The following is a 112,779-nucleotide window of genomic DNA, read 5'->3' as shown; positions in this document are numbered from 1 at the left end:
AAGCTGAATGGTGCGTGCAAGCACGCACCCTACACAGATATCAGGGCGTTCCTTTTTGGGGGCGCCCTTTTTCGTGCCTAAACAACGCTTGCTTTGCCTCGCTGCACAGGTATTTCCCAACTTGCAATTTTCACTCACTTGGCTCAGGGATAACGCATGACTCTATTTACAGATTTACAGGCGACATTGGCCCTGACTCAGCAGGAACGCTACAAAGCCGCCCTCAAATCCGCACGTGCCGGGATGCGCCGACATAAAAAGCATCCGGATTTTCCAAACTTCGCGGCGGTGGCGCTGTGCTCCCTCGGTAAAAAGCGAGAGGCTATTCCCCTATACCAAAAGGCCCTAGCTCTTGACCCCCAGTTCCATAAGGCGAGACGCAACCTCGGCATGGCGCTGGTTGATATTGATCAAGATGAAAAAGCCATAAAAGTTCTAACCAAGGCCGTTAAAAACGATCCCAAAGATGAAAGGTCCTGGATGCACCTGGCTCTGGCCAAACGCAATCTGGGAGACTTTGAAGGAGCCATGGAAGCTGTTGCAAAGGTCCTCGCAATATCCCCGCAAAAAGAAGATGCGTTGATGCTCAATGCAGATATTCTGGATAAGGCTGATCACATATCAGCCGCATTGGATGCAGGTCGCAAGGCTCTCAAGATAGTCCCTTCAAACATGGTTCTCCTAAAACTAACGGCCAAACTTCTTTCGGCCCAAGGCATGACTGACGAGGCGCTCTCGCTACGGCATCAGGCTGTGGCCTTGAATCCACAACGTACTGATACCTTGAAAGCCCTGGCAACCCAGCTATTGAATTTGGGGCGGCAGGAAGAATGTCGGCAAGTTTCACTAAATGTCCTAAAGCTGGATCCCACCAGCTTCGGTTCGATGGAACAGTTGTCTCTCTTCCAAACTAAGGAACAAAATGCCGAGCTTCGGGAAACTCTTCTTAGTGCATTGGCTGCCACAAAACCCCAAGGCCCGGGTCGAACCAGTATTCTATTCGCACTGGCCCACATCGACCGGAGAGCCGGCGAAACGTCCTCTGCTGACGGCTATTATGCACAAGCCAACCGAGAAACAGCGTTGCTGACACCCTACGACGGCGACCAGCAGGCTTTGCTAACCAACAATATCATTTCCCGCTATCCTGGACCGATGATTTCTGAAAGCCAGACTTTCCCTGACCCAAGACCGATTTATGTTGTTGGACTTCCCCGTTCCGGCACGACGCTGACCGAGGTCACACTTGGAGCGCACCCTGACGTGACTCCGTTAGGTGAACGCAAGATTTCGAAGGCACTGGCCACTGCCTTTTTAAATGATCTTCCACTCGGTCCAAACGAACTGAAAGAGCTTGTAGATCGACAACAGGAAAACCTCCCCCCCTTGCCTGCGGACACGCGGGCCTACGTTGACAAGATGCCCGAAAACTATCGCTATATCGGCGTTCTGAAATCCGCTTTTGGAAATGCCCGTTTCATCAACCTTCGCCGCGATCCACGGGATGTGGCCCTGTCTCAGTGGCACGGGCATTTCGAGAAAGGCGCTATTACCTATTCATATGACCTAAAAGCGATGGCCCATCAGTTTAATCTGTATGCCGAGATTATGGCGCATTGGCATAAGGTCATGCCGGGTGAAATTCTCGACCTTTCGTATGAGGACCTTGTCAGCGACATCGAAACCTCCACCAAAAACATTGCCGAACACTGCGGGCTCGACTGGACGCCCTCGATGGCCCAGCCTCATAAACACGCAGGTCAGGTTCGAACCATGAGCCTGCACCAGGTCCGCCAGCCGGTTCACAGCCGCTCGGTCCGCAAATGGGTCAAGTATGAGGAAATGCTTGCGCCCTTTGTTGCTGAACTCGATCCAAATCTCTGGCCTGAGATCCGTTAATTCGGAATATTCCTGACAAGTTGCCCATCTGGGTATTTTGGTTTGCCAATTGACGTGATAGCGACGCCGGCTCTGTCCTTTTTCAGGAGTCGGCAATGCCCGCCCCAAATACCCTAGGCATAGACTTTGGCACCTCCAATTCCGCCGCAGGGATTGCCGTTGCGGGCCGCCCCTGGCTGGTGGAGCTGGAGCCCGGCCAGACCACCCTGCCGACGGCTGTTTTCTTTGAGGAACAGCCGCGCCGGATGCGGATTGGCGCCAGCGCTACCCAGGCCCTGATCGCGGGCGAGGAAGGCCGCTTCATGCGGGCTCTCAAAAGCCTGCTGGGAACGCCGCTGTTGCGGGAGGAGCGGCGGCTGAACGGTGAACGCATCAATTTCATCGAAATCATCGCCCGCTTTCTGCGGGAAATAAAAACCCGGGCCGAGGCCGCCACCTATCAGGAATTCACCCATGCGCTGTCGGGCCGTCCGGTGCGGTTTCACAGCCGGGATGACACCCGCAACGCCCAGGCCGAAACGGATCTGCGTGACTGCTATCTGGCGGCAGGGTTTCAGGACGTACGCTTCATGTATGAACCCGAAGCCGCCGCCCGTGCAACCGTTCCGGATAAGGGGCTTGGCCTGATCGTCGATATCGGCGGCGGCACCTCGGATTTTTCACTGTTTCGTCAACAAGACTCCGGTGAGACCGAGATTCTGGCCAGCTACGGTCTGCGCATCGGCGGCACCGATTTTGACCGCCGCCTGAGCATCGATCATGTGATGCCGCTGCTGGGGCGTGGCAGTGCCATCCGCAATGCCTTTGGCCTGGGCACCCTGCCCGCCCCCGCCAGGATCTTCAACGATCTGGCCACCTGGCAAATGATCCCTTTCCTCTATGCTGCCGATAGTCGCCACAAGGCGCAGGATCTGGCCAGCAATGCCACCGAGCCCACAAAACTGGCGCGACTGGTCACGGTGCTGGAAGACGAGTTGGGCCACGACATTGCCTTTGCGGTTGAACGCGGGAAAATCCAAAGCAACCAGCCCGACCACCCGGCGCCGCGCATTGATCTAAAGGACCTGGAGCGCGGCCTGATGGTGCCCTTGACTGAGGCCATGGTACAGAACGCACTGGCAACCCAGGTGGACGAGATCGCCGCTGGCGCGGCTGAAACCCTGGCTCTGGCAGGGGTTCGCGCGGATCAGGTCGACAGGGTTGTTCTGGTCGGCGGCTCGTCGCTGATGACAGTGATCGAACACAGGATGTCTCAGCTTTGCCCGGAGGCCAGAATCCACCGGGAAAATGCGATGACGGCCGTCGCCGACGGTCTGGCACTGTCTGCTGCGACCGCCTTTGACTAAATCCCGGTGACAGTAAACTGCCCATAATTCCCATGGTTTTTCGGGCTCGGGGCACTAGGCTCAACAGGGTCCATTTTAGTGAAAGCCAGTTTTATGCGTTTGCCCCTGTTAACATCCCTGTTCTGCCTCTGCCTCGCCGCTCCGGCCCTCACCGCCCCCTGCGGCAATACAGCGGCAGGATTTACCGCCTGGAAAAAGGATTTCGCCCGCGATGCCAGACGGGCGGGCGTGAAAACGCCAGGGCTGCAGGCGCTGCAGACGGCACAATACGCCAGCCGGACGATAGCAGCCGACCGCAACCAAAAGAGCTTCCGCTATACGCTGGAGAAGTTCATGGAAATTCGCGGCTCGACTACAATCATCGCCCAGGGGCGCAAACGCAAAGCACGCAATGCTGGTTTCTATGCCGCGCTGGAGAGAAAATACGGCGTCCCCGCCGGGGTGCTGATCGCCATTCACGGCATGGAAACCGCCTTTGGCCATTTTATGGGCGACAGTCAGATCGTTCCCGCCATCACCACATTGGCCTATGACTGCCGGCGGTCCGACTTCTTTCTGCCCCATGCCATAGGCGCGTTAAAGCTGGTGGATCAGGGGGCCATCACCCCGGCCACCCGGGGGGCCAAACACGGAGAGTTGGGCCATACTCAGTTTCTGCCGGGCAATGCGCTGCAATATGGTGTCGATTGGGGCGGCGATGGCCGGGTCGATTTCTATGATATGGCAGACGCCTTGGCCTCGACCGCCAATTACCTGCGCAAGAAAGGCTGGAAGGCGGGAAAAGGATATCAACCCGGAGAGCCAAACTATGCGGTGTTGAAACAGTGGAATGCGGCCAGTGTCTATCAACAGTCGCTGGCCATTATGGGCGCAGGTATTGATCGCTAAGACATAAGGTTTTACGGCGAAGTATACAGAGCACCGCAAAGTGTAATTTGGGTTGCGAAAATCGCGAACACGCCCACAGGAAAACAACCCGGCTTGCAGGCCGTGATTGTAACAGCTTTGGCAGCATTGTGGCCGTCAGCTGCCCCGGTTCAGCCGTAATTCTATCGTGAAAATCATCACCTCCAATTCAACCATCTGAAAATTCTCAATATTTACCCGGCTCGGCAGAGTCGCCAATATGGAAACAGTTTCTTAGCATTTGCGCGCATCCCGCCTCATTTTCTGCGTTTTCGGCTTCTATTGTTTCCTAAGAAGCAACCTGAGCGGAGGATCCTGACGGTGGCCCAGAGAACTCAATTTTACGGTGGACTAATCTACTACGGACTACCCGGCAGCGCGCTGGCCAAGTGCAGCTGCATCATTGCCGACACGTTGGAAGAATACGGCCATTCGGTCGATCAGTTCAGCGCCCGCGCCAATGACGTGATTGCGCTTGCCTGTGATCAATACCGTCTGGTGCTCAGGATGGGGGAGCAGCCAGAAGCCGCAGACAGTCTTGCAGACAGCCTGAAGCGACGGCCAGGCCAGCAGCGCGTGGAAATTTCCATGCAGCCTAACTTTCCAACCCATTGTGACAGTGAACTCAGCGAAATGCTGATGGCTGTTATTCTGTATAGATTGGTGCCGGCCCTGGCTGCGGAACAGATTGAATGGATGGACCCAAGTGCAACTTTGACGCGGTCGCAATTTCTCAGTGTGTTTGCCAATATCCGCTCGATGCAGCCGCAACCTCAGCCCAGCGCGGATGACCGCTTTGCGCCAATCGAAGAGACAGCAACCGAGCTGGAGCTTCATTGCTCTCAAATGCAAACCTCGCCTCATCCATCGCCGATTGCAGCCACCAGGCCCGCATCCTATCAGCGGTTTACGGCATGGGCCGGAGGTCTGTTGCGCAACAGCGAGCATCATTTTTTCAGCCTGGTTCCCCCATTGATCGCCTGCACCGCCTTGGTGATGGATTCAGGCGCTCTCTAATAAGGGGCCGGTTATCACCCCACTATGAAGCAGGCCCGTCGAACAGTCGCTGATTCCGCAGCACGGCAGATTCCTTGGCGCAAAAGCGACGGTCAGAAAAGTCGCATTCAGCGCGGCGTTACTGGCCGCTTGTCTCCACACTGGACACATCTGTGCAGTTAAGGGACTCTGTTATGACCGAACACTACCGGGACATTCGCAAAATTGATCCCAGCCGCGGCGCCACGCTGGGCGACGGCAGCCCGAACGACAACAACCGGATCGAGATCGGCCCCAGCCAGCTGGCGATGACCGAATGGTCAGCCGCCGGGTTGCAGTTGCCAAACCTCGACCAGATGCGGAAGTTTCGCTGGCAACGGCTGACCCAGGCAATCACCGATCGTGGCTATGGTGGGCTGCTGATGTTCGACCCGCTGAACATCCGCTACGCCACCGACAGCACCAATATGCAGCTGTGGAACTCGCATAATCCGTTCCGCGCGGTGCTGCTCTGTGCGGATGGCTATATGGTGATCTGGGACTATAAAAACTCGCCCTTCCTGTCGACCTTCAACCCATTGGTGCGCGAGCAGAGATCCGGCGCAGATCTGTTCTACTTTGACCGCGGCGACAAGGTGGACGTGGCCGCAGATGTCTTTGCCAATGAGGTCCGGGTTCTGCTGCAGGACCACGCGGGCGACAACAAACGGCTGGCGGTTGACAAGATCATGCTGCACGGGCTGCGCAGTCTCGAGGCGCAGGGGTTTGAGATCATGGAGGGCGAAGAAGTCACCGAAAAGACCCGCGCCATCAAGGGCAAGGACGAGATCCTCGCCATGCGCTGCGCCAATCACGCCTGCGAGACCGCAGTGGCGGAGATGGAGCAGTTTGCCCGGGCCAATGTCGGGGACGGCAAAACCTCCGAGGATGACATCTGGGCCGTTCTGCACGCCGAAAACATCCGGCGCGGCGGCGAATGGATCGAAACCCGGCTGCTCTCTTCAGGCCAGCGCACCAATCCCTGGTTTCAGGAATGTGGCCCCCGCATCACCCAGCAAAACGAGATCATCTCGTTTGATACCGATCTGATCGGCTCTTACGGCATCTGCATCGACATCTCGCGCAGTTGGTGGATCGGCGACCAAAAGCCGCGCCCGGATATGGTCTATGCCATGCGCCACGCCCACGATCATATCATGACCAATATGGAAATGCTGAAACCGGGCGTGATGATCCCCGAGCTGAGCGCCAGCTGTCACCAACTGGATGACCAATTTCAGGCGCAGAAATACGGCTGCCTGATGCACGGGGTGGGCCTCTGTGATGAATGGCCGCTGGTCGCCTACCCGGACAAGGCGGTGGCCGGGGCCTATGACTACCCGCTGGAACCCGGAATGGTGCTCTGCGTCGAGGCCTGCGTCGGCGCGGTTGGCGGTGATTTCTCCATCAAGCTGGAGGATCAGGTGCTGATCACCGAGGATGGCTACGAGAACCTGTCCACCTACCCGTTTGATGCGGCGCTGATGGGCGAGGCCTGAGTGCGGTGCCAGGGCATATAGTGGCGCAGGAAGGCGCGGTTTGACCGGTCTGTCTGGCGGGCGGTCAGGCGGGCGGTCTGGCGGGCGGTCTGGCAGCCTCGACATCACCTTCGCGTGACGCTTTTGTAGCATATCTTGTCGACCGGCTGCCGCGTGCTCACTCTAGGCGGACCCCACAGCAAAGGCCGCGCCCCATGCCCACTCAACAGATCACCTTCCCCGGTCACGCCGGAACCCAACTGGCCGCCCGGCTGGACCTGCCAGAGGGCCCGGTGCTGGCCACCGCCCTGTTTGCCCATTGTTTCACTTGCTCCAAGGATATCCCAGCAGCGCGGCGCATTGCCGGCCGACTGGCGGCGATGGGGATCGCAGTGTTGCGGTTTGATTTTACCGGCCTGGGCCATTCAGAAGGCGAATTTGCCAATACCTCGTTTTCATCAAACGTCACCGACCTGATCGCCGCAGCGCAGTATCTGGCCACCCGCGGCATGGCCCCAGAATTGCTGATCGGTCATTCTCTGGGCGGAGCGGCGGTGCTACGCGCCCGGGGTGGCATCCCATCGGTCAAAGGTGTGGTCACCCTCGGCGCCCCGTTTGACCCTGGCCATGTGGCGCATAATTTTGCCGGCGCCCTGGATGAGATTGACACCAGGGGGTCCGCCGAAGTCAGTCTGGGAGGTCGGCCCTTTACCATCTCGCGGGCGTTTGTCGAGGACATCCGCTCTGCAACACTGGGCACCGCCATCGCTGATTTGAACGCGGCGCTGCTGGTGTTGCACGCACCGCAAGACGCGATCGTCGGCATCGAGAATGCGGCGCAGATCTTCAAAGCAGCCAAACATCCCAAAAGCTTTGTCACGCTGGACGGGACCGATCACCTGATCAGCCGTGCCCGAGACGCCGAATATGCCGCCGAGATGATTGCCGCCTGGGCGGGGCGCTATATCGACCTGTCGCCTCCGGCCCCGCCGCCGGGCGCACCCGAAGGTATTTTGCGAGTGAGCGAGGTCAGCCCAGATGGGTTTCTGCAGGATATCCAGTCCGGCCCGGATCATCACGCCTATGCCGACGAACCGCTGGCCTATGGCGGCAGCAACCTAGGCATGTCGCCCTACGGGTTTGTGTCGGCTGGTCTGGGCGCCTGTACCTCGATGACAGTCCGCATGTATGCCCGCCGCAAGGGCTGGCCCTTGCAGGGGATCCGTGTCGAGATCAGCCATGACAAGGTGCACGCCCAGGATGCCACAACCGGCAACCCCTCGCGCATCGACCAGTTCACCCGTGTTGTTCACTTGCAGGGAGAGCTCAGCGCCGAGCAGCGCAGCCGTTTGTTGGAGATCGCCGACAAATGCCCGGTACACCGCACTTTGGAACATGGGGCCAAGATTGTCACCCGACTGCAAAGCCATCCGGCTGCAGCCTAGCCAGGCTCACCGGCAGACCAGATCTCTGATGGCCCGGTGTACTCCCGCCCCCGCGCGGTGCATCTGCTTTCGCAGAGATCCCTTGCGGTCTTGGGCCCGGCGCCGCGCTTGCGCGGCGCCGGGCCCAACGGCAGCCGTGCCTCCCGTTGGGAGGTCGGCGGCGGGCGGGAGCCATTGGCTCCGTTTAACGGCGCGGCATCGGTCTTGCCACTGGCGGGCGATGGATCGGTGGCCGCGCCACAGGCGGACGGGCTATAGGAGGACGCGCCACTGGAGGACGGGCAACCGGTGGGCGGTTGCCGGGCGGGCGCTCAATCGGGTGTTCCGGTCTCGGCGGCTTTGGCGGCCTTGGGTGCCCATTGTAATAATCATTCCACAACAAGCCGTCATAATACACCCCACCGCTATATGTTGCATTGGGATCGCAACCGGACAGACCAACAACTGCGGCCCCCAGCAAAGCGGCAAGTAGAGCCTTGTTTGACTTTAATAACATCGCACTAGATCCCTTTACCTAACCGCCCGAAACGACGCAAAAACGGCATTCACGTCGGATACCAGATCCGGATCAACCCCGGCCTCCATCACCACCACCGAGATGGCCACCCGGTCGCGCGGCAAATCGACCACAACGGCGGTGAAATGCACCGCCTTGCCATCGCGACTGCCGCTACCAGTTAGCCGCGCGGCAGGCAGGCCGCCCACGGAAATACGTTTGCGCTCCTGCACCTCAGCATTTTCGACCAGAAACGGACCAACGCCGCGCAGATACTCCAGCGCGCCCTGGTAGTTTGTCACCCCATGCGGCGATATGAACCCCATCCAAATGCCGTCTTCGGTGACCGGAGTGAGACCGATAACCCGGTTGATCAGCCGCGCTTCCTCTGATCCCGGAGCGGTGAGACTACGTCCGCCGCCTGCCCGCACGGTCCAGAAATCAGGAACCGACAGGTGGAACAATGCCCGGCCCTCGTCTTTGTAGGTAACCGGCATGTCCGCCAAACCCGGGCCTGACATCAGGGCCACCGATACGGCGAGCCCTGCGGTTGCAAATATGTTGCGCATTAAGCTCGGCATTGCCGCGCCTCCTTGAAAAGGAAGGCCACAGGCAAGTCCACCCATGGCGACTAAACTATGGCGAGTAGAAAGTAATTTCATCACGATGAAAAGGTTCAATTCATATTTGCCCTAGAAGCAACAGGTTTGAGGCCGAGAATTACAGGACATTCGGGCGGCGCATTTGCCAATCTCGAATCTGGTCGAACGGGGCGGCGCTTAGACAAATATGGAGTACATCATCACCGTCGGCTATCGCGTGGCTGGTTTGTATTGTTTGGCCGCTATGTCCATTCCACAGGCATTTCACCAAAAATTCGCTGGAATACCGCTGAAATACCAACGGCAAAACGCCCCACCCAGCGCCGCCTGCCTTGTTGTTTTGCCCCACCTGATCTAATAGGCGCGCATCCCCGCGCTTTCACAAAGGTTCTGGCCAATGATCCCTCGCTACTCCCGCCCCGACATGGTTGCCATCTGGTCTCCGGAAACCAAATTCCGCATCTGGTACGAGATCGAGGCGCATGCCTGCGAAGCCATGGCCAATATTGGCGTCATCCCGCGCGAGAATGCCGATGCGGTATGGAAGGCTAAGGACGTTGAATTCGACGTCGCCCGCATTGACGAAATCGAAGCCGTCACTAAACACGACGTCATCGCGTTCCTCACCCATCTGGCCGAACATGTCGGCAGCGACGAGGCCCGCTTTGTGCATCAGGGCATGACCTCCTCGGATGTGCTGGACACCTGTTTCAACGTGCAGCTAGTGCGCTCCGCCGATATCCTGATCAAGGACATGGACGGGTTGCTGGCCGCGCTGAAAAAGCGCGCGATTGAGCACAAGGACACCGTTCGCGTTGGCCGCTCCCACGGCATCCACGCGGAACCCACCACCATGGGCCTGACATTCGCCCGCTTCTATGCGGAAATGGACCGGAACCTGGCCCGCCTGAAACTGGCCCGCGCTGAAATCTCTACCGGAGCCATCTCTGGCGCGGTTGGCACATTCGCCAATATCGACCCTGCCATCGAAGAGCACGTCTGCGCCGAGCTGGGTCTCTCCCCTGAGCCGATCTCGACCCAGGTGATCCCGCGCGACCGTCACGCGATGTTCTTTGCCACCCTTGGCGTGATTGCCTCCTCGATCGAAAACGTCGCCACTGAAATCCGCCACATGCAGCGCACCGAAGTGCTGGAAGGTGCGGAATTCTTCTCGTCGGGCCAAAAAGGCTCCTCGGCGATGCCCCACAAGAAAAATCCAATTCTGACAGAAAACCTCACCGGTCTGGCCCGTCTGGTCCGCTCGGCTGTGGTGCCGGCGATGGAAAATGTGACCCTCTGGCACGAGCGCGATATTTCCCACTCCTCTGTTGAACGCGCCATTGGCCCCGACTCCTGCATCACCCTGGATTTCGCCCTGGCCCGCCTGACCGGCGTGGTCGACAAGATGCTGATCTACCCCCAGAACATGCTGGACAACATGAACAAATTCCCCGGTCTGGTGATGAGCCAGCGGGTGCTTCTGGCCCTGACACAGGCCGGAGTATCGCGCGAGGATGCCTATTCCATGGTGCAGCGCAATGCCATGAAGGTCTGGGAAGAGCGTCTCGACTTCCGTGATCTGCTGCTGGCGGATGTCGAAGTGGTTGCGGCCCTTGGCGAAGACGGGGTCAACGAAAAATTCGACATGGGGTATCACACCAAACACGTCGATACGATCTTTGCCCGGGTCTTTGGTGCTTAACCCGCCAATAGATTCCGATTAAGTCAGACAGCCCGCCCCGCCATCAGGTGGGGCGTTTTGCGTTTCAGCAACCGGCACATGTCCGCTCCCCCGCGATCAGGTTTTGAAATTTTTCAGCTTCTGCGCTATGCTGGTGTCGTTACCAGTATGGAGACCCGTCATGAGTACAAAATTTATTGTCGCCGCTTTTGTCGTCCTGATGTCAGCCAGTACGGCAATCGCCTGCTCTCAGCACAGCCAGCAGGTCCAATCCTGCGGGGCGGGGACGGTCTGGAACGCCGAGACCCAGAGCTGCACCAAACAGATTTCGGGCTAGGCTCGGCTCACTCCGATGTAACGGGTGGATCGGGATATTGTGATCCCACAATCATTGCTTCTGTGGTTAGTATAAAGACGTGGTTTTCTAATAGTCAGGAAGTCTATTATGCGTACGCTGCTAATTTTGCTCATGTGTTTGCCCGGCTATTCCTTTGCTGCAAGCGGTGGCGGCAAGGGCGTCCCAACCCCCACTCAAACCACCAAATCCTGTTGGGGTGTGCGGGTCTGGGATGACAAGGAAAAGCGCTGCGTGCGGCCCAAGCAATCGTCGCTGGATAGCGACCAGCTGTACGGTGCGGTGCGCGAGCTGGCCTATGCCGGCCGATTTCAGGACGCCCAGGGTGTGTTGCGGGCCATGGTAGATCAAAGCGATGACCGGGTGCTGACCTATTGGGGCTTCACCCATCGCAAGCTGGGCAACATCGCGCTGGCAAACGCGTTTTACAACCAGGCCATCGCGCTGAATCCCAACAACATTTTGGCCCGCTCTTATATGGGGCAAGGCTTTGTCGAAGACGGCCGCCCGGCGCAGGCGCTGGCCCAGTGGCGGCAGATCCGGGCCCGGGGTGGCATTGGAACCTGGGCCGAGCTCTCTCTGCGCGCGGCCCTGGAAACGGGTCAGGGTTTCAGCTACTGACTTCAGCCTTTCTTTACGGCTCATGTCGTAATCTGCTCCGGAACCGAAGAAGAATCTTTTAGGTAAAAGGGGCGCAAGAATGCAGCACGATTTGGCCTTGGCGTTACCGCCAGCATCTACCATGGACACTATGGGCGGATTTGACGCCCTCGCCCCCACATCGCCGATGAACGGGCTGAATGGCAAAGCCAAAGCCGCAATTGTTGTGCGTCTTTTGCTGAACGAAGGGGCCGATATCGCAATTGAAGACCTGTCTGACGAAATGCAGGCCGTTCTGACCCAGCAAATGGGCCGGATGGGGCTTGTGGATCGCGACACACTGCATTCTGTGGCCAATGAATTTGCTGAAATGCTGGACAATGTCGGCCTGTCCTTCCCCAACGGATTGGCCGGGGCCTTGTCAGCGATGGAAGGCAAAATCAGCCGCCAGACCGAACGCCGCCTGCGCAAAGAGGCAGGTGTCCGCCAGTTCGGCAATCCTTGGGAACGGCTGCGGGCCCTGCCCGCCGAAGACCTGGCTGAGTTGGCCGAGGCAGAAAGCACCGAAGTTGCTGCGGTGATGCTGTCAAAACTGGACACTGCCAAGGCCGCCGAAATGCTAAGCCACATGCCCGGACCGGTGGCCCGCCGGATCACTTATGCGGTGCGCTACACCGGCTCGGTGACGCCGGATACCGTGGATCGTATTGGCCTGTCCCTTGCCGCCCAGATTGAGGCCCGGCCGGAAATTGCCTTTGAAGAGACCCCCGGAGAACGTATAGGTGCCATCCTGACCCAATCCGTTGCCGCCAAACGCGAAGAGGTGCTGACTGCGCTGGACGAAGAAGATCTGGAATTTGCCACCGACGTCCGCAAGTCAATCTTTACCTTTGCAATCATCCATCAGCGGGTCAACATGATCGACGTGCCCCGGATTATCCGCGTTGTGCCGCAACCGGACCTGGTGACCGCCTTTGCCTTTGCCTTTGCCAATGGCGAAGACGAACAGGAAAGCGCCGAGTTCATGCTCGCCAATATGTCCAGCCGAATGGCCAACAATATTCGCGACGAAATCGCCGAAAAGGGCAAGGTCAGAACCTCTGTCGGCGAGACTGCGATGGGTGCGGTTGTCAATGTGATGCGCGAATTGGTTCAGTCCGGCGAGATGCAGCTGCGCTCGCAAGAAGAGGATGAAGACGAGGGTTGATCCCGAACAGGGAAAGCCCCCCGGCCCGGCCTGCGGGCGGGCGGCTTGTGCCTGCGGGATGGGGGGCATATGATCGGCAAGTTGATCTTGCCCCAAGCCCACAGGTTCCCTCTGTTTCATGCCCATTGACCCATCAGGACTGTCGCGCCTGTCGCGCGCAAAATATCTAACCAGCAACCTGTTTCTGCGCGGCGTCATTACCGGGCTGGGCCTGATCCCATACCGCTGGCGGGTTCCGGTCATGGGCCGCCTGGTCAGCGCCCTGGCGCCGATTGTCGGCTTTGACAAACGCGTCCGCACCAATCTGAAGCTGACCCGCCCGGACCTGCCCGAGGCCGAGGTCGCCCGTTTGTGCCGCGAGGTGAGCAACAACGCCGGGCGCACTTTGATCGAGCTCTATGCTGGCCAGCCGTTCCTTGACCGGGCCCATGCGGCGCCCGTCACGGGCCCCGGCCTGGCCGCGTTGGAGGCCGCCCGGGCCGAAGGCCGCCCGGTCATTCTGGTGACCGGCCATTTCGGAAACTACGATGCGGCGCGCTCAAACCTGATCCGGCGGGGCTACAAGATGGGCGCTCTGTACCGGCGCATGGCCAACCCCTATTTCAACGCCCACTATGTGCGCACCATCGAACAGATCGGAAAACCGATGTTCGAACAGGGCCGCCGTGGCATGATGGAAATGGTACGCCACCTGAAAGGCGGCGGCATCATCGCCATCGTCGCCGATCTGCACTCGATTGGTGGCAAGAAAATTGATTTCTTCGGCAAACCGGCAGTGACCTCGGTGGTGCCGGCCGAATTGGCGTTGAAATACAACGCCGCCATGATCCCGGTCTATGCCATCCGTCAGGCCAACGGGTTGGATTTCGAAATCACCCTGCACGCGGAAATTCCGCATAGTGATCCGGTGACCATGACCCGCGCCGTCTGTGATGATCTGGAGACCCTGGTGCGCCGCCATATGGGCCAATGGTTCTGGGTTCACCGGCGCTGGAAACCCTAGGCCGGACGGTCAAAGGGCAACCCTGGCAAAGGGCAACCCTGGGGATGCCCGGGGAGACTGGATAGATCGGGGCGGCCTTTGCTGACCTGACCGAACAGCCATCAAGGCGGGTCAATCAACCCGCCGCGCCGCAATAATCGCTCCGAACGGAGGCTGCTGCACCAACACGGCAACAGGCTGCGCCCCCGAAACGGCCACTTCAATCACCGTCTCCACCTGGCCGTCCCAGGGCCCGACCTGCTGCCAGTCTTCGACCACATGGGCGTAGTTGTAGCGATGGCCTGCCAGTTCTCCACGGGTGATTTCAACCGATTTGACCGGTGCAAACTGCACCACCTGCACCATCAGGTTTTCGGGCGGCAGATCCACCAAGGGCAGCAGGGTCAGGGTCAGAACTCCGCCCTTGCGCAGAGCCTTGATCTGCACTTTCGGCGCCGCTCGTTGATGCTTTGCAATGGTGTCTGACAGCGCCATTGCGTCTGCCCCGACCACATCGTCCTGCCCCATGACAACCATCTGCGGCGTATAGATCATGCTGCGGCCCGCGGCATAGGCATAGCCTTTTTGCCGCACAGTATGCGCCGGCCTGGCAAATTCGTCTTGCCAGCCGATGTAATCCCAATAATCCACGTGCAACGCCAGCGGTAGCACGTCATCCCGGTCTGCCAGGCGATGCAATAAAGCATCCGCAGGCGGGCAGGATGAACATCCCTGCGAGGTAAACAGCTCAACCACCACCGGCCCAGACTGAGCGCTCGCCGCCAGCGGCATTCCGATCCAAAGTGCAGCTAAAATGGCTTTCCAAGTGTTCATTACCGGTCTTTCTATAGGCTCTGCAAATCTGGTTTATCTGCCCGACGGCGGCAAGGCCAATCAATCATTCTTGAGACCTGAGTGAGCAGTTCGTTCGCTTTTTGTGTACTATTGCATACAAATCACCCCCCTGCGGCGTTTCAGCTATTGAACGCAGGGCTCTCATGTTGCAAACAGCCCCCAGCGAATTCCCTATTTCCACATCCCAGAGGGAGGCCAACCATGCCTATTACCGTCGGACAGGACACCGCCAAGACACGCAAAGAGCTAAGCGTCAACGGCAAGACCATTTCCTATTACTCGATCCCCGCCGCCACTGAGACCGGCCTGGGTGATTTCTCGAAGCTGCCTGCAGCCCTGAAAGTGGTGCTGGAGAACATGCTGCGCTTCGAAGACAACGGCTTTTCGGTCTCGGTTGACGATATCAAGGCCTTTGCCGAATGGGGTGCCAACGGCGGCAAGAACCCCCGCGAGATCGCCTATCGCCCGGCCCGCGTGCTGATGCAGGATTTCACCGGCGTTCCGGCTGTTGTTGATCTGGCTGCGATGCGCGACGGCATCAAGGCGCTCGGCGGTGATCCGCAGAAAATCAACCCACTGGCGCCAGTCGATCTGGTCATCGACCACTCGGTGATGATCGACGAATTTGGCAACCCGCGGGCGTTCCAGATGAATGTCGACCGCGAGTATGAGCGCAACATGGAGCGTTATCAGTTCCTGAAATGGGGCCAGGGTGCGTTTAACAACTTCCGCGTTGTGCCTCCGGGAACTGGCATCTGTCACCAGGTGAACCTGGAATATCTGGCCAAGACAATCTGGTCCGACACCGATCAGAACGGCGTTGAAGTCGCCTACCCCGATACGCTTGTTGGCACCGACAGCCACACCACCATGGTCAACGGCATGGCCGTCTTGGGCTGGGGTGTTGGCGGTATCGAAGCCGAAGCCGCCATGCTGGGCCAGCCGATCTCGATGCTGATCCCCGAAGTCATCGGCTTTGAGCTGACCGGCGCTATGATTGAGGGCACCACCGGCACCGATCTGGTGCTGAAAGTGGTCGAGCTGCTGCGCGCCAAGGGCGTTGTCGGCAAGTTCGTCGAGTTCTTCGGCGAGGGTCTGGACCGTCTGCCGCTGGCCGACCGTGCTACCATCGCCAACATGGCACCGGAATACGGCGCCACCTGTGGCTTCTTCCCGATCGACGATGAAACCCTGCGTTACCTGCGCAACACCGGTCGCGACGAAGACCGCGTTGCATTGGTCGAAGCCTATGCCAAGGCCAACGGCTTCTGGCGCGATGCGGATTATTCACCGATCTACACCGACACCATGTCGCTGGATATGGGCACTATCGTTCCGGCGATCTCGGGTCCCAAGCGTCCACAGGACTATGTCGCCCTGACCGATGCCAAATCCGCGTTCAGCAAGGAAATGGAAGAGACCTTCAAGCGGCCCATGGGCAAGGAAATCGCTGTCAAAGGCGAAGATTACACCATGGAGTCGGGCAAGGTCGTGATCGCCTCCATCACGTCGTGTACCAATACCTCGAACCCATACGTGATGATCGGTGCTGGTCTGGTGGCGCGCAAAGCGGCGGCACTGGGTCTGAACCGCAAGCCTTGGGTGAAAACCTCGCTGGCTCCCGGCTCGCAGGTTGTCTCGGCCTATCTGGAAGCGGCTGACCTGCAAAAAGATCTGGATGCGGTTGGCTTTAACCTGGTTGGTTATGGCTGTACCACCTGTATCGGCAACTCTGGCCCGATCCAGGCCGAGCTGTCTGCCGCCATTGCCGAAGGTGACTTGGTTGCCACCGCAGTTCTGTCCGGCAACCGCAATTTTGAGGGTCGTATCAGCCCTGATGTGCGCGCCAACTATCTGGCCTCACCGCCGCTGGTTGTGGCCTATGCGCTGGCTGGCACCATGGATATCAACATCGACACCGATGTGATCGCTCAGGACAAGGACGGCAACGACGTCTACCTGAAAGACATCTGGCCAACCACTCAGGAGGTTGCCGATCTGGTGGAGCAAACCGTCACCCGCGCGGCGTTCCTGGACAAATACGCCGACGTGTTCCAAGGCGACGAAAAATGGCAGGGCGTGGATACCACCGACGCCGAGACCTATGACTGGCCGCCGACTTCGACCTATATCCAGAACCCGCCCTATTTCCAGGGAATGAGCCCCGAGCCCGGCACTATCAGCAATATTGAGAATGCCAAGGTTCTGGCGATTCTGGGCGACATGGTCACCACCGACCACATCTCGCCTGCTGGTAGCTTTGCGACAACCTCGCCTGCCGGTGCCTATCTGCTGGAGCGTCAGGTGCAACCGCGTGAGTTCAACTCGTATGGGTCGCGTCGCGGCAACCACGAGATCATGATGCGCGGCACCTTCGCCAACATCCGCATCAAGAACGAGATGCTCGACGGTGTTGAAGGTGGCTATACCACTGGTCCCGACGGAAAACAGGCGGCGATCTATGATGCGGCCATGGCCTATCAGGAGGCTGGCACTCCGCTGGTGATCTTTGGTGGTGAACAGTACGGCGCCGGGTCTTCGCGCGACTGGGCTGCCAAGGGCACTGCCCTGCTGGGCGTCAAGGCCGTGATCACCGAGAACTTTGAGCGGATCCACCGCTCGAACCTGGTTGGCATGGGTGTTATCCCGCTGGAATTCACCAATGGCGACAGCCGCAAATCGCTGGGCCTGACCGGCGCCGAAACCGTGTCGATCACCGGTCTGGACACCATCCAGCCGCGGCAGGAAGTACCCTGCTCGATCACCATGGCGGATGGTACGGTCAAAGAAATCACTCTCAAGTGTCGCATCGATACCGCGCCCGAGATTGAATACGTCGAACATGGCGGCGTGCTGCACTACGTGCTGCGGAATTTGGCCAAGTCGTAAGGCTGAAGTCGGCCAGTACTGAATAACAAAAAGCCCCGGCGTTTTCGCCGGAGCTTTTCTATTAGGTGAAGGCTATGCTCAAACCGCTTGATCAATCCGGTTGATCATTTGTACAAAATCCTCACTTGAAAAAATCAGATTTTCATCAGCTAACCGTGTTTTGTGGAACTCGAAAACCGGCTTCATTTTGCCCCTTAACTCTTTAAGGTCGAATAACCCCGGGTGCTCGTCAGCGTTCAGAATCCGCGAAATGACACAGTAGCCATTTTCCTCGTCCGAAAAAAACCATGTGAGCATTTGCAAAAAGTGAACTTGCAACCCACCTCTAGGGCCCCAGTAAAACTGAACAAAGAACTCAGGGAAGTCATCTAGCTGTTCTTTGGAGAACCCATAAAGAAAATCTCTGTCGTTCCAGTTCTTAGACACATCTTCCTTTTGTTGCTCGGTTCTTTCTTCATCCTCTGAGCTTTCCCAGTCTTCTATGCTCCAGTGATCACCATGAGAAAACACAAACCCCCATTCCCCTGAACTTTCAGGGTCGGCAAGCAGGCTCTGAAAGAATGGAGACTTATTGTCACCGCCACTCTTCGGAGGAATTCCATTCCAATTTGCCTTGCTTCGCTTCTCCCACTTCAATTCGGCACGGGTCAAAGCCTGTTCGTCCAACTCAGTGGCGAAGTTCCATTGGCTCTTCATCCATATATTTGTGTCTTTCCACATCAGCGTTTCCGGATCCGAAAAAACACCTGCTTCAATATTGCTAGGGTTTCCTCCAAAGCCAACCCCATTGTTCGACGCATTGGCAGACCCAACAACGCAGCCTTTGTCGGAAAGATAAACCTTGGCATGCAGCCCATCCAGAAAACGCAGTTTCGGATTATCTGGCGCTCTCATCTTCTTAAGCTCTGCTGGATTGGTTCCCCCCATCGAAATATCGCATATGATTTTCGCACCTTTCGGCAGTTCGCCATCAAAAAGCGTATCAACCGCCCCGATCCCCCAAAATGCAGCCGCGATCCGCACATTGTCGCCTTTGCAGACCTCTTGGATCTTTTTCGACAATGCGTCTCCGCTCAAAAATTCGCCCATTAGTAACCTTCTGATGTAAATAATAAAATGAAACCGAACACTATCAGACCGACCATTGACGTCATCATGCATTCCCCCTCACGTTTATGATCGGGGCGTTCAAATATTGCACATATTCTGTGTGGGAATGTTGGGTTGCCCCTGTCCGGCGCAGCCCTGATAGTCGGGCCATGAAACAAGTGTCTCAAATCATCAGCTATCACGCGCATGTCTATTTCGACGCCGACACCGTCGCGCAGGCCCGCGCTTTGTGTCAGGCAGCGGCAACAAGTTTTGGCTTGGAAATGGGCCGGGTTCACCAACGCAATGTCGGACCACACCCCATGTGGTCCTGTCAGTTGCTGGCCTCTCCGGCGCAGTTTTCCGAGCTGCTGCCCTGGCTGGCGTGGTGGCGAAGAAGACTTCGACCTTATCGGTCGCGTCAATGAAAGAGGTGGTCCCAGTAATTCGACCCGTTTGCAGCCAACTTAAGGTGGATCAGGGTTTCATTTAGGCTGCCAATCTCATTGGTGTCTTTTTGGTCTCATAAGCCTCCTTCGGCGTCAATATCCCATGGGTCGAGTGCGGGCGTTCCGCATTGTAATAAGCGAGCCATTTTCCGATCCCGAGACGTGCTTCTGAGCCTGTTTCAAATGCGTTCAGGTAGATGCATTCATACTTGAGAGATCGCCAAAGCCGTTCAATCATACGGTTGCTCGTTGCCCAGCAGGGCATTGCGCAGCAATGTTCCGAGAGGGGGACGCGCCCCGTACCATGGCGTTTCCAGGAACTGTTTGTCCCCTCTCGGCAGCATGCTTTGCATGCACCTGCCGGGCAACGGATGATGGTCATGAAGCACAGGTTCTCAGCGCTTTCACCCGTTGGTTGATAATGCAGATTTGAACGTGCCAACGACAGCAACTTACATTGCCGTCGCAAGCTGATTTTGGGATCATCTCTTTCACAAGTCGATCCACCTTAGCTACTGGCCCGAAATCCCGCGACCACCTATTGGTGGCGTCGAGAGAATGTTAGGGCCAAAATGAGAATTGCCGTAAAGAAAACCCTGCAGCGGCATAGATATCCCCCGGATCTCACAACTGATGCTGTCAAAATGGTGTTGAAACAGGCCGAGGCTTTGGCGCTCGACTTTGGGCAAGCCGCCTGAAAAGCGTCGCAAAATTGAATATTTGCGTAAAATTGCGTGTCGAAAAGTCTCAACGCGCCATTTCAACATTTACGGCATGGGATTACCCTTGGGGTGCCCTTTTTGTTTGGGTATTTCACAAAGGAAATTTCATGACCAGAACTGTTCTTATTACTGGCGGCGCCTACGGCATTGGCCGTGCGATCGCCAAGGATTTCTCTGCGGATCACAACTTGGTGGTGACGTGGCACAAAACGCCCCCGGAGGCGATTCTATCCGAAGCGCCGGGGGTCTTGGCCATACAAGCCAACCTTACTGACGAGTCAGCGCCACAACGAGTCATCGATGCGGTTATAGATCATTTCGGGCAGCTGGACGTGATCGTCAACAACGCGGGTGCAAAGACCGCCACCCCGCTTGATAGCTTTGACGCCGCCGCTCACCGGGCCATTCTCGATCTCAACTTGCTGACGCCCGCCGCACTGCTTGCCGCAGCATTGCCGCATCTGTCCCCCGGCGCGGCTGTCATCAGCATCACATCGGTAAACGCCATATTTCCCCCACGTGGGGCGGCCACTTACGGGGCCAGCAAGGCGGCTCTCAACTTGTGGACCCGCGCCATGGCCAAGGAATTGGGCCCGCGCGGTATCCGGGTCAATGGCGTCGCGCCGGGGGCCACCAATGTCCCGGAAAATCCAAGGCCGGACGAGCTGACTGAACTTTTTGTCAAGGATACCGCTTTGGGCCGCCTCGCCCGGGCCGAAGATATTGCTCAGGCTGTGCGTTTCCTGTCGTCCAATGCGGCTCGATCCATCACCGGTGAAATTCTCAACGTCTCAGGAGGGTACAGACTGTGATGCACAGTTTCTGTGTGGGAATGTTGGATTGCCCCGGCCCGGCACCGCACCGATAGTCAGGGCATGAAACAACTATCCCAAATCATCAGCTATCACGCGCATGTCTATTTTGATGCCGACAGCGTCGATCAGGCCCGCGCCTTATGTCAGACAGCGGCCTCTACCTTTGGCCTGATTATGGGCCGGGTTCACCAACGCAATGTCGGGCCGCACCCCATGTGGTCCTGCCAATTGCTGGCCTCGCCAGTGCAGTTTTCCGAGCTGCTGCCCTGGTTGGCGCTAAACCGCGATGGGTTGATTGTCTTTGCCCACCCGGAAACCGGCGACCATCTGGCGGATCACCGGGATCACGGCATCTGGCTGGGCACCGGGCTGGATCTGGATTTAACAATTTTTGACTAAGCAGCCATTTACGCTGTCCGCCTCCCCCACCAATGATCGTCGCAGAAAACCGGAACGCCTGACCCAAATGGGATTGGCTGGCGACCATCAAATCTGGCGGCGCGATCCCCATTAAGCTTAAATCCATTGCCATAAAACAACTTCAAGTCTATATAGTGTATATGTGATAAATTAGAGGTATAGATACCTACTTCTCACCATTAATTTGAGGGGAAGCCAATTTGAATACCTCATCATTTTTTAGTTATAGCTTTAAGAGGTACTGGATCATGGCAAATACTGGTGGTGTAACACTCACGTTCGATATGCATCCAAAATGGGAACAGGCCAGTTGGTGGTTGCAACCCAATTTTCATGGCGGAAAGAATATATTTGATATTCTCGATGATTACGGAGTGCGTGCCACGTTCTTTGTAAGCCAGTTTGATAGGGTCAAAACCGATCCGCAATGGCAGACCGTTATTGACCGGGTTGTTCGAAGCCACGAAATTGGCGGTCATACCCTAAACCATCCAGCGGCGCCGGGATCAGACCCCATCAAATATTTTTACAGCGAAATCTACCCCAACTATTCGGACTATTTGGCAATTCGGGCACAACCGGGGCATCAACATTGGCCAGCATATTGGAGCAGCTTTGCCTACCCAAATACTCAGGCCGATGCTGTGATCAATGAGTTCTTGCTAAGGATTTTCTCGCGTTTGCGCGGTGCCAATCCGTCTGATGGAAGCGGTCCAATGTCGGCTGCTAAAATTGAGCGCGCTGGTGTCATCACTGCGGGCTGGTTGGACCGGTTTGCCTTCACGCCGCCAATGGGATCACCGGCTTGGGAAAATGGATGGAAAGAATGGGTAAATGACACGGCTAAGATCAATGGATATGTTGTTTTTGCCAGCCACCTACCGTCTTGGTATGCAGGGAACCCAGCCGACCCCGTGCCAAAATACGCTGATCCTTCGGTGCTTCTGGAATTCCTGAGCCACATCAGATTTCAAACTGACCTGTCGTTTGTGAGCATGTCTCAGCTACCGCGAGCCACCCAAAGCTCTACGGATGATCTGCCCACCGAGCTAGCGGATGGCTTGAAACAATTGGAAAAATTGCGGTCTTTAGTCTAACAGAGCACAGCGCTGTAGATCAGCTAATGCTCTGAACATAAGTGGAAAAATGGGTATTGGCTTGCAATTATTCTGGCCAATACCCTTATCATATTTCGTATGGAATTATCTTAAGGCACCTATTTTTGGCGGGCCCGCTCCAGCGCCGGGCGCAGGGTCTTTTCAATCACCCGTTCGGTCAATGGCCCCGCATGGCGCAGGATAATGGTGCCCTCGCCGTCGATCACATAGGTCTCGGGGACGCCGTAGACGCCCCAGTCCAGCGCCATCCGGCCCTTCTCGTCGCGGCCAATGGCGGTATAGGGGTCGCCCAGCTCATCCAGGAACGACGCCGCATTGGCCTGCTGGTCTTTGTAGTTGATGCCATAAATGGCCAAACCTTCGTCCTGCAGGGCCTGCAGATTTGGGTGTTCAATGCGGCAAGGCGCGCACCAGCTGGCCCAATAGTTGACCACTTTGACGGTGCCGTCCCTTAGGATCGCATCGTCAAACCCAGGTTTGCCGGGAAACGCGGTCAGCACCACCGGAGGCGCAGGCTGGCCCTCGCGGGCGGACGGCAGGCTGTTGGGATCTTCACGCATCATGCCAACCAGTGCCAAGCCAATAAACCCGGCAAACACCAGCACAGGCAGAGCCATCATCGGAGATACTTTAGCCATTGCCCGTCACCCGTTTTTCCATCTTTTTCATTTCGGCCCGCACCCGGCGCCCGCGCAGCACGCTGAACAGCACCAGCAGCACCAGCAGCACAATCGAGGCCCCATAGGCCGACAACACCGTGTCAGCGTGTTTTCCCAGATCCGGTATCATGCCATAACCCTTTCGCGCGCCAAAAGCGCCTTGATCCGGCGGGCGCGGATTTCAGTGCCCGTGCGGTAAAACACCAATGCGACAAACAACAGCACAAAACCAAGGATGCAAAGCATCAGCGGGTAGAAGTAGACATTGTTGACTTTTTCTTCGGTGTCAGTGCCGATCACCGCCCCGACCCGCATGATTGAGGCGCCCTGATGCAGCCCCTGGTTCCAGAAATTCACCGCATAGCGGCTGAGCAGTGCAAAGACGCTGCCCACCAAACAGAGAAACGAGGTCAGATCAGCGGCGGTATCGGCGTCCTCGATGGCCTCCCACAGGGCCATGTAGCCAAGGTAGAACAGAAACAGGATCAGGAACGAGGTCAGCCGCGGATCCCAGACCCACCAGGTGCCCCAGGTTGGCTGGCCCCATATGGCTCCGGTGGCCAGCGCGATCAGGGTCATCACCATACCAATCGGTGCCGCCGCCCGCGCCGCCAGCGCACTGACGTGGTGACGCCGGACCAGCCAGACCAGCGAGGTCACCAGCATCATCACCCAAATGTTAATCGCCAACATCGCCGTTGGCACATGCAGGTAGATAATTTTCACGGTGGCGCCCTGGCGGACTTCGTCGCCAGTAAAGAAGAACCCCCAGATCAGCCCGCCGACAATGCAGACGACAGCGGCCACCCACAGGGCTGGCATCACCCGCTCCGTGGTGGTGATAAATTTCTTTGGATTGGCGTATTCCCAGATCGACATATTGGGTACCTAGCTATTCCCTAAGGGGTTCTCAAATCACGAATGCCTCAGCGCAGGTTGATGCGCAAGACGGCGGCACTGGCAAACGGCAGCAGCGCGATGGACGCCGCCGATATTCCTGCCAGCATTAACAGCGGGGTCTGAATATCCATACCGATGGCGCCACGGCGGGCGACCTCGGCACCAAAAATCAGGGTCGGCATATAGAGCGGCATCACCAGCAGCGACATCAACAGCCCGCCGCGCTTCAGGCCAACCGTCAGCGCCGCACCAAAGGTGCCGATGACAGACAAGGCCGGGGTGCCCAGCAGCAGTGAGATCATCACCCATTTGAACCCCGGCAGCGGCAGGTTAAGCAGCACCCCCAGCACCGGCGCCGCCAGCACCAGCGGCAGTCCGGTGGTGATCCAATGGGCCAGCGCCTTGACTGACACAGCGGCCTCCAGCGGCAGTGGTGCTGTGGCCAGCAGATCCAGCGAGCCATCCTCCCAGTCTAGCGCCAGCAGACGGTCCAGCGACAGCAGGCAGGCCAACAGGGCGCCCAGCCACAGCACCCCCGGCGCGATCGAGCCCAGCAGAGCCGCTTGTGGCCCCACCGACAGCGGCACCATCACTGTAACAATCAGGAAGAACGCCAGCCCAAGCCCAAAGCCGCCACCGGCGCGCATGGCAAGCCGCAGATCCCGCATCAGCAGCGCAATCACAGGAAGGCTCCGTCGAAATCATCAATGGCCGGTAGCTTGGCCTTGAAGGGGCCAACCTCCAGCACCGCGCTGTCCAACCCCAGATCAATATGGGTGGCAATCAGGGCGGAACCGCCCTGCCCCAGATGGGCGCGCACCGCGTCAGCAAACATCATTACAGATTTCACATCCAGACTTACGGTTGGTTCATCCAGCACCCAGATTGGGCGTCCGGTGACCAGCATCCGCGACAGGCCCAGCCGCCGCTTCTGCCCGGCCGACAGCTCTCCGGCGGGGCGGTCGCGCAACATATCCAGATCAAAGGCCTCAATCGCCGCAGCAATCCCCTCGGTGCCAAACACCTGCGCCCAAAAATCCAGGTTTTCGGAGACCGTCAGTGTGGGTTTGATACCGTCGGAATGGCCGGCATAGGCAATCATATCCTCGGCCCCGTCAATGGTGCCAGACACCGGCGGCTGCAAGCCCGCAATGGTCCGCAGCAGGGTGGTTTTGCCACTGCCATTAGGGCCACGCAAAATCAACGCCTGTCCGGGCTCAAGCGCAAAGCTCAGCCCCTCCAGCACCGGGATACCACCACGGGCGATACACAGATCCGATATCCTGAGACTCATCTAAACCGCTTATCCCTTTGCCTGTCGCGACATAATGCGCAAATTATTACCGGGTCCTTGCGGCAGATCAAACCACCGGCAAGGCGGCCAATGCAATGCGGCGCCCCTCGGACAGCAGCACGTTATAGGTGCGGCAGGCGGCAGGTGAGTTCATCACTTCAAAGCCCAGCCCAGCCTGCTCCAGCTCCTCGCGCAGGGCTGCGGGAATATAGGCGATCTCGGCGCCGGTACCCAGAAACAGCACGTCGATATCATCGATCAGCGCCAGCAGCGGTGCCGTGTCCGTATAGCCGCCCCAGCTACCGGTGCCCTTGGGTCCGGTCAGCACCGCGCCCTGGTTCAGCACGCCGCCAATTCTGAAGAAATCAGGGCCATAGCTGTCGACCGGGGTGGCGTCGGTATAGGTCACTTCATTTAGCCGCATGACGGGCTCCTGTTAGTCAAAAAGTGGCAACCCGGTCAGCAGCGCAAGTCCGATCACCGAATAAGAGGCCAGCCGGTATACTTTCTCAAGCTTGGGATCAAACAGGGCCTTGCCGATCAGAGTAGTGATCAAATAGGGCAGCGACAACAGCAGCGCCACCATCAGGGTTTGCAGCCCCGCAAACCCGCCAAACACCAGGTTGGTGACAATCACCACGTCCAGCGCCGCCAGAAAGACAATTGTATTGGCCCGCACCCGGCTGACATCGCGGACATTGGCCAGGTAAAACACGATGACAACCGGTCCGGTCAGCCCGGTCATGCCGCCCACCGTGCCCGCCGCGCCGCCAATGGCAAACCGTCCCGGCCAGCCGATCTTGCCCGGCCAGCGCCAGCCGGTGATCACCGCTGCAAGGGTGATACCAATCACCGCCGAAGCGATCCAGCGCAGCGTCAACCCGTCCAGCTGGGTCATCATCCAGATGCCCGCCGGAACGGTGATACCTGCGGCCATCGCCAAGGCACCGACCTCGGATTTGTCCGCCTTTTTCCAGGCCGAAGGGAACAGGGCTGCGGTGGAGAAAATTCCGGTGGTGGCCATCAGGAACACCACATCGGCCGTGGGCAGGAACTGGGCCCCAACCGGCACGAATATCATCGCCGTGCCAAAGCCGGTAAACCCACGCACCAAGCCGGCCATTGAAATGGCCAGCAGCATCCAAGCCAGCCCTGGCGTCTGCAGGGCTGCGCTCAGAACCTCAGGCATCAATATTGGCGAACTGGTTGCCAGTGGTATTGGCCTGCTTGCTCCAGTCGCGTTTGACCCCCAGTTTCAGCAGAATGGTCGAGGCCACAAACACCGACGAGTAGGTGCCGACAATCACGCCCCAGATCATAGCAAAGACAAAGCCACGGATCACGTCGCCACCCAGCACATAGAGTGCGATCAAGGCGATCAGTGTGGTCACGGATGTCATCACGGTGCGCGACAGGGTCTGGTTGATCGACAGGTTCAGCACCTCGCCCAGTGACAGCTTCTTGAACTTGCGCAGGTTTTCCCGCACCCGGTCAAACACCACCACGGTATCGTTCAGCGAGTAGCCAACGATGGTCAGCAAGGCCGCGATGATGGCCAGATCAAACTTGATCTGCACCGCCGCAAACACGCCGATGGTCAGCAGCACATCGTGAACCAGCGCCGCCACCGCACCCAGGGCAAACTGCCATTCAAAACGCAGCCAGATATAGACCAGCACCGCGCCAATCGCCAGAACCACTGCCAGCACCGCCGTTTGCACCAGCTCGCCCGAGACCTTGGGGCCAACCGATTCAACCGACACGAATTTGATACCCGGCGCAACGCCGTCCAGTGTCGCCCGCAACGCCTCGATGGTCTCGCCCGAGATCGCCTCGCCATCCGCCTGTGCCTGAATGCGGATCATTGCCACATGCTGATCCGCCTCAAACGTAGGGTCGAACACCTCGGTGATCGAGATATCGCCCAGCTGCATTGGTTCTATGGCTTTCCGGTAGATACCCACATCCACCGCCATAGTGCTTTCGGTGCGCACCGTGGTGCCACCCCGGAAATCAATGCCAAAGTTCAGCCCCTGGGCAAAGAACGACACCAGGCTCAGCACCAGCAGCAGGGATGAGACCCCCATCCACAGCTTCCAATTGCTGAAAAAATCGAACGAGGTCTTTTCGGGAACTAGTTTCAGTCTCATCTTACACCTCGATCGTTTTTGGACGGCGGCGTTCAAACCACATGATGATAATCACCCGGGTCACAAAGATCGCGGTGAACACCGAAGTCATGATCCCCAGCCCCAATGTGATGGCAAATCCACGCACCGGGCCTGAGCCCATGGCGAACAGAATTACCGCAGTGATAAAGGTTGTCACGTTGGCATCCAGAATGGCGCTCAGCGCTTTGGAATAGCCTTCCTCGATCGCCCTTGCCGGGCCGCGGCCCGATTTCAGCTCTTCGCGGATACGTTCAAACACCAGCACATTGGCATCCACCGCCATACCAACGGTCAACACGATACCGGCAATGCCCGGCAGCGTCAGAGTGCCGCCAATCAGGCTGAGCATACCAAAGATCAGAGCAATGTTCAGGATCAGCGCGATATTGGCAAAGATGCCAAACAACCCATAGCTCAGCACCATGAAGACCAGCACGCCGACAAAGGCCACGATGGTGGCGATCTTACCCGCGTCGATGCTGTCTTGCCCCAACTCGGGGCCAATGGTGCGCTCTTCGAGAAACTCCAGCCCGGCCGGCAAGGCGCCCGCCCGCAGCAGCACTGCCAGATTGGTGCTTTCCTCGATGGTGAAATTACCGGTGATAATGCCCGATCCACCCGGAATGTGGCTTTGGATCACTGGCGCCGAGACCACCTCGTCATCCAGCACGATGGCAAAGGGTGAGCCGATGTTTTCGGCGGTATAGTCACCAAACCGACGGGCACCGGATATGTTAAAGCGAAAGCTGACAGCCGGGCGGCCGTTCTGGTCAAACGCCGGCTGCGCGTCGGTCAGCTCTTCACCGGTGACAACCGGAGCAGCTTCGATGGTGTAGTAAACGCCCGGTTCATCCAGCGACGGCACAATCTTGTTGCCAACACCGGGATTTGCATCCGCATCTGATCCGCGACCCACCACCGGGCTGAACGTCAGCTGTGCGGTGGTGCCGATGATCTTTTTCAATTCCGACGCTGAACCAATGCCCGGCACCTGGATCAGGATACGATCAATGCCCTGGCGTTGAATGGTCGGCTCACGGGTGCCAACCTCGTCGATCCGGCGACGCACGATTTCCAACGATTGACGAACTGTGCGATCATCCGAGGCCAGCTTTTCAGCGTCAGATAGCTGGATCGTCAGGATGTCACCCTCAGCCGAGGCTTCGATGTCGGTGGCACCGGCACCGGTCAGGCTGGTCACCGGGTTGGCAAGGCCACGCACCAGTTCCAGCGCCCGGCTCATGCCTTCGGGTTTGGAGATTTTCAGGCGAATCTGGTCATCCGGCCCCGGCTGGCGGCGAAATGTCCCCACCGTGGCCCGCTCGGGGCGCAATACATCACGCACCTCTGGCCACATTGAATCCATCCGCGCCACATAGACGTCGGCGACCTTTACCTCGGCCAGCAGATGCGCACCACCGCGCAGGTCCAGACCCAGATTTACCAGCGACGACGGCATCCAGGAGGGCCATTGCTCAACAATTTCCAGCCGCTCGGGCGTCTCGCCTTTAGCGATAATTTCGATGGAGGCATCATTGGCCTGTTCGACGCGCGTATAAAACGCATTTGGCAGGGCAAGCAGCAGGCCGGTCACACAGACCAGCCAAATCAGCACCCTCTTCCAGAGATCAATTTGCAGCATTGCCCTGCCTTTTTAGTAATTTACGTCAGAGATTTAAGCCGCTGGCTCGGTCTTGTTCAGAACCTGAGCGATGGTCGCTTTAATCACCCGGACCTTGACGCCTTCGGCGATTTCAACTTCGACTTCGCCGTCTTCTTTGACCTTGGCAACCTTGCCGATCAGACCACCCTGGGTGATCACCTGATCGCCACGGCGCAGCGCCTCGATCATTGCTTTGTGGTCTTTCATCTTCTTTTGCTGAGGCCGGATCAGCAGCATATACATGATGCCAAAGATCAGAATGAGCGGCAAAAACTGGCCGAGTGCGCCAACGTCCATGGGATATTCCTTTTGTCAGTGTATCGCTGAGTGTCAGCGCTAAATTCGCAGGCGAACCTATGCGCTGATCCTTAGCTTTGCAAGGCGGCCAGGGTGCCTGAGCCGCAGGAATAAGACTTCTTGTTCCATCCAGCCTGTGACAGGCCACAAATCGGCGCTCAACGAGCGATCGAACGGCGGCTTTACCGGCAGATCCACCCCCTGTTTGACGCCAAATCACAGAGACCCAGCCGAGATACCGCCGCAATCACCAGCGGATTGACGCAATCGCTCAGCAATGACAGGGTGCGCCTATTCAACTCTTGATAGATTGCAGCCATGACCACTATTCCAATTGATCCCAAACTGTTCTGGGGTGCGTCCATCTTTCTGGCCTCGGTCGCGTTTGTGGGCATTTATGTTACTCTGGCCTCCGTCTTCAAACGCGATGGACTGGGTCAGTTAAAATCCAAATTCGGCGCCACCTCGGTCAACGATGGGCTTTTCCTCTGCGCCATCCTGCTCTGGGCTGCTATCGCGCTGTCGCTGACCGGCGGTCTGCTTACGATGATATGGGAGCTGATCTGGTATGCGGCCCCAATCGCAGGCGACGGCATAGCGCCGGATCCCAATGAACAAAAAATGGAGCTGCGCATTGCTCTGGTCCGGCTGACCGCCTTTACCGCCACCCTGGGCGCGGTGATTGCGCTGCCGTTCACTGTAATCCGGCTGAAACTGACCGGTGAACAGAACGAAACCGCAGCCGAACAGGCACAAACCGCTGCCGAACAGGCACGAACCGCAATCGAATCCCTATTCAACGACAAGATCAACGCCGCCACCGACGACCTGCACGCCATGCGGCAGATTTCCAAAACCATGGAAGGTGTCGACGGCAAAAAGACCACCCAGACCCTGTGGCAAGACGACATAACCCGCCGCAACGCTGCCATTGACCGGCTCGAAGGACTGGCCAATGAACGCCCCGACACCGCCCCGCGCATTTCCCGGCTGTTGAGTGTCTATGTGCGGGAACTGTCGCGCGAATACCCACCCGTTGAAACACCTGAAGGTGCAACACCAGACGGGCTAAAAGACTGGGCTAGCACCCTGAAAGTCCAGCGGTCAGACATGGAAAATGCCGTTCAGGTACTGGGCCGGTTGCAGGGCATCAAACACGTTGACCCCAGCGCGATTACCATTGACCTGCGCGGGGCCAATTTGCAGGGTTTTGATCTTAAGAGACTTGAACTAAGTGAAAGTAATTTCAGCCACGCAAAGATGCAGGGGGCTGACCTCAGCTGGGCAGAGATGCCGGGGGCTAACCTCAGCAACGCAGAGATGCAGGGGGCTGACCTCAGCTGGGCAAAGATGCAGGGGGCTAACCTCCGCGGCGCAGAGATGCAGGGAGCTGACCTCAGCAACGCAGAGATGCAGGGGGCTAACCTCCGCCGCGCAGAGATGCAGGGAGCTGACCTCAGCGAAGCAACATTGAAGGGGGCTGACCTCAGCCGCGCAGAGATGCAGAGGGCTAACCTCAGCGGTGCAGAGATGGATGAACGCACCTCCCTCACAACAGCTACTCTCCAAGCTGCCGCTGTGAGGGAGGTGGATTATACTACGCTACCACAAATGCGCGATTTTATCGACGGCATTTTTGGTGATGGCAGCGTTACGCTGCCTCCGGATACGGCTTGGCCCGCGCATTGGCCAAAGCACGAACTCGGCTATAGTGAGTTCGAAATTGAATGGAAAAAATGGCGCGATGATCCGGACAATTATGAACCTCCAGTGCAACAAGACGACCAAACCGCCGAGGCAGCCGAATAACACCCGATCTTAACCCGGCAGTGCCAAATTCCCTCACAGCCCCGCCAAGCCCTCACCTGCCCTTCCCCTTTGCCCCTTGCTGCGGCATATGATTGCGCAGTGATTCAAAAACCGTCCAAGGAGACGACCCCATGCATGACATCCGCGCGATCCGTGAAAACCCTGCCGATTTCGACGCCGCACTGGCGCGACGTGGGGATGCGGGCATGTCATCCGAAATCCTGGCGCTCGACACCGCCCGCCGCGGCAAGATCCAGTCCGCTGAATCCGCCCAGGCCGATCAGAAAAAGGCCTCCAAGGAGGTCGGCGCCGCCAAGGGTCGCGGTGATGACGTCGAGTTTGAGCGCCTGCGCGCGCTGGTGTCCGAGAAAAAGGCCGAAGTCGCTGCCATGCAGACCGAGGCCAAAGAGCTCGACGCGAAGCTGACCGATATGCTGGCCCGCATCCCCAACCTGCCGGCCGCAGATGTGCCGGACGGCGCCGATGAGGGTGACAATGTCGAGGTCAGCCGCTGGGGCACCCCGGTCGCGCTTGATTTCAAGGCCAAGGAACACTTTGAAATCGGTGGAGTTGCCGCCTCGATGGATTTCGACACCGGCGCCAAACTGTCCGGCAGCCGCTTTGTGGTGCTGCGCGGCGCTGTCGCCCGTATCCACCGCGCACTGGGTCAGTTCATGATCGACACCCATGTGGACAAAAACGGGTTGACCGAGGTCAACACTCCGGTGCTGGTGCGCGACGAGGCAATGTATGGCACTGATAAGCTGCCGAAATTCGGCGAGGACAGCTATCAGACCACCAATGGCTGGTGGCTGATCCCCACCTCCGAGGTGCCGCTGACCTATTCCGTCGCCGAGGGCGCGCTGGACGAATCCGCCCTGCCCATCCGCATGACCGCCCATTCGCTGTGCTTCCGTTCCGAGGCTGGATCAGCCGGGCGCGATACCTCCGGCATGTTGCGTCAGCACCAGTTTGAAAAGGTCGAGATGGTCTCGGTCACCCATCCGGACGCCTCAGACGAGGAGCAGAAACGCATGCTGCGCTGCGCTGAGGACCTGCTGGAACAGCTGGGCGTGCCCTATCGCACCGTGCAGCTCTGTACTGGCGACATGGGCTTTGGTGCGCGCCGCACCTTTGACATCGAGGCCTGGCTACCGGGGCAGGATGCTTATCGCGAGATTTCCTCGGTGTCGACTACCGGCGCGTTTCAGGCCCGCCGGATGTCCGCCCGCTTCAAGCCCGCCGATGGTGGCAAGCCCGAGTTTGTGCATACGCTGAATGGCTCCGGTCTGGCGGTGGGCCGCTGTCTGATCGCGGTGCTGGAAAATGGCCAGCAAGAGGACGGCTCTGTCACCCTGCCCGCCGTTCTGGCGCCCTATCTGGGCGGCAAGCTGAGCCTCACCGCCGAGGGCACATTGGCCTAAGCAAAAGCCAATTTCACTGCCCGGCAGCACCGGGCAGTGTCACCGACTGTCACTTTGGAAACGGCACCAGACGTCGTTGCTCTTCGTCCCACAGCTTTAACCTCAGGGCCCGTAGCGCCTCGGGGAATTTGATCCGTCGCGGTGCCAGCTCAGGCGGCAGACTATAGTGGCAGTCGCGCAACCGATATGACGGTATACGTGAATTCAGGTGGTGAATATCATGCAGGTTGATGCCGGCCACCACCAGATCAAACAGCCATCCAAAATCAAGACAGGAGGCCCCCTGAATGGCCGCCATTTGCGGGTCATGATCAGGGCGGCTGTCCCAATAGGTGTCCTCAAAATTATGTTGCAGATAGACCAGAAACACGCCGATCATGCCGCCCAGGAATGAAAACCCCAGCCAGACCCATACCGCCGTGAAACCGCCCAGCAGATATAATGCATACAGATAGCCCACGATCACCAGATTATGCAGCAGCACCCCGGCGGCGCCAAATCGCACGGTATTCTTGGGCCAGCGATAGCGAATAAAATAGGTGAACGCCGCCCCCAGGGGCACCAGCAGCAGGGGATGGCGGTACAGTCGATAGACCAGCCGCTGCCAAAACCCTGCCTGCTGCCATTCGGCCAGGGTCAGGGTGTGGATCTCTCCGGTTTCGCGCTGCTCTAGATTGCCGACACCGGCGTGATGCAGATTGTGGTTCTGCTTCATCACTTCAAACGGCGCAAAGGTGAACGGCGACAGCAGATGACCGGCAATTTTGTTTTGGCGGCGCGTTTCAAACAGGGAATTATGGCCGGCATCATGCTGCAAAACGTAAAGACGCACCGCAGCAAAAGCATGGACCACACCGGCGGGCACCATCAGGTACCAGTGCCCGGAAAACTGGATGGCCAGTCCGAGCGATAGGAAATAGACCGCAAACGTTCCAAAATAGTTGAGCGATGCCAGTCGGTTGTCCCTGTCGCAATAGTTGCGCGTATGTGCTCTGAGATCCATGTTCAAATCCATAAATATGTTCGGCAACGCCTGACTGAAAAAAAGCCGCAGGGGCTTCACCTAAAAATCTAATATTCGCCTGCATGAGAGCAAGAGGCAAGCCAGGTAAAAGAGCGCCGCGTCGCGCCGTCCTGCGAGGCCACCAAACGGCAAACAGGCGGCCCAATCTGGACCGCCTGTTGTTATATATGCCACTTTAACGGGAAACTCTAGCCGCGTGGGCCCTTTAGGTGTTTGCGCAGCTTGCTTGGTGGCGCTTTCTTCCGCCCCTTGAAGGGGTTCTTGTCATTCTGCGACCGCAACGTCAGACGGATTGGCGTGCCCGGCATATCAAAGTCCTGACGCAGCCCGTTGACCAGATAGCGCTTATAGCTCTCTGGCATCTTGTCCGGATGCGAACACATCACCACAAACCCAGGTGGGCGGGTTTTGACCTGTGTCATGTACCGTAGCTTGATGCGCTTGCCCTGCGGTGCGGGCGGCGGGTGCTGCTCCAGCATACCAACCAGCCAACGGTTCAGTGCCGCGGTTGTTATCCGGCGGTTCCAGATGTCATGCGCCCGCATGATCGCCTCTTGCAGGCGGTCCAGCCCACGGCCCGTCTTGGCCGACACTGTGACCAGTGGCGCACCCTTTAGCTGTGGCAGCAACCGGGTGAAGGATTCCTTCAGGTTGCGCAGCTTGTCCTGCTTTTCTTCCTCGATGTCCCATTTGTTGACAGCGATCACCACGGCGCGGCCTTCGCGCTCGGCCAGATCGGCGATGCGCAGATCCTGTTGCTCAAACGGGATTTCGGCGTCCAGCAGAACCACAACCACTTCGGCGAATTTCACCGCTCGCAGGCCGTCTGAAACCGACAGCTTCTCCAGCTTCTCCTGCACCTTGGCCTTTTTGCGCATACCAGCGGTATCAAAGACCCGCATCGGCACTCCGCCCCATTCCATGCGCAGGCTGATGGCGTCACGGGTGATGCCCGGCTCGGGGCCGGTCAGCAGGCGTTCTTCGCCAAGGATCTGGTTGATCAGCGTCGACTTGCCCGCATTGGGGCGGCCAACCACCGCCACTTGCAACGGCTTGGCGGTGGTCGGCACCGGGACAGTATAGTTTTCTTCGTCTTCGTCGTCGTCTTCACTCAGGTCGACATCAACGTCCGGAGCGTCCTGCTCCGCCTGCGCCGAAAACTGGTCTGCCAGTGGCATCAGATGGGTGTAGAGGTCGTTCAGACCTTCGCCGTGCTCGGCTGACAGTCGGATCGGCTCGCCCAAACCCAGATTATAGGCCTCGATCACACCAGCATCCGCAGCCGAGCCTTCGCCCTTGTTGGCGGCCAGGATCACATTTGCGGATTTCTTGCGCAGGATCTCGGCGAACATTTCGTCAATCGGCGTCACCCCGGCACGGGCGTCGATCATGAACAGGCAGATATCGGCCATCTCGACGGCGCGTTCGGTCAGCCGGCGCATCCGCCCCTGCAGCGAATCGTCGGTGGCATCTTCCAGACCGGCAGTGTCGATCACGGTGAACCGTAAATCGGCCAGTCGTGCCTCTCCCTCGCGCAAATCGCGGGTCACACCCGGCTGATCATCGACCAGCGCAAGCTTTTTGCCGACAAGACGGTTAAACAGGGTGGATTTGCCCACGTTCGGGCGGCCCACGATGGCGAGGGTGAAGGACATCAGATAAAACTTTCAGCGAGTCAGATGCGCCCCATAGCGCATTCTGGCGTCAACGGAAAGCGTGCAATTCGCCTTTTGTCGAGACCACATACAGTGTTTTACCCACAACGATCGGTGCGGTGGTGGCTCCGCCGGGCACTTCGATGGTGCGAACCAGGCTGCCATCTTCTGGTTTAAACAGCCGCAACAGCCCGTCATTTGAAGCCACAATCACAGTGCCGCCGGCCAGGACCGGGCCATAATGCGCCACAATGGCACTGCGCTTACCGGGTTTATCTTTCAGATAGCCGGGTAACGTGATGGCCCAGATAACCTCGCCCGTGCTGGCGTCCAGCCGCAAGAGCCGGCCCAGGTCACTGACCTGGAACAGACTGCCGCCAGCAGGCCACACCGGTCCCAGGGCGCCCTCTCGGGCGGTCCAGATGCGGCTGCCGTCTTCCAGATCAAAGGCCACTGTGCGCCCCGAATGATTGCCCACATAGGCGCGGTTGCCCACGACAACGGGGCCGCCGGTGACATCACCAATGCGTGCGGTGCTATGCCCTACCCGCTTGCCCGCGACCGAGGCACTCCAGCGGCGCAGCCCGCCATTGCGGAATGTGGCCGTCAGATCGCCCGCGCCAAAGGCAAAAATAGCCAGATCCGAGGTCAGGGCCGGCGCCGGCCCTCCCAATACGTTCGACGGGCTGGGTGTTGCAGAAATCTGCCAGGCGATGCGACCGTCCTTGGCATTGACCGCCCATCCGGTATCATCACCGGCCACCACATAGACCAGCCCACCGCCAACACTTGGCTGGCCCGAGCCGGTCGCTTCCAGTTTCTGACGCCAGATTTGCTTGCCGCTCTTGGCCTCCAGCGCCGTCAACACGCCGTAGCCGGACGACACGTAGACAACGCCCTCATGAAACGCCAGACCACCGCCGGTGCCGCCACCGTCAGCCGAAGGGATCAGATCCGCAGTCCACAGAATCTGCCCCGCGGCAGAGACCGCCGAAACCTGCACGCCACTGTCCAGCGTATAGATGCGTCCGTCGCCAACTACCGGAGTGGCGGTGATGCGGTTGCGGCGCTCATCCCCGGCCCCGATCGACACCGACCAGACCTGCTGCGGTGCGCTGCTCAGCGCCGGATGCGCCGTCCGATAGGCCTCGATCCCGTGGCTTTGCTGCCAGCCGGAGTTGGCAGTTTGCTGTGGCAGCGAGATGGCCCGCGACTGGTTCTGCACCCGGGTCGAGCTGCCTTCGCGGATGTCTTCGCGTTCTCCGCGCAAGATCACCTCGGGCTCTTTACAGGCGGCCAGGGTCAGCAGCAAAGCGCCGCCAAGCAGGATCAACCCTGCCCTAGAGGTGGTTATTGCTGACATCATTGCCCTGCCCCGTCTTCCAAATCATATACCCGCGTCATTAATTTGCGCGAAGTTTCGTTAGCCCTGCGTGGCGGCTGGCAAATCCAGCGTCCCACCCAGTGCCACAATCACTTGACGGGCGCGATCTTGCAAGTCTGCACTGACCTCGGCGTCTTCGATAATGGCCCGCAAACGTGCGATAGCCGCATCGGTATCGCCGTCCGCGATATCGATCAAGGCCATTTGTTCCTGCGCCAGCAGCCGGAGCGGCGCGCCAGGTTGGGCCAGCGTTTCATATTGCATCCGGCGATCCTGAGCCGACAGGCTGTCCTGCTGCAGGCCCAGCGCCTTGAAGGTGGCAATATGACGATAGATCAGCGGCAGATCCCCATTGGTGGAAATCTCACCCAGCAGCGTCACCGCCGCGTCAGCCTGTTCCGAATTGGCCAGCGCTCCGGCCTGCAACATCTTCAGAATAGCATCGCCGCCCGGAGTCTTGGCCGCAATCGTCGCCAGAGCTGCGGACCGTTGGTCCGGCTCATTTTCAGCCAGCGCCGCAATCACCGCATCGCCCAGGGACTCGGCCGCAGCCGAGGTTCTGGACTGTTCATATTCACGGTACGCAGCGCCGCCAACAATCGCGACGACGACAACAGCGCCAATCCAGCCATATCGCTTCATCATCAGGAACATTCGATCGCGGCGCACCTCTTCGGTCACCTCGTCGATAAAACTGTCAGTATCGCTCATCAAAATTGCCCCTGGTAAGCCCGGCTTGCACCGAGGAATTCTCTCTCTTTTTCCTCTCTTACCGTGCCTGAGGGTTCAAGCCAAGTGGCGCGTTGACCTGTCGCCCCGCAGAGACTTGCACGGAAATGCAATAAATTGTGTTCTGAACCGATTGGTTTAGTATGGACAAAGAAATTTTCGTTCCTATGTCTATGCTGCCAACCCCTCCCCTGTGGGATCTAATTACCCTTTGCGGGATTATCTAAGGGTCCGACCGGACCGCCAATATTTGAAAAGGGCCTATGATGCGCTTGATTCCATTGCTGACCGCCATCGTGGTGACCGCCAGTCTTTATATGCTGGTGATTGAACGCGACGCGCTGATGGCCTTTGCGCGCGGTGACAATCCGCAGGCGCCTCTCGAAATTACGGATGACGCTGCGGCAGCTTCGGCTGGCAGCGGCGCAGAGCTGGCCGAGAACCGGATCGGCGTTGTTGTGCTGCGCAGCGAATCCCGCGCCATCGACAGCGGCGTGATCCTGCGCGGCCAGACCCAGGCCGCCCGTCAGGTTGAGGTGCGCGCCGAGACCTCAGCCACCGTCATTTCCGAACCGCTGCGCAAAGGCGCCCATGTTAAAACCGGCGACCTGCTGTGCAAGTTGGAACCGGGCACCCGCCAGGCCGCGATGTTGGAGGCGCGGGCGCGCCTATCCGAGGCCCGCTCACGCGTTCCCGAGGCCGAAGCCCGTCTGGACGAGGCCCGCGCCCGGTTGAAGGAAGCCCAGATCAACAACAACGCCTCGCGCAAATTGTCCGAAGGGGGCTATGTGTCGGACACCCGCCTGGCGTCTACACAGGCCTCGGAACGCGCCGCTGTTGCAGGTATCGCATCAGCCGAAACCGGTTTGCAGACCACCAGCGCCGGCATCGAATCCGCGGTCGCCGCCGTGGCAGCGGCCCAGAATGAAATCGACCGGTTGAGCATCACAGCGCCGTTTGACGGATTGCTGGAAAGCGATTCCGCCGAGCTGGGCAGCCTGATGCAGACCGGCAGTCTCTGCGCCACTGTCATCCAGCTCGACACCATCAAAGTTGTTGGCTTTGTGCCCGAGACCGAGGTCAACCGGATCCAGGTCGGCGCTCTGGCGGGAGCGGAACTGGCCGCAGGTCAGCAGGTGCAGGGCAATGTAACCTTCCTCAGCCGCTCGGCTGATCCAACCACCCGGACGTTTGAGGTGCAGATCACCGTCGACAATGCCGACCTGTCGATCCGTGACGGCCAAACCGCAAATATCTTCATCTCTGCACCGGGCGAGCGCGCCCATAAACTGCCGCAATCCTCACTGACCCTGAACAACGAAGGTCAATTGGGGGTCCGGGTGGTCAACCAAAGCCAGATCGTTGCCTTTTATCCGGTGCGCCTGTTGCGCGACGAGGTTGACGGTGTCTGGGTGACGGGTCTGCCCGAAAAGGCCGATGTCATCGTTGTTGGTCAGGACTTTGTTATTGCAGGCGTTCCCGTGGTTCCGACCTACCGTGAGGTCTCGCAATGATCGGAATTGTCAGCTGGGCCGCCGACCGGGCCCGAATGGTCATTGCCTTTATTATTATCTCTATTCTGGTTGGCGGTTTCGCCTATTCCAGCCTTCCCAAGGAAGGTGAGCCGGACATTGAAATTCCAGCTCTGTTCATTTCGGTGCCCTTCCCCGGCATTTCCGCCGTCGATTCCGAAAGCCTGCTGGTCAAGGTGATGGAAACCGAATTGGCCGACCTGGACGGGTTGGACAAGATGAGCGCCACCGCCGCCGAAGGCTATGCCGGTATCGCACTGGAGTTTGATTTCGGCTGGGATAAAACCGCCGTTATTGCCGACGTGCGCGATGCGATGAACTCGGCCGCCGCCGATTTCCCCGATGGCGCCGAATCCTATACCATCAACGAAATCAACTTCTCGGAATTCCCGATTGTTATCGTCAACCTGACCGGCGACGTGCCGGAACGCACCATGGCGCGCATTGCCAAGGATCTGCAGGACGATTTTGAAGCCATTGATTCGGTGCTGGAGGCCGGCATTGCCGGCAACCGCGATGAAATGGTCGAGGTGCTGATCGACCCGCTGCGGCTGGAGGCCTATAACGTCACCGCGCTGGAACTGATCAATGTGGTGCGCAACAACAACCAGCTGATCGCAGCCGGCGAGGTGGAGACCAATCAGGGCACCTTCTCGGTCACTATTCCATCGTCCTTTCACGACGTCAGCGACATCTACACCCTGCCGGTCAAGATCAACGGCGACCGCGTGGTGACACTGGGTGAGCTGGCCGAGATCAATTTCACCTTTGAGGACCGCAGGGGCACCGCCCGGTTTGACGGCGACAACACGGTGGCGCTGCAAGTGGTAAAACGCAAAGGCTTCAACCTGATCGACACTGTGGATCAGGTAAAGGCCACACTGGCCGCGGCCCAGGCTAAATGGCCCAAGGAACTGCAAGCAGCGGTGACCGTGGGCACCTCAAACGACCAAAGCCGGGTTGTGGGATCCATGGTGCGCCAGCTCGAGGGCTCGGTGCTGACGGCGGTGGCGCTGGTGATGATCGTGATCCTTGCCTCTCTGGGCAGCCGCGCCGCGTTTCTGGTTGGCTTTGCCATCCCGACCTCGTTCCTGCTGTGCTTTGCCTTCCTCGCCCTGATGGGCATCACCATTTCCAACATGGTGATGTTTGGTCTGATCCTGGCCGTGGGGATGCTGGTGGACGGCGCCATCGTGGTGGTGGAATACGCCGACAAGCGCATCAAACAGGGCATCGGCCCGATGCACGCCTATGTCGAGGCGGCACAGCGGATGTTCTGGCCGGTCGTGTCCTCGACGGCAACCACCCTTTGTGCCTTCCTGCCGATGCTGTTCTGGCCCGGGGTGCCGGGTGAGTTCATGAGCATGCTGCCGATCACATTGATCTTTGTGCTGTCGGCCTCACTGCTGGTGGCTTTGATCTATCTGCCTGTCGTCGGCGGTGTCTCTGGCCGCATGAGCCGGATTTTTGAACATCTGTCCGACGGGCTGCGCGCTGCTCTGCCGTGGTGGGTCCGCATCCCACTGGTGCCACTGCCGATGTACGGCATGTTTGTGGGTGCCATGCAGACGCTGAACCCGGACTATATCATGGCAGAGGGCAGCAGTGGCGCTGTACCGCTTTTGGTGGGCGCGCTGGTGCTGATCTTGTCGGCCTTTGCTGCCTCGGTCATTCTGGGCGCCGCTGGCATTCAACGGCGTGAAAAAACGGTTGAGCCGGGTTATCACCACACGCCGTTTGGCCATTTCATCAAGTTTATCGTTGGCAACCCGGTGATGCCAATTGTCGCCATCGGTGCCGTTGGCTTTGCCATTATGACGGTGTTCGCCACCTTCAGCGAAAACAACAACGGCGTTGATTTCTTTGTTGAGACCGAGCCGGAACAGGCCACCGTCTATGTCCGGGCGCGCGGCAATACTTCGCTGTATGAGAACGACGCGCTGGTGCAACAGGTCGAGGCGGTCATTTCGGCCCACCCTGCGGTGATCAACGTCTTTGCCTTTGCCGGCGAAGGTGGTCTGGATACCGGCGGTCCCGGTGGCGGCCAGTCGCCAGCCGATACTGTCGGTCAGGTCCAGTTCGAGATCATCGCCTGGGAGGATCGCCCAACGCAATCTGAAAGCTGGTTCTTTGGCCTGCTAACCCGCCGCGTTACCGCCACTGAATTCGACGGCAAAACCGTGATCGCAGAGCTGGAGACCGAGCTGGCCAAGCTGCCTGGCTTCATTGCCGAGATGGCGGTGCTGGAACAGGGGCCCGGTCAGGGCAAACCGATCCATTTGCGCCTGAAAGGCGACGGATGGGACGAGTTGACCACGGCTGCTGTGGCGGCGCGGGCCCAATTTGAGCAAACCCCCGGTCTGATCCTGATCGAAGACAGCCTGCCGCTGCCCGGCATTGACTGGCAGATCAACGTCGACGTGGAAAAGGCCGGCCGCTATGGCGCTGACGTCGCCACCGTGGGCGCGATGGTGCAGCTGGTCACCCGCGGTATCCTGCTGGACACCATGCGGGTCGACAGTTCGGACGAGGAAATCGAGATCCGGGTGCGCCTGCCGGAAAAGGACCGGGTGCTGTCAACGCTGGACAACCTGAAACTGCGCACCGCAGACGGGCTGGTGCCATTGTCCAACTTTATCAGCCGCCAGCCAGTGCCCAAACTGGCCGAAATCAACCGCGTCGGCCAGCAACGGTATTTTGACGTCAAAGCGGACGTCGCACCGGGGCTGCAAAAGCTGGTTGGCGCTGATCCAGAGACGGGCGAAGACATGCGTCTGGCCTTGTTCACGGCGGTGGGTGATGGCGCGAGCGCCAATGGCGAGGTGTTTGAGGGTCCGGGTGGCACTCAGCTAGAACTGGTTCAACTCACCGGCGCCGCTTCGAATGAACAGTTACGTCAGGCGCTGAAAGACGGTGCACGGTTCTCTCCAATCAACGCAACCGAGCGGATCGAGGTGCTGACCGAATGGCTGGACACCAATCCCCTGCCTGCGGCAGTGACCCCCGAATGGACCGGCGACCAAGAGGAACAGGCTGAATCCGGTGCCTTCCTGATGAACGCCTTTGCCGGGGCGCTGGGGCTGATGTTCGTGATCCTGCTGGCCCAGTTCAACTCGCTCTACAATTCCCTTCTGGTATTGTTGGCGGTGGTTCTATCCACCACTGGCGTGCTGATTGGCATGATGGTGATGGGGCAGTCCTTTTCGATCATCATGACCGGCACTGGTATCGTGGCGCTGGCGGGGATTGTGGTGAACAACAACATCGTGTTGATCGACACCTATCAGGAGTTCAGCCAGCAGATGCCGCGGATCGAGGCGATCATTCGCACCGCCGAGGCCCGTATCCGTCCGGTGCTGCTGACCACAATCACCACCATGGCCGGTCTGGCCCCGATGATGTTTGGCCTCAGCCTTGATTTCATCGACGGCGGCTATTCCATCAACAGCCCGACCTCGCTGTGGTGGAAACAGCTGGCAACGGCGGTGGTGTTTGGTCTGGGCATTGCCACCGTTCTGACGCTGATTGTGACACCCTCGATGTTGGCAATCCGCATCTGGCTAGGCACCTATTTGTCCTGGATGGGCCGCCTGTTGGCCCGACTGACTGGCGGTCGCTCCAGCCTTATCGCCCAGGACATGCGACTGGCCCGCAGGGCGCGCAAAATGCCCACCACCGAAATCCAGTGGGATTCGGTGGTCGATGGCCCGCCCAAGCCCCAGTCTCAGCCCAAGCCCATACCCAAGGTTGCCAAGACGATAGAGCCTGACGACCCGGCGCTCCAACTCGCCGAATAGGCCAAAACCAAAAAGCGGCCCCTGACAGTCAAACGTCAGGGGCCGCTTTTCATTTGTACGGGTACATATCAGAAATACTGTCGCCCGACCCTTAGGCCGGGATACACACAGCCGTTAGGCCACCTCTTGATCCGCCTGCTGGCGCTGCCATAGATGGGCATAGCGACCCTCAAGGGCCAGTAGCGCGTCATGGCTGCCCACTTCGCAGATCTCACCGCGCTCCAGCACCACAATCTGATCCGCCTCGGCAATGGTCGACAATCGGTGCGCAATGGTGATCACCGTGCGTCCCCTGCCAGCCCGCGCCAAAGCCTCTTTGATCTCTTGTTCGGTGTCGCTGTCCAACGCCGATGTCGCCTCGTCCAGCAGCAGGATCGGCGGGTCCTTGAGCAGGGTACGGGCAATGCCAACCCGCTGCTTTTCACCGCCTGAAAGCTTCAGCCCCCGTTCCCCCACCGTGGTCTGATAGCCGTCCGGCAGACTTTCGATGAAATCATGGATCTGCGCATCCCGAGCCGCCTGTTCGATCTGCTCCTGGGTGGCGCCTTCCAGACCATAGCCAATGTTATAGCCAATGGTGTCATTGAACAGCACGGTGTCCTGCGGCACCACACCAATGGCGTCATGCAGGCTGGACTGGGTCACGTCGCGTATATCCTGTCCATCAATCAACAGCGCCCCATCGGTGACATCGTAGAACCGGAACAGCAGCCGCCCGATGGTCGATTTCCCCGATCCGGTGGATCCAACAATCGCCACCGTCTGACCGGCCTCGGCCTGTAACGACACACCCTTCAGGATCTCACGCTCAGCGTCATAGCCAAAGCGCACATCCCGCAGGGTTATCCGCCCGCCATTGACCGTCAGGGCACTCGCTCCGTCGCGGTCCGAGACCTCGGCGGGTTGCTCCAGCAGATCAAACATCTCGCCCATATCCACCAGACTCTGACGGATCTCGCGGTAAACCGTGCCCAGGAAGTTCAGCGGCACGGTGATCTGGATCATATAGGCGTTGACCATGACAAAATCGCCCACCGTCAAGGTGCCCTCCTGCACCCCAATCGCCGCCAGAACCATCACTCCGATCAGCCCCAGGGTAATCAGCACGCTCTGGCCAAAGTTCAGGAACGCCAGGGAATAGGCGGTCTTTAGCGCCGCCGCGGCATAGGCCCGCATAGAGCTGTCATAACGGTCTGCCTCGCGCGCCTCGGCGTTGAAGTATTTGACGGTTTCATAGTTCAGCAGACTGTCGATCGCCTTTTGGTTGGCGTCGGTGTCTTGCTTGTTCATCTCGCGGCGCAGCTTCACCCGCCATTCGGTGACGGCAAAGGTGAACCAGACATACAACCCGATGGTCACGGCAACAATCAGCAGGTAGCGCACATCAAACAGCACCGCCAGGATCACCGCCACCATGGTCAGCTCCAGTATCAAGGGCCCGACCGAGAACAACATGAACCGCAGCAGGAACTCGACGCCCTTAACACCGCGCTCGATGATCCGGCTTAGCCCGCCGGTCTTGCGGGTGATATGATAGCGCATCGACAGCCGGTGAATATGGGTAAAGGTCTCTAGCGCCAGACGGCGCAGCGCCCGTTGGCCCACCGGCGCAAAGACCGCATCGCGCAATTGCTGAAAGCCAATGGTCATGATCCGCGCCACACCGTAAGCCACCGTCAGCCCAATGGCGCCCAGCGCCAGGTCCGGCACCCCCTCGCCTGCCAGATTGTCGACCGCCCCCTTGTAGAGGATCGGCGTATAGACCGCGATCAGTTTGGCCAGCACCAGCACCGACAACGCCAGCACCACCCGGCGCTTGACCCAGGCCTGACCTGCGGGCCAAAGATAGGGGCCCACACGGCGCAGGGTGCGCAGACTTGAGCGGCGTTCATCGCGGGCTGTCACATCATCGCTCTGGGTCATGGCTTTTCCTTGCTAGACATCTCGGGCTTAGTGTTGTGCCCGAAGCAGGCCAGACGCAAGCCACAAAAAACGCGCCCAGAGCAGGCGCGTTTCATTGTGTTTTCAAAACCTTACTCTGGGATAGAGAATATCTGTCCCGGATAAATCAGGTCAGGATCCCGGATCGCGTCCTGATTGGCTTCAAACACCCGGACATAGAGCAGCCCATCGCCATATCTTTCGCGCGAGATCGCCCAGAGCGTATCGCCCTTTTGCACCGTCACAGCGCGGATTGGCGGCGCCGCCCGGGCCGGACTGTCCCCTGCCACAGCAGCGGGCATCAGGGCCTCGGGAGATTCTCGCTTGAACGGAGTTTCCAGACGGCTCAGGACTTTGCCCGCGCCATCCAGCTCATCCAGACGCAAGGTATAGATCCCCGGCTCCACATCCTGCAGCTGGCCTTTCCAACGGCCGTCTTCGGCGGTCTGGATATCACCCACCGGGCTATTGTCCAGATAGACACGCACCCGGGAGAGCCGACCAGCGCGGCCGGCAAGCTGCACATCGCCCTCGTCGCTATAACTGATGATATCGAGGGACACTTTGCCCAACAATTCGGGCGCGATCGGAGTTGCCGGCTGAACAAGCTCAACCCCATCGGCATCCGCCTTGAGAATGGCCATCAAGACCGGCGAAGACTTTGGCTGCGGCCTTGGCTGCGGCACAGTCTCAACCACGGGCTCGGCCACAGTCTCTGCTACGGTCTCTGTCACGGGCTCGGCTACAGTCTCGGCTACGGCCTCAGTCACAGCTTCTGTCACAGCTTCTGTCACAGGCGGGGACACCGGTTGCGGTATCACCGCTGCTGTTGCGACAGCGCTTACCGGTTTGTCTTCGGCCTGCGCAACCTCGACCGGCTGGTCTGTGACCGCGGCGGGTGGCTCTGCCGTTGGATCTTCGGATAGCGAGCTGGCCTCGGCTACGGCGACAGCGGTGCTTGCCTTGGCGGTCACATCCGGTGCTGCAACGGCTGGCGCGGCGGCCTCGGTGACCGCATCGGGAGCAACACTGCCGCCTTGCACCTCTGGCGTCACATCAGCCTGGGCAACATCCTGCTTCGATGGTGGTTCACTGGCTGTCGCCACCACCGAAACGGCGGCGCTGGGGGCCAGAATAAAGGTGGCATCCGACATCACCAACTGACCATTGAAAGCCGCCTGCAAAGACACAACCCGGGCCTCGGCACTGGGGTCAATCGACGAGAACGACACGAATTCGCCGCCATTCGGCACCTCGAACTGGTCCAGAACCTTGCCGTCCAGCAAAACCGAGACCAACACGCCCACCTGCGCCCGTCCGGCAATCAGGCCAGCACCGTCGGCATCAAAGCGCACCAGATCCAGCTCTGGGGCGGTCAGAACAAAGGTCTCTTCCCTGGCGTCTTCAGGAGGTGTGATTTCAGGTTGGGCAAGCGCTGTGGTCACCATCTCCTCAGGGTTCTCCTGCGGGGGCTCCAGCTTGACAGGATCGCTTGCCTCTGTCGGCGCATCCGGGATTTCCACCACAGTCTCGGTGACGCTGCTTGCAACCGGCGGGGCGGTACCCACCACAGATCCTTCGGCGCTTAGCTCTGTTTCGGCAATATCTGCAACCACATCAGCCTGTTCGATTGTAACCGTCGGCGCATTTGTATTGGCAGGCTCTGATACAGCGGCAACATCCGGCGTTCCGGCGTCAGGCGCCACCTGTTGCGCGGTCACAACCGGATCAACAACGGGCGGTTCGGAGTTGAAAACCCCGAATTGCACCAGCACCACACCGCCAATCACCACCGCCGCAGCCGCGATGCCGCCAATTGCCAGGCCACCCAGCCCTCCGCTTCCGGCTGTTCCCGCCATTGTATTCCCTTCCATCTGCGGGGGTGTCCCTCCCGCTGAGTTGAGCCAATCTATCAGCCTCGGCAGAGGGGGTCAAAACACGTCTTGTTGCCCCCGGCGCCAATCGTGCAAGACCACCTCCGGCCTGTAAAATTCGCTCGTATGTATTGCGGATCTTGCTTTTGGGCAATGGCGGCCTATGGCAAAGCAGCACAAGCCCGTGAACACGGGCTTGCAGAGCACACAAGCAAAGCTATGGCTTGGGGACGAGCAGGGGCTGGCAGGGCTATTCGCTCAATCGCTGCAGCAGAGCCTCATTTACTCTGGGCGTGACAAATTTGGACACATCACCCCCCAGCCGGGCGATTTCCTTGACCAGCTTGCTGGCAATCGCCTGATGCCGGGCCTCGGCCATCAGAAACACCGTCTCAACCGAGCTGTCCAGCGCCCGGTTCATTCCAACCATCTGATATTCATACTCGAAATCAGCGACCGCCCGCAGTCCCCGGACAATGATCTGGGCGCCGACGTCGCGGGCACAGTCAATCAGCAGGTTTTCAAACGGGTGGGCCACAATTTCAGTGCCGGTCTCATCGCTCAGCGCGACACATTCCGCCTCGATCATCGCGACGCGTTCTTCGAGGGAAAACATCGGCCCCTTGTCGCGATTGATCGCCACCCCAATGACCAGTTTGTCCACCAATGCGGTCGCACGACGGATGATATCGACATGGCCAATGGTAATGGGATCAAAGGTACCTGGGTACAAAGCAACGCGCATGGCGGCCTCCTGCTGAGTCAATTATGCTGCACACGCAAACACATTTGCGCCGTGCAGCACAAGAGGGGGAAAATACTGAGACCCCGCCTGAGACCTAATGCCCCATGATCATGCCTTCCAAAGCACTCTTCTCCATCGCGACCTGCGACAGCTGCGCTTTGACCACGTCTCCCAAACTGATCAGCCCGATCAGTTTATCGTCTTCGATCACCGGCATGTGGCGGAATCGTCCGTTTGTCATCTGCTGCAGGATCTGGCCGACATTGTCGTGGCTGGTGCAGGTGATCAGTTTGCGGGTCATATAGCCGCTCACTTTTTTGTCCAGACAGCCGCCACCGGATTTACCCAATTCACGGACGATATCGCGCTCGGACAAGATCCCATCGGCATGTTCCCCATCGGAGGACACAACGACGGTACCGATCCGGCGATCTGATAACAATTTTGCGGCTTCGGAAATGCTGGCGTCCGGGGAGATGGTGACAACCCCTTCGCTCGCCTTGGATTTCAGAATTAAGTGAACTAGCATGGGCGCTCCCTCTGAAATTTTACTTCGTATTTCCAAGGGTTGCCGCAATAGACCGCAGTGTCAAGTCAACCCTTCCAAACGCACCACTTCGTCGCGGATACCTTTGCTCAGCGCCTCGGCAAAACGGTTCAAACGTTCGCTGCGCTGATCCGCCTGATGACGAACAAGATAAAAGCTGCGGGTCAGGCTGATTTTGTCCGCAAGAACTTTGCGCAGCGGCCGATAAAACGGCAGCGTGAAATCATGCGCAACACATAAGGCAGTCCCCTGCGCCGCCATCTTCAACTGAACCGAAACAGAGTTTGAGGCAAGCGCGACACGCTCAATGCCGATATCACGCAGATAATCCAGCTCTCGGTCGAATATCATATCGGGAATATACCCGATCATTTTATGCGCCTTCAAATCGTCGAGTGTCTGAATTTTTGGGTGCTGTTTCAGGTAATGACGCGAGGCCACCATGTGCAGTTTATAGTCACTGATTTTTTGCACCAATAGCTGGCCCGCAGTTGGCGCACTCACGGTCACAGCCATATCCGCTTCCCGGCGTCCCAGATTAATGACCCGCGGCAACGCGACGATCTGAATATCCAGGTCCGGGTTGTCTTCCGCGATCTGCGCACAAACCTGCGGCAACAGGTAATTTGCACTGCCGTCCGGGGCGCCAATGCGAATTTGCCCGGACAGGGTCTCGCTGGGGCCGTTCAGGGTTTCCTTGGCCGCCCGCATCGCCTGCTCTGCCTCTTCCGCATGGACCAGCAAACGATCCCCCGCCGAGCTGAGCGCATAGCCCTGCGGCGACTTCACAAACAACTGGGTGTCCAGTGCGATTTCGAATCTGGCCACCCGGCGCCCGACTGTGGCCGGGTCCATGTTCAAAATCCGCCCAGCGCCGGACAGGCTGGCCTCGCGCGCCACTGCCAGAAAAACTTTCATGTCGTCCCACTGCGGATCTGAACTCATCATTGTCATTGCCCCGTTCAACTTCTGCTGACGTTTTGCGTTCCTGCAAAACCTGTTTGGAATATTTCCTCTTTTCCATTGATTTTTGCAAGCCTATGGTGCCCCCAACCGAAAAAAGGAGCCTCCAATGCAAGAGTTGACCCACTACATCAACGGCGAACACGTCAAAGGTACGTCCGGACGATTTGCTGATGTATTCAACCCAGCCACCGGCGAAGTACAGGCCCGGGTGCCTTTGGCCTCCAAAGAAGAGATGGACGCCGCTATTGCCATCGCCAAGGCGGCGCAACCAGCCTGGGAAGCGGTAAACCCCCAGCGTCGTGCCCGTGTCATGATGAAATACGTGACACTGCTGAACCGCGACATGGACAAACTGGCCGAGGCCCTGAGCCGCGAGCACGGTAAAACCATCCCCGATGCCAAGGGCGACGTACAGCGCGGCCTGGAAGTTGTCGAATATTGCATCGGCGCGCCACAGATGCTGAAGGGTGACTTCACCGACAGCGCCGGCCCCGGCATCGACATGTACTCCATGCGCCAGGCGCTGGGTGTGTCGGCGGGTATCACTCCGTTCAACTTCCCAGCAATGATCCCCATGTGGATGTTTGCGCCAGCCATCGTTTGCGGCAACGCCTTCATCCTGAAATCATCCGAGCGCGCACCAACAGTGCCTTTGATGCTGGCTGAACTGCTGGAAGAAGCAGGCCTGCCAAAAGGCATCATTCAGGTGGTCAACGGTGACAAAGAAGCCGTCGATGCGATCCTCTACAATGACACCGTGCAGTCGGTTGGCTTTGTGGGTTCAACCCCGATTGCCGAATATATCTATGGAACCGGTTGTTCCCAGGGTAAGCGCGTTCAGTGCTTTGGTGGCGCCAAGAACCACATGATCATCATGCCCGACGCCGACCTGGACCAGGCCGCCGACGCGCTGATCGGTGCCGGTTACGGCGCGGCTGGCGAACGCTGCATGGCGATCTCGGTTGCGGTGCCTGTTGGCAAAGAAACCGCCGACAAGCTGATCGAAAAGCTGATCCCGCGGATTGAGAGCCTCAAGGTCGGCCCTTACACCTCGGGCAATGACGTCGATTACGGTCCGGTTGTTACCGGTGCAGCCAAAGAAAACATCCTGCGTCTGGTTGAAACGGGTGTCGAGCAAGGCGCCACACTGGTGGTCGACGGACGCGATTTCTCGCTGCAGGGCTACGAGGACGGCTTCTTTGTTGGCCCGCACCTGTTCGACAACGTCACACCCGAGATGGATATCTACACCAAAGAGATCTTTGGCCCGGTGCTGACAACTGTGCGTGCAGAATCCTATGAGGAGGCCATCCAGCTGGCGATGGACCACGAGTACGGCAACGGCATCGCGATCTATACCCGCGATGGTGACACCGCCCGCAACTTTGCCAACCGGATCAATGTTGGCATGGTCGGCATCAACGTGCCAATCCCGGTTCCATTGGCCTATCACACCTTTGGCGGTTGGAAGAAGTCGGTGTTTGGTGATCTCAACCAGCACGGCCCGGATGCGTTCAAGTTCTACACCCGCACCAAAACCGTGACTGCACGCTGGCCCTCGGGCATCAAAGAAGGCGGCGAGTTCTCTATCCCAGTGATGGAATAAGCTCCGCCTCTAGACTGACTTAAAGAATGGCCGCAGATTGCTCTGCGGCCATTTTCATTGCGCTCAGAGCAATCTGACCTGCGTGCCCACCTGTACCAGCTCATACAGGTCTTCCACATGCTGGTTGTATAGGCCGATGCAGCCGGACGAGCTTTGCCGACCAATCTTGCGGGTATCATGGGTGCCGTGAACCAGATAAGCCGGCCAATCCAGATACATGGCGCGGGTGCCCAGCGGGTTGCCGGCACCGCCCTCCATCCGCAATGGCAGCGACGGATCCCTCTCGCGCATCGATGCCGTCGGGGTCCAGCTGGGGTTCTGCGCCTTGCGGACCACCTTGCTGTAACCGCGCCGGGTCAGCTCTTCGGTTATCGGCACCGAGGATGGGAACAGCCGATAGGTCACCTCGTCACCGCCCCAGTAATGCACCGCCCGGCTGCTGATATCCGCCAGCAGGCAGCCAACCCCCAGCGTCTCAAAGTGATCTTGCCACTGCTGCTTTTGAAACGCCGAAATGTTGCGCTTGACCGGCACCACCTGTTCGATGGGGCTCTCATCAGCCGGAAACGCATCCACCGATTGCGCCCGCAGGATCGACGGCGTCATTAGCGTAGCGGCAGCGCCCATCAGCGCGTAACGGCGGGTCACAGGGGTGTTTGACATTTTGCCTCCGAAGGGGGTTGTTTGGCGGTCTGATACTGCGCCGACCATACTAAAGCCATGCGACATAAACAGTGAACCAGCGCACACAAGCCCGTGTTTCACAGGTTTGTGTAATCCCCGTGAGCAGCCCGCCGGTCGCCGCCTGACGGCAAATCAGCCGCTATTGACCCCGGCTCCCTGCCGCGCTCTTATCGCCTGGGCTGAAACAGATTTAATCACAGCCTGTCCTTGCGGGAGGTATTCATGCAGCAGCCCATTCAGCTCTATTACTGGCCAACCCCAAACGGATGGAAAATCTCCATCGCGCTGGAGGAAATGGGCCTGCCCTACCGGCTGAACCTGATTGATATCTCCAAGGGTGATCAGTTTGGCGTCGATTTCCTGAAGATCGCCCCCAACAACCGGATGCCGGCCATCACCGACCCGGATGGGCCAGACGGCGCCCCCCTGTCGCTGTTCGAGAGCGGCGCGATCCTGATGTATCTGGCGCGCAAGACCGGGCGGTTCTATGGCGCTGATGAGCGGGCCCGCCTACAGGTCGATCAATGGCTGATGTGGCAAATGGGCGGGCTCGGCCCAATGGCCGGTCAGGCGCATCATTTCCTCAAATACGCCCCAAAAATGGACCCCCCGCAGGATCTCCCCTATGCCAAAGACCGCTACCGGGCCGAGGTGGCGCGGCTTTATGGCGTGTTGGACCGGCAGCTGGCGCAGAACACCTATGTCGCCGGTGCGCATTTCACCATCGCCGATATGGCTATCTGGCCCTGGGCCTCGCTCTGGCAGGGGCAACAGCAAACGCTTGAAGACAAACCACATCTGGCGCGCTGGTTGGACCTGACCGGCAACCGCCCCGGGGTGATTGCCGGTCAGGCGTTGGCGCTGGAACTGCGCGGCGCCCCGCAAAGCAAAGCGGTGCAGGATCTGTTGTTCAAACGCTAGCAACCAGCCCGCAGCGCGCCCCCGGCGCGCTGCCACGCCCAAGGCTTGGTGTCACATCTGTGATGTGATGACCAAGACGCGGGAGCCATTGGTCTACCTATTCAGCTGGTCTACCTATTCAGCCGCGTCCGGGCTGTCTTTACTCTCTTCGCCGTATTTCTGGAACAGGCCACTTTGCGAGATGAAGAAAATGAAAACGCCCGCCGTCAGCCCGAAGGTCTTGAAATAGACCCAGTTTTCGGTGCTCTGACTCCGCCAGATGGCCTCGTTCAGCAGCGCCAGCCCCAGAAAGAAGAAGCACAGCCGTTTGGTCAGGATCATCCAGCCCTCCTGGCGCATCGGCAGCACCTCCTCCATCACTACCTTCAGATAGCTTTTGCCACGCAGCAGGCCAAAGCCCAGCACGCCGCCAAACAGCAGGTAGATCATCGTCGGCTTCATCTTGAAAAAGCGGTCGTCATTGAGCCAGACAGACAGGCTGCCCATGACAATGACCAGCACCAGCGTCACAATCTGCATCTTCGACAGGTGGCCGGTCAACTTCCACAGAATGGCCGAGGACAGCACCATCAATGGGATGAAAGCCGCGGTCACAATGATAAACCCCTGGTACTCTGTGCCCGCAATCAGAAAACTAATGTCTTTCAGTTTCAGGTAGCCGATAAAGAACGCCACGATGGGGCCCATTTCCAGCGCCATCTTCAGCATCGGGTTGATCTTGGTCTTGGCCATTGCCTGTCCTTTTGTTGCATCTTTCCGGACGCGCCGTGCAAGCGCCGCCTTATCCGCCCATCTCCACTATCACGGCGCCCAGCGCGATCAAAGCCATCAAGGCAATGCGCCGCGGGCCGACGGTCTCTTTCAGCACCAGCCAACCGATCAGCGCCGCAAACACCGTTGAGGTCTCGCGCAGCACTGCCGCCTCGCCGACCTTATCCAGCCGGGTCGCCAGCATGATCGATCCGAAAGACAAAACCGCCACCACGCCGCCAAAGAAGCCGCGCAGCATCAGTGGGCCCATTGTCGGAGAGTTACTCATCGCGCGGTAGCGCAGAGCGGCATAGAGAGGCATCGCCACCCCGTCGATCATGAAAAACCAGGCCAGAAAGGTGAATGGATCCGCCGTGGCGCGGATGCCATAGGCGTCATAGGTGGTGTAGAGCGCCACAAACAGCCCGGTGATCCCGGCCAGCACAAGGGCAATCACCAGGGTATCGCGGTTGGTTTCCAGATAGCGCAGGTTATAAGCCGCAAGACCAAATATGCCCGCCAGCAGCACCAGTACCCCGGACCACTGGATCAGGCTAAAGCTTTCGCCGAACAGGAAATAGGCACCAATCACCGTAAACAGCGGCCCGGTGCCGCGCACCACCGGATAGACCACGGTGTAGGACCCCTTGGTATAGGCCAGCGCCTGCAGGATTTTGTATAGAGTGTGAATGACCCAGACCGCGGCAAAGATCACCCACATATGCGGCTCTGGCCAGGGCACCACCAGTAGCGCAAACGGAGCCGCCATCAGGCCATAGGAGAAATCGATGGCGCCGCGCGACAGCCAGGGATCATGGCGGCCTTTTTGCAAGGCGCCAAATATCGCATGCAGCACCGCCGCCATCAGCGCCAAAATCAGCGCCGCTTGGTGACCTGCTTCGGTGCCTTCCAGAGAAATAAGCCAGTCGCTCATGCTATTCGCCTTACGTCAGGCCGGTCGCGCCGGGGGTTTTCCACCCCCGGACCCCCGGAAGGTATTTTCAACAAGAAGAAAGGGTTTAGGAAAGATCCACCCCGGTAAGGGCTGCGGCAAACTCCTGCGGATCAAAAGGGGCCAGATCGTCGATCTGTTCGCCAACACCAATCGCGTGGATGGGCAGGCCGAATTTGTCGGCCAGCGCCACCAGCACACCGCCCCGGGCGGTGCCGTCCAGTTTGGTCATCACCAGACCCGACACATCCGAGATCTTCTGGAACACTTCGACCTGGTTCAGCGCATTCTGGCCGGTGGTGGCATCCAGCACCAGCAGAGTGTTATGCGGCGCGGTGGAATCGACCTTGCGGATCACCCGGACGATCTTGGCCAGTTCCTCCATCAGATCGGCGCGGTTCTGCAACCGGCCGGCCGTGTCGATCATCAGCAGGTCGGCGCCGTCTGCCTGGGCTTTGGTCAGCGCATCAAACACCAGCGAGGCCGGGTCTGATCCCTCGGGGGCGGTGAGCACCGGCACCCCGGCCCGGTCGCCCCAGACCTGCAGCTGTTCCACCGCGGCGGCGCGAAAGGTGTCACCGGCGGCGATCACCACCGATTTTCCGGCCGCCTTGAACTGGCTGGCCAATTTTCCGATGGTGGTGGTTTTGCCGGATCCATTGACGCCAACCACCAGCACCACCTGCGGCCGATTGGAATAGATCGGCATCGGTTTGGCGACGTTTTCCATAATGCGGGCGATTTCTGCCGCCAGCAGCTGTTTGATCTCAACCGTAGACAACCGTTTGCCAAAGCGTCCCTCGGCCATATTGGCAGTGACCCGCAGCGCGGTGTCCACCCCCATATCGGACGCGATCAGCAGCTCTTCGAGCTGTTCCAGCATGTCGTCGTCCAACACCCGGCGGGGTTCGTCCGCCTGGCGCCCCAGCAGACGGCCTAACACGCCCGGAGAAGCAGACTGGGAGGTGGTCTGGGAGGCGGGCTGGGACGGGGTTTCTGGTGCAGTCTGAACGGCCGGGCCAGTCGCCGGGCTTGCAGCGGCAACGGCACCCGTCTCGTCGACAATTGCGTCCAGCCCCTGGTCCAGTTTCGATGAGGATTTGAACAGCCGGTCTTTTAATTTGGAGAAAAACGCCATCATGGTCTCCGCAAAGGGTTTCGTTCCCACTTAATGCGGATTGCAGGCACATGCAAAGCGCCTCAGGCAAATGCGACAAAAAACCCAAGCTGGGCGCCCCAATAGGTCACCCAGACAATATAGGGCGTGACCCGCAGCGCCGGGTGATTCTTGGGCAGCAGGAAAATCTCGCTGGCCAGCAGCAGATCCGACAGAATGAAGCTCAGGGCTGCCGGCAGTAGCCAGATCAAGGCGCCCTGTGCTGGCAAGCTGAGCGCTGCCACGCCCATGCCCAGAATAATCGGAATGTAACACAGCACTGGCCCCTTTAGTGCGCCTGCGCGGGGCGCCAGCAGCCAGGCCATCACAAAACCGATACAAATCATTGCCAGCATCAGTGCCAGTTGCGGCGCCTCTGTCAGGCGGGCCCAGGCGCTGTCAGCCTGGCCCAGAAACAGAGCGATATAGCCCAGATGCCCCAGCGCGAAGGCGCCGATGCCAGCCATGAAATAGCCCTCTCCGTCGCGCGACAGGCAGAAATCTCCGACCGCGCAGGCCAGTAGCGCCAGGATCAGCAGCGGCGGCGCTGCGCTTTGGCTTGCGGCCAGTGCCAGCAGCGCCACCGCCGCGGTTTTGGTTGCGCTGCGCAGAGCCGACTGGGCTAGGCGAACCTGCCAAAGAAAGGCCACCGCACAGAGCAATGCGGCTGCCAATAAGATGTTTTCCAATGCCACCGGGCGTCTCCTTGCGGTTTTGCGTCGTAGCCTGCCCTGTCAACCGGCGCGGGTCAAAGGTGACGCTACACCCCCCTGCAACCTTGCCATGCCCATAGCCCGATGCCGGTTAATCTGGCACAGTTGCCCCATGCGTGCCTGTTTGATGATTCCCCTGGTCCTGTTGCCTCTGTTGCCCGCCGCGCTGAGCGCCGGTGAAGCGATGACAGGCGAAGCGTTTGACCGCTACACTCTGGGGCGCACCCTGTATTATGGCATTGATGGCAGCACCTATGGGGTTGAGCGGTATTTGCCAGGCCGCCGGGTGTTGTGGTCTTTTCTGGACGGGCGCTGCGAGGAAGGGCACTGGTACGAAGACGCCGGCCAGATCTGCTTTATCTACCAGCATCGCAGTGATCCCCAATGCTGGCGCTTTTCACTGGAACAACAGGGATTGGTGGCCAGGTTCGAGAGCAACCCGGAGGCCACCGAACTGTATGAGGTCGAGGATCTGGATGAAGAGATGCTGTGCTATGGCCCAGACGTCGGTGTCTGAGGCAACCTCCGGGATTTGAGTATTTTCGGCAAAAAGAAACCGGACGGCGGTGCTTAATCCGCGCCCCCCCCAAACTGGACTTTGCCGTCGGAAAATTCGATTTCCAGCGCCACTGCCGCCTGCGCATCGAGTGTATTGGTAATCAATTGCCCTTCGCTGCGCACCACCGCATAGCCGCGCTGGAGCGTCGCCCGGTAGCTGAGGATTTCCAACTGGCGGCTGCTGCTGTCAAGGTTTTGTCGCAAGCGATCCCACCGAATACCCTGCGCCTGTCTGAGCCGTTGGCTGAGAGACTTGAGCTTGTCCATTTGCGATGACACTTCGCGTTTCAAAGGCAAAAGAGACAGTTTGGCAGCGGTTTTTTCCATTTCGCTGCGACGGCGAGCAACGTGATTTTCCAGTGTTTTTGGCCGCAGGCCGGCCGATGTTTGGCTCAGCAGAACCCGGCGGTTCTGCACCCCCCGGATCAGCGCGTTGGGCAATTTATCGGACAGGATATCCAGCTTTTGGCGCGGCTCGTCCAGCAGCCGTTCGGGTTTGGGCAGGGCCCGCGACAGATCCTTGAGCCGTTGTTTGCGTTGCTGCACCGATTGACCGGTGGCATGAGTCATCCGCGCCCCCTGTTCGCCGGTCCAGGCCAGCAGCTCCAGCCGCACCGGCACTGCCAGTTCCGCCGCTGCGGTGGGGGTTGGGGCGCGTTGATCGGAGACAAAGTCGATCAGGGTGGTGTCGGTTTCGTGGCCGACGGCTGAAATCAGCGGAATTTGTGAGGCCGCCACCGCACGGGCGACAATTTCCTCGTTGAAGCCCCAGAGATCCTCGACCGAGCCGCCGCCACGGGCGACGATGATCAGATCCGGGCGCGGCAGCGCACCGCCGGGGGTGAATGCGTTGAAGCCATTGATGGCGTTGGCGACCTCAGCCGCACAGTTTTTGCCCTGCACCGCCACCGGCCAGACCAGCACCTTGCGCGGGAACCGATCGCGCAACCGGTGCAGGATGTCGCGGATCACCGCCCCCGAGGGCGAGGTCACCACGCCGATGAAGCGTGGCAGATAGGGCAGTGGCTGTTTGCGCTCGGCGGCAAACAGGCCCTCAGATTCGAGCTGCTTCTTGCGTTTCTCCAGCAGCGCCATCAGCGCGCCCTGCCCCGCCACCGAGACTTCTTCGACGTTCATGTTGTATTTCGACTGGGCGCCAAAGGCGGTGAGCCGTCCGGTGACAATGACCTCCAGGCCTTCCTCGGGCACCACGGCCAGTTTTGACACCTGACCTTTCCAGGTGGTGCAGGCCAGCACCGAGCGGTCATCTTTGACGTCATAATACAGATGGCCCGAGCGTGCCGTGAACACCCGGCCCACCTCGCCGCGCACCCGGATGCGGCCAAAGGTGCCCTCGAGCGTGCGCTTTACCTCGCCGGACAGTTCCGAGACGGTGAATTCGGGGGTGTTCTGACCCGGGGTTGGGTCATCAAACAGATCTGACACTGGGCTGTTTTCCTGGGGTTAGGCTTGGTCTGTCGCGCAGCATAGAGGCAGGCCGGGGCAAGGCCAATCCCGGAAAATTCAGTCGCCGCCGCAACTGGAACAGCTATGGCAAGTCCCCCCGCTACACTCCGCTCCTTTGGACAGCCCTTGTGAAGGCAGTATGGCCAATACAAACATGGCCCCAAGTACCAAGGCTAGAAAAAAGAAAATCGGGTCACGGGTCGCCCAAGATATCATCAGGGAAACAACCGCACCCGCGAACCAGACCAGTCCCGAAACATCCTGCCGCTTTCTCGGCCATATGTTACGTGGGGTTGGTTCGCCAAATTCCAGCTCATACAAATCCAGGGTCTTGGAATATCCATTGTTGCTCTGAACCGCTCCGCTCTCGGGCGTGTGATGCAGCTTTTGCCCCAACACCCCGTCACAGAACCGCTGCCAATAATCCCGCGTCAACGTCAAATGCACGTGCCATATGGCATCCACTTCTGAGGACGGCACAACGGACACGTCACTGACCTGCGACAAATAGGCAAATCGCCGGTACTCCAGAATGGCCTGCTCGATCTTACTGGCAGAAAATTTCGTTTCTTTCCGGACCAAATCCCTGAACGACAGCCCGCCCGCAAAATTCGGGAACTCATATGCCTCAATCTTTGCCCATAATTCGGGCCTGCTCAAATGCGTCATAAAATAATGCCACTCTTGCCTGTTTCGCCGTCAGCCTCTAGACCGCGCGCAAAGCTTAGCATTGGGAGAGCACGATGAATATCCTTATCCTCGGCGGCGGTGGGCGCGAACATGCGCTGGCCTGGGCAGTGATGCAGAACCCCAAATGTGACAAGCTGATCGTCGCGCCGGGCAATGCCGGTATCGCGCAGATCGCCAGCTGCGCCGATCTGGACATCAACAATGGTGGCGCGGTGGTCAGTTTTGCCGAAGAAAACGCCATCGACTTTGTCATTGTCGGCCCCGAGGCGCCGCTGGCCGCTGGCGTGTCCGACCGGCTGCGCGATGCCGGCCTGCTGGTGTTCGGCCCCTCCGAGGCTGCGGCCAAGCTAGAGGCCTCCAAAGCCTTTACCAAGGAAGTCTGCGCCGCCGTGGATGCGCCCACCGCAGGCTATGGCCATTTCACTGATGCTGAGGCCGCCAAGGATTACATCCGCCAGCAGGGCGCGCCGATTGTGGTCAAGGCCGATGGTCTGGCGGCCGGCAAGGGCGTGATCATGGCGTTTGACGAGGCCACCGCGCTGGAGGCCATCGACGACATGTTTGGCGGTGCCTTTGGCGCGGCCGGCGCCGAGGTGGTGATCGAGGAGTTCATGGAGGGCGAAGAGGCCTCGTTGTTTGTGCTGGTTGATGGCACCGAGGTGCTGTCGATGGGATCCGCGCAGGATCACAAGCGGGTTGGCGAGGGCGACAGCGGCCCAAACACCGGCGGCATGGGGGCTTACTCCCCGGCTCCGGTGCTAACGGCCGAGGTTGAGGCCCGCGCCATGGAAGAAATCGTCAAGCCAACGATGTTGGAAATGGCCCGTCGTGGCGCGCCCTATCAGGGCATTCTCTATGCCGGTCTGATGATCAAGGACGGCCAGCCGCGTCTGGTGGAATACAACGTGCGCTTTGGTGACCCGGAATGTCAGGTGCTGATGATGCGTCTCGGCGCGCAGGCGCTGGACCTGATGCACGCCGCCGCCGAGGGCCGGTTGGACCGCGCGCAGGTCAACTGGGCCGATGATCACGCCATCACCGTGGTCATGGCCGCCAATGGCTATCCCGGCGCTTATGAAAAAGGCACCGAGATCAAAGGCCTGGACGCGCTGCCCGAGGATGCCAGCAATATGGTGTTCCACGCTGGCACCAAGGCTCTGGACGGCAAGATACTGGCCACCGGTGGGCGGGTGCTGAACGTCACCGCCCGTGGTGAAACCCTGCAAGAGGCCCGCGACCGCGCCTATGCGGCAGCGGATGCCATCATCTGGCCCGGCGGCTTTATGCGTCGCGACATCGGTTGGCGCGCGCTGAAGTAAGTGTAAAGCGTTGCCGCCTGCCCCATCTGGCGGGCGGTGACTTTACCAGCTGGCAAGCTGGGTGTGATTATCTGCTCGGAACCGTGTTTCTCAGGCAGGTCTCATGAACATGCATACCCCGGTAACCCATGGGTTACCCGCTCCCCGAACACTCCCGCCCGTCAGCTGGCATCTTGCGATGCCGCCTCCCGTTGGGCCCAGCGCCGCTGCGCGGCGGGACGCAAAACACCGCTTCAGACTATAGGTTTGGGGAATTCAGTTATGAGCCTGTCAATCTCAGGCACATCGTTGAATGGGAAAGAAAATATCGCACCGTCTAACGAATAATAGATCACGTTGCAATTAGCGTCATAAAAGCAATCAACCGGTAGCTTCGATTGTTTTTCACTACTGTAGAATTTGCAAATAATTGGCCATATTCCATGCGATAGTGCAATCCACATTGACCGCCTTACGTCCGCCCACGAAATCATCGTGTAGACCGATGGATCTTGCCGCAGGTAGATGGCCTTCAGCTCTGCCCTCTTATTCTTCATCAGCCCAACGACTATACCTGACGGCAAGGGAACTTCACTCCACGTCCAGCCCCACAGCCAAAACCAGAGTTTTTGAATTTTGAGGGTCACTTCTTGGAACCAATCATATTAGAATTCGCCCTAGGCTCAGGACTCATAACCAGAAGATCACGGTTGCTGCGAGAGCGATGGCGGACAGGAAGACCTTCGGGCATCGGTCATAACGGGTAGCCACGCGCCGCCAGTCTTTCAGGCGACCAAACATGATCTCAATCCGGTTACGTCTTTTGTAACGACGCTTGTCGTACTTGATGGTTTTGTCTCGCGACTTTCGTCCAGGGATGCAGGGCGTTATTCCCATATCTACAAGGGCCTCTCGGAACCAATCCGCGTCATATCCGCGATCTCCCAATAGCCAGTCGGCCGCTGGCAGACTATTCACCAGAGCTCTTGCCCCAGTGTAATCGCTAACCTGACCGGCGGTCAGGAAGAACTGGATCGGCCGCCCAATCGCGTCCACTGCCCGGCAGTGGTTTGCCTGCAAACCATGAGAGGGGGCACGGCATGCAACTTCGTGTTCATACCGCCCTTGGTACGTCCCCTCTCGGGACATTGATGCGCAATGCCCTGCCGGGCAGGGGATCAGACGTCCACGCCCCCTTTTTTTACCCGCAGGCTGGAGGCCGTGCGATGTGCCTTGAGGTAAGTTGCGTCAATTGAGATCGTCTTGTTGTCAGGAACCTCGGCTGCCAGCCCCATCATAATCCGCGCGAACACCCCCATGTCGCTCCACCGTTTCCAGCGGTTGTAGAGCGTCTTGTGTGGACCATACTCCTTGGGCGCATCACACCAACGCAACCCATTGCGATTGATGAAAATAATACCACTTAACACTCGACAATCATCGACCCGTGGCACGCCATGACTCTTCGGAAAATAGGGCCGAAGCCGAGCCATCTGATCTTCGCTCAGCCAGAAAAGATTACTCATAAAACCCCCGTAATTTGGGGCCTTGAATCATGCAGAACAGATAGCCTCAAGCAGATTAATGGCTCCTGAGCCTAGGTATCGGCCGATTGGAATAAACGCAAGCTGAGGCTTCCCGCCTTCAGTGTATTTCATTTAGGATTATGATAGGCTCCTGCAGTCCACTTGGGAATGTCAGTCATGACAACAACCACCTTAATACTGCGACCTTTTCAAAAATATCTTTATCCCTGTCGTCTATAATATTCCGCAAAGCCCATCCGCCGCAAATAGGAAATAAGATCCTAAACACCAATATTAGAAAAGCAAATAGGACCATGGCCAACACAAATATTTTGACTAGGTTGCTTCCTGTCGAAAAATTGGCGTAGAGTTATGCAGCGGATAGCCCCAACAAAGAAACCGAAACAAGTAGCCTTCTTAAGTACTTATTCACCTTGGACATATGAGGTTCTTTCTAATATTTTCAAAAATACTGAGGCCACTCGTATAGAAATTGGGACAACGTATTAGCTAAGGGCCAATAGCCTTCCCCTAAAGATCTACCGACAGTCCAACGCCCGATCCATACTTCCCCGCCCCTCAAACGCCCCAATATCCCGGCTACTGATCTCCCCGGCGCCCAGTGTCGACGCCACAATCCGTGACCAGCCACTATCCACCGTCACCACCTCCGGCCCATCGCCACAATCGCGAATACCCGAGGTAATGAAATCCTCGCCAATCCGGTGATTGGTCAGCCCGGTCTTGCTGGCCACTTCCACCAACTCCCCATCCCGCAGGCTCCAGATCCGCAACGTCTTGGCCAGATGTGGACGGTCGATATAAGCCACCTCGGGCCAGCCGTCGCCATCCAGATCAGCGGATCCGATCGGCGCCAGCCAGCGATGTGGGCGGCCAATGAACGGTGTCGCCGCATATAGCCCACGCTCGTCATACAGCGACAGCCGGGCGCCTTGGGTCAGGCTGCTCTCAACCACCATCACCAGCGTCGGGCCGTCATCGCCCTCAATGATACGCGGTTCCAGATCTTCAAAGACATGGGTTTCCGGCAGCCGGATGATCAATCGGTACGCCACGCTACCATCACAGCCAGAACAGGCGTCAACCAGCAGCTCTAACGCGCCCCACTCCACATCATCGCCCAGAATAGCGTGATCATAGCGTGTGGTGGGCTCAATAAATCGGGCCGAGACGATCACATCCGGCGGTGTCGCCTGGGCCATGCTGGCAGCCATCAGCACCAGCCCGCCAAGCCACAGGCGCAAAAGCCGCAGCGCGTGGCGGGTAGGACCGGGCCAGGGGCGGGGCAAAAGACGCCGCGCCACCTCACCCGGGATAAACATCAGATCTGTTTTTCCGGCATCTGTACAACCAGGCCATCCAAGGCATCGGACACCTTGATCTGACAGGTCAGACGTGAACGGGCTGGGTCCGGCTCATAGGCAAAGTCCAGCATGTCCTCTTCCATGTCGTCCTTGGCCGGGATTTTCTCGACCCAGTCAGGCGCAACATAGACGTGACAGGTTGAACAGGCGCAGGCACCACCACAGTCGCCCTCGATGCCCGGAATATTGTTGTCACGCGCGCCTTCCATGACGGTCAGCCCGCTGGCGACGTCCACGACATGCTCAGTGCCGTTGTGCTCGACATAGGTAATCTTGGCCATGTTTCGGTATTCCCTTTCTCGGTACTTGCCTGACTGTGTATCCAAGCCCCCCTGACAGCGCCAGAGCCATTTGCGACGCAGCAGGGGATCGGCTGGACATTTACTATTCCGTTCTGTATTTGTTCTTGCCAAGTCCACCACCACAGGGTGTCCAGCAACGTCAGATCCATCCCTATGCCGCAGCCTCCGTCATATCGCCCCCCCAACTGGCCCCGCCCGCCCGGCTGCCTGATTGCCGCCCGCCTGGCCGAGCCGCCGGAAAACGCCCGTATCACGGTTGCCGGGCTGGTGATCCTGCGTCAGCGTCCCGGCACCGCCAAGGGGGTGATTTTCCTGACGCTTGAGGACGAAACCGGCATCATCAACATCATCGTCTGGCGCAAAATATACGAAGCATTTCGGCGCGCGGTGATCGCCGGACGATTGCTGCGGGTGACCGGCCGGCTGCAACGAGCGCATTCCGTGACCCATGTGATCGCCGAACAGATCGAGGACATCTCGCCGATGCTGGACCTGCTGCTAACCGAACAGGGACGCCAGGGTAACGACGCCTTTGCGCCGCTGCCGGATCTGGGCTAGTCTGCGCCAAACCGCCCGGCTGAGCAGCCACCAGAGGCCTTCGAGCATGACCCCGATCCGACCCTTTTTTGTGGCGGCCATCCTGCTGGCCAGCCTAAGCGCCTGCGCCCCGCCAGACGCCAATACCGCAACCGTCACCCGGGGCGGCCTGAACGCCCCTCCGGGGGCGGCGCCGGACAGTTGCTGGGGCAAGCAGACCAGGCCGGCGATCATTGAAACAGTCACCCATCAGGTGATGCTGCAACCGGCCGAGCTGCTGGCAGATGGCAGCGTGATCCGGCCGGCGGTGTTCAAAACCGAAACCCGGCAGGATATTGTCCGCCCGCGTCGCGAAAGCTGGTACCAAATCCTCTGCGCCGCCGATCTGACACCTGCGCTCATCGCCTCGGTGCAACGCGCACTGACCGCCCGTAAGCTGTATCACGGCGCCATCCATGGCCAGATGGACCGGGCCACCCGGGCCGCAGTGCGCCGCTATCAAAAGCCCCAGGGGCTGAACAGCAACCTGTTGTCGCTTGCAGCGGCCCGCCAATTGGGACTTGTTGCCATTGCAGGCTGATCACCCCTCAACCACTGTAAAACATCACTGCCGGCGCAGACATGGCGCCGCATATGGAATGGAGACCTCCAATGCCAGCCGATCACCTGCCTCAAACCGGTTTCCTGTCGGGCATTTCTGCCGAGCTGAGGCAGATGTTGGAAAGCCAGGCCAGTGAGGTCCGGCTAAAGTCCGGCGAAGTACTGTTTGAGCAGGGCGATCCGGGAGATGCGCTGTTTGCCATCACTGACGGGGCACTGGAGTTTTCGATCCTGTCGGCAGCCGGGCGCAAACTGTCCCTCGACATCATGCGACCCGGTGCGGTGTTTGGTGAAATTGCCCTGTTTGACCCCGGTGATCGCACCGCCACCGCCACCGCATTGGAGCCCAGCCGGGTTCTGCGACTGCGCAACCGGGATGTGCTGTCGCAGATTCTGCGCCACCCTGAACTGGCAGGCGATCTGTTGCGGCTGGCCGGTCAGCGCATGCGCTGGATGGGCAATCAGTACAACGAACAGGTCTTTCTGGCGATGCCGGTGCGGCTGGCCCGCAAGCTGTTGCACCTGACCTCTGAAACCGGAAGCAGCAGATTGGCGCTGTCGCAATCGGACCTCGCCGAGTTCATCGGAGCCACCCGCGAGGCAGTGTCCAAAACCCTGGCGGCGTGGAAACGCGCCGGCGTCATCGAGATCTCTCGCGGTGGCGTGGTTATCCTGGATCGCGCCGCCCTGGGCGGCTTGGCTGAACCCGAACTGATCTGACCGCGCCCAGCACCATCAAACGGCGGATCGTTGTAACACCCAGCCCCAGAACCAGGCTTTTGGCAGACCTTCCGGCAGAGCTTCGCTAACGGTCTTTTGCTCTCGATCCAGGCGGAAACTCTCAAGAATATTAACGCCCCCTACAGAACTAAACACGGCCTCGGCCTCCTGCCTGATCCAGTATTTGACGACGGTTCCAGTATCATTGCGAACGTATCCCAGTGGATTGTTATACCATTCGGACCAGCTGTCCATTTTCTCCACCATTGCCCCTCCCCGCTTCCGTCCGGGGCGCTTTTTGAGTTGCCGCAAGCATCGCGGCGTGTTTGAAAACGGTCAAAAAATAATTTCTGCGGTCAAATTCTCTTTGGTCAAATTCACGGCTTCATAATAAAAAATTCAAAATTGATATATGGACGACCCCGTCCAATCAAGGCCATTGATGAAATTGCCCCAGCGCTATGGCGACCTCGATTATTTTTCCTTTTTTCAAACTCCTGTGAACTGGGTCACAGACCGCAACGCAATATCAATGCACAGTCACACCAAGGCGGGGCACGCCTGTTCCATCCCGTTGCCTCGTCCCTCCCAATTAGAGCCATGTGCCCCTCGCACATGGCTCTTTTTCTGTATTTCCCCTAAAATTTCCCCTGCCCCGTAAGACGAAAAAAGGCCAGGCGTTATGCCCGGCCTTTAAAATCTAACCCTGTGACGCGGTTACTTGCCCAGGTTCAGCGCAACAAACCGGGGTTGTCCATTGCGGCGTACCAGCAGCAACAGCGACTTGCGCCCGGCTTCTCTGGCCTCGGCGATGCGGTCTTCAAAATCAGCAATCACCATGACTTTCTGCTGACCGGCTTCGGTGATGATGTCACCTCCACGCAGACCTTTTTCCCAGGCCTCCGAGCTTTCGTCTACCGACAAGATAACCACACCATCGGTGCCTTCAGGCGCATTCAGCTCGCCGCGCATCTCCTCGGTCAGCATGCCGATTGTCAGCCCCAGCAACTCCTTCTCGGCGACTTCAGGCATTGCGTCATCGTCAACAGGGGCGGTGCCGGCATTGCGTTCGGCGTCTTCGCGCCGCCCCAGGGTGACCAACAGGGTTTCAGTGCCGCCATCCCGGTGCACCACAACCCGTACAGCCTTGCCGACTTCGGTGGCGCCAACCTGCCTCACCAGCGCGCGGGTATCCTTCACTTCGACACCGTCAAAAGTCAGGATCACGTCACCCGCCAACAGGCCGGCCTCTTTGGACGGGCCCTCGGGCACATCTGTGACCAGCGCCCCGGCGGCATTGGCCAGACCAATGGCCTCGGCCAGATCGTCATCCACATCCTGAATGCGAACGCCCAGCCAGCCCCGGCGGGTTTCACCAAATTCTTTTAGCTGGTCGACAACCTTGCTGACCACATTCGACGCCATTGAAAAGCCAATCCCAATCGAGCCCCCATTGGGCGACAGGATCGCGGTGTTCACGCCGACAACGTCACCGTCCATATTGAACAGCGGCCCGCCCGAGTTGCCCCGGTTGATCGCCGCATCGGTCTGGATGTAATCATCGTATGAGCCGCTGAGTTCACGATTGCGGGCCGACACGATCCCGGCGGACACCGAGAACCCCTGCCCCAGTGGATTGCCCATCGCCACAACCCAGTCGCCAACCAGCGCGGTGTCACTGTCGCCAAAAGTCACAAAGGACAGCGGGATTTCCGCGTCGACCTTGAGCAGCGCAATATCGGTCTTCTCATCGGTGCCGATCAATCTGGCCGGCAGCAATTCCTTGGGCTGCCCAGCGCCGGGGAAGAACTCAATCTCGATTTCATCGGCACCGGCGATCACATGGTTGTTGGTGACGATATAGCCGTCCTCAGAGATCACAAATCCCGATCCCAGCGCCGACGAGCGGCGCGGTCTGCGGCTTTCGCCATTGCCATTGCCGTTGTCGTTGCCGTCGCCATTGCGGTCCTGAAACTCGCGAAAGAAATCCTCAAACGGAGATCCTTCGGGCACGATGCCCTGTGGTCCGGTCCGGCCCTCGATAACCGTTGTGGTGGTAATATTGACCACGGACGGGCTGATTTTCTGAGCCAGCGGCGCAAGGCTTTCAGGGCGTGCCTGGGCCACCATTGCCTGGGCCAAAATCAACATGGTGGTCACCAACGTCAGCCACATCAGCCGACGGCCATTGGCCGGTCGGTCTTGGCTGATTGAAACTGCTTTTGCCTGAGCCTGCACGGATCTACTCCTTATCATTGTTGCGCTCCTCCTTTTGAACCAAACGGCGGGTCCAAAACCTGGTCTCTGGTCTGGTCCCCGGCCTGGTCCCTGGGAGGCCTGAAAGACAATGTAGTCACTTCCGCGCTTGCCGCAATAAATGTTGCACATATTCAATTTGAAGTGAGCGAGGTTACAGTCAAAGCCGCGCAATCCGGCCACTGGATGCGCTAAAATCCGCCCATCGACTGCCCCAGATTACAGTGCAGCCGCCAAGGGCCGGCCTACGCGCCCAAAAGATGTGCAATCCACAGCAGGACCAACCCCAGACCCATCGCCATGGCGCCAATCTGACGCCGCTCATTCAGGCCCAACTGCCGCATCATCTGCAACAGTCGTTCAACAAGAGAAGGGGCCAGCACATAGGCCAGCCCCTCTACTATAAACACCAGCCCAAGGGCCAGAAAGATCATCGCCATCAGTTGGCTGCGGGCCCAGTCGAGGACTTCAGATAGTTGAAGAACTCTGAATCGGGTGACAGCACCATCGAGGAATTGCCCTCCAGCATCGACGCGCGATAGGCGGCCAGTGTCCGGTAGAACTCAAAGAACGCGATATCCTTACCGTAAGCTTCGGCAAAGATCGCGTTGCGTCGGGCATCGGCCTGACCACGGATGATCTCGGCTTCACGCTCGGCCTCAGACACCAGTTCGACCTGAGTACGGTCGGCTTGGGCGCGAACCCGCTGCGCGGCTTCCTTACCACGGGCGATCTCGTCTGCGGCTTCACGTTCCCGCTCGGCGCGCATCCGGGCGAATGTCGCTTCCAGGTTGGCCTGTGGCAGATCGGTGCGTTTCAACCGCACGTCGATCACCTCAAGTCCCAGAGAGCGGGCCTGAAGAATGGCACCGTTGCGAATGCGCAGCATCAGCGCCGCCCGGTCGGATGACAGGATGTCATTGGAGCTGACCGAACCCAGAACCTCACGGATTTCCGCCCGCAGGATCGAATCGAGCCGGTTTTCAGCCACGGCGATGCCACCGGCACCCACCGCTTGGCGGAACTGACGGATATTGGCGATGCGGTAGCGGGCAAAGGCGTCAACCACCAGGCGGCGATCATCCAGCGGAGTAATCTCCAATGGGCCAACTTCGCGGCTCAGGATGCGGTCGTCATAGGTCACGACCTCCTGGATCAGCGGGATCTTGAACGCCAATCCGGGCTCTTCCTTGACCGCAACAACCCGACCAAATTGCAGCACCAGCGCCTTTTCACGCTCGTCCACGATGAACACTGCCGACAGGCCCGCCACGATGGCAAGCACCAGCAGGGGCAAGAGAAATGTAGTTTTCCGCATTAGTTGCCCTCCGTCCGGCGTAATTCGTTCAGCGGCAGATAGGGCACGACACCCTGACCGTTACCACCAGCAGTGTCATCCAGGATGACCTTGTCGACCCGGCTCAGAACCACTTCCATGGTTTCCAGATACAGGCGCTTGCGCGTCACTTCTGGTGCCTTGAGGTATTCCTCCAAAACCGCAGTGAAACGGCTTGCTTCACCTTCAGCTTCGTTCACCACCTGGGCACGATAGCCTTCGGCCTCTTCCAGCGTCTGGGCAGATGAACCACGAGCGCCAGCCAAGATCTGGTTGGCATAGGCATCAGCCTGCTTTTCCAGCCGGTCACGTTCCTGACCTGCCGATTGCACGGCGCGGAAGGCATCTTTGACGGGCTCTGGCGGATCGGCACCGTCAAAGTTGACCCGGATGATGTTGACGCCACTGTTATAGCTGTCCAGCGTTGACTGGATCAGCTCTTGCAGACTGTCCGAAATAATACCCCGGTCCCGGTTGAGGATCGGTGCCAGTTCCGACTGGGCGATGATTTCACGCATCGCCGATTCAGACACCGCCTGAATGGACTGCTGTGGATCGCGCAAATTGAACAGAAATTTGGCCGGATCGTTGATGTTCCAGACCACCTGGAAATCAATGTCGATGATGTTCTCATCACCGGTCAGCATTAGCCCGGCATCATTGCCGCGCGAGCCCGCCCCGATTGTCTCGGTCTGTTCCACCTTGACCGGGATCACCTCGGCGGTGACCAGTGGCCATGGGGCAAAGTTCAGGCCCGGCTCGCCGGTGGCAGAATATTTGCCCAGAAACAGTTCAACCGACTGTTCTTCGGGTTTGACCGTGTAAAAGCTGGCCATGCCCCACAGAACCGCAGCGCCAAGCAGGCCCAGCCCGACGGTGCCTTTGGTGAACAAGGGGCCCGAAGCGCCAGAGCCGCGATTGCCGCCGCCCTGACCACCGCCGCCACGTCCGCCCATCAGCACCCGCAACTGTTCCTGGCCTTTTTTCACCAGCTCGTCGATCTCAGGGATCTGCGGACCGTCATCACCGGGACGTTTACCGCCACCGTTGTTGTTGTCGCCGTTGCCCTTGTTGCCTCCGCCACCGGAAGAGCCTCCGCCCCCCCAGGGACCACCACTGTTGCCCGACATATTATCCTATCCCTATCTCGCCGCGAGTTGCGGCATTTGTGCTAACCTGTGGTCTAAACGCCGAAATTCAAGCGCTGCGCACAGGTGTTTTCAGTGTTACCAGTTCTTCGGACATGGTCGGGTGAACCGCCACTGTCCGGTCGAAATCTTCCTTAGTCGCGCCCATCTTGACCGCGATGCCCGCCAGCTGGATCATCTCACCGGCGCCCGGTGCGACGATGTGACAGCCCAGAACCTTGCGGCTGGCCTTGCTGACCACCAGTTTCATCAAAACACGTTGGGCGCGTCCCGCAAAGGCCTGTTGCATCGGCTTGAAGCTGGTCGAGTAGACTTCGATCGGCTCCTGCTCGGCCGCCTCTTCCTCGCTCAGCCCCACGGTGCCCATTTCCGGCTGGGTAAAGATGGCCGTAGGGATCAGCGCGTGATCCGGCTTGGTGGGGTTGCCCTTGAACACGGTCTCAACAAAGGCCATGCCCTCGCGGATCGCCACCGGAGTAAGGTTCACCCGGTCGGTCACATCGCCAATGGCATAGACCGATGGCACCGCAGTCTGGCTGTAGTCATCCACCACGATCTCACCTTTGCGGCCCCGTGCGATGCCCAGCGCCTCGAGCCCCAGATCATCTGCATTGGGCGTCCGACCGGTGGCAAACATCACCTGATCAAACAACCGCTCCTCACCGTTGGTCGCCTTGACCCAGACCTGATCGCCCTCACGGCGCATCTCCAGCACATTGGTGCCCAGATGCACGTCGATGCCCGCCTGGCACATCTCTTCACAGACCAGCCCGCGCGCCTCGTCGTCAAAGCCCCGCAGGATCTGCGCGCCCCGATAGAACTGCGTGGTGTTGACGCCCAGGCCGTTCATGATGCCGGCAAATTCACTGGCAATATAGCCACCGCCAACAATCAGCATCGTCTTGGGCAGCTTCTCCAGATGAAAAATCTCATTTGAGGTGATCGCCAGTTCGGCACCGGGAATGTCGGGTTTCACCGGATGACCGCCGGTGGCGATCAGGATGTGCTTGGCGGTTTTACGGGTGCCGTCGGACAGCTCCACAGTATGGGCATCCACCAGCTTGGCACGGGCGTCGAATGTCTCCACGCCGTTGTTTTTCAGGATGTTGCGATAGATGCCTTCCAGCCGGTCCAGCTCGGCGTGCATCTTACCGCGAAAATGATCCCAGTTGAACGCGCCGGGTTTGATGTCCCAGCCATAGGCCTGCGCATCTTCGACCATGCTGGCGTATTCGCTTGCAAACACCATCAGCTTCTTGGGCACACAGCCGCGGATCACACAGGTGCCGCCGTAACGGTCCTCTTCGGCCAGCGCCACCTTGGCACCGGTCTCCCCCGCCGCCACCCGCGCCGCCCGCACGCCGCCCGAGCCGCCGCCGATGACAAAAAGATCATAATCAAAACCCATGGTCGTCTTTCCTTAGTCCGTCAGGTCGGTGAACAGGTTGTCGCTTTCGACAAAATCCAACCGGTCATGTGTCACTGTGCCTTCATTGATGTCGCGCACCTCGACCTTGCCATCGCCATAGCCGATCACGACGGTGTCACAGATATCAATGAACAAGCCGTTTTCAACCACCCCCGGCATTTGGTTCATCACCAGGGCCAGCTGGCGCGGATTGCCAATACGCTGCAGATGCAGATCCAGAATATGGTTGCCCTCGTCGGTGATAAAGGGCCGGTCACCGTTCATGCGCAGGGTGGCGGACCGCCCCATGACATCCATGGAAATAAGGGTTTCCTCGATCAAAGCATGGGTGGTCTGCCAGCCGAACGGGATCACCTCGACGGGCAGTGGAAAGGCCCCCAGTGTTCCGACCTCTTTACTGATGTCGGTGATCACCACCATTTGATCGCTTGCCGTCGCAACAATCTTTTCCTGCAACAACGCACCGCCGCCACCCTTGATCAGGTTCAGATCACCGTCGAATTCGTCGGCCCCGTCAATGGTCAGGTCCAGCCACCTGGCCTCATCCAGCGAGATCACCTCAATGCCAACTTCGCGCGCCAACTCGGCGGTGCGGGTCGAGGTGGGGACACCTTTGAACTTCAGCCCTTCATCGCGCACCATTTCCCCCAGACAGCGCACCAGCCAGGCGGCGGTTGATCCGGTGCCCAGTCCAACGCGCATACCATCTTCGACAAAATCGGCGGCCCGTTTGGCGGCCACAAATTTGGCCTTGTCGATGGGGGACAGTTCTCCGGTCATGGCAGTGACTCCGTAGGGATGTTTCACCGGGTTATAGGCAAAGCGCGCCAAGGTTGCGAGGAACAATTCACGCCCCTGACTCTGGTCTCGATTTTGGCCAGGTTGCAATTGAGTATTTACAAAAAGATGAAACACTCCCCCAGACCTTCATCTTTGTACAAATACTCAATGTCGCGGTCAGACAGGCCGCGCCGCCAATCAGGCCCTCGACGGCTGCCGAGGCATCCGACAGGCGGCGCAAATTTCGTGTTTCCGATGGGAAACGACGCAATTGGACATCGGGTTTACCGGCCCCTGGTTTAGGACTAGCGCCATGATAAAGCGCTATCGCCTACACTACGCCCCCGACAATGCCTCGCTGGTGATCCGGCTGGCATTGGAAGAACTGGGACAAGACTATGAGACTGTGCTTGTCGACAGGCAGGCGCAGGCGCAGCGCAGTGCCGCCTACCGGGCGCTCAATCCCAGCGGGCTGATTCCGGTGCTGGAAACCCCGGACGGGCCGATGTTTGAAACGGCGGCCATTCTGCTGTGGCTCTCCGACCGCCATGGCGCATTGGCGCCAGCTGTGGACAGTGACCAGCGGGCGGGGTTTCTGAAATGGCTGTTCTTCACCTCGAACACCCTGCATGCGGACCTGCGCATTCTGTTTTACCCAGAGCACTATATTGGCACCGACCTGACACAGCAGCATCAGTTGCGCCGCGTCCAGCGTCAGCGCCTGCACAGCCACCTGAGCCATATTGACGCTGCCGCCGCGCAAAGACCCAGCTGGCTTGGCGGTGATGAGCCGTCGGTTCTGGATCTTTACCTGGCCTGTCAGCTGCGCTGGATGGCGCTTTATCCGCAGGGGAGCGACCGCAGCTGGATGGTGCTGGCGCAGTATCCGAACCTGCAGGCCATCTGCACCAAGCTTGAGCTGCGCGCCTCCGTTTCAGCCGCCCGTTGTGCCGAAGGCCTTGGGGCGACCCCGTTCACCAGCCCGTTTCTAGCCAAACCTCCCGAAGGGTCCCCCACATAATGTTCCTCTCTGTTTTTGACATGTTCAAAGTCGGCATCGGCCCATCGTCGTCACATACCATGGGGCCAATGGTGGCGGCCGCGCGTTTTCTCGACCTGATGCGCGCCTCGCCGTTTGAATTCCACGGGGTCAGAGCCTCGCTGCATGGCTCGCTGGCCTTTACCGGCGCCGGCCATGCCACCGACCGCGCCACCATTCTGGGGCTGGCCGGTTTTCTGCCCGAGACCTATGACGATGCCAAGGCCGAGGCGGCGCTGACGGCGATCCGGGCCCAGAAGCTGGTGCAGCCCGAGGGGCTGGGGGATCTGCGTTTTGATCCGGACACTGATATGGTCTTTGACTATGATCATACGCTGCCCGGCCATGCCAATGGCATGATACTGATGGCCACCGATGCGCAGGGCGATGTGTCGCTGCAGCAGGTCTATTATTCCGTCGGCGGTGGCTTTGTGCTGACCGAGGAAGAGCTGGCGAGCGGCAAGGACACCGACGAAGGGGCTCCGGTTCCCTTCCCATTCAAATCTGCCGTCGAGATGCTGCAGATGGCAAAATCCAGCGGCAAGACCATTGCCGGCATGAAACGCGCCAATGAGGTGTCGCGGGGTTGCGCGCAAAGCCTGGCCAAGGGCACCGCGCGGCTCTGGCAGGTGATGAATGATTGCATCGAACGCGGGCTGGTGCGCGATGGCATCCTGCCCGGCGGCCTCAACGTGCGCCGCCGCGCCAAGGGCATTCATGATGCCTTGCTGGCCGAACGCGGCATGAACCTGACCGCACCCCATACCATCAACGACTGGATGATCGTCTATGCGATGGCGGTGAACGAGGAAAACGCCGCCGGTGGGCAGGTGGTCACCGCCCCCACCAATGGCGCCGCCGGGGTGCTGCCGGCCACCCTGCGCTATTATCTAGACCACGTGCCCGGAGCCGCGCCCAGCCATGTCGAGGATTTCCTGCTGACGGCAGCGGCGATCGGCGGGTTGGTGAAATACAACGCCTCGATATCCGGCGCCGAGGCTGGCTGTCAGGCCGAAGTCGGCTCAGCTGCGGCCATGGCCGCGGCTGGTCTCTGTGCGGTCATGGGCGGCAGCCCTGAACAGGTCGAAAACGCCGCTGAAATTGCCCTGGAGCACCATTTGGGCATGACCTGCGACCCGGTCAAGGGCTTGGTGCAGGTGCCCTGCATCGAACGCAACGGGCTGGGCACGATCAAAGCGGTGTCAGCCGCATCTCTGGCCCTGCGCGGTGACGGGCAGCACCTTGTTCCGCTGGACGCGGTGATCGAAACCATGCGCCAGACCGGCGAGGACATGCATCAGAAATACAAGGAAACATCGCTGGGTGGATTGGCGGTTAATGTCCCCAATTGTTGAATTCACACCGCCAGCCTCAACCATGGCTTGCAATTCTGAAAATCTAGGCTAGCGTTTAGGAATGGCAAAAGATCATCCCACTCTTGGTATCCTGTTGATGCTGGGGTTTTGTATCGTTGCCCCCATGGGCGACGCGGTGGCCAAGCTGCTGGGCGGCACCATTCCGCTGGGCGAATTGCTGTTTGTCCGCTTTGCGGTGCAGTTCTTGCTGCTGGCCCCATTGATCTGGGCCACCCGCCGCCAATGGCGCATGCGGGGCCGGGTGTTGCAGTTGACCTTTCTGCGCACGCTGCTGCATATCAGCGGCATCGGCGCCATGTTCACCGCGCTGAAATACCTGCCGCTGGCGGATGCTGTTGCAATCGCTTTTGTGATGCCATTCCTTATGCTGTTGCTGGGCAAATACGTGCTTGGCGAAGAGATTGGACTGCGCCGTCTGGGGGCCTGCATTGTTGGCTTTGGCGGCACTCTGCTGGTGATCCAGCCCAGTTTCATCCAGGTCGGCTGGCCCGCCCTGTGGCCCCTGCTGATGGCGGTGATCTTTGCCTTCTTCATGTTGGTGACCCGCCAGATCGCCAAAAAGACCGACCCGATTGGCCTTCAGGCGGTGTCGGGCCTGATGGCCTGCCTGTTGCTGGCGCCGCTGCTGCTGATCGGGACACAGCTGGAGATCGCGCCGTTAACGCTGCTGACCCCGGACAGCCAGGATTGGCTTTTGCTGATGGCTATCGGCGTTTTGGGCACCGTCACCCATCTGCTGATGACCTGGAGCCTGCGCTATGCGCCGGCCTCAACGCTGGCCTCTATGCAATATCTTGAAATCCCGGTGGCAACCCTGCTGGGCTGGCTGATCTTTGACCAATTGCCCAACACCCTGGCCTCAGTCGGGATTGCGGTGACCATTGCTGCCGGACTCTATGTTATCCTGCGCGAACAGAGTGCCGCCCGGCAACTGCAGGTTACCAGGACCGGGCCCGCGAAATCAGCGGCATCAGCTGCGGCAGATGGTGCCGCGGTATAAGGCCCAGCAGCCCGGGCCCATCCGGGCTCAGGCAGACCGGGCCCAATGCCTCATTCGAGGTGCCGATCAGCCCCATCGGCGACATCTGCACCCCCTCTAGCGGCCATTTCAGCCCGGTCGAGCCACCGCTGACAGCGCCCATGGGAAACAGGGACACGATGTCACCGGCGAGGGTCGGCAGGCTGATCTGGCGCGGCACATGAAAAATCACTTCGTGCTCACCCAGCAGTATGCAGGGGCTAGCCAGGGCCTGAACCAGGGTATTGAAGGCGGCCAGCTGATGGTCCACCCGCGCGCCCAGAAACCCAACCGCCACCACCACAGGCGCCTTGATATGGCGCAGAGCCTTGTGGAAATCGGTGCTGTCCTGCTCGGCAATTTCAAAAATCATATTTGGCGCCAACTGGTTGCGCACTACATTCGATAGGGAATCCAGATCGCCGATCACCAGCTGCGGCTGATAGCCGGCCGCAAAGGCCCGGTCGGCACCACTATCGGCAGCAACCAGAAAGGGCGCCAGAGACAACGCATAGGCCAAATCCCCCGGCGCAACTGTGCCACCGCCCACCAGCGTTACCGGTTCGTTTCGTTCAACAATCATCGCTCCACCCCGGTATTTCTGCAGTTTTCGAAACAAGCCATAATCTGGTCACAAAAAGATACGATCAATTGCACGGATTCGGACAGAATTTGACGCTCTGCGCCCATTATGTAAACGGCAATAGCTTTGGCGAGGACAAGATTCCTATGGTACAAAATAACAAAGTTTTAACCGTTTCTTATGGAACGTTCTCCTGCACGTTGGAAGGATTCGAAGATTCCTTCGATACCATGAAGGCGATTGCCGAGTATTTCCGCGACCTGGCATCGGATGACCGGTATTTTGGCGCCGAGCCGCCGCAGCCGGATGCCGAGATGCTGACGCGCATTGCCCAGCGCGACATTGCCCGTCAGGTCGAAGCCCGCACCAGTGACGGTGCGGTGCATCTGCGCGCCACCGGACCAACCCCGGCGCCAGTCCCCGACGCAGCTGTGATCCCCGCTCCGGTTGCGCCACCTGCAACAGCCACCGAAACCGCCGCGCAGCCCGTTGTTGAACAGCCCGTTGTTGAACAGCCCGTTGTTGAACAGCCCGTTGTTGAACCAATTGCCGAAGTGGCAAAATCCGAGGTCGTGGACGTAGCGCCGCAGACCCCGATTGAAACAGCTCCGGTCACGGCAACGGCTGCGGCCGTCATCGAGGCGCCGGTGGATCTGGCGGCCATTGCCGCCGCAGTTGCAGCGCCCGAAACGGCTGAATTGCCGCCTGTTGAGGATCTCGTTGCCACCGAAGTGGACGCCCCCCGGACCGAGATCGGCGACGACACCATCCCTGCGGCAGACAGCATTGCTGCAAAGCTTCAGCGCATCCGTGCCGTGGTGGCTCAGGCGCCCCGTGAAGAAGAGTTCTCGGAAGACGAGCACGCCGAGATTTTCATCACCGAATCCGCCGTGGATATTGCCGCCGCCATGCGCGTCGATGAAGAGGCCCAGCTTGTCGAGGATGAGGACAATCAGGAACAGGTCGAAATTGCCGAGGCGCTGGAGCGCATTGATCAGCGACTGACCGGGTCGGTTGCCGACCAGCCAGAGGGTGAGGCGGAAAGTGAAGCCGCGGCTGAGCCCGAAGCTGAAGCCGAAGTTGAGGCCGAGGTTGAGGTTGAGGTTGAGGTTGAGGCCGAAGTTGAGGTTGAGGTTGAGACTCTCACAGAACCAGAGGTGACAGAAGAGATCGAGGTCGAAGCTGAGGTCGAAGCCGGGGATGAAGCCATCTCCGAACCGGTCGAACCACTTGCGGATGACAGCAGCCTCTTTGACGGGTTGGAAGACCCATCCGGCACGGGTGAGGCTGACATTCGGGACCAGGAGGCGAACATTCTGGCCCAAGTGGCCAAGCAAGCGGAGATTTCAACCTCCGAACCCGAATCCGCGCCCCCCACGCCAGCCAGACGCGCCCGAATCGTTCGGGTGAAACGGGCTGACATCGAACGTGCCGTTGCCTCCGGTGCTCTGGAAGAGATTGAAGAGGACGAGCCTCAGGCGGGGCTTGATTCCTCGCTGTCAGACGCTGACGAGGCCGACCTGTTGCGCGAACTTGCGGCGGTCGAGGCGGAGTTGCTGGCGACGGATAAGACCGAAGACCCGCAAGCACCAGAGGCCGCTGAGACCGAGATCGAACTTGAGACCGAGGCCGCACCTGCGGCAGTGACACGGACAGCGGCAGAGACCCCGGACCGCGATGTGTCGCGCCTGATGGCCGCTGCCGATGAAAAGCTGGAAGATCCTGCCGCCGCCTCCTCTCGCGAGACCTATGGTCACCTGCGCGCCGCCATGGCTTCAGCTCAGGCGGAACGGGCGGCCGGCGGTAGCGCTGGATCGGAGCTTCGCGATGACGAATACCGTGAGGATCTGGCCAGCGTGGTGCGCCCACGCCGCCCTGCTGCCGCCAAGACTGTATCGCGGCGCCCGGAAACGGTGCAGCGTCCGGCCCCCCTGAAGCTGGTGGCCGAACAGCGCATTGATGAGGCGCCAAAGCAAAAAAGGGGTCCCGTGCGGCCACGCCGGATTGCCTCGGCACAGGCCGATGAGGCTGAATTCGCCGATAAGGGCCGCAAGGGCGGCTTTGCCGAATATGCAGTGGAAAGCGGTGCGGTGGAACTGAACGAACTGCTTGAGGCCGCCGCGTCATATATGAGCTTTATCGAAGGTCGCGATCACTTCTCACGGCCGCAGTTGATGAACAAAGTCAAACTGCTGGACAGTGCCGAGTTCAACCGCGAAGACGGATTGCGATCTTTTGGTCTGTTGCTGCGCGAAGGCAAGATCGAAAAAACCCACAATGGCCAGTTCACTGCCTCGGGTCAGATCGGGTTTCGCCCAGGTCAGCGCGCCGCAAGTTAACCCCTACCCCCATCACCGCAAAAAGGCAGGTCTTTCGACCTGCCTTTTTTATTTGCGTTTGGCGCTGGATTATTCGTCCTTTGGCGCATCCGGGTCCGCCTGCCCGATACCGCGAAACAGCGATTTGAACGGCAGGATCCAGACAATGCCCAGAACACCATACAGCACCAGTTCCAGCAGCACGGACTGCAGGTTCAAAAGTCCGGCCAGAGTGGTTGCCACGATAATATAAAGCGGCAGCCCCACCAGCAGCACCACAAGGGACCAGCGCCGCCGGGCCTTGTAGCTGAGACCTGATTTACCAGCCATCAGTCTTCAAACGGGTCGGTGACCAGAATGGTATCCTCCCGCTCCGGGCTGGTGGACAGCATCGCAACCGGGCAGCCGATCAGCTCCTCGACACGACGCACATATTTGATCGCATTGGCCGGCAGCTCGGCCCAACTGCGGGCCCCTTCGGTTGATTCGCTCCAGCCCGGCATTTCTTCATAGACCGGAGTGCAGCGCGCCTGTTGGTCGGCGGCGGTGGGCAGATAGTCCAACGGTTTGCCGTCCAGCTCATAGCCGGTGCAGATCTTCAGGGTCTCAAACCCGTCCAACACGTCCAGTTTGGTAAAGGCGATGCCGTTGACGCCTGAGGTGGCACAGGTCTGCCGCACCAGCACCGCATCAAACCAGCCGCAGCGCCGCTGACGTCCGGTATTGGTGCCAAATTCATGGCCACGTTCGCCCAAGCGTTGACCGTCGGCGTCGTTCAGCTCGGCCGGGAACGGGCCTTCGCCAACCCGGGTGGTATAGGCTTTGACGATGCCCAGCACAAAATCAATGGCGCCGGGGCCCATGCCGGTGCCGGTTGCGGCCTGACCGGCAATCACGTTCGACGAGGTGACAAAGGGATAGGTGCCAAAGTCGATATCCAGCAGCGCGCCCTGGGCACCCTCAAACAGGATCCGTTTGCCGGCTTTGCGCTTGTCGTTCAGCACTTTCCACACCGGCGCGGCATATTTCAGAATTTTTGGTGCAACTTCTTTGAGTTGCGCGATCAGGGCATCGCGGTCAATCGGCTCGATCCCCAGGCCTTTGCGCAGCGGGTCGTGATGCTGCAGGGCGCGGTCGACGCGGGCCTCAAGTGTGGTTTCATCCGCCAGATCAGCAACCCGGATCGAGCGGCGACCGACTTTGTCTTCATAGGCCGGGCCGATGCCACGACCGGTGGTGCCAATCTTGGTGCCCTTGCTGGCAATTTCTTCGCGGGCGCGGTCCAGTTCACCGTGGATCGGCAGGATCAGCGGGGTGTTTTCCGCGATCATCAGGGTTTCAGGGGTAACGGTGACGCCCTGTTTCTGGATGCCTTCGATTTCTTTCAGCAGGTGCCAGGGGTCCAGCACCACGCCGTTACCGATCACGCTCAGCTTGCCGCCGCGCACAATACCGGATGGCAGCGCGGCAAGTTTGAACACTTCGCCGTCGATGACCAGTGTATGGCCCGCGTTGTGACCACCCTGAAAGCGCGCGATGACATCGGCGCGCTCGCTGAGCCAGTCTACGATCTTGCCTTTTCCCTCGTCACCCCATTGGGCGCCGACTACGACGACATTGGCCATATCTGGTCCTTTGTATTTGTCTGAAACCGGCCCCCCTATAGCGGTGCTGCGAGGCCAGTGGAACCACAAATCCGACGTCGATGGGCCGCAGAGGCCACATTCTCGGAAAACAGAAGCAAAAAACGGTGCGTGCAAGCACACACCCTACGCAGATCAGGCCCCGTCGAGGTGAACAACGGCGCCATGCGGAGTTTCCAGATAGGCGCGCTCCCAGTCATCGCGTAGGTGATCGACCTCGGCTGCGGGCGCGGCGCCGTCTTCGGCGAGAATCAGTTCGAGGGTTTCCAGCCAAGCGTGGAAATAGTCATCCCCGCCGTCCAGATCGCCATCCAGCCCCCTGTCCACGCCATGCTGCGCCAGAACAGCGGAGAACCGGGCCACCCAGTCAGACCATGTGAAGCGGCCACTTTCGTTCAGCGACACGGTGAGGGCAAAAACCTGGGCGTGCCAGGGCTGCTGGAACACCGGTTCAGGCGCAATTGCTGTAAGGCAGTTGCTCATAGCGCCACCAGATAGCTTTGCCACAGATCAAGAATGACCTGATCGTCGCGATGCTCCGGATGGGCCCAGAGTTCGCGGGCGGCAAAGCGCACCGCATACAAGGGTTCCGGGGCCTCGCCCAGATCATGGGCATTGCTGTCGGGCAGCACATGGCTGCCGTGCAGACGGAAAATGTAACCGCGCGCCCCTGCGGCATAGGCCGGCAATCGGCTGTGACCGCCGTCCACCAGACAATTGTCAGCGGGACGTCGGCAGCGCACCGCCTGCCCCAGTGAAAACTTTGGCCGCTGGTCGCTGTCACGACTGGCTGGGCCGCCCTGCGCCAGAACCGCCGCCACCGCCTCGGGTTTGAGCATTCTGCCGGCCAGAGGATGCGCGGGGTCATCCGCCTGATCCTGCCCCTGTTCCTGCCCCTGGCCGGCCAGATCGGCCTCGGTCAACACGCCCCGTTCGACCAGCAGGTCGGCCAGAGCCGAGATCCAGATCTGGTAATAGGAGAACCCGGTATAATCCTGCGGCGACAGACGCTCGCGGGCATGGCGGGAGATATCGATATTCCATTGCCCCAAGGCGCCACAGGCCAGTGTCACCGCAAGGGCGCGGGCCTGCCAGTCAGCGGCAAATACCGGCGCATCAAGCGATTCCGGGATCACCGGACCATCGCCGAATCGCCCGCCCATGTCGTGAACACGGGTCATACGGGATCCTGCGGTGGATTCTGGGCCAGGGCGGTGCCGATCATGCTGTCGCGGCTCACCAGGGCGGCCAGCGCGTCCAGATCCAGCCCCTCGGTGCCTGCAGGGCGCATCGGAATCACCAGATAGCGGACCTCGGCGGTGGAATCCCAGACCCGCACGGCGGTGTCCGCTGCCAGGGTGACGCCAAAATCGGCCAATACTTTGCGCGGTTCGCGCACCACCCGAGCCCGGTAGGCATCCGATTTATACCAGGCCGGCGGAATTCCCAGCAGCGGCCAAGGGTAGCAACTGCAGAGGGTGCAAACGACCATGTTATGCACCGCTTCGGTATTCTCCACCGCCACCATGTGTTCGCCCTGGCGGCCAAAATAACCCAGATCGCTGACCGCAGCAGTGGCATCCGACAGCAAAGCCGCGCGGAACTCTGCGTCGCTCCAGGCGCGGGCCACCACCTGCGCCCCGTTTTGCGGCCCAATCTTGTTTTGATAGGTATCGATGATCTCATTCAGCGCCGTCGGATCAACCAGCCCCTTGCGGGTGAGAATCGTTTCCAGCGCCTTGACCCGCAGCGCGGGGTCAGGCGGTAAAAGGGCATGTGGGTGGTCGCTGTGATCATGGGGCATGGGTCCAGAGTGCGAATTTGTTGATGCTCTGTCCACCCCCATTGCCGCTTGCTAACAACGCGAATGAACATTCTCCTCCACGATCCGCAAACTCGGCTCTTGCCCCGCTCTGCAAACTTGCCTACATACCGGCCGATACTCAGCCAAATACCGCAGGGACCCATGGAAAACGTTGTTCTTATTATTCACCTTTTTCTGGCCCTTGGCCTGATCGCCACCGTTCTTCTGCAACGGTCCGAAGGCGGAGGTCTGGGCATGAGTGGCGGTGGTGGCGGTGCCCAGTCGGGCCGCTCGGCGGCCACAGCCATGAGCAAAGTGACCTGGATCCTTGCCATTGCCTTTATCACCACTTCGATCACCCTGACCATTCTGGCCGCGCAGAAATCTGCTGGCGCCTCGGTTCTGGATCGCACTGATGCGGCGACGGTAACTGAAAGCGGTGACGAGACCCCCGCTGCGCCGACCGCACCGCTTGGCAGCGACCTTTTGCCGCCGGCCGAAGGTGACAATGCGCCGCTGGTCCCCAGCGCAGACTGATCGAACCATACCTAGACGGGGAAATTGAGCCGCAACCGCATCTTGCGGCTCTCTTGTGTTGGTCGCAAGAATCCTCTATTAGCAAAGTCCCGTGATGCTTTGGTTTTTCGAAACCTAATGGGCACCTGAATTCTGATCTCTTCACGACTTCTCACGGGGGTAGCCGAACAGCTATGGCGCGTTATATCTTTATTACTGGCGGGGTGGTTTCCTCCCTTGGCAAAGGTCTCGCTTCGGCGGCTCTGGGGTCGCTGTTGCAAGCCCGCGGGTATTCGGTGCGCCTGCGCAAGCTGGATCCCTATCTGAACGTCGATCCGGGCACCATGAGCCCCTATGAGCACGGCGAAGTCTTTGTCACCGATGATGGCGCCGAGACCGATCTGGATCTGGGCCACTATGAACGCTTTACCGGGGTTGCGGCCCGCAAGACCGACTCGATCTCATCCGGCCGGGTCTATTCCAACGTGCTGGAAAAAGAACGCCGTGGCGACTATCTGGGAAAAACCATTCAGGTGATCCCGCATGTCACCAACGAGATCAAAGAGTTCCTGAAAATAGGCGAGGATGAAGTTGACTTCATGCTCTGCGAGATCGGCGGCACCGTTGGCGACATCGAAGGGTTGCCGTTTTTTGAAGCAATCCGCCAGTTCGGCCAGGATAAGCCGCGCGGCCAGTGTATATTCATGCACCTGACGCTGCTGCCGTATATGAAAGCCAGCGGCGAGTTGAAAACCAAGCCGACCCAGCACTCGGTGAAAGAGCTGCGCTCGATCGGTCTGGCGCCAGATATTCTGGTATGCCGCTCTGAGGGGCCGATCCCGCAGAAGGAACGCGATAAGCTGGCGCTGTTCTGCAACGTGCGACCCGATGCGGTGATCGCGGCGCAGGATCTGAAATCAATCTACGAGGCGCCGCTGGCCTATCACCGCGAAGGCATGGATCAGGCGGTTCTGGATGCCTTTGGCATCGCCCCTGCCCCCAAGCCCAATCTGGCACGCTGGGAAGATGTCGCCGACCGGGTCTATAACCCCGAAGGCGAGGTCAAGGTTGCCATTGTCGGCAAATACACCCAGCTGGAAGATGCCTATAAGTCGATCGCCGAGGCGCTGACCCACGGCGGCATGGCCAACCGGGTCAAGGTCAAGATCGAATGGGTCGACGCCGAGACCTTTGACACCGAAGATGCCAGCCCGCATCTGCAGGGTTTCCATGCGATTCTGGTACCCGGCGGCTTTGGCGAACGCGGCACCGAAGGTAAGATCAAGGCGGCGCAATACGCCCGCGAGCACAAGGTGCCCTATCTGGGCATTTGCTTAGGGATGCAGATGGCGGTGATCGAGGCCGCCCGCAATGTGGCTGGCATTTCCGAGGCCGGCTCGGAAGAGTTCGATCACGAGCTGGGCAAAAAGCGCTTTGAGCCGGTGGTCTATCACCTGAAGGAATGGGTGCAGGGCAACCACAAGGTTCAGCGCAGCGCCGATGACGACAAAGGCGGCACCATGCGTCTGGGTGCCTATGATGCCACCTTGGCCGAAGGCTCGAACGTGGCCAGGATTTATGGCAGCAGCCATATCGAAGAGCGTCACCGTCACCGCTATGAGGTCGACATCAAATACCGGGACCAGCTGGAAGCCGCTGGCCTGCGTTTTTCAGGCATGTCACCGGACGGCCGTCTGCCCGAGATTGTTGAGTGGACAGATCACCCCTGGTTCATCGGGGTGCAGTTCCACCCGGAACTGAAATCCAAGCCGTTTTCTCCGCACCCATTGTTCAGTGACTTTGTGCGCGCGGCAATCGAGACCTCACGTCTGGTCTGACCCCAAGCGTGGTGCGTGCAAGCACACACCCTACAGCCAATTACAAACGGGCGCGCCGGATCTCTGGCGCGCCCAAATTTGTCTGTGCCCAAGTGTTTCACCAGAAGCAGCGCCGCGCGGTGGCGCTCGTTTCCGGCTTTTTATTGGTGTTAGCGCCACCAAGCACATTGTTAGCGCAATCCTTCAGGCGCGATGGGTGTCGCCTTGCAAAACAGCATGATAGATGGTCCGAGACCGTACCTTTGTGGAGAACTGGGCCTATGACACAAGACGTTTCCATTCAGCAGCAGCAACTTGACCGCATCGCCAATGGCGCCGGTTTCATAGCCGCTCTCGACCAAAGCGGTGGCTCCACTCCTAAGGCGCTGGCGCTCTATGGCGTCACCGACGATGCCTATTCCAATGACGACGAGATGTTTGGCGAAATCCACAAGATGCGTGCCCGGATCATCCAGACACCCGATTTCAATAGCCAGAAAATTCTCGGCGCGATCCTGTTTGAAAAGACCATGGATGCACAGATCGATGGCGTTCCGGTGGCGGCCTACCTGTGGGACCGCTGCGGTGTTGTGCCATTTCTGAAGGTCGACAAGGGCCTGGTCGATGCTGCCAACGGGGCTCAGCTGATGAAGCCCATTGCCGATCTTGACGCGCTGCTGGCCCGCGCCGCCAAGGCGGGCATTTTTGGCACCAAAATGCGGTCGGTCATCAAAAAGGCCAATGTGGACGGTATTCGCGCGATTGTCGCCCAGCAGTTTGAGCTGGCCAGACAGATTACTGCGGCTGGGTTGCTGGCGATTATCGAACCCGAAATCGATATCCATTCCGCCACCAAGGGAGAGGCTGAGATCCTGCTCAAGGCGGAATTGCTCAAGCAGCTGAACGCTCTGCCGAGCGACATCAAGGTGTCGCTGAAGCTGACCCTGCCAAATGTCTCCGGTCTCTTTGACGAGCTGGCCGACCACGCCAATGTGGTGCGCGTCGTGGCTCTGTCGGGCGGCTATTCCACAGATCAGGCCTGCGCCCTGCTCAGCCAGAACACCAAGATGATCGCCTCTTTCTCGCGGGCACTCACCGAAAGACTTAATGTCGCGATGAGCGACACCGAGTATCACGCCGCTCTGGGCGCCAATATCGACAAGATCTATCAGGCCTCACTGTAAGCGCTCCTGCAACAAGACTGCAAAATCCGCACCTTTCATAGAAAGCTGCGGGTTTTATTCTGGCAGCACCGTGACCCCACCCACATCCGGTCCCGGGCAAAACCGCGCCGCTGCTTCATCTGGCCAAAAATATCCCGGGGTGAGCGCCAAAAGCGCGAGGGGCAGCGCCCCTCCTCCTCCTCTGTCTACTTGAACACCGGCTTGCGGCCACCCATCTGCGCCGCAATCACTTCCATCTGCTCGGGCTTGCCAATCAACGCCACCTGCTCCGTCGATTCCGCCAGCAACACGGAGCCCCGATCCTCGGCCTCGGCCTGCTCAATCAACCGCTTGGCGGCGCGGATGGCTGCGGGGCTCTGGTTGGCGATCTGGCTGGCCAGATCCTGCGCCCGGACGAGTGGATCTTTGGCCAGTTCGGTCACCAGACCCCAGTTCAAAGCCTGTTCGGCCTGCACCACCTCGGCTGTATAGGTCAGACGACGCAGCACATCAGATCGCAACAGCCGCGGCAGCAGCGCCATAGCGCCCATGTCAGGCACAATGCCCCACTTCATCTCCATCACCGACAGCCTGGCATCGGGTGCGGCAATTCGTATATCTGCCCCCAGCGCCAGTTGCAGCCCGCCGCCATAGGCAACCCCTTGGATCGCGGCAATCACCGGCATGGGCAGCCGCCGCCAAACCATCGCCACCTCTTGCATCTCATTGGCGTCGTGGTGACTGCGCGTCATCAGCCAGTCCTGCGGATCCACCTGGCCCATCTGGGCAAAGCTCATCAGATCCAGCCCGGCGCAGAAACTTTTGCCTTCGCCGGACAGAACCACCGCCCGCGCATCCGATGCGGCGACCTCTTGTCCGGCGGCGATGATCGCCTTGACCATCTCGCTGTCCAGCGCGTTCATCTTGTCGCCGCGTGTCAGGGTCACATGGGCAATGTGGTCTTTGTACTCGATTGATACGCGCGCCATCAGCCTGGCCTCCAGTCGTTGATATTATCCTACATTCTGGGTGCCAATCTGCCGTGGAAGCCGCCGCCAATCCAGTACAACGTCGGGGCATCTGGGTCTTGCGGCGGCGTGGCCGTTACGATTATCTGCGGGTATGTCAAATCCACGCTACACCCCGCTTGCCCAATCCCTTCCCGCCACGGTGCCCTTTGTCGGCCCCGAAACCCAGGAGCGCGCCCGAGGGGCGGGTTTTGCGGCCCGGTTGGGGGCCAATGAGAACATCTTTGGTCCGTCGCCACAGGCGATTGCCGCGATGCAGGCGGTCGCCGGGGACGTCTGGATGTATGGCGACCCCGAAAACCACGACCTGCGTCAGGCGCTGGCGGCGCATCATGGCATCGCAGCACAGAACATCATGGTGGGCGAAGGCATCGATGGCCTGCTGGGCTATCTGGTGCGGCTGCTGATCTCGCCGGGGGACTGCGTTGTCACCTCGCTGGGGGCTTACCCGACCTTTAACTACCATGTCAGCGGCTTTGGCGGCGTGATCCACACTGTGCCCTATGTCGAGGATCACGAAGACCCGGCCAGCCTGTTTGCCAAAGCGGCTGAGGTCGGTGCCAAGATTGTCTATCTGGCCAATCCCGACAATCCCATGGGCAGCTGCCACCGGGGCGCGGACATTGTCGCGGCGATGGATCAGCTGCCCGAGGGCTGCCTGTTATTGCTGGACGAAGCCTATGTGGAATGCGCGCCAGAGGGCACCGCCGCACCGGTTGCGGCGGATGATCCACGGCTGATCAGAATGCGCACGTTTTCCAAGGCCTATGGCATGGCCGGGGCGCGGATCGGCTATGCATTAGCGGCCCCCGAGCTGATTTCCGCCTTCAACAAAGTGCGCAATCATTTTGGCGTCAGCCGCATCGCCCAGGCCGGGGCCTTGGCGGCGCTGCGCGATCAGCAGTGGCTGGAGCATGTGCTGGCGCAGATCACCACCGCCCGCAAACGCATCACAGACATCGCCAGCGCCAATGGGTTGACCGCGCTGCCCACGGCCACCAATTTTGTGGCACTGGACTGCGGCTCCGATGGCGCCTTTGCCAAGCGGGTACTGGAGGCGCTGATTGCCCAGGGGATTTTTGTGCGGATGCCCTTTGCCGCGCCGCAGAACCGCTGCATTCGCATCAGTTGTGGCCCACAAGATGATCTTGACACCTTTGCCGCCGCCCTGCCCGCCGCACTTGCCACCGCACGTGGCACCGCTTGATCTGCATAATGACGGGGTTTTCACGACAAGTTGGCCCCACTTTTACCGGACATTACCAGCGCCTGAGCTAGATTATTGCATCTACCCCCCGAAATCGGAGGCCCCTATGCAAGATCGAAAACACCCTCAGACGCCCGACATCCTTGCGGCGGCAATGACCTTTCTGGGCATCAACATGATGTGGATCTTTGTCGTCATCTGGATGCTTTACGGGTTGATCCCGGTGCTGGTGCTGGCGGTGCTGATCAACCATGTCATTGACCTGCTGGAGCAACGCCTGAGTTAACCGCCGCCGCCCGGTCCACGCTGTCTTTGCCGCTTGGAGCGGGCAGAACAGCCCCTATTGGCCCGTAGCCAGGACGCTGGCGGCGGCACCGACCGCACCCGATCCATGTGGAATTTTCAGCGCCTGCAGCCCGGTCTCTATCCCGCCCAGCAGTCCCATCACCATCTGGCCATTGACATGGCCCATGTGACCCAGCCGGAAATATCCGTGCCGCGCCGCCGAATTGGCCGGGGCCATGCCAAGACCGATACCCAGGGTCAGGCCCAGATTATGCTCCAGCCAGTCGCGCAGGCGGCTGCCGTCCGGCGCCCCGATCTGCAGCGAGGTGACCGCGTGGGAGCGCAGCGCCGGGTCCGAAACATTCAGGCGCAATGGTCCGCCATCCTGCCCCCAGACCTCGCAAGCCGCCCAGATGGCCTGGGCCAGCCGCTGATGCCGGGCCCAGACATTCTCCAGCCCTTCGGCTTGGATCAGATCCAGCGCCGCCCGCAGGCCATAGAGATGATGGCTGGGGGCGGTGCCATTGAAATACTGGTAATACTGCTGCGGCCGGGCGCGCGGCTGCCAATCCCAGTAACAGCTGACCCGCGGCATCGCACTGCGTATGGCATCGGCCTTTTCATTAAAAAAGACAAAGCCCAGACCGGCGGGCACCATCAGCCCCTTTTGGCTGGCGGTGACCATCACATCGACGCCCCATGTGTCCATCTCAAACTGTTCACAGCCCAGCGAGGCAACGCAGTCGGCCATCAGCAGAGCCGGGTGTTTCAGCTCGTCCATCAGCGCCCGCAACGCCGGGATGTCATTGCGCACCGAGGATGAAGTATCCACATGCACCGCCAGCACCGCCTTGATCCGGTGAGCGGAATCAGCCTTCAGGCTCTGCGCCACCTGCGCCAGATCCCAGTGGGAATGCTTGCCGTGCTCCAGCAATTCGGCCTCGGCCCCCAGCCCCCGCGCCACCTGCGCCCAGCCAAGACCAAAATGGCCAGTGCCCGGAACCAGCACCCGATCCCCCGGTGCGATGACATTGGCCAGGGCCGCCTCCCAGATCCCATGGCCATTGGCAATATAGATCGCCACATGGTGACGGGTCCGCGCCACCCGTTGCAGATCTGGGATCAAGCCCTCGGTCATCTCGACCAGTTCACCCGCATAGATATTTGGCGACGGCCGATGCATCGCCTGCAGCACCTGATCCGGCAGCACCGAAGGCCCCGGAATAGCCAGATAGGGGCGCCCTGCCGCCAGATTTACAGTGTCAGCCATTGGTCTATTGCCCCTAGTCAGTGGCCCCCTGACGGGGTGCCATTTGCCGCTATATTTCGGCCCACACTATCGCCAACACACGGCGCGTCAATCCAGCCAATTGATCAGAGCCGCCAAGGGCATGGCGCCGTCGCCATGCCCGGCAAAGCTTGCGCCCTTGGGTACAGATGGTTAAATGGCCCCGGGGCATATTTAAAGGCCCCTGAATGTCACCATATGTCCTGGAGGAATCCCCCCTTATGACCGGCAAACCGAAGTCTTCTCGTGAGTTGATGGGTTGGCTGTGGCGGGGATATCTGCGCCGCCACATGCCCCTGCTGGCGCTTGCGGGCGCGTTCATGCTGGTCGAGGGCGGCACCGTCGGCGGGCTCAGCTACATGATGCAGCCGATGTTCGACCTTGTCTTTGTGGCAGGGGATACCGACGCCCTGTTCTGGGTGGCGCTGGCGTTTTTTGTCATCTTCACCCTGCGTGGCCTGTCCAGCGTTGGCCAAAAGGTCATCCTCAGCAAGATCTCGCAAACCTCAGCGGCGCATCTGCGCAAGGATATGCTGGCGCGTCTGATCCGGCAGGACGCCTCGTTTCACCAGATCAACCCGCCCGGCTTTCTGATCCAGCGGATCCAAAGCGACGTTGGCGCCATCAACCAGGTCTGGCGGGCGGTGGTCACCGGCGCCGGACGCGACATGGCACAATTGGTGGCGGTCATTGGCGTGGCGATCAGCGTGGACTGGATCTGGACCGTGATCATGCTGATCGGGCTGCCCCTGGTGCTGCTGCCGATTGCAGGCATCCAGCGCTATGTGCGCAAAAAGTCCAGCCTGGCCCGCGATCTGGGCGCCTCTCTGGCGGTGCGTCTGGACGAGATCTTTCACGGCATGGTGCCGATCAAGCTGAACAATCTTGAGCGCTACCAGACCGACCGCTTCGCCGGTCAGACCAGCACCTTTGTACGCGCCGAAATACGCGCCTCGCTGGGCACCGCGTCGATCACCGGAATGATCGACATGATGGCCGGAATTGGGGTGATGGGGGTGGTGCTCTACGGCGGTGGCGAGATCATTTCCGGCGAGAAAACCGTTGGCCAGTTCATGACCTTTTTCACCGCAATCGGGCTGGCGTTTGATCCGATGCGACGGCTGGCCGCAATCAGCGGCATCTGGCAGTCAGCGGCGGCGGCACTGGAGCGCATCAAGGAGTTGATGGATGAGCCGATCCAGCTGACCTCGCCCGCCACGCCACTGGCGCTGCCCACCGGGCTGCCACGCATCCAGCTGGATGCGGTGACCCTGCGCTATGGCGAGGCGACGGTGCTGCACAATCTGTCTCTGGTCGCCGAGGCAGGCAAGACCACCGCCCTGGTGGGGGCCTCTGGGGCCGGCAAATCGACCATCTTCAACCTGTTGACCCGGTTGATCGACCCTCAAGAGGGCGCGGTGACCGTCGACGGCATTGCGGTTGCCGATCTGGCCCTGGCCGATCTGCGCAATCTGTTTTCGGTGGTCACCCAAGAGGCGCTGTTGTTCGACGAGACCCTGCGCGAGAATATTCTGCTGGGCAGAACCGATGTCAGTGATGCCCGGCTGCAAGAAGTGCTTGAGGCGGCCCATGTGGCCGACTTCCTGCCCAAGCTACCGGACGGGCTGGACACCCTGGTCGGGCCACGCGGCTCGGCGCTTTCGGGGGGCCAGCGACAGCGGGTGGTGATCGCCCGGGCGCTGCTGCGCGACAGTCCCATCCTGCTGCTGGACGAGGCCACCTCGGCGCTGGATGCCAAATCCGAGAAAGTGGTGCAACAGGCGCTGGACAGGCTCTCCGGCGGGCGCACCACGCTGGTCATCGCCCACCGACTGTCGACCATTCGCAACGCCGATAAGATCGTGGTGATGGAACGGGGTCAGGTTGCCGACCAGGGCAGCCATGATGAGCTGTTGTCCCGTGGCGGTATCTACGGCGATCTGTACCGGCTGCAGTTCCAGGACGGTAAAACCCTGGTCGAGCCGCAGGGGGTTGCGGCGCAGGCGCCGTCATTGGCGCAGCAGTCAACCATCCAGCCCAGCTGGTGGCAGCGTCTTGGCCGCAGGGTCTTTGGCGCCTGACCGATGTAGAGTGCGTGCTTGCACGCACCGTAACAGCTCACTTGTCATAAGATCGGGCCAGTACCTCGGGCAAAGCGCCCAGGGCATAGCGCAGCTGCAACAACAGGTTGCGGGTGCCGCGGCGCAGCCAGCCCTGCTGCTGATAACGCGCAGCACTGGTCAGGGCGCAGGCCGGCAGCTCGACCAGTGCGCTGAGACAGCGCACCAGGGCCACGTCTTCCATCAGAGGCTGGTCCCGGTATCCACCCGCCGCCTCATAGTCTCCGCGCCTGATCAACAACGCCTGATCCCCGTAGGGCAATCCAAACAGCCGGGACCGCCAGTTGGCCCAACCTGCCACCAGACCGGGCATCACACCGCTGGCCCGGAACCTCAGCCGGAAGTAGGCCGGCCTGCCGCCGCCGTCCTGCAGATGCCGTGACACCACCTGGCTCCAGCCCTGTTCAAGCTGGGTGTCCGCATGCAGCACCAGCAGCCAGTTGCCCTTGGCCGCCGCACAGCCCCGTTGCAATTGGCCGCCCCGCGACGCGGGTCCGTGATGCAGCCGAGCGCCGGCCGCCTCGGCAATTTGGCCGGTGGCATCCAGTGAGCCGCCATCGGTGATCAGCAGCTCACGGATCAGCCCGGCGGCCAGCCCCTCCATCAGCGACTCCAGACATCCCGGCAGGTCCTCGGCGGCATTCAGGGTTGGGATCACAAGGCTTATCTCGGCGGGCATATGGGGTTTTCCTGTTTTCTTCCGGTGCCGTTGCTATATCACTGAGACAGATTATGACCATGCCAATGGAGACCAAAATGAGCCAACGCCGCATTCTGCGCCTGTCCGGCCCGGATACCCGCAGCTTTTTGCAGGGGCTGGTGACCAATGATCTATCCAGGATCGACCAGGGCCTGGTCTATGCTGCGATGCTGACACCGCAGGGCAAGTATCTGGCCGATTTCTTTCTTCTGGCCGAGGGCGAAGATGTGTTGCTGGACGTCGCCGCCGAACTGGCGGACGGGCTGTCAAAGCGGCTGACCATGTACCGGTTGCGTGCCAATGTGGAAATAACCGACAGTGACCGGCAGGTGGCGCGCGGCACCGGCCCTGCTCCGGCTAGCGCATTGGGCGATCCCCGGCACGGCGACATGGGCTGGCGGCTCTATGGCGGCGCCAGCGGCGATGACGGCAGTGACTGGGATGCCATCCGGGTGGCCCATATCATCCCGGAAACCGGCATCGAGCTGACCCCTGACAGTTTCATTCTGGAATTGGGTTTTGAGGCCCTGAACGGCGTCGATTTCCGCAAGGGCTGTTATGTCGGTCAGGAAGTCACCGCGCGGATGAAGCACAAGACCACCCTGCGCAAGGGCCTGTGTCAGGTCGACATCGACGGTCAGGCAGCCCCCGGCACCGCGATCATGGCGGATGGCAAAGTGGCGGGCACCCTGTTCACCCAATCCGGGCCCCGCGCCCTGGCCTATCTGCGGTTTGACCGTGCCAGCGGTGACATGCAGGCCGATGCGGCCGTTGTTCGCTGGACCAATCCGGGTTGAGTTGCACCGCCATCCGGTCCACGATCCAATACGACAGGTAAGGAACGAGGCCGCCATTGCTACAGTTATATACCGCCATCTGGCGCGTCAGCGGGGGCCGCCAGCTTGTTCTGATTGCTTTTTCAATATCAATTGCCGCCCTGGCAGCACTGCCGCTGAAATTCCAGCAAGAAATTGTCAACACGCTGACCAATGGCGCGGCGACGGCCGAAACGCTGTTTTGGCTGGGCGCGGGTATGATGGCGGCCATCGTGCTGAGCCTGGTGCTGAAATGGCTGCTGGGACTGCGGTCCGGGGTGCTGGGTGAGGACATTATCCGGCTGCTCAGACAGCGGTTATATAGTGCCACCAATCGCAACCGGCCTGAGCCGGGAGCCATTCAGACCGGTGGCATTCAGACCGGCACCCTGACCACCGCCATTTCCGCCGAGGCCGAGGAGTTGGGCAAATTCGCCGGCAGCGCCTTTTCCGAGCCCGTGGTGCAGATCGGCACCTTGATCAGTGTGATTGGCTTTATTGCCTCGACCCAACCGCAATTGGGCACCATTGCGCTGGCGATGATTGCGCCGCAGGTTCTATTGGTCTTGTTCAGCCAAAACCGGATCAACGCTCTGGTGGCCGACCGGGTGCGCATTCTGCGCCGGGCTACGGATCAGATCAGTGCCGCCGAAGTGGCAGCAGCAGAGCAATCGGTTCTGGATGAATTCGACCGGATTTTTGAAACCCGCCGACAGATGTTCATCTGGAAACTGTCGACCAAGTTTTTGTTGAGCACAATCAACGGAGCAGGCACCGTCGCGGTGCTGATGCTGGGGGGCTGGCTGGTGCTGCAGGGGCGCACCGACGTCGGCACCGTTGTGGCCGCCACTCTGGGATTGTCCCGCCTGCAGGGTCCCACCGCCTTCCTGATCGCCTTTTACCGGCAGGTCAGCGCAAATCGTGTCAAATTTGAATTATTGCGCGATATCCTGCCCCCCCACGTCAACAGCTCATAAATATAAGCCTCAAATCCGTTCAGGCGCAAAATGGGCGATGAAAGACGGATCAATCTGATTAATTTTAGATGAAGATGATTGGGCAATTCCGCGTCTCTGTGCCAAATTTTGGTATAGATATAAAAGGACGAATTGATGCGATTAATTTTTGCCTTGGCACTGGCCACCGCCCCGGCGCTACCTGCTACCGCCGGCTATTGGAATTACAACGACTGGCATGTCTCCACCGATCAGATTGACACCGGAGAAGACCTGAGGGTCACCTGTTATGCCCACACCGGCGGCGACGGCGACCCGGTTTGGGCGCTGGAGGTGTCAAACGGAGATGCCGGACCGCCTGACTTTTTCCCGGCGCCACGACTGATTGAAATTGCCCCCAGACACCACCAAACCGTGATGTACGACCAGCAGGCTATCGAGTTCAAATTTGACTCAGGCACCAATGTTGCTGGCCAGGCAATGGCCTATGTCAACGACGAAGGGTTTTTTCAGGCCGAAAGCAGCCCGCAGCAGAACTCGGTTTTATTGATGCTGATGGCGATGCGGCGGGGCTCCACGGTTGAGGCGCATGCAGACAACAAGATCATTGCAAGTGCATCTCTGGATGGGTTCACTGCGGCCTATGGCAAGATGATGGATGAATGCGGCTTCTCCCTGACAATGAACTGACCGAACGCCAACCGAATCAAAAAACCCCGCGCTGGTGACAGCACGGGGTCTTTTTTGTGGTGATGCGACACCGCTTAGGCGCGTTCAGCGTATTCCATGGTATCAGTGTTGACGATAATCAATTCGTCCTGGCCCACAAAGGGTGGCACCATGACTTTGATTCCATTGTCCAAAACCGCTGGCTTAAAGGATTTTGCCGCAGTCTGACCTTTCACCACCGGCTCGGTCTCGGCGACTTTGCAAGTCACCTTCTGCGGTACTTTTGCGTGCAGCGCCTCGGTGTTGTGGAATTCCACAACAATGGTCATGCCATCCTGCAGGAACGGACGGCGATCGCCCAGCAATTCGGTTGGCAATTCAATCTGCTCATAGGTTTCGATGTCCATGAACACCAGCATTCCATCGTTCTCATAGAGAAACTGCTGGTCCTTTTGTTCCAGCCGGACTTTTTCAACTTTGTCGGCGCTACGGAACCGTTCGTTAAGCTTGGAGCCGTTACGAAGGTTGCGCAGTTCAACCTGGGCAAAGGCGCCGCCCTTGCCGGGTTTGACGTGATCGACCTTCACTGCGGCCCAAAGTCCGCCGTTATGTTCAAGCACAGCGCCGGGGCGGATTTCGTTTCCATTGATCTTAGGCATGAGAAAATACCCCTCCGGAGGTTGATGATTTGTTAACCGAACCTATATCTGGCAGGTCCCAGACTGGCAAGACAACGATATTTGGTAGGCGGCACTGAAAAGGTATGCACAATTTGCATAACAGCTATGCAAGAAGAGCCTATCCGAATCGTTCTGGATCAGTCATAAGGAGCGCCACGCCAAGAATTGCAATAGCAAGAACAACAAAGGATGCGAGATGAGAGATTTCGTTGACGGCACCGCCTTTAATAACGAACAAGGCAACCGTGCCCGTAAACTGTTCGCAGCTGTTGTGCTGGCTGCGTTGGATGATGCCATCGCAGATGACAAGAAATATGGCAATGGACCCGAGCAGATCGCTCGTTGGGCACGCTCGCGCGATGGTCGCGAAGTGCTGTCCTGTGCCGGTATCGACCCCAATGAGCGGGTTGTGTCCGGGCTGATGGACTTTGTCGGTCGCGGTGTCCGCACCTCGGTTGCGCTGTCCCGTGAAGAAAGCGAGCGCCGCAACGCAGCGCAGGCCGAAGCCGCCTAAAACAAGTCGCAAACAGACTATGAAAAAGCGCGTCCTGCGGGGCGCGTTTTTCTATTTTATCTATGTGTTTTTGCAGGCTGCAGCCCCTGCGGCCCTTTGCCATACGGCGGCTTTTCACAGCGAAGAATAGCGCATGCCAAATGCAACACAGGAGGCAGACCATGGCGCGGGCAATCATGATACAGGGCACCGGCAGCAATGTCGGCAAATCGCTAATTGTGGCGGGTCTGGCGCGGGCCTTTGTGCGTCGCGGATTGCGGGTTGCACCGTTCAAGCCACAGAACATGTCGAACAACGCCGCCGTCACCCCTGAGGGCGGTGAAATCGGCCGGGCTCAGGCCCTGCAGGCCCGTGCAGCCATGCTGGCGCCCCATACCGACATGAACCCGGTGCTGCTGAAGCCCGAGAGCGACACAGGCGCTCAGCTGATCGTTCAGGGCAAGCGGCGCGGCAGCCAGCAGGCCGGGTCGTTTATGCGCGACAAAAGCGGGCTGCTGGAGGCGGTGCTGGACAGTTTTCACCGGCTGGCGGCGGGTGCTGATCTGGTGCTGATCGAAGGCGCCGGGTCGCCCGCAGAAACCAACCTGCGCCAGAATGACATTGCCAATATGGGCTTTGCCTGCGCCGCCGATGTGCCGGTTGTCTTAGTTGGCGACATCCATCGCGGCGGGGTCATTGCGCAGATCGTCGGCACCCACGCGGTTCTGGAGACGCAGGATCTGGATCACATTGCTGGCTTTGCGGTGAACCGGTTTCGCGGTGATCTGAGCCTGTTTGACGGCGGACGCGATGACATTGTGCGCCGCACCGGCTGGCCGTCGCTGGGAGTGATTCCGTGGTTCTTTGACGCCTGGAAATTGCCTGCCGAGGATATGATGGACATCCGCTCACGCAAGGGTGGCGCCTGCAAGGTGGTGGTACCGCAACTGGAGCGGATGGCGAATTTTGACGACCTGGACCCGCTGGCCGCCGAGCCCAATGTCACGGTGGAAATCATCCCGGCCGGACGCCCCCTGCCCGGCGATGCGGATCTGGTGCTGATTCCCGGCAGCAAATCCACCATTGGCGATCTGGCCTATCTGCGGGCGCAGGGCTGGGACATCGACATTCTGGCGCATTATCGCCGCGGTGGTCACGTGCTGGGGCTCTGTGGTGGCTATCAAATTCTGGGCAAAGAGATCGACGACCCCGAGGGTGTTGACGGCAAACCGGGCAAAGTGGCCGGGCTTGGGCTATTGGACATCTCAACCACCATGGCGGGCGAGAAAAAAGTCGCGTTGCGCCAAGCCCATACCATCGACGGCAATGTGCCAGTATCGGGATATGAAATCCACATGGGCCGCAGCGAGGGGCCGGATTGCGCCCGTGCCTGGCTCAACGTCGAGGGCCGCCCCGAGGGGGCTGTTTCCGCCGATGGAAGGGTGCGTGGTTCTTACTTGCACGGATTGTTCAGCTCGGACACCTTCCGGGCCAAATTCCTGGCCAATTTGGGCTTCGAGAGCTGCATTGGCTATGAGGATGGGGTTGAGGCGACGCTGGACGATCTGGCTGATCACCTGGAGCGGTACATGGATCTCGATCAGCTGCTGGAGCTGGCAAAGCCCGTCAAAACCTGATCTCAACCGTGACCTGAGCGATCAGCCCAGATCCTGCACCGCAAGGGCGCGGTGGATCTCGCGGCGGACCAGCTTGCGCACATTGCGGGTTATACGCTCGCCCAAGGCGCCCTGCAGCTCTTCGCGCACGATGTCAGCGACCAGTTCGCGCAGGGATTCTTCGTCCATCACCGCCTCATCAGCCGCCAGTGCATCAAGGACTTCGTCGGCAACGGCCTGCTCGGCCAGATGAATGGCCTCCAGAGGCTCGGCCCCAGGCTGATCGATACCGGGCTGATCGAACTCGGGCCGGTCGAAACTGGGCGGATCAAACGCGGCTACACTCTCAGGCGCAGTCTCCGGGGTAAACTCAGGCGCGATCTCCGGGATAATCTCGGCTGCGCTCTCGGAGACCTTCTCAGGCGCGATCTCGGGCGCGATCTCGGGGGTTATATCGCGCTGCGGATCACTGTCGGCACAGTCATCTGCCTCGGCGACGCCGAGCGGCGCCACCTCAACCAACTCGTCTTCGAGATCTTCCCAGGCCAGTGTTTCAACCGCGGTGGCCGCATTGGCTTCGCCGGGTTCGCCGTCCGGCTCCCATTGCTCATCCCCCTGGCCTATCGCGGCTTCCAGAGCTGCAATTTTCTCGGCAAAACTGGTGACGGGCTTGGCCTCATCCGGGGTCTCGACCTCTACGGCGCTGTCGGCAATCGAATCCGCCCCGCCTGCGGCGGCAAACAAGGTCGCGCCTGGGTCATGCCAGGGTGCATCACCTGCCTGCGGATTCACTGCAATCGGCGCCACCGCGTGTAGAAAAGTATCATCACAATGGTCTTCCGGATCGACAGAGTGGGATTCGGCAACAGCATATTCATGGGTTTCATCGACAAGATGGTCGGTTTCCGACCCCGCGGATGGCTGCCCCTCTGGCTTATCGTCACTAGGCTCGGCAAGCCCTGACTCGAAAATAGCTGTTTCGATTTTGCTTGCCAGATCGCTCAACTGAGGTTCCGTCTGCGCCTCAACGGCCTGTGTCTCAACGGCCTGTGTCTCAACGGTCTGTGTATCAACGGCCTGTGTATCATTGGCGGCCGCATCCACCAGATCATCCGCCACCCGCAAGCAGGGCGTCAGGACCAGACGCGCAACCGGTTTCCCGGTGGTGGCGGCTGGCCTGCCGGGGACAACAGTCTCGCGACCGTCCTCGCTCACCAATCGGCGAATCGAAGACAGCACGTCCTCTATCTCAGCATGGGTTACAGGTTCGGACATCGCTCACTCATCCCTGTCGCATAATACACGCAGTGTAACGGGGTTAGTTTTACCGCACAACCGGTAGAACGAATTGTCAATTCTTTCCCAGGGCCTTCATTACCCGATCCAGATCCTTGCTGCGCTGGCTGACATAGGCTGGCGCATCCTTGACCAGATTATAATACAGGGTCGGATCATAGATTTCCACTGCCAGCCCCATGTGTTCGGCAGTGAGAAGCCCCTGCGAGCTGAGCAATCCAAAGGCCGCGATGACCTGATTGGCGCGGGCCTGAACCCGCGAGGTCTGCGCATCAAGCAGCTCTTGCTCGGACTGCAGGACATCCAGAGTTGTCCGTGCACCCAGGGTCGCCTCTTCGCGAATTCCGTCAAAGGCGACCTGCGCGGCGCGCACCCGCTCGTTCGAGGACACCAAACTGGCGCCCGAGGCCTCAAGCACCGCATAGGCCTGGCTGACAATCTGCACCACCGATCGCTGCACCGAAATCAACGCGCCCTTTTCGGCATCCAACCGGGCGACGCTGGCGCGACTGCTGGCGGCCAGTGCACCACCGGCATAGATTGGCTGTGACAGGGTCACGCTGGTGCTGGAATTATCGCTCCCGCCCGAGCTATCCCAGGAATCAGAATAGGCGGCTGTCGCCGAGAAAGACACGCTTGGCCCCAAGGATTTGGCGGTGCTTTTCGCAGACAGATCCGCAGCCTTTACCGCGTGTTGCTGTGCCAGCAAAGACGGATGATTGCGCGCCGCAATGGCATGCGCCGACGACAACGAGGCCGCCCGCTGTGGCAGGCTGGGTTGTCCAGCAAGCCGCCCCGATGAGTGACCAACCACCTCAATATAGACCGCCTGGGCAGTCAACAGGTCGCCCCGGCTTTCTGCCAGGCTGGCCTGAGCACCCGCCACCCGGCTCTGCGCCAGGGCCACATCCGTCCGGGTCACTTCGCCGACCTCAAACCGGTCCTGTGCTGCCTTTAGTTCTTCTTGCAACAGGCGCAGGTTATTGCCGCGCAGCGCCACGGTATCTTGCTGCAGCAAGACATTCACATAGGCCTGCACCGCAGAGAACATAACCTGTTGCTCAATGTTGAGCAGCGACTGCCGGGTTGCCAGAACCGTCTCTTGCGCCGCCAGTTGGTCGAGTTGCGAAGCACCACCGTCAAACAGCAACCATTGCAGGCGGATGCCCGTGGACAGCCCGTCATTACTGGATTGGGAAATTCCGGCGCCGGTGTTGCTGCGATTATAGGACTGCTCTGCCGAGAGGGTCCAGCTGATTACCGGACGCAGCTGCGCCACCGCAATCGCCACATCTTCATCTGTCGCCCGCAGCAGAGCCCGATTCTGCTCCAGCAAACCGCTGGTTTTATAGGCGCCAATCATGGCATCCGAGATATTGTCCGCCTGCGCAGACTTGGGGACCAGCGCCACGGCAACAAGGCCACCCGCAAAAACACAGGTCTTGAAAAATCCTCTTGAAACCGTCTTGCGCATCTATCTCGCCTCATCTGCCAGAGCTTTTGCAGCCCGTTCCATTGAGATCTGACCCGGGAAAAACACTCCCAAGCCAGAACACTAATCTGGTCGCCACAGCACCGGGCTGCAAATCAAGCTCAGCCCCAGCTGGGATCAGAGCGTGAATTCTTTCGCCGCAGCAAAGCCCGGCAGGATCGGCGCACCTGCGTTGAACGCAAACCGCCATGAGATCTGCTCACCGGTCTTATAGCCGATTTTGACCTGTCCCAAGGCGCCGGTCATAAAGATAGCAGCAATCCGCCCGCCATCTTTCAGCTGCGCCAACAGCGGCGCAGGAAGATCTTCGACCCCGCCCTGCACCATGATAACATCGTATGGGCCGTGTTCCGCAGCCCCCTCATGCGGCGGCGCCACATGCACGATGGCATTGTCAGCGCCAATCTCGCTGAGCTGCACCTGCGCCTCGGCGGCCAGTTCTTCGTCGCCTTCGACCGCGATCACCATCTGCGCCATGCGGGCCACAACAGCCGAAGAATAGCCCATGCCACAGGCCACATCCAACACCAGCTCGTCGCCCTGCACGTCCAGTGCATCCAGCATCTTGCCCAGGGTGCGCGGTTCCAGCAATGTGCGGCGCTGCCCCAGATCGATATTCTGGTCGGCATATGCCGCTTCACGCTGGGCGCCGTTTACAAAATTCTCACGCGGCACGTACAGCATTGCTTCGATAATTGGATACTTGGTGACGTCCGACGGGCGGACCTGTGTATCAACCATCATGCGGCGGCGTTCGGCAAAGTCAGTCATGTGCTAAACTCATCTGTTCAGTCGGTTACAAAAGATTGTGCCACATCCCCGCAGGCGCGGCAACGGGGCGAAAGGAGATTTGCGTCACCTGATGCCGCCGCGCTATTTCTTTTTGACAAACTGAGTCAAAATAACGATGCGCTGGCCCTCGACCCGGCCTTCGATATGCTCGGGGTTATCCGCCACCAGAGAAATACTGCGCACGGCGGTGCCACGCTTGGCGGTAAACCCGGCCCCCTTGACCACCAGATCCTTGATCAGCACCACCGTATCGCCCTGGTTGAGCTGCACACCATTGCTGTCTTTATGTTGGCTGGCGGCGGCAACATTATCGGCCCAGGCGCGGGTGTCGTCATCCAGCCACAGCTGATCGCTCAAATCGCGCGCCCAGTCCTGATCCGACAACCGGCTCAACAGCCGCGCTGCCAGCACCTGCACCGCCACCTCCTCGGACCACATGGACGAGGACAGGCAGCGCCAGTGATTGGCCTCCAGCGTGCCTTCGATCTGCGTCAGGCAGCTGTCGCAGAGCGCAGCGCTGGCTCCATCGGGGCCGCCGGTGACAGGATAGTCGGACAGCGGCGCGTCAGCAGAACAAAGGGCACAGGTCATTGGGCAAGCTCCGGAAATCAAGGGTCAGGGCTGCTATAGGTCAGGCGCGGCACAAAGGAAAGCGGGGCAATCAGACGGCGCAGCACTGACAAAACGGCGTCGCAGGCAGCTGGTCGAGACGCGCGTCGGGAATGTCATCACCACAAATCTGACAGAATCCATAACTGCCCTCATGCAGCCGGGCCAAGGCCACTTCGACCTGACGCAGCTCGTCCACCTCAAAATACGGCAGCCTCCCACCGCAGCGCCAGCCGGACAGCAGCGGTCCTGGACGGGATGGAGCCACCCCGACCAATCGCTTGCGCTTACTTTCCAGCGTATTTCTGCGTGCGGCAAAATTCACCTGCATCGCCCCCATCTTAACCGCCGCCACCTGTGGCGGTACTAGAAGATTAGTTCTTTGCTTTAGATCAATAAACTCACTGGATATGAGGAGACCGTTTTGGCGAGACAACTGGCGTCAATGGCAGTTCTGGTGATAGTCGGGGAATGCTGGTAGGTCTTGGCCAAATCAAACACGGAGACCACTATGACCAGACTTATCGCCCTGGGCCTTGCCCTGTTCAGCCTGACCGCCTGCGAGACCACCAAGGGTGCGGGCCGGGACATCACCAGGGCAGGTAGCGCTATCAGTGGGGCCGCACAGAACGTTCAAGACTCATTTTAACGGGCCCGAGACCGCCGGTCTCACTATTACATTGATCCACCTGAAGGTCCGCCCTCAGGTGGAGGGTCTTGCGCATGTTCGGATCGCCGCGCAAAAGCTCCACCAACGCCACAAGTGTGAATGCCCCGCATAGCTCACCCAGAGGGTGAGTTTCGTTTGTGAGAGGGTTCACCACGCCGAACACTCTAGACGGTGGGGTATTGGCGAGCGGTTGATCCGTGGTGGGATGGAGACTGTCCCGGCAACCATCTGTGGGATGGCTTCAAGTCCGAACCGGCGAAGCCGTCCGGGTCGAACTGGCGGGACCAATTGCGCAAGTGCCAAGCGGCACGGTTCAGATAATAGAACGAAGGGCAGCGCCCTCCCGGGGGGAGGATCGGGCGCGGCCCGGCGTTCCGCCGGGCGAGAGGGTGACAAGGGCCCCGCCCAACAAAAAAGGCGGAGCTGCTGCCCCGCCGTTTTTTTAACTTATAGCATAGTGTTTGCTCTCAATAGACAATCTGAAATGCCGAAACGCCCCGCAGAACACTCTGGTGTGGGCACGCGATTGGCTTTGCCAATCTCTTTCGCCCACTCGCACTTGAAAATGGTCAGCTTTAGCTATCCATTTTAAGTGCGGATATAAACGCCTCTTGCGGGATATCCACTTTGCCGAACTGGCGCATCTTCTTCTTACCCTTTTTCTGCTTGTCCAGCAGCTTGCGCTTGCGGCTGGCGTCGCCGCCGTAGCACTTGGCGGTGACGTCCTTGCGCATGGCAGACAGGGTCTCGCGGGCGATCACTTTGCCACCAATCGCCGCCTGGATCGGGATCTTGAACATGTGGCGCGGGATCAGATCCTTGAGCTTCTCCACCATGGCGCGGCCACGCGCGTCGGCGCGGTCGCGGTGCACCATCATCGACAGCGCATCCACCGGCTCGTCATTGACCAGGATCGACATCTTGACCAGATTATCCTCGCGGTAGCCGAACATCTGATAGTCAAACGAGGCATAGCCCTTGGTCACCGATTTCAGCCGGTCGTAAAAGTCAAACACCACCTCGTTCAGCGGCAGGTCATAGACCACCATGGCACGGCTGCCGGCATAGGTCAGGTCAACCTGCAAGCCGCGACGGTCCTGGCACAGCTTCAGCACATCGCCGAGATATTCGTCGGGCACCAGAATGGTCGCCTTGATGCGCGGCTCTTCCAGGTGATCCACATGGGTCATGTCAGGCATGTCGGCCGGGTTGTGCAGCTCGCGCATGCTGCCGTCACGCATATGCAGATGGTACACCACCGAAGGCGCGGTGGTGATCAGGTCGATGTCATATTCGCGTTCAATCCGGTCGCGCACCACTTCGAGGTGCAACAACCCGAGGAACCCACAGCGAAAGCCAAAGCCCAGCGCCGCCGAGGTCTCCATCTCGAAGGTAAAGGAGGCATCGTTCAGCGCCAGTTTGTCGATGGCATCGCGCAGGTCTTCGAATTCGGCACTGTCCACCGGGAACAGACCGCAGAACACCACCGGCTGGGCGGGTTTAAAGCCGTCCAGTGCAGTTTCGCAGCCGTGACGGTCATTGGTGATGGTGTCGCCAACGCGGGTGTCGCGGACCTGTTTGATGGACGCGGTGAAAAAGCCGATCTCGCCGGGGCCCAACACGTCGATGGTTTCCATCTCGGGGCGGAACACGCCGATGCGGTCGACGCCGTGCAGGGTGTCATTGGACATGAACTTGACCCGCATGCCCTTTTTCAGCTCGCCGTCGATGACGCGGACCAGCACGATGACGCCCAGATAGCTGTCATACCAGCTGTCCACCAGCATCGCCTTGAGCGGTGCATCGCGGGTGCCTTTGGGGGCGGGCAGCTCTTTGACAATGGCTTCAAGGGTGTCGTGGATGCCCTGGCCGGTTTTAGCCGAGACCTGAATGGCGCCCGAGGCATCAATGCCGATGACGTCTTCGATCTGCTCGGCAACCCGGTCACAGTCGGATGCGGGCAGGTCGATCTTGTTGAGGATCGGCACGATCTCGTGGTCGGCCTCCATCGCGTGATAGACATTGGCCAGGGTCTGCGCCTCAACCCCCTGCGAGCTGTCAACCACCAGCAGCGAGCCTTCGACCGCACGCATGGAGCGGGAGACCTCATAGGCGAAATCGACGTGGCCGGGGGTGTCGATCAGGTTCAGAACATAGTCCTGCCCGTCGTCGGCCTTATAGTCGATCCGCACCGTGTTGGCCTTGATGGTAATACCGCGCTCGCGCTCGATATCCATGCTGTCGAGCAGCTGCGCCTTCATATCACGGCCAGCCACCGTGCCGGTCTCTTGGATGAGCCGGTCAGCAAGGGTGGATTTGCCGTGGTCAATATGCGCCACGATCGAGAAATTGCGGATTTTGGACAGTTCGGTCATGTAAGGGGATATGATTTGGAATCTTGCGCTGGTCAAGCGGCCGTATAGGGTGCGGCATAGGTTATTTGAGCTAAGGGCACATTGGTTTGGCGGATTTTGACAAGATTGGGGATTTAAAGCCCACATTTGAAAGGCTGAGCATTGAGGAATGCCTGAATGTTGCTCTGCGTGCTGCACTGAGGGATTTTTTACCTGCAAGCCTCACGGCCAATAGGGATGTAAGCCATACAGTAGTCTTCCCAACCGCACGTTTACTGTTGCAATGCATCGTTGCTGTGCGCGATCAATCCGGCGAGACACATTCAGCATTAAGCCTATCCTTGTCAGCGATCATTCAGATGCTCACATTGATGGACCAGTCTTCTGGTCTGCAGTTAGCCAATGCGGTTTTCAGTCGAACAACTATCACCGCATGGAATGTTATCGATGCCGTCGCAATCTCTCATGCATCCGCAGCAAAGAATGCGCAATTTATGCACGCGGCATCGCCAGAGGATGTTCAGACGAGAAGCGCCTACGATCAGGCTATCAATGTTGTGGCAATGGCAAGCCTAACCGATATCAATAGTCTGGCCGACGACATTTTTACCGAAAAGCTTTGGCCCACTGGCCTCGATGCTAAGCTGGCCTCAACTCAGGGGAACATCTTCAATGAGTATTATACGTCCACAAGTTTTTCATTCTGGCGCGACTGGTACCAAGGGTTTCTGGACGGCAAGCCGCTGGACTGGGAGCTGCAATTGCGGGTAGCGCTGATTGCGGATACGATTTGGGATGAAGGGGCCGAGGCGGTTGCGCGGGAGATTGAGCGGATCAAGGCAGAATTCCTCGCCGAAAAACTCCCGCTCGCCGAAACCATCGAACTGAACCCGGACAGTGGCAAGTTCCGTGCCATCCCCCTCCCCGTTGTAAAAACCGACCTGCTTGGGGCGACACTTCTTCAAGTTGAGGATGCGTTGGAAGACGTGCTAGCAAGCCCCTCCAATGGATTGCACGAAGGGTCGCGCGAAATACGGGTCCTCCGCCGCGCCATAGGCAAATACGGCAATAATCCACAGCAGATAGAAATGGGTTTTGTCAGCGCCCACAAAGGATTGCTCCGACAAATCCTGAACGACGAGTTGCCTGCGAGTGAAGAGAACATCGCCCTGCAAGAGGCGCTTGCAGAGGGGGCGAGAGGCATTCGGGCCACCCACCCAGACGTGGCGGAAAACCGCAAAATCCTATCAGAGCAGGCTATTCGCGAGTTACCTGAGAGTGCACAAGAACAATTGCGGGACGCTCTGCCTGTATTGGTCGCTATTTCCGACCCTGATCTGGCGGACGATTGGCAGCATGACATTCCGCAACTGATTAATGATGCGACCCTTCCCCTGCCTTCTGGTGCTCCAGCACTGCCGGGAGCAGATGAGGCAACACGGATATTCTACCGTGCTGCAAAAATCAGCCTGTTGTTGAAAACAAAGGACATAATTCACAAGATCGATGGGAGTGCAGGATATAAAGCCGCAAGGATACTCCTGACTGTGGCTGGACTGGTGACGTTGGGCTTAGCCATTCTTTAGATCTTCGCCCGGTCGCCAGACCGGACCGCGCCTGACCTTCCCCCCGGGAAGGCGCTTACGCACCCTCCCAAGGTCAGGCGCTGCCCTTTGCGATTGGTCCCCTCACCCTGCGCCTGGGGCGCCGCCCTCTGTTGCGGCCGCAAATCTGCGCCGCTTGGATCCCTGCGCCCCGGGCTGCGCCCGCTCGATCCTCTCTCTGGCAACATCCCGCCCAAACCCGCGCCGGTGTTTACCATGATTGCCCCCCTGTCGGGGTTGCGCCATACTGCGCCCATATGCGGGCACCAAGATCCGCCGATCTAGGATGAGTGAACAGTGATGAAGAGTATTTTGACCGCAGCGGTTTGCGCGGGAATCTTTGGTGTGATGGTGCCCCTTCCGGCTCAGGCGGACCTGATTGAGCGGGCCTGTCGGCAATCCGACCGCACCGCCGCGTCCCGCTCCGTCTGCGGCTGCATTCAGCAGGTGGCCAATGCCAGTCTGACACGCTCCGAACGCAAGAAAGTGGCCGGCTGGTTCGATGATCCGCATCAGGCGCAGGTGGTTCGCCAGTCCAGCCGCAGCGGCGACGAACGGCTGTGGCTGCGCTACAAAGCCTTTGGCGAACGCGCAGCCCGGACTTGCAGTTAACCCGCCGGACCTGCAGCCAACCCGAAGCGGCACCGCTGGTGCGTGCCAGCACACACCCTACACAGATCAGCAACCGGCGCGGCCCGCTGCAGATACCAGATAGATAAAATCACTGCCGCCCCCGCCCTGCTCACCTTAAAGACGCGTTTAAACCAGACCTATCGCCTTTGGGCGGATTTACCGCTTGACCCGAAGCCTGCAGAGTTTAACAAAAGGTGTGGTAAAAACAGGAGCGTGGCAGATGTTGATGAAAGGAGTCACCCTGCGAGGGCTGGAGGTATTTGAGGCTTTAGCCAAGACAGGATCCGTCGCCCAAGCTGCTGCACTGACCGGGCTGAGCCAGCCAGCGGTCAGCCAACAACTTCGAAACCTTGAAAAGGCCCTGGGCTCGGATCTGGTGGACCACGGCCGCCGCCCGATGCTGGTGACAACCGCCGGCCGCAATTTTCTGAGCCGCACCGAAGTCGTCTTGTCCGAGTTGCGGCTGGCGCAGAGCGAGTTGACGGTGATGGATCTGACCCATCTGACGACCCTGTCCATCGGGCTGATCGACGATTTCGACAATAATCTGACCCCGCGTCTGGCAACGATTCTGGCCGACAGCCTGACCCAATGCCGGTTCAAGATGATCACTGCCTCGAGCCATGATATCAGCCGGGCAATGGCGGCACGGGAACTGCACATTGCAGTCGCCGCCAGCACCGGCGAGCTGCGCGAAGAAATCGCGGAATACCCGCTGGTGCGCGACCCTTTCATTCTGGTGGCCCCCAAGGGGTTGCTGAAAGACCCCAGCCGGCAAAGTGACCTGCTGAGCGACTTGCCCTTGCTGCGGTACGGCCGCGAGCAGCTGATCTCGCAACAGATAGAAGCCCATTTGGCGCGTCAGAAACTGGTGTTTGAGGAGCGGTTCGAGATCGGCTCGCATCTGGCGCTGATGGCCATGGTGGCGCGGCGCATTGGCTGGGCGGTGACCACGCCGCTGGGCTATATGCGGGCGGCCCGTTTCCACACGCAAATTGACGCCTTTGCGCTGCCATTTGGCTCATTCTCGCGCAGCATTTCGCTTTTTGCCGCGGCCGATTGGGCCGACCGAGTGCCGCGCGATGTCGCCCAGACCATGCGCCATCTGGTGCAAAGCCAGATCATTGCTCCGGCCATCAGCCAGCTGCCCTGGCTGGCCGGGCAGCTTCAGGTGATCGAAGAATAACCTCTTCTGATCTGGCTGACGCCTCCCTCCACTCAGCCCCCCCTGACCGCAGGGCGCCACCGCCAAGCCGGCCCTGTTGGGCTGGCCGGGCGCGCAGGAGGGCGGCAGCGCCGTCGGACGTCGCGCCCCACCTGGTGATTAATTGCTGGGCTGAGTGTGGCCCATACCGCCTGCGGCGGGCTTGCGCTCCAGATCAACTGGCACCTGCACGATCACCTCACCGGCGTTTTCAAAGGTCAGGGTCAGGCTGATGATATCGCCCTGCTTCAGCTCTTGGGTCAGCCCCATGAACATCACGTGGTCACCGCCCCGTTGCAACATGTGGGTTTCACCTGCAGCAATGGCAAAGCCTTCTTCGACGTGCATCATCTTCATAACGCCTTCGCCCATATCCATGTGGGTGTGCAACTCGGTGCGCTTGGCAATCTCCGAGCTGACAGAGATCAGCCGGTCATCCTCGGCGGCGCCATTCATCACCGCCATAAAGGCCGCGCCGGCCATTTTATTGGAGGCACGGGCATAGGCGTCACCGACCATGATTTTGGACATATCGGCGCCAGCTGCGCCAGCTAGTGTGAGCGATGCAACAGCGGCGATAACAACGGATTTGAAGGACATGACAGTCTCTCTCTTTGGTCTGAGTTCTGATTTTACTGGGGTCTTGAGATGATAAGAATCAGCAGACAAAAGGTGGAGCACGGGCGCAGGCCCGCAGGCGCAGGCGGGTCTGGATGCGCAGCGGCGCTGCGGCGGGCTCTCGGCCTTGTGGGCGTGGCAGAATTATCTGCAGCTGTTGAGGTGGCGCCAGGGCGTCCAGGCTCAGCGGCATGCAATCCGGGCAGTCCCCCGGCACCCGGGCCGGCTGGCCATCGGCGTCCACGTAGATCACCACCGGCCCCGTGCCCGAACAGATCACCATCTGCCCGGTGGCATCGCGCATGCCGCCCATCGCGCCGGCGCTATAGGCGGTCAGCGTAACGGTCAGGACCAGCAACAAAGTCAGATATGAACGCATAGGCAGTTTCATCGCCACAAGATAGGCTGCGACACTATTCGCCTGCAAGGGCCAAAACCGTCGCAGTTTGCGCTGGAGCAACAACAAAAAACGCCCGCCATGATCACTCATGCCGGGCGCAAAATCTTGGATCCAGTGAAAGGATCAGGCCAGAGATCAGGCCTGGGCAGCAGCGGTTGCCTTGGCGATCTCTTTTTTCACTTTCAGAGCCGCAATCGACAGCTCGTCGTCCTTGGCTTTGACCAGGAATGCATCCAGACCACCGCGGTGATCCACGGTGCGCAGAGCAGCAGCCGAAATCTTCAGCTTGACGCCGCGGCCCAGAGTCTCGGACTGCAAGGTCACATCATTCAGGTTCGGCAAAAACCGGCGACGGGTGCGGTTTTTGGCGTGGCTGACATTGTTGCCCGACATCGGGCCTTTTCCGGTCAATTCGCAACGGCGCGACATGGGTTTATCCTTCGTATCTGGTGGCCCGGGAAATCCCAAAGCCAAAATCTCAAGGGGCGCCGCTGGTGGCAACACCCAAAACTGGTTGGGTGCATTTAGGAGGAATCACTGGTGGGGTCAAGTCATCTGACCGTGTTTTCCCGATCCCAGCGCTGCGATCAGACGATTTCCTGGTCCCAGCGGTGCAATCGGACGACGTCCTGATCCCCAACGGTGCGATCAAAGGAGCAGCTACCCCCCCAAATCCTTGCAATCAACACAGTTGAGACTGCACTTTAACCGATTGGCCCCGTTGGGGCCATGCCTCCGGCGGAGGTATTTTGAACAAGAAGAAGGCTCAGGTCGGATCCAGGGTTGTTAGCATCTGCCGGGCGGCTTGGTTGATGCTCTGATCGCCCTGGGCAACGCTGTCCCCCAGATCCGCCATCCGGGCGCGGGCCTGTGGGCTGTCCAGTTGCGCCAGCAAGGTCTGGCGCACCTCCTGGGCAAACCAATAGCGCGCCTGCTCGGCGCGGCGTTGATTCCAATGCCCATGTTCGCGGCGCCAGATATTGAGCTGTTGCAGCTCAGTCCAGGCCTGCGACAGCCCCTCTTCCTCAAGCGCCGAGACCATCATCGCCTTGGGGTAGCCGGGGGGATCCTGCGGCCGTTTGCGCAGCAGCCGCAGGGCACCGGAGTAGTCGGCGCAGGTGCGACCGGCGGCGGGTTTCAGATCACCATCGGCCTTGTTGACCAGAATCACATCGGCGATTTCCATGATGCCGCGTTTGACGCCCTGCAATTCATCGCCGCCGGCCGGGGCCAGTAGCAACAGGAACAGGTCCGAGATTTCCGCCACCACAGTTTCCGATTGACCAACGCCCACGGTTTCGATCAGCACCACATCAAAATCAGCGGCCTCGCACAGCGCCACCACGTCACGGGTGCGACGCGCCACGCCGCCTAGGTGGGTTTGACTGGGAGAGGGCCGGATAAAGGCGTCTGGATCACGGCTGAGACGCTCCATCCGAGTTTTATCGCCCAGAATAGACCCGCCCGAGCGGGCCGAGCTGGGATCAACCGCCAGCACCGCCACCCGCAGCCCCTGCTCCGTCAACATCAAGCCAAAGCTTTCGATGAAGGTGGATTTGCCCACCCCCGGCGTGCCTGACAACCCGATGCGCAGGGCCTGACGGCGCTGCCTTGCCAGTGTGCCAAGCAGCTCTTCGGCCTGCGCCCGGTGATCCGCACGCTGACTTTCGACCAGAGTGATGGCGCGGGCCAGGGCGCGGCGGTCGCGGCTCAAGATCTTGTTGCTAAGTTCAGCGATGTCCATTCACGCCCCCTGAGATTCCCCGCATACTTGACGCAGCCCAACCCCGGTTGTCCAGTGGCTAGACCTTGCCGCAGAGTTTGGCGATAAAGCGGCTATGACAAAATTGCCCATTGATACCGTCCTGCCCGAATTGATATCCGCCCTGCGCGCCCACGGGCGTGCCGTGCTGCAGGCGCCGCCCGGTGCCGGCAAAACCACGCGGGTGCCGCTGGCTATGCTGGAGGCCGGGCTGACCAAGGGCCGCATCGTGATGCTGGAGCCGCGGCGTCTGGCGGCGCGGGCGGCGGCTGAGCGGATGGCCGAGACCCTGGGCGAGCGCACCGGTGAGACCGTCGGCTACCGGGTGCGCGGCGACGCCAAAGTGTCCAGGGCCACCCGCATCGAAGTGGTGACCGAGGGTATCCTGACCCGGATGCTGCAAAGCAATCCCGATCTTCCCGGTGTTGGTGCGGTGATTTTTGATGAATTCCACGAACGGTCGCTGAACGCCGATTTTGGCCTGGCCCTGTGTCTGGAAGTGGCGGACGCGCTGCGCGACGACCTGATTCTGATGGCGATGTCGGCGACATTGGACGCAGGTCCGGTTGCCGAGCTGATGCAGGCCCCAATGGTGACCTCACAGGGGCGCAGCTACGATGTGGAGACACGCTGGCTGGATCGCCCCATAGCGACACAGGGTCCCCGGGGACAGACGGGGGCGGCCTCCGCACGGGCACGACGGTTGGATGCGCTGGTGGATCTGGTACAGCAGGCCGAGAAGGACACCCGCGGCACAGGCGGTGACACGGGCGGTGACACTGGCGGCGGCATTCTGGTGTTTCTCCCCGGTGAGGGAGAGATCCGGCGGACGGCCTCGGCGCTGGCCGCAAAGCTTCCAGAGACCTGCGTGCTGCGACCGCTGTTTGGCGCCCTGCCCTTTGCCGAGCAACGTGCCGCCATTGCGCCCGTCAAATCCGGCCGCAAGGTGGTGCTGGCGACCTCAATCGCCGAGACCTCGCTGACCATTCAGGATATCCGGGTGGTGGTGGACATGGGACAGGCGCGCCGGGCGCGGTTTGATCCCGGATCGGGTATGTCGCGGCTGATCACCGAGAAAGTCACCCGCGCCGAGGCCACCCAGCGTCGGGGCCGGGCTGGCCGGGTGGCAGAAGGCATCTGCTATCGCCTCTGGACCAAGGGCGAGGAAGGCGCGCTGGCGGCTTTTCCCCCGGCCGAGATAGAGGCCGCTGATCTGACCAGTCTGGCGCTGGAACTGGCCCTCTGGGGCGCCGCCGCAAGTGACTTGTCGTTCCTGACACCACCGCCCGAGGGGGCGATGACCGAGGCGCAGGCCCTGTTGCGGATGTTGGGCGCACTGGACGCTCAGGGGCGGATCACCGGGCATGGCAAGGCGCTGGCCACCCTGCCGCTGCACCCGCGACTGGCGCACATGCTGGTCACCGGCGGCTCTGAGGCGGCGCAACTGGCAGCACTGATGGCGGAACGCGATCCGTTGCGCGGCGCGCCGAGTGATCTGCTGCTGCGGATGCAGGCGATGCGCGACCCCAAGGGGTTCCTGCGCAAGCGCCCCTACCAGCTGAACCTGCCGGTGGTGGAGCGGATCAAAGCAGAGACCCGGCGTTTGCAGCGGCAGGGCACGGAGCGTCTGAGACTTGATGCAGCACTTGCCCCTGCCGCCATGGCCGCGCTCGCCTATCCCGACCGCATTGGGCAACGGCGCAAGGGGGATACCCCACGCTATGTACTGTCTGGCGGCAAGGGGGTGGTGCTGGAAGACAGTGACACGCTGGCGGCGGCGCCGTTCATTGTGGTGCTGGACAGTGATGGCAACCTGCGCGAGGCGCGGGTGCGGATGGCGGCGCAGATCTCGCAGGGGGAAATCAGGGCGCTGTTCGGCGATCAAATAAGCTGGCACGCCACCTGTGACTGGTCCAAACGCGAGCGCCGGGTGGTGGCACGCAAACAGGAACGCTTTGGCGCCGTGGTGCTCGACGATCAGGTCTGGAAAGATGTCCCAGCCGAGGCGGTGGCCGCGGCGATGCTGGACGGGGTGCGTGAGTTAGGGCTGCGCCTAACAGGCGCTGCGGCGCGACTGGCAGCGCGGGTTGAACTGGTGCGTGCCGAAGGTCACGCGCTGCCCGACTTCTCGATCCAGGGGTTAACCGACAGCTTAGGCGACTGGCTGCTGCCAATGCTGAGTGGGGTAAAGACCGCCGACGACTGGAAGCGATTCGATCTGTTGCCCGCGCTGCGGGCAGCGCTGGACTGGGGTCAGACGCAACTGCTGGACCGCGAGGCGGCAAGCCATTTCACCACGCCGCTGGGCAATCGCATTCCGATCACCTATGCCGAGGCAGGCCCCGAGATCGAGCTGCGGATACAGGAACTGTTTGGCGTCACCCGACATCCGGCCAGTGGCGGCGTGCCGCTAAAGATCACCCTGCTGTCGCCGGCCCGGCGCCCGATCCAGATCACCCGCGATTTGCCCGGTTTCTGGACTGGCTCCTACAGCGACGTACGCAAGGACATGCGGGCGCAATACCCTCGCCATCCCTGGCCCGAGGACCCCACTCAGGCAGACCCGACCCTGCGGGCAAAACGGCGCAAGCCATAAG

Annotated in this window: 107 protein-coding genes and 2 pseudogenes (1 of these 109 only partly in view); 49 read left to right on the top strand and 60 right to left on the bottom strand. The window is 59.6% G+C overall.

Going from position 1 to position 112,779, the window contains the following annotated elements; genetic code table 11:
* The 7 genes from glnA to QPJ95_RS13215 all read left to right on the top strand — a co-directional run.
* On the top strand, positions 1–2 hold a 2-nt sliver of the coding sequence (gene glnA / locus QPJ95_RS13245; RefSeq protein WP_270919981.1) for a type I glutamate--ammonia ligase. 1,405 nt of this gene lie to the left of the window's left edge; a 2-nt sliver of its 1,407-nt coding sequence is all that appears in the window; its start codon lies off the left edge, out of view; its stop codon straddles the left edge of the window (only 2 of its three bases are visible, at positions 1–2).
* 154 nt (positions 3–156) lie between these two features.
* Positions 157–1,899, top strand: a complete 1,743-nt coding sequence (locus tag QPJ95_RS13240) for a tetratricopeptide repeat-containing sulfotransferase family protein (RefSeq protein WP_270919980.1) — start codon at positions 157–159, stop codon at positions 1,897–1,899.
* Between the two features lie 95 nt (positions 1,900–1,994).
* Complete coding sequence (locus QPJ95_RS13235; protein WP_270919979.1) at positions 1,995–3,245, top strand: Hsp70 family protein; 1,251 nt, start codon at positions 1,995–1,997, stop codon at positions 3,243–3,245.
* Between the two features lie 93 nt (positions 3,246–3,338).
* A complete protein-coding gene (locus QPJ95_RS13230) occupies positions 3,339–4,133 on the top strand; it encodes a lytic murein transglycosylase (RefSeq protein WP_270919978.1) in 795 nt (264 codons plus the stop codon).
* Positions 4,134–4,472: 339 nt separating this feature from the next.
* Entirely contained in the window at positions 4,473–5,168 is a 696-nt protein-coding gene (locus tag QPJ95_RS13225; RefSeq protein ID WP_270919977.1) for a hypothetical protein, read from the top strand.
* 173 nt (positions 5,169–5,341) lie between these two features.
* The gene (gene dddP, locus QPJ95_RS13220; protein WP_270919976.1) at positions 5,342–6,685 is read left to right on the top strand and encodes a dimethylsulfonioproprionate lyase DddP; all 1,344 of its coding nucleotides are present in this window, start codon (positions 5,342–5,344) and stop codon (positions 6,683–6,685) included.
* Between the two features lie 194 nt (positions 6,686–6,879).
* Entirely contained in the window at positions 6,880–8,109 is a 1,230-nt protein-coding gene (locus QPJ95_RS13215; RefSeq protein WP_270919975.1) for a bifunctional alpha/beta hydrolase/OsmC family protein, read from the top strand.
* Positions 8,110–8,619: 510 nt separating this feature from the next.
* On the opposite strand, the gene QPJ95_RS13210 is transcribed toward QPJ95_RS13215, so the two are convergent.
* Positions 8,620–9,186, bottom strand: a complete 567-nt coding sequence (locus QPJ95_RS13210) for a hypothetical protein (RefSeq protein WP_270919974.1) — start codon at positions 9,184–9,186, stop codon at positions 8,620–8,622.
* Between the two features lie 418 nt (positions 9,187–9,604).
* Between QPJ95_RS13210 and purB the strand changes: the two genes are divergently transcribed.
* The 5 genes from purB (at position 9,605) to QPJ95_RS13185 (ending at position 14,053) form a co-directional block, all read left to right on the top strand.
* Entirely contained in the window at positions 9,605–10,909 is a 1,305-nt protein-coding gene (gene purB, locus QPJ95_RS13205; RefSeq protein WP_270919973.1) for an adenylosuccinate lyase, read from the top strand.
* Positions 10,910–11,069: 160 nt separating this feature from the next.
* Positions 11,070–11,225, top strand: coding sequence for a carbohydrate-binding module family 14 protein (locus QPJ95_RS13200; protein ID WP_270919972.1), 156 nt, complete (start codon positions 11,070–11,072; stop codon positions 11,223–11,225).
* A 108-nt stretch (positions 11,226–11,333) separates the two neighbouring features.
* Positions 11,334–11,864, top strand: a complete 531-nt coding sequence (locus tag QPJ95_RS13195; protein ID WP_390922117.1) for a tetratricopeptide repeat protein — start codon at positions 11,334–11,336, stop codon at positions 11,862–11,864.
* 79 nt (positions 11,865–11,943) lie between these two features.
* Entirely contained in the window at positions 11,944–13,050 is a 1,107-nt protein-coding gene (locus QPJ95_RS13190; protein WP_270919971.1) for a flagellar motor switch protein FliG, read from the top strand.
* Between the two features lie 118 nt (positions 13,051–13,168).
* Positions 13,169–14,053 (top strand): lysophospholipid acyltransferase family protein, encoded by an 885-nt coding sequence (locus QPJ95_RS13185; RefSeq protein ID WP_270919970.1) that lies wholly within the window; start codon positions 13,169–13,171, stop codon positions 14,051–14,053.
* Positions 14,054–14,164: 111 nt separating this feature from the next.
* On the opposite strand, the gene QPJ95_RS13180 is transcribed toward QPJ95_RS13185, so the two are convergent.
* The gene (locus tag QPJ95_RS13180) at positions 14,165–14,866 is read right to left on the bottom strand and encodes a DUF1223 domain-containing protein (RefSeq protein ID WP_270919969.1); all 702 of its coding nucleotides are present in this window, start codon (positions 14,864–14,866) and stop codon (positions 14,165–14,167) included.
* 222 nt (positions 14,867–15,088) lie between these two features.
* Here QPJ95_RS13180 and acnA point away from each other — a divergent pair, with 222 nt between their 5' ends.
* The gene (gene acnA, locus QPJ95_RS13175; RefSeq protein WP_270919968.1) at positions 15,089–17,776 is read left to right on the top strand and encodes an aconitate hydratase AcnA; all 2,688 of its coding nucleotides are present in this window, start codon (positions 15,089–15,091) and stop codon (positions 17,774–17,776) included.
* A gap of 78 nt (positions 17,777–17,854) precedes the next feature.
* Here the strand turns inward: acnA and QPJ95_RS13170 are convergent, their stop codons facing one another.
* Positions 17,855–18,865 carry a phospholipase D family protein gene (locus QPJ95_RS13170; RefSeq protein ID WP_270919967.1) on the bottom strand — a complete coding sequence of 337 codons (1,011 nt, stop codon included), beginning with the start codon at positions 18,863–18,865 and terminating at the stop codon, positions 17,855–17,857.
* Positions 18,866–19,035: 170 nt separating this feature from the next.
* On the opposite strand from QPJ95_RS13170, the gene QPJ95_RS13165 reads away from it, so the two are divergent.
* Entirely contained in the window at positions 19,036–19,293 is a 258-nt protein-coding gene (locus QPJ95_RS13165) for a DOPA 4,5-dioxygenase family protein (RefSeq protein ID WP_270919966.1), read from the top strand.
* A gap of 61 nt (positions 19,294–19,354) precedes the next feature.
* Here QPJ95_RS13165 and QPJ95_RS13160 read toward each other — a convergent pair.
* A pseudogene (locus tag QPJ95_RS13160) lies at positions 19,355–19,558 on the bottom strand (integrase core domain-containing protein); the annotation flags it as partial.
* Positions 19,559–19,886: 328 nt separating this feature from the next.
* Here QPJ95_RS13160 and QPJ95_RS24195 point away from each other — a divergent pair.
* From QPJ95_RS24195 to QPJ95_RS13145, 4 genes are all read left to right on the top strand, one after another.
* A complete protein-coding gene (locus QPJ95_RS24195) occupies positions 19,887–20,012 on the top strand; it encodes a type I restriction enzyme endonuclease domain-containing protein (RefSeq protein ID WP_390922112.1) in 126 nt (41 codons plus the stop codon).
* Positions 20,013–20,143: 131 nt separating this feature from the next.
* Positions 20,144–20,848: an SDR family NAD(P)-dependent oxidoreductase gene (locus tag QPJ95_RS13155; protein WP_270919964.1), complete on the top strand. Its 705-nt coding sequence runs from the start codon at positions 20,144–20,146 to the stop codon at positions 20,846–20,848.
* Positions 20,849–20,911: 63 nt separating this feature from the next.
* The gene (locus QPJ95_RS13150) at positions 20,912–21,250 is read left to right on the top strand and encodes a DOPA 4,5-dioxygenase family protein (protein WP_270919963.1); all 339 of its coding nucleotides are present in this window, start codon (positions 20,912–20,914) and stop codon (positions 21,248–21,250) included.
* 221 nt (positions 21,251–21,471) lie between these two features.
* Complete coding sequence (locus tag QPJ95_RS13145; protein WP_270919962.1) at positions 21,472–22,368, top strand: polysaccharide deacetylase family protein; 897 nt, start codon at positions 21,472–21,474, stop codon at positions 22,366–22,368.
* 119 nt (positions 22,369–22,487) lie between these two features.
* Here the strand turns inward: QPJ95_RS13145 and QPJ95_RS13140 are convergent, their stop codons facing one another.
* The 10 genes from QPJ95_RS13140 to yajC form a co-directional block, all read right to left on the bottom strand.
* Positions 22,488–23,027, bottom strand: a complete 540-nt coding sequence (locus tag QPJ95_RS13140; RefSeq protein WP_270919961.1) for a DsbE family thiol:disulfide interchange protein — start codon at positions 23,025–23,027, stop codon at positions 22,488–22,490.
* On the bottom strand, positions 23,020–23,178 hold the full coding sequence (gene ccmD, locus QPJ95_RS13135; protein ID WP_270919960.1) for a heme exporter protein CcmD: 159 nt from the start codon (positions 23,176–23,178) through the stop codon (positions 23,020–23,022). The genes QPJ95_RS13140 and ccmD overlap by 8 nt, the downstream gene beginning before the upstream one ends.
* On the bottom strand, positions 23,175–23,927 hold the full coding sequence (locus QPJ95_RS13130) for a heme ABC transporter permease (protein ID WP_270919959.1): 753 nt from the start codon (positions 23,925–23,927) through the stop codon (positions 23,175–23,177). The genes ccmD and QPJ95_RS13130 overlap by 4 nt, the downstream gene beginning before the upstream one ends.
* A 47-nt stretch (positions 23,928–23,974) precedes the next feature.
* A complete protein-coding gene (gene ccmB, locus QPJ95_RS13125) occupies positions 23,975–24,631 on the bottom strand; it encodes a heme exporter protein CcmB (protein ID WP_270919958.1) in 657 nt (218 codons plus the stop codon).
* On the bottom strand, positions 24,628–25,242 hold the full coding sequence (gene ccmA / locus QPJ95_RS13120; RefSeq protein ID WP_270919957.1) for a heme ABC exporter ATP-binding protein CcmA: 615 nt from the start codon (positions 25,240–25,242) through the stop codon (positions 24,628–24,630). Before ccmA ends, ccmB begins: the two co-directional genes overlap by 4 nt.
* Positions 25,243–25,309: 67 nt before the next feature.
* On the bottom strand, positions 25,310–25,666 hold the full coding sequence (locus QPJ95_RS13115) for an Mth938-like domain-containing protein (RefSeq protein WP_270919956.1): 357 nt from the start codon (positions 25,664–25,666) through the stop codon (positions 25,310–25,312).
* A gap of 12 nt (positions 25,667–25,678) precedes the next feature.
* Positions 25,679–26,431: a sulfite exporter TauE/SafE family protein gene (locus QPJ95_RS13110; protein ID WP_270919955.1), complete on the bottom strand. Its 753-nt coding sequence runs from the start codon at positions 26,429–26,431 to the stop codon at positions 25,679–25,681.
* Positions 26,424–27,392 (bottom strand): protein translocase subunit SecF, encoded by a 969-nt coding sequence (gene secF, locus QPJ95_RS13105; protein ID WP_270919954.1) that lies wholly within the window; start codon positions 27,390–27,392, stop codon positions 26,424–26,426. Before secF ends, QPJ95_RS13110 begins: the two co-directional genes overlap by 8 nt.
* Before the next feature lies 1 nt (position 27,393).
* Positions 27,394–29,055 (bottom strand): protein translocase subunit SecD, encoded by a 1,662-nt coding sequence (secD, locus tag QPJ95_RS13100; RefSeq protein ID WP_270919953.1) that lies wholly within the window; start codon positions 29,053–29,055, stop codon positions 27,394–27,396.
* A 33-nt stretch (positions 29,056–29,088) separates the two neighbouring features.
* Entirely contained in the window at positions 29,089–29,373 is a 285-nt protein-coding gene (yajC, locus tag QPJ95_RS13095; protein ID WP_270919952.1) for a preprotein translocase subunit YajC, read from the bottom strand.
* Between the two features lie 318 nt (positions 29,374–29,691).
* Here yajC and QPJ95_RS13090 point away from each other — a divergent pair, with 318 nt between their 5' ends.
* Together QPJ95_RS13090 and serS are read left to right on the top strand one after the other, a co-directional pair.
* Entirely contained in the window at positions 29,692–31,182 is a 1,491-nt protein-coding gene (locus tag QPJ95_RS13090) for a pentapeptide repeat-containing protein (protein WP_270919951.1), read from the top strand.
* A 131-nt stretch (positions 31,183–31,313) separates the two neighbouring features.
* Positions 31,314–32,606, top strand: coding sequence for a serine--tRNA ligase (serS, locus tag QPJ95_RS13085; protein ID WP_270919950.1), 1,293 nt, complete (start codon positions 31,314–31,316; stop codon positions 32,604–32,606).
* A gap of 49 nt (positions 32,607–32,655) precedes the next feature.
* On the opposite strand, the gene QPJ95_RS13080 is transcribed toward serS, so the two are convergent.
* The 4 genes from QPJ95_RS13080 to QPJ95_RS13065 all read right to left on the bottom strand — a co-directional run bounded on the left by QPJ95_RS13080 (position 32,656) and on the right by QPJ95_RS13065 (position 37,380).
* Positions 32,656–33,609 carry a fatty acid desaturase gene (locus tag QPJ95_RS13080; RefSeq protein ID WP_270919949.1) on the bottom strand — a complete coding sequence of 318 codons (954 nt, stop codon included), beginning with the start codon at positions 33,607–33,609 and terminating at the stop codon, positions 32,656–32,658.
* 209 nt (positions 33,610–33,818) lie between these two features.
* On the bottom strand, positions 33,819–35,285 hold the full coding sequence (gene der / locus QPJ95_RS13075) for a ribosome biogenesis GTPase Der (protein ID WP_270919948.1): 1,467 nt from the start codon (positions 35,283–35,285) through the stop codon (positions 33,819–33,821).
* A gap of 49 nt (positions 35,286–35,334) precedes the next feature.
* Positions 35,335–36,651, bottom strand: coding sequence for a PQQ-like beta-propeller repeat protein (locus tag QPJ95_RS13070; protein ID WP_270919947.1), 1,317 nt, complete (start codon positions 36,649–36,651; stop codon positions 35,335–35,337).
* 57 nt (positions 36,652–36,708) lie between these two features.
* Complete coding sequence (locus QPJ95_RS13065; RefSeq protein WP_270919946.1) at positions 36,709–37,380, bottom strand: hypothetical protein; 672 nt, start codon at positions 37,378–37,380, stop codon at positions 36,709–36,711.
* Between the two features lie 284 nt (positions 37,381–37,664).
* Here QPJ95_RS13065 and QPJ95_RS13060 point away from each other — a divergent pair, with 284 nt between their 5' ends.
* Complete coding sequence (locus QPJ95_RS13060; protein WP_270919945.1) at positions 37,665–38,912, top strand: efflux RND transporter periplasmic adaptor subunit; 1,248 nt, start codon at positions 37,665–37,667, stop codon at positions 38,910–38,912.
* A complete protein-coding gene (locus QPJ95_RS13055; RefSeq protein WP_270919944.1) occupies positions 38,909–42,727 on the top strand; it encodes an efflux RND transporter permease subunit in 3,819 nt (1,272 codons plus the stop codon). The genes QPJ95_RS13060 and QPJ95_RS13055 overlap by 4 nt, the downstream gene beginning before the upstream one ends.
* Positions 42,728–42,841: 114 nt before the next feature.
* Here the strand turns inward: QPJ95_RS13055 and QPJ95_RS13050 are convergent, their stop codons facing one another.
* The 5 genes from QPJ95_RS13050 to QPJ95_RS13030 all read right to left on the bottom strand — a co-directional run bounded on the left by QPJ95_RS13050 (position 42,842) and on the right by QPJ95_RS13030 (position 48,782).
* A complete protein-coding gene (locus tag QPJ95_RS13050) occupies positions 42,842–44,650 on the bottom strand; it encodes an ABCB family ABC transporter ATP-binding protein/permease (protein WP_270919943.1) in 1,809 nt (602 codons plus the stop codon).
* A 110-nt stretch (positions 44,651–44,760) separates the two neighbouring features.
* Positions 44,761–46,527, bottom strand: coding sequence for a LysM peptidoglycan-binding domain-containing protein (locus QPJ95_RS13045; protein WP_270919942.1), 1,767 nt, complete (start codon positions 46,525–46,527; stop codon positions 44,761–44,763).
* 265 nt (positions 46,528–46,792) lie between these two features.
* Positions 46,793–47,287, bottom strand: a complete 495-nt coding sequence (coaD, locus tag QPJ95_RS13040; protein ID WP_270919941.1) for a pantetheine-phosphate adenylyltransferase — start codon at positions 47,285–47,287, stop codon at positions 46,793–46,795.
* Between the two features lie 94 nt (positions 47,288–47,381).
* Positions 47,382–47,816 (bottom strand): CBS domain-containing protein, encoded by a 435-nt coding sequence (locus tag QPJ95_RS13035; protein WP_270919940.1) that lies wholly within the window; start codon positions 47,814–47,816, stop codon positions 47,382–47,384.
* A 60-nt stretch (positions 47,817–47,876) separates the two neighbouring features.
* On the bottom strand, positions 47,877–48,782 hold the full coding sequence (locus tag QPJ95_RS13030; protein ID WP_270919939.1) for a LysR family transcriptional regulator: 906 nt from the start codon (positions 48,780–48,782) through the stop codon (positions 47,877–47,879).
* A 124-nt stretch (positions 48,783–48,906) separates the two neighbouring features.
* Between QPJ95_RS13030 and QPJ95_RS13025 the strand changes: the two genes are divergently transcribed.
* Positions 48,907–50,406 (top strand): CoA-acylating methylmalonate-semialdehyde dehydrogenase, encoded by a 1,500-nt coding sequence (locus tag QPJ95_RS13025; RefSeq protein WP_270919938.1) that lies wholly within the window; start codon positions 48,907–48,909, stop codon positions 50,404–50,406.
* Between the two features lie 63 nt (positions 50,407–50,469).
* Here QPJ95_RS13025 and QPJ95_RS13020 read toward each other — a convergent pair whose 3' ends face one another.
* On the bottom strand, positions 50,470–51,069 hold the full coding sequence (locus QPJ95_RS13020) for a L,D-transpeptidase (RefSeq protein WP_270919937.1): 600 nt from the start codon (positions 51,067–51,069) through the stop codon (positions 50,470–50,472).
* Positions 51,070–51,312: 243 nt separating this feature from the next.
* Between QPJ95_RS13020 and QPJ95_RS13015 the strand changes: the two genes are divergently transcribed.
* Positions 51,313–52,011: a glutathione S-transferase C-terminal domain-containing protein gene (locus QPJ95_RS13015; protein WP_270919936.1), complete on the top strand. Its 699-nt coding sequence runs from the start codon at positions 51,313–51,315 to the stop codon at positions 52,009–52,011.
* Between the two features lie 114 nt (positions 52,012–52,125).
* On the opposite strand, the gene QPJ95_RS13010 is transcribed toward QPJ95_RS13015, so the two are convergent.
* From QPJ95_RS13010 to QPJ95_RS12995, 4 genes are all read right to left on the bottom strand, one after another.
* The gene (locus QPJ95_RS13010) at positions 52,126–52,743 is read right to left on the bottom strand and encodes an inner membrane-spanning protein YciB (RefSeq protein ID WP_270919935.1); all 618 of its coding nucleotides are present in this window, start codon (positions 52,741–52,743) and stop codon (positions 52,126–52,128) included.
* Positions 52,744–52,792: 49 nt separating this feature from the next.
* Complete coding sequence (locus QPJ95_RS13005; RefSeq protein ID WP_270919934.1) at positions 52,793–53,695, bottom strand: DMT family transporter; 903 nt, start codon at positions 53,693–53,695, stop codon at positions 52,793–52,795.
* Between the two features lie 85 nt (positions 53,696–53,780).
* Entirely contained in the window at positions 53,781–54,851 is a 1,071-nt protein-coding gene (gene ftsY / locus QPJ95_RS13000; RefSeq protein WP_270919933.1) for a signal recognition particle-docking protein FtsY, read from the bottom strand.
* A gap of 62 nt (positions 54,852–54,913) precedes the next feature.
* Positions 54,914–55,564: a lysoplasmalogenase gene (locus QPJ95_RS12995; RefSeq protein WP_270919932.1), complete on the bottom strand. Its 651-nt coding sequence runs from the start codon at positions 55,562–55,564 to the stop codon at positions 54,914–54,916.
* A 145-nt stretch (positions 55,565–55,709) separates the two neighbouring features.
* On the opposite strand from QPJ95_RS12995, the gene QPJ95_RS12990 reads away from it, so the two are divergent.
* Positions 55,710–56,099, top strand: a complete 390-nt coding sequence (locus QPJ95_RS12990) for a hypothetical protein (RefSeq protein WP_270919931.1) — start codon at positions 55,710–55,712, stop codon at positions 56,097–56,099.
* 53 nt (positions 56,100–56,152) lie between these two features.
* Here QPJ95_RS12990 and xseA read toward each other — a convergent pair whose 3' ends face one another.
* Together xseA and QPJ95_RS12980 are read right to left on the bottom strand one after the other, a co-directional pair.
* A complete protein-coding gene (xseA, locus tag QPJ95_RS12985) occupies positions 56,153–57,586 on the bottom strand; it encodes an exodeoxyribonuclease VII large subunit (RefSeq protein ID WP_270919930.1) in 1,434 nt (477 codons plus the stop codon).
* 78 nt (positions 57,587–57,664) lie between these two features.
* Positions 57,665–58,276 (bottom strand): glycine-rich domain-containing protein, encoded by a 612-nt coding sequence (locus tag QPJ95_RS12980; RefSeq protein WP_270919929.1) that lies wholly within the window; start codon positions 58,274–58,276, stop codon positions 57,665–57,667.
* Between the two features lie 74 nt (positions 58,277–58,350).
* Here QPJ95_RS12980 and purD point away from each other — a divergent pair, with 74 nt between their 5' ends.
* Positions 58,351–59,616: a phosphoribosylamine--glycine ligase gene (gene purD / locus QPJ95_RS12975; RefSeq protein ID WP_270919928.1), complete on the top strand. Its 1,266-nt coding sequence runs from the start codon at positions 58,351–58,353 to the stop codon at positions 59,614–59,616.
* 669 nt (positions 59,617–60,285) lie between these two features.
* On the opposite strand, the pseudogene QPJ95_RS12970 reads toward purD, so the two are convergent.
* The 3 genes and pseudogenes from QPJ95_RS12970 to QPJ95_RS12960 all read right to left on the bottom strand — a co-directional run bounded on the left by QPJ95_RS12970 (position 60,286) and on the right by QPJ95_RS12960 (position 62,787).
* Positions 60,286–61,121 (bottom strand): annotated as a pseudogene (locus QPJ95_RS12970) (IS5 family transposase).
* A 539-nt stretch (positions 61,122–61,660) separates the two neighbouring features.
* Positions 61,661–62,464, bottom strand: a complete 804-nt coding sequence (locus QPJ95_RS12965) for a VCBS repeat-containing protein (protein WP_270917829.1) — start codon at positions 62,462–62,464, stop codon at positions 61,661–61,663.
* On the bottom strand, positions 62,464–62,787 hold the full coding sequence (locus QPJ95_RS12960; protein WP_270917830.1) for a 2Fe-2S iron-sulfur cluster-binding protein: 324 nt from the start codon (positions 62,785–62,787) through the stop codon (positions 62,464–62,466). Before QPJ95_RS12960 ends, QPJ95_RS12965 begins: the two co-directional genes overlap by 1 nt.
* Positions 62,788–62,961: 174 nt before the next feature.
* On the opposite strand from QPJ95_RS12960, the gene QPJ95_RS12955 reads away from it, so the two are divergent.
* The 3 genes from QPJ95_RS12955 (at position 62,962) to QPJ95_RS12945 (ending at position 64,665) form a co-directional block, all read left to right on the top strand.
* The gene (locus tag QPJ95_RS12955) at positions 62,962–63,366 is read left to right on the top strand and encodes an OB-fold nucleic acid binding domain-containing protein (protein WP_270917831.1); all 405 of its coding nucleotides are present in this window, start codon (positions 62,962–62,964) and stop codon (positions 63,364–63,366) included.
* Positions 63,367–63,412: 46 nt separating this feature from the next.
* Positions 63,413–63,925 (top strand): peptidoglycan-binding domain-containing protein, encoded by a 513-nt coding sequence (locus QPJ95_RS12950; protein ID WP_270917832.1) that lies wholly within the window; start codon positions 63,413–63,415, stop codon positions 63,923–63,925.
* 71 nt (positions 63,926–63,996) lie between these two features.
* Entirely contained in the window at positions 63,997–64,665 is a 669-nt protein-coding gene (locus tag QPJ95_RS12945) for a Crp/Fnr family transcriptional regulator (RefSeq protein WP_270917833.1), read from the top strand.
* A 15-nt stretch (positions 64,666–64,680) separates the two neighbouring features.
* On the opposite strand, the gene QPJ95_RS12940 is transcribed toward QPJ95_RS12945, so the two are convergent.
* From QPJ95_RS12940 to rpiA, 7 genes are all read right to left on the bottom strand, one after another.
* Complete coding sequence (locus QPJ95_RS12940; protein WP_270917834.1) at positions 64,681–64,932, bottom strand: hypothetical protein; 252 nt, start codon at positions 64,930–64,932, stop codon at positions 64,681–64,683.
* Positions 64,933–65,382: 450 nt separating this feature from the next.
* Positions 65,383–66,921 carry a Do family serine endopeptidase gene (locus tag QPJ95_RS12935; RefSeq protein WP_390922090.1) on the bottom strand — a complete coding sequence of 513 codons (1,539 nt, stop codon included), beginning with the start codon at positions 66,919–66,921 and terminating at the stop codon, positions 65,383–65,385.
* A 245-nt stretch (positions 66,922–67,166) separates the two neighbouring features.
* Positions 67,167–67,361 (bottom strand): DUF2065 domain-containing protein, encoded by a 195-nt coding sequence (locus tag QPJ95_RS12930; RefSeq protein WP_270917835.1) that lies wholly within the window; start codon positions 67,359–67,361, stop codon positions 67,167–67,169.
* On the bottom strand, positions 67,361–68,239 hold the full coding sequence (gene hflC, locus QPJ95_RS12925) for a protease modulator HflC (RefSeq protein WP_270917836.1): 879 nt from the start codon (positions 68,237–68,239) through the stop codon (positions 67,361–67,363). Before hflC ends, QPJ95_RS12930 begins: the two co-directional genes overlap by 1 nt.
* Positions 68,239–69,387, bottom strand: a complete 1,149-nt coding sequence (gene hflK, locus QPJ95_RS12920; protein WP_270917837.1) for an FtsH protease activity modulator HflK — start codon at positions 69,385–69,387, stop codon at positions 68,239–68,241. Before hflK ends, hflC begins: the two co-directional genes overlap by 1 nt.
* Before the next feature lie 67 nt (positions 69,388–69,454).
* Positions 69,455–70,813, bottom strand: a complete 1,359-nt coding sequence (gor, locus tag QPJ95_RS12915; RefSeq protein WP_270917838.1) for a glutathione-disulfide reductase — start codon at positions 70,811–70,813, stop codon at positions 69,455–69,457.
* A 12-nt stretch (positions 70,814–70,825) separates the two neighbouring features.
* On the bottom strand, positions 70,826–71,614 hold the full coding sequence (gene rpiA / locus QPJ95_RS12910) for a ribose-5-phosphate isomerase RpiA (protein WP_270918038.1): 789 nt from the start codon (positions 71,612–71,614) through the stop codon (positions 70,826–70,828).
* Between the two features lie 313 nt (positions 71,615–71,927).
* Here rpiA and QPJ95_RS12905 point away from each other — a divergent pair, with 313 nt between their 5' ends.
* From QPJ95_RS12905 to QPJ95_RS12895, 3 genes are all read left to right on the top strand, one after another.
* Complete coding sequence (locus tag QPJ95_RS12905) at positions 71,928–72,635, top strand: glutathione S-transferase family protein (RefSeq protein ID WP_270917839.1); 708 nt, start codon at positions 71,928–71,930, stop codon at positions 72,633–72,635.
* Complete coding sequence (locus QPJ95_RS12900; RefSeq protein WP_270917840.1) at positions 72,635–74,008, top strand: L-serine ammonia-lyase; 1,374 nt, start codon at positions 72,635–72,637, stop codon at positions 74,006–74,008. The genes QPJ95_RS12905 and QPJ95_RS12900 overlap by 1 nt, the downstream gene beginning before the upstream one ends.
* Positions 74,009–74,069: 61 nt before the next feature.
* Positions 74,070–75,029, top strand: coding sequence for a DMT family transporter (locus QPJ95_RS12895; protein ID WP_270917841.1), 960 nt, complete (start codon positions 74,070–74,072; stop codon positions 75,027–75,029).
* On the opposite strand, the gene QPJ95_RS12890 is transcribed toward QPJ95_RS12895, so the two are convergent.
* Positions 74,968–75,630: a thiamine diphosphokinase gene (locus QPJ95_RS12890; protein ID WP_270917842.1), complete on the bottom strand. Its 663-nt coding sequence runs from the start codon at positions 75,628–75,630 to the stop codon at positions 74,968–74,970. The two genes, QPJ95_RS12895 and QPJ95_RS12890, sit on opposite strands and share 62 nt — an antisense overlap.
* A gap of 146 nt (positions 75,631–75,776) precedes the next feature.
* Here QPJ95_RS12890 and QPJ95_RS12885 point away from each other — a divergent pair, with 146 nt between their 5' ends.
* Positions 75,777–77,969: a chemotaxis protein CheA gene (locus QPJ95_RS12885; RefSeq protein ID WP_270917843.1), complete on the top strand. Its 2,193-nt coding sequence runs from the start codon at positions 75,777–75,779 to the stop codon at positions 77,967–77,969.
* A gap of 69 nt (positions 77,970–78,038) precedes the next feature.
* Here the strand turns inward: QPJ95_RS12885 and QPJ95_RS12880 are convergent, their stop codons facing one another.
* The 5 genes from QPJ95_RS12880 to nthA form a co-directional block, all read right to left on the bottom strand.
* Complete coding sequence (locus tag QPJ95_RS12880; protein WP_270917844.1) at positions 78,039–78,278, bottom strand: DUF2842 domain-containing protein; 240 nt, start codon at positions 78,276–78,278, stop codon at positions 78,039–78,041.
* A complete protein-coding gene (locus tag QPJ95_RS12875) occupies positions 78,278–79,573 on the bottom strand; it encodes an adenylosuccinate synthase (protein WP_270917845.1) in 1,296 nt (431 codons plus the stop codon). Before QPJ95_RS12875 ends, QPJ95_RS12880 begins: the two co-directional genes overlap by 1 nt.
* Before the next feature lie 153 nt (positions 79,574–79,726).
* Positions 79,727–80,074: a nitrile hydratase accessory protein gene (locus tag QPJ95_RS12870; protein ID WP_270917846.1), complete on the bottom strand. Its 348-nt coding sequence runs from the start codon at positions 80,072–80,074 to the stop codon at positions 79,727–79,729.
* Positions 80,071–80,772, bottom strand: a complete 702-nt coding sequence (nthB, locus tag QPJ95_RS12865; RefSeq protein ID WP_270917847.1) for a nitrile hydratase subunit beta — start codon at positions 80,770–80,772, stop codon at positions 80,071–80,073. The genes QPJ95_RS12870 and nthB overlap by 4 nt, the downstream gene beginning before the upstream one ends.
* Positions 80,769–81,395: a nitrile hydratase subunit alpha gene (nthA, locus tag QPJ95_RS12860; RefSeq protein ID WP_270917848.1), complete on the bottom strand. Its 627-nt coding sequence runs from the start codon at positions 81,393–81,395 to the stop codon at positions 80,769–80,771. Before nthA ends, nthB begins: the two co-directional genes overlap by 4 nt.
* A 162-nt stretch (positions 81,396–81,557) precedes the next feature.
* Between nthA and secG the strand changes: the two genes are divergently transcribed.
* From secG to QPJ95_RS12845, 3 genes are all read left to right on the top strand, one after another.
* Positions 81,558–81,932, top strand: coding sequence for a preprotein translocase subunit SecG (gene secG / locus QPJ95_RS12855; RefSeq protein ID WP_270917849.1), 375 nt, complete (start codon positions 81,558–81,560; stop codon positions 81,930–81,932).
* Positions 81,933–82,105: 173 nt separating this feature from the next.
* Positions 82,106–83,749: a CTP synthase gene (locus QPJ95_RS12850; protein WP_270917850.1), complete on the top strand. Its 1,644-nt coding sequence runs from the start codon at positions 82,106–82,108 to the stop codon at positions 83,747–83,749.
* A 260-nt stretch (positions 83,750–84,009) separates the two neighbouring features.
* On the top strand, positions 84,010–84,912 hold the full coding sequence (locus tag QPJ95_RS12845; RefSeq protein ID WP_270917851.1) for a fructose bisphosphate aldolase: 903 nt from the start codon (positions 84,010–84,012) through the stop codon (positions 84,910–84,912).
* A 185-nt stretch (positions 84,913–85,097) separates the two neighbouring features.
* Here the strand turns inward: QPJ95_RS12845 and QPJ95_RS12840 are convergent, their stop codons facing one another.
* The gene (locus tag QPJ95_RS12840; protein ID WP_270917852.1) at positions 85,098–85,880 is read right to left on the bottom strand and encodes a crotonase/enoyl-CoA hydratase family protein; all 783 of its coding nucleotides are present in this window, start codon (positions 85,878–85,880) and stop codon (positions 85,098–85,100) included.
* Positions 85,881–86,013: 133 nt separating this feature from the next.
* Here QPJ95_RS12840 and QPJ95_RS12835 point away from each other — a divergent pair, with 133 nt between their 5' ends.
* Positions 86,014–87,126, top strand: a complete 1,113-nt coding sequence (locus tag QPJ95_RS12835) for a pyridoxal phosphate-dependent aminotransferase (protein WP_270917853.1) — start codon at positions 86,014–86,016, stop codon at positions 87,124–87,126.
* A 106-nt stretch (positions 87,127–87,232) separates the two neighbouring features.
* Positions 87,233–87,412, top strand: a complete 180-nt coding sequence (locus tag QPJ95_RS12830; protein ID WP_270917854.1) for a histidinol phosphate aminotransferase — start codon at positions 87,233–87,235, stop codon at positions 87,410–87,412.
* A 54-nt stretch (positions 87,413–87,466) separates the two neighbouring features.
* Here QPJ95_RS12830 and QPJ95_RS12825 read toward each other — a convergent pair whose 3' ends face one another.
* Positions 87,467–88,681 carry a pyridoxal-phosphate-dependent aminotransferase family protein gene (locus QPJ95_RS12825; RefSeq protein ID WP_270917855.1) on the bottom strand — a complete coding sequence of 405 codons (1,215 nt, stop codon included), beginning with the start codon at positions 88,679–88,681 and terminating at the stop codon, positions 87,467–87,469.
* Positions 88,682–88,920: 239 nt separating this feature from the next.
* Here QPJ95_RS12825 and QPJ95_RS12820 point away from each other — a divergent pair, with 239 nt between their 5' ends.
* A complete protein-coding gene (locus QPJ95_RS12820; RefSeq protein WP_270917856.1) occupies positions 88,921–90,780 on the top strand; it encodes an ABC transporter ATP-binding protein in 1,860 nt (619 codons plus the stop codon).
* A 37-nt stretch (positions 90,781–90,817) separates the two neighbouring features.
* Here the strand turns inward: QPJ95_RS12820 and QPJ95_RS12815 are convergent, their stop codons facing one another.
* The gene (locus tag QPJ95_RS12815) at positions 90,818–91,498 is read right to left on the bottom strand and encodes a TIGR04283 family arsenosugar biosynthesis glycosyltransferase (protein WP_270917857.1); all 681 of its coding nucleotides are present in this window, start codon (positions 91,496–91,498) and stop codon (positions 90,818–90,820) included.
* Positions 91,499–91,575: 77 nt separating this feature from the next.
* Here QPJ95_RS12815 and ygfZ point away from each other — a divergent pair, with 77 nt between their 5' ends.
* The 3 genes from ygfZ (at position 91,576) to QPJ95_RS12800 (ending at position 93,980) form a co-directional block, all read left to right on the top strand.
* Positions 91,576–92,316 (top strand): CAF17-like 4Fe-4S cluster assembly/insertion protein YgfZ, encoded by a 741-nt coding sequence (ygfZ, locus tag QPJ95_RS12810; protein ID WP_270917858.1) that lies wholly within the window; start codon positions 91,576–91,578, stop codon positions 92,314–92,316.
* Positions 92,317–92,372: 56 nt separating this feature from the next.
* Entirely contained in the window at positions 92,373–93,311 is a 939-nt protein-coding gene (locus QPJ95_RS12805; RefSeq protein WP_270917859.1) for an ABC transporter ATP-binding protein, read from the top strand.
* Positions 93,312–93,446: 135 nt separating this feature from the next.
* On the top strand, positions 93,447–93,980 hold the full coding sequence (locus tag QPJ95_RS12800) for a hypothetical protein (RefSeq protein ID WP_270917860.1): 534 nt from the start codon (positions 93,447–93,449) through the stop codon (positions 93,978–93,980).
* A 74-nt stretch (positions 93,981–94,054) separates the two neighbouring features.
* Here the strand turns inward: QPJ95_RS12800 and efp are convergent, their stop codons facing one another.
* Positions 94,055–94,618 (bottom strand): elongation factor P, encoded by a 564-nt coding sequence (efp, locus tag QPJ95_RS12795; protein ID WP_270917861.1) that lies wholly within the window; start codon positions 94,616–94,618, stop codon positions 94,055–94,057.
* Positions 94,619–94,835: 217 nt separating this feature from the next.
* Here efp and QPJ95_RS12790 point away from each other — a divergent pair, with 217 nt between their 5' ends.
* Both QPJ95_RS12790 and QPJ95_RS12785 read left to right on the top strand, forming a co-directional pair.
* Positions 94,836–95,153 (top strand): DUF6280 family protein, encoded by a 318-nt coding sequence (locus QPJ95_RS12790; RefSeq protein WP_127749698.1) that lies wholly within the window; start codon positions 94,836–94,838, stop codon positions 95,151–95,153.
* Between the two features lie 161 nt (positions 95,154–95,314).
* Entirely contained in the window at positions 95,315–96,769 is a 1,455-nt protein-coding gene (locus QPJ95_RS12785) for a cobyric acid synthase (protein WP_270917862.1), read from the top strand.
* Positions 96,770–96,790: 21 nt separating this feature from the next.
* On the opposite strand, the gene QPJ95_RS12780 is transcribed toward QPJ95_RS12785, so the two are convergent.
* The 5 genes from QPJ95_RS12780 to QPJ95_RS12760 all read right to left on the bottom strand — a co-directional run bounded on the left by QPJ95_RS12780 (position 96,791) and on the right by QPJ95_RS12760 (position 101,268).
* Positions 96,791–98,023 (bottom strand): hypothetical protein, encoded by a 1,233-nt coding sequence (locus QPJ95_RS12780; protein WP_270917863.1) that lies wholly within the window; start codon positions 98,021–98,023, stop codon positions 96,791–96,793.
* A 76-nt stretch (positions 98,024–98,099) separates the two neighbouring features.
* Positions 98,100–99,518 carry a TolC family outer membrane protein gene (locus QPJ95_RS12775; protein WP_270917864.1) on the bottom strand — a complete coding sequence of 473 codons (1,419 nt, stop codon included), beginning with the start codon at positions 99,516–99,518 and terminating at the stop codon, positions 98,100–98,102.
* Between the two features lie 135 nt (positions 99,519–99,653).
* On the bottom strand, positions 99,654–100,307 hold the full coding sequence (locus QPJ95_RS12770; protein ID WP_270917865.1) for a protein-L-isoaspartate O-methyltransferase family protein: 654 nt from the start codon (positions 100,305–100,307) through the stop codon (positions 99,654–99,656).
* A 102-nt stretch (positions 100,308–100,409) separates the two neighbouring features.
* On the bottom strand, positions 100,410–100,919 hold the full coding sequence (locus QPJ95_RS12765; protein WP_270917866.1) for a PhnA domain-containing protein: 510 nt from the start codon (positions 100,917–100,919) through the stop codon (positions 100,410–100,412).
* A gap of 70 nt (positions 100,920–100,989) precedes the next feature.
* Positions 100,990–101,268, bottom strand: coding sequence for a TraR/DksA family transcriptional regulator (locus QPJ95_RS12760; RefSeq protein WP_270917867.1), 279 nt, complete (start codon positions 101,266–101,268; stop codon positions 100,990–100,992).
* Between the two features lie 180 nt (positions 101,269–101,448).
* Here QPJ95_RS12760 and QPJ95_RS12755 point away from each other — a divergent pair, with 180 nt between their 5' ends.
* The gene (locus QPJ95_RS12755; protein ID WP_270917868.1) at positions 101,449–101,586 is read left to right on the top strand and encodes an entericidin A/B family lipoprotein; all 138 of its coding nucleotides are present in this window, start codon (positions 101,449–101,451) and stop codon (positions 101,584–101,586) included.
* Between the two features lie 596 nt (positions 101,587–102,182).
* Here the strand turns inward: QPJ95_RS12755 and lepA are convergent.
* Complete coding sequence (lepA, locus tag QPJ95_RS12750) at positions 102,183–103,982, bottom strand: translation elongation factor 4 (protein ID WP_270917869.1); 1,800 nt, start codon at positions 103,980–103,982, stop codon at positions 102,183–102,185.
* Positions 103,983–104,068: 86 nt separating this feature from the next.
* Between lepA and QPJ95_RS12745 the strand changes: the two genes are divergently transcribed.
* The 3 genes from QPJ95_RS12745 (at position 104,069) to QPJ95_RS12735 (ending at position 107,384) form a co-directional block, all read left to right on the top strand.
* The gene (locus QPJ95_RS12745; RefSeq protein WP_270917870.1) at positions 104,069–105,547 is read left to right on the top strand and encodes a hypothetical protein; all 1,479 of its coding nucleotides are present in this window, start codon (positions 104,069–104,071) and stop codon (positions 105,545–105,547) included.
* A 318-nt stretch (positions 105,548–105,865) separates the two neighbouring features.
* Positions 105,866–106,177, top strand: a complete 312-nt coding sequence (locus QPJ95_RS12740; protein ID WP_270917871.1) for a hypothetical protein — start codon at positions 105,866–105,868, stop codon at positions 106,175–106,177.
* 241 nt (positions 106,178–106,418) lie between these two features.
* Complete coding sequence (locus tag QPJ95_RS12735) at positions 106,419–107,384, top strand: LysR family transcriptional regulator (protein ID WP_270917872.1); 966 nt, start codon at positions 106,419–106,421, stop codon at positions 107,382–107,384.
* A gap of 138 nt (positions 107,385–107,522) precedes the next feature.
* Here QPJ95_RS12735 and QPJ95_RS12730 read toward each other — a convergent pair whose 3' ends face one another.
* The 4 genes from QPJ95_RS12730 to meaB form a co-directional block, all read right to left on the bottom strand.
* Positions 107,523–108,002, bottom strand: a complete 480-nt coding sequence (locus QPJ95_RS12730; RefSeq protein WP_270917873.1) for a copper chaperone PCu(A)C — start codon at positions 108,000–108,002, stop codon at positions 107,523–107,525.
* 58 nt (positions 108,003–108,060) lie between these two features.
* Positions 108,061–108,399, bottom strand: coding sequence for a hypothetical protein (locus QPJ95_RS12725; protein ID WP_270917874.1), 339 nt, complete (start codon positions 108,397–108,399; stop codon positions 108,061–108,063).
* Between the two features lie 156 nt (positions 108,400–108,555).
* Entirely contained in the window at positions 108,556–108,849 is a 294-nt protein-coding gene (gene rpmB, locus QPJ95_RS12720) for a 50S ribosomal protein L28 (RefSeq protein ID WP_270917875.1), read from the bottom strand.
* Positions 108,850–109,186: 337 nt separating this feature from the next.
* The gene (gene meaB / locus QPJ95_RS12715) at positions 109,187–110,164 is read right to left on the bottom strand and encodes a methylmalonyl Co-A mutase-associated GTPase MeaB (protein WP_270917876.1); all 978 of its coding nucleotides are present in this window, start codon (positions 110,162–110,164) and stop codon (positions 109,187–109,189) included.
* Between the two features lie 94 nt (positions 110,165–110,258).
* On the opposite strand from meaB, the gene hrpB reads away from it, so the two are divergent.
* The gene (gene hrpB / locus QPJ95_RS12710) at positions 110,259–112,778 is read left to right on the top strand and encodes an ATP-dependent helicase HrpB (RefSeq protein WP_270917877.1); all 2,520 of its coding nucleotides are present in this window, start codon (positions 110,259–110,261) and stop codon (positions 112,776–112,778) included.
* Position 112,779: the final 1 nt, after the last annotated feature.

The organism is Parasedimentitalea psychrophila, assembly GCF_030285785.1.
In the GTDB taxonomy this organism is placed as follows: domain Bacteria; phylum Pseudomonadota; class Alphaproteobacteria; order Rhodobacterales; family Rhodobacteraceae; genus Parasedimentitalea; species Parasedimentitalea psychrophila.
The sequence above is the reverse complement of the archived record's forward strand: the minus strand, read 5'-3'. Positions and strand labels throughout refer to the sequence as shown.

What these genes read in the sequence shown, in the direction of transcription:
- QPJ95_RS13240 (WP_270919980.1), top strand. Translation starts at nt 157, where the DNA reads ATGACTCTATTTACAGATTTACAGGCGACATTGGCCCTGACTCAGCAG.
- QPJ95_RS13235 (WP_270919979.1), top strand. Translation starts at nt 1,995, where the DNA reads ATGCCCGCCCCAAATACCCTAGGCATAGACTTTGGCACCTCCAATTCC.
- QPJ95_RS13230 (WP_270919978.1), top strand. Translation starts at nt 3,339, where the DNA reads ATGCGTTTGCCCCTGTTAACATCCCTGTTCTGCCTCTGCCTCGCCGCT.
- dddP (WP_270919976.1), top strand. Translation starts at nt 5,342, where the DNA reads ATGACCGAACACTACCGGGACATTCGCAAAATTGATCCCAGCCGCGGC.
- QPJ95_RS13215 (WP_270919975.1), top strand. Translation starts at nt 6,880, where the DNA reads ATGCCCACTCAACAGATCACCTTCCCCGGTCACGCCGGAACCCAACTG.
- QPJ95_RS13210 (WP_270919974.1), bottom strand. Translation starts at nt 9,186, where the DNA reads ATGCCGAGCTTAATGCGCAACATATTTGCAACCGCAGGGCTCGCCGTA.
- purB (WP_270919973.1), top strand. Translation starts at nt 9,605, where the DNA reads ATGATCCCTCGCTACTCCCGCCCCGACATGGTTGCCATCTGGTCTCCG.
- QPJ95_RS13200 (WP_270919972.1), top strand. Translation starts at nt 11,070, where the DNA reads ATGAGTACAAAATTTATTGTCGCCGCTTTTGTCGTCCTGATGTCAGCC.
- QPJ95_RS13195 (WP_390922117.1), top strand. Translation starts at nt 11,334, where the DNA reads ATGCGTACGCTGCTAATTTTGCTCATGTGTTTGCCCGGCTATTCCTTT.
- QPJ95_RS13190 (WP_270919971.1), top strand. Translation starts at nt 11,944, where the DNA reads ATGCAGCACGATTTGGCCTTGGCGTTACCGCCAGCATCTACCATGGAC.
- QPJ95_RS13185 (WP_270919970.1), top strand. Translation starts at nt 13,169, where the DNA reads ATGCCCATTGACCCATCAGGACTGTCGCGCCTGTCGCGCGCAAAATAT.
- QPJ95_RS13180 (WP_270919969.1), bottom strand. Translation starts at nt 14,866, where the DNA reads ATGAACACTTGGAAAGCCATTTTAGCTGCACTTTGGATCGGAATGCCG.
- acnA (WP_270919968.1), top strand. Translation starts at nt 15,089, where the DNA reads ATGCCTATTACCGTCGGACAGGACACCGCCAAGACACGCAAAGAGCTA.
- QPJ95_RS13170 (WP_270919967.1), bottom strand. Translation starts at nt 18,865, where the DNA reads ATGGGCGAATTTTTGAGCGGAGACGCATTGTCGAAAAAGATCCAAGAG.
- QPJ95_RS13165 (WP_270919966.1), top strand. Translation starts at nt 19,036, where the DNA reads ATGAAACAAGTGTCTCAAATCATCAGCTATCACGCGCATGTCTATTTC.
- QPJ95_RS24195 (WP_390922112.1), top strand. Translation starts at nt 19,887, where the DNA reads ATGAGAATTGCCGTAAAGAAAACCCTGCAGCGGCATAGATATCCCCCG.
- QPJ95_RS13155 (WP_270919964.1), top strand. Translation starts at nt 20,144, where the DNA reads ATGACCAGAACTGTTCTTATTACTGGCGGCGCCTACGGCATTGGCCGT.
- QPJ95_RS13150 (WP_270919963.1), top strand. Translation starts at nt 20,912, where the DNA reads ATGAAACAACTATCCCAAATCATCAGCTATCACGCGCATGTCTATTTT.
- QPJ95_RS13140 (WP_270919961.1), bottom strand. Translation starts at nt 23,027, where the DNA reads ATGGCTAAAGTATCTCCGATGATGGCTCTGCCTGTGCTGGTGTTTGCC.
- ccmD (WP_270919960.1), bottom strand. Translation starts at nt 23,178, where the DNA reads ATGATACCGGATCTGGGAAAACACGCTGACACGGTGTTGTCGGCCTAT.
- QPJ95_RS13130 (WP_270919959.1), bottom strand. Translation starts at nt 23,927, where the DNA reads ATGTCGATCTGGGAATACGCCAATCCAAAGAAATTTATCACCACCACG.
- ccmA (WP_270919957.1), bottom strand. Translation starts at nt 25,242, where the DNA reads ATGAGTCTCAGGATATCGGATCTGTGTATCGCCCGTGGTGGTATCCCG.
- QPJ95_RS13115 (WP_270919956.1), bottom strand. Translation starts at nt 25,666, where the DNA reads ATGCGGCTAAATGAAGTGACCTATACCGACGCCACCCCGGTCGACAGC.
- QPJ95_RS13110 (WP_270919955.1), bottom strand. Translation starts at nt 26,431, where the DNA reads ATGCCTGAGGTTCTGAGCGCAGCCCTGCAGACGCCAGGGCTGGCTTGG.
- secF (WP_270919954.1), bottom strand. Translation starts at nt 27,392, where the DNA reads ATGAGACTGAAACTAGTTCCCGAAAAGACCTCGTTCGATTTTTTCAGC.
- secD (WP_270919953.1), bottom strand. Translation starts at nt 29,055, where the DNA reads ATGCTGCAAATTGATCTCTGGAAGAGGGTGCTGATTTGGCTGGTCTGT.
- yajC (WP_270919952.1), bottom strand. Translation starts at nt 29,373, where the DNA reads ATGGACGTTGGCGCACTCGGCCAGTTTTTGCCGCTCATTCTGATCTTT.
- QPJ95_RS13090 (WP_270919951.1), top strand. Translation starts at nt 29,692, where the DNA reads ATGACCACTATTCCAATTGATCCCAAACTGTTCTGGGGTGCGTCCATC.
- serS (WP_270919950.1), top strand. Translation starts at nt 31,314, where the DNA reads ATGCATGACATCCGCGCGATCCGTGAAAACCCTGCCGATTTCGACGCC.
- QPJ95_RS13080 (WP_270919949.1), bottom strand. Translation starts at nt 33,609, where the DNA reads ATGGATCTCAGAGCACATACGCGCAACTATTGCGACAGGGACAACCGA.
- der (WP_270919948.1), bottom strand. Translation starts at nt 35,285, where the DNA reads ATGTCCTTCACCCTCGCCATCGTGGGCCGCCCGAACGTGGGCAAATCC.
- QPJ95_RS13070 (WP_270919947.1), bottom strand. Translation starts at nt 36,651, where the DNA reads ATGATGTCAGCAATAACCACCTCTAGGGCAGGGTTGATCCTGCTTGGC.
- QPJ95_RS13065 (WP_270919946.1), bottom strand. Translation starts at nt 37,380, where the DNA reads ATGAGCGATACTGACAGTTTTATCGACGAGGTGACCGAAGAGGTGCGC.
- QPJ95_RS13060 (WP_270919945.1), top strand. Translation starts at nt 37,665, where the DNA reads ATGCGCTTGATTCCATTGCTGACCGCCATCGTGGTGACCGCCAGTCTT.
- QPJ95_RS13055 (WP_270919944.1), top strand. Translation starts at nt 38,909, where the DNA reads ATGATCGGAATTGTCAGCTGGGCCGCCGACCGGGCCCGAATGGTCATT.
- QPJ95_RS13050 (WP_270919943.1), bottom strand. Translation starts at nt 44,650, where the DNA reads ATGACCCAGAGCGATGATGTGACAGCCCGCGATGAACGCCGCTCAAGT.
- QPJ95_RS13045 (WP_270919942.1), bottom strand. Translation starts at nt 46,527, where the DNA reads ATGGCGGGAACAGCCGGAAGCGGAGGGCTGGGTGGCCTGGCAATTGGC.
- coaD (WP_270919941.1), bottom strand. Translation starts at nt 47,287, where the DNA reads ATGCGCGTTGCTTTGTACCCAGGTACCTTTGATCCCATTACCATTGGC.
- QPJ95_RS13035 (WP_270919940.1), bottom strand. Translation starts at nt 47,816, where the DNA reads ATGCTAGTTCACTTAATTCTGAAATCCAAGGCGAGCGAAGGGGTTGTC.
- QPJ95_RS13030 (WP_270919939.1), bottom strand. Translation starts at nt 48,782, where the DNA reads ATGATGAGTTCAGATCCGCAGTGGGACGACATGAAAGTTTTTCTGGCA.
- QPJ95_RS13025 (WP_270919938.1), top strand. Translation starts at nt 48,907, where the DNA reads ATGCAAGAGTTGACCCACTACATCAACGGCGAACACGTCAAAGGTACG.
- QPJ95_RS13020 (WP_270919937.1), bottom strand. Translation starts at nt 51,069, where the DNA reads ATGTCAAACACCCCTGTGACCCGCCGTTACGCGCTGATGGGCGCTGCC.
- QPJ95_RS13015 (WP_270919936.1), top strand. Translation starts at nt 51,313, where the DNA reads ATGCAGCAGCCCATTCAGCTCTATTACTGGCCAACCCCAAACGGATGG.
- QPJ95_RS13010 (WP_270919935.1), bottom strand. Translation starts at nt 52,743, where the DNA reads ATGGCCAAGACCAAGATCAACCCGATGCTGAAGATGGCGCTGGAAATG.
- QPJ95_RS13005 (WP_270919934.1), bottom strand. Translation starts at nt 53,695, where the DNA reads ATGAGCGACTGGCTTATTTCTCTGGAAGGCACCGAAGCAGGTCACCAA.
- ftsY (WP_270919933.1), bottom strand. Translation starts at nt 54,851, where the DNA reads ATGGCGTTTTTCTCCAAATTAAAAGACCGGCTGTTCAAATCCTCATCG.
- QPJ95_RS12990 (WP_270919931.1), top strand. Translation starts at nt 55,710, where the DNA reads ATGATTCCCCTGGTCCTGTTGCCTCTGTTGCCCGCCGCGCTGAGCGCC.
- QPJ95_RS12980 (WP_270919929.1), bottom strand. Translation starts at nt 58,276, where the DNA reads ATGACGCATTTGAGCAGGCCCGAATTATGGGCAAAGATTGAGGCATAT.
- purD (WP_270919928.1), top strand. Translation starts at nt 58,351, where the DNA reads ATGAATATCCTTATCCTCGGCGGCGGTGGGCGCGAACATGCGCTGGCC.
- QPJ95_RS12965 (WP_270917829.1), bottom strand. Translation starts at nt 62,464, where the DNA reads ATGTTTATCCCGGGTGAGGTGGCGCGGCGTCTTTTGCCCCGCCCCTGG.
- QPJ95_RS12960 (WP_270917830.1), bottom strand. Translation starts at nt 62,787, where the DNA reads ATGGCCAAGATTACCTATGTCGAGCACAACGGCACTGAGCATGTCGTG.
- QPJ95_RS12955 (WP_270917831.1), top strand. Translation starts at nt 62,962, where the DNA reads ATGCCGCAGCCTCCGTCATATCGCCCCCCCAACTGGCCCCGCCCGCCC.
- QPJ95_RS12950 (WP_270917832.1), top strand. Translation starts at nt 63,413, where the DNA reads ATGACCCCGATCCGACCCTTTTTTGTGGCGGCCATCCTGCTGGCCAGC.
- QPJ95_RS12945 (WP_270917833.1), top strand. Translation starts at nt 63,997, where the DNA reads ATGCCAGCCGATCACCTGCCTCAAACCGGTTTCCTGTCGGGCATTTCT.
- QPJ95_RS12940 (WP_270917834.1), bottom strand. Translation starts at nt 64,932, where the DNA reads ATGGTGGAGAAAATGGACAGCTGGTCCGAATGGTATAACAATCCACTG.
- QPJ95_RS12935 (WP_390922090.1), bottom strand. Translation starts at nt 66,921, where the DNA reads ATGATAAGGAGTAGATCCGTGCAGGCTCAGGCAAAAGCAGTTTCAATC.
- QPJ95_RS12930 (WP_270917835.1), bottom strand. Translation starts at nt 67,361, where the DNA reads ATGGCGATGATCTTTCTGGCCCTTGGGCTGGTGTTTATAGTAGAGGGG.
- hflC (WP_270917836.1), bottom strand. Translation starts at nt 68,239, where the DNA reads ATGCGGAAAACTACATTTCTCTTGCCCCTGCTGGTGCTTGCCATCGTG.
- hflK (WP_270917837.1), bottom strand. Translation starts at nt 69,387, where the DNA reads ATGTCGGGCAACAGTGGTGGTCCCTGGGGGGGCGGAGGCTCTTCCGGT.
- gor (WP_270917838.1), bottom strand. Translation starts at nt 70,813, where the DNA reads ATGGGTTTTGATTATGATCTTTTTGTCATCGGCGGCGGCTCGGGCGGC.
- rpiA (WP_270918038.1), bottom strand. Translation starts at nt 71,614, where the DNA reads ATGACCGGAGAACTGTCCCCCATCGACAAGGCCAAATTTGTGGCCGCC.
- QPJ95_RS12905 (WP_270917839.1), top strand. Translation starts at nt 71,928, where the DNA reads ATGATAAAGCGCTATCGCCTACACTACGCCCCCGACAATGCCTCGCTG.
- QPJ95_RS12900 (WP_270917840.1), top strand. Translation starts at nt 72,635, where the DNA reads ATGTTCCTCTCTGTTTTTGACATGTTCAAAGTCGGCATCGGCCCATCG.
- QPJ95_RS12895 (WP_270917841.1), top strand. Translation starts at nt 74,070, where the DNA reads ATGGCAAAAGATCATCCCACTCTTGGTATCCTGTTGATGCTGGGGTTT.
- QPJ95_RS12890 (WP_270917842.1), bottom strand. Translation starts at nt 75,630, where the DNA reads ATGATTGTTGAACGAAACGAACCGGTAACGCTGGTGGGCGGTGGCACA.
- QPJ95_RS12885 (WP_270917843.1), top strand. Translation starts at nt 75,777, where the DNA reads ATGGTACAAAATAACAAAGTTTTAACCGTTTCTTATGGAACGTTCTCC.
- QPJ95_RS12880 (WP_270917844.1), bottom strand. Translation starts at nt 78,278, where the DNA reads ATGGCTGGTAAATCAGGTCTCAGCTACAAGGCCCGGCGGCGCTGGTCC.
- QPJ95_RS12875 (WP_270917845.1), bottom strand. Translation starts at nt 79,573, where the DNA reads ATGGCCAATGTCGTCGTAGTCGGCGCCCAATGGGGTGACGAGGGAAAA.
- QPJ95_RS12870 (WP_270917846.1), bottom strand. Translation starts at nt 80,074, where the DNA reads ATGAGCAACTGCCTTACAGCAATTGCGCCTGAACCGGTGTTCCAGCAG.
- nthB (WP_270917847.1), bottom strand. Translation starts at nt 80,772, where the DNA reads ATGACCCGTGTTCACGACATGGGCGGGCGATTCGGCGATGGTCCGGTG.
- nthA (WP_270917848.1), bottom strand. Translation starts at nt 81,395, where the DNA reads ATGCCCCATGATCACAGCGACCACCCACATGCCCTTTTACCGCCTGAC.
- secG (WP_270917849.1), top strand. Translation starts at nt 81,558, where the DNA reads ATGGAAAACGTTGTTCTTATTATTCACCTTTTTCTGGCCCTTGGCCTG.
- QPJ95_RS12850 (WP_270917850.1), top strand. Translation starts at nt 82,106, where the DNA reads ATGGCGCGTTATATCTTTATTACTGGCGGGGTGGTTTCCTCCCTTGGC.
- QPJ95_RS12845 (WP_270917851.1), top strand. Translation starts at nt 84,010, where the DNA reads ATGACACAAGACGTTTCCATTCAGCAGCAGCAACTTGACCGCATCGCC.
- QPJ95_RS12840 (WP_270917852.1), bottom strand. Translation starts at nt 85,880, where the DNA reads ATGGCGCGCGTATCAATCGAGTACAAAGACCACATTGCCCATGTGACC.
- QPJ95_RS12835 (WP_270917853.1), top strand. Translation starts at nt 86,014, where the DNA reads ATGTCAAATCCACGCTACACCCCGCTTGCCCAATCCCTTCCCGCCACG.
- QPJ95_RS12830 (WP_270917854.1), top strand. Translation starts at nt 87,233, where the DNA reads ATGCAAGATCGAAAACACCCTCAGACGCCCGACATCCTTGCGGCGGCA.
- QPJ95_RS12825 (WP_270917855.1), bottom strand. Translation starts at nt 88,681, where the DNA reads ATGGCTGACACTGTAAATCTGGCGGCAGGGCGCCCCTATCTGGCTATT.
- QPJ95_RS12820 (WP_270917856.1), top strand. Translation starts at nt 88,921, where the DNA reads ATGACCGGCAAACCGAAGTCTTCTCGTGAGTTGATGGGTTGGCTGTGG.
- QPJ95_RS12815 (WP_270917857.1), bottom strand. Translation starts at nt 91,498, where the DNA reads ATGCCCGCCGAGATAAGCCTTGTGATCCCAACCCTGAATGCCGCCGAG.
- ygfZ (WP_270917858.1), top strand. Translation starts at nt 91,576, where the DNA reads ATGAGCCAACGCCGCATTCTGCGCCTGTCCGGCCCGGATACCCGCAGC.
- QPJ95_RS12800 (WP_270917860.1), top strand. Translation starts at nt 93,447, where the DNA reads ATGCGATTAATTTTTGCCTTGGCACTGGCCACCGCCCCGGCGCTACCT.
- efp (WP_270917861.1), bottom strand. Translation starts at nt 94,618, where the DNA reads ATGCCTAAGATCAATGGAAACGAAATCCGCCCCGGCGCTGTGCTTGAA.
- QPJ95_RS12790 (WP_127749698.1), top strand. Translation starts at nt 94,836, where the DNA reads ATGAGAGATTTCGTTGACGGCACCGCCTTTAATAACGAACAAGGCAAC.
- QPJ95_RS12785 (WP_270917862.1), top strand. Translation starts at nt 95,315, where the DNA reads ATGGCGCGGGCAATCATGATACAGGGCACCGGCAGCAATGTCGGCAAA.
- QPJ95_RS12780 (WP_270917863.1), bottom strand. Translation starts at nt 98,023, where the DNA reads ATGTCCGAACCTGTAACCCATGCTGAGATAGAGGACGTGCTGTCTTCG.
- QPJ95_RS12775 (WP_270917864.1), bottom strand. Translation starts at nt 99,518, where the DNA reads ATGCGCAAGACGGTTTCAAGAGGATTTTTCAAGACCTGTGTTTTTGCG.
- QPJ95_RS12770 (WP_270917865.1), bottom strand. Translation starts at nt 100,307, where the DNA reads ATGACTGACTTTGCCGAACGCCGCCGCATGATGGTTGATACACAGGTC.
- QPJ95_RS12765 (WP_270917866.1), bottom strand. Translation starts at nt 100,919, where the DNA reads ATGACCTGTGCCCTTTGTTCTGCTGACGCGCCGCTGTCCGACTATCCT.
- QPJ95_RS12760 (WP_270917867.1), bottom strand. Translation starts at nt 101,268, where the DNA reads ATGCAGGTGAATTTTGCCGCACGCAGAAATACGCTGGAAAGTAAGCGC.
- QPJ95_RS12755 (WP_270917868.1), top strand. Translation starts at nt 101,449, where the DNA reads ATGACCAGACTTATCGCCCTGGGCCTTGCCCTGTTCAGCCTGACCGCC.
- lepA (WP_270917869.1), bottom strand. Translation starts at nt 103,982, where the DNA reads ATGACCGAACTGTCCAAAATCCGCAATTTCTCGATCGTGGCGCATATT.
- QPJ95_RS12740 (WP_270917871.1), top strand. Translation starts at nt 105,866, where the DNA reads ATGAAGAGTATTTTGACCGCAGCGGTTTGCGCGGGAATCTTTGGTGTG.
- QPJ95_RS12735 (WP_270917872.1), top strand. Translation starts at nt 106,419, where the DNA reads ATGTTGATGAAAGGAGTCACCCTGCGAGGGCTGGAGGTATTTGAGGCT.
- QPJ95_RS12730 (WP_270917873.1), bottom strand. Translation starts at nt 108,002, where the DNA reads ATGTCCTTCAAATCCGTTGTTATCGCCGCTGTTGCATCGCTCACACTA.
- QPJ95_RS12725 (WP_270917874.1), bottom strand. Translation starts at nt 108,399, where the DNA reads ATGCGTTCATATCTGACTTTGTTGCTGGTCCTGACCGTTACGCTGACC.
- rpmB (WP_270917875.1), bottom strand. Translation starts at nt 108,849, where the DNA reads ATGTCGCGCCGTTGCGAATTGACCGGAAAAGGCCCGATGTCGGGCAAC.
- meaB (WP_270917876.1), bottom strand. Translation starts at nt 110,164, where the DNA reads ATGGACATCGCTGAACTTAGCAACAAGATCTTGAGCCGCGACCGCCGC.
- hrpB (WP_270917877.1), top strand. Translation starts at nt 110,259, where the DNA reads ATGACAAAATTGCCCATTGATACCGTCCTGCCCGAATTGATATCCGCC.